This window comes from Pseudogulbenkiania sp. MAI-1, assembly GCF_000527175.1.
GTDB lineage: Bacteria > Pseudomonadota > Gammaproteobacteria > Burkholderiales > Chromobacteriaceae > Pseudogulbenkiania.
In genome coordinates this window covers 1,712,501-1,825,656 of the sequence record NZ_AZUR01000001.1, presented here as the reverse complement: position 1 = coordinate 1,825,656, position 113,156 = coordinate 1,712,501, and the positions used below count along the sequence as shown (strand labels likewise).

General features: G+C 62.7%; 109 protein-coding genes, 1 tRNA gene, 2 rRNA genes, 1 other RNA gene and 1 pseudogene (2 of these 114 running past the window's edge). 58 read left to right on the top strand and 56 right to left on the bottom strand.

All coding sequences use genetic code 11. The features are described from left to right. Positions 1-795 carry the 3' portion of a substrate-binding periplasmic protein gene (locus tag PSEMAI1_RS20550; RefSeq protein WP_369793186.1) on the top strand. Its footprint begins 84 nt before the window's first position, so the window shows 795 of its 879 coding nt (coding positions 85-879); its start codon lies off the left edge, out of view; its stop codon occupies positions 793-795. Between the two features lie 135 nt (positions 796-930). Next, positions 931-1,131: a hypothetical protein gene (locus PSEMAI1_RS0108500; RefSeq protein ID WP_024302459.1), complete on the top strand. Its 201-nt coding sequence runs from the start codon at positions 931-933 to the stop codon at positions 1,129-1,131. Positions 1,132-1,205: 74 nt separating this feature from the next. Here the strand turns inward: PSEMAI1_RS0108500 and dbpA are convergent, their stop codons facing one another. Further along, on the bottom strand, positions 1,206-2,588 hold the full coding sequence (dbpA, locus tag PSEMAI1_RS0108495; RefSeq protein WP_024302458.1) for an ATP-dependent RNA helicase DbpA: 1,383 nt from the start codon (positions 2,586-2,588) through the stop codon (positions 1,206-1,208). A 237-nt stretch (positions 2,589-2,825) separates the two neighbouring features. On the opposite strand from dbpA, the gene PSEMAI1_RS0108490 reads away from it, so the two are divergent. Beyond that, a complete protein-coding gene (locus PSEMAI1_RS0108490; protein WP_024302457.1) occupies positions 2,826-3,404 on the top strand; it encodes a LexA family transcriptional regulator in 579 nt (192 codons plus the stop codon). Between the two features lie 12 nt (positions 3,405-3,416). Then, positions 3,417-3,560 carry a hypothetical protein gene (locus tag PSEMAI1_RS22000; protein WP_198019594.1) on the top strand — a complete coding sequence of 48 codons (144 nt, stop codon included), beginning with the start codon at positions 3,417-3,419 and terminating at the stop codon, positions 3,558-3,560. Positions 3,561-3,840: 280 nt separating this feature from the next. Here PSEMAI1_RS22000 and PSEMAI1_RS0108480 read toward each other — a convergent pair whose 3' ends face one another. Then, entirely contained in the window at positions 3,841-4,782 is a 942-nt protein-coding gene (locus tag PSEMAI1_RS0108480) for a tRNA-dihydrouridine synthase (protein WP_024302456.1), read from the bottom strand. 152 nt (positions 4,783-4,934) lie between these two features. Between PSEMAI1_RS0108480 and PSEMAI1_RS0108470 the strand changes: the two genes are divergently transcribed. The 10 genes and pseudogenes from PSEMAI1_RS0108470 (at position 4,935) to PSEMAI1_RS0108420 (ending at position 13,905) form a co-directional block, all read left to right on the top strand. Then, a complete protein-coding gene (locus PSEMAI1_RS0108470; RefSeq protein ID WP_024302455.1) occupies positions 4,935-5,879 on the top strand; it encodes a nucleoside hydrolase in 945 nt (314 codons plus the stop codon). 99 nt (positions 5,880-5,978) lie between these two features. Further along, positions 5,979-7,037, top strand: a complete 1,059-nt coding sequence (locus PSEMAI1_RS0108465; protein ID WP_232219869.1) for an HD-GYP domain-containing protein — start codon at positions 5,979-5,981, stop codon at positions 7,035-7,037. Then, positions 7,034-7,252, top strand: a complete 219-nt coding sequence (locus PSEMAI1_RS0108460) for a DUF1653 domain-containing protein (protein WP_024302453.1) — start codon at positions 7,034-7,036, stop codon at positions 7,250-7,252. Before PSEMAI1_RS0108465 ends, PSEMAI1_RS0108460 begins: the two co-directional genes overlap by 4 nt. Positions 7,253-7,352: 100 nt before the next feature. Then, positions 7,353-7,898, top strand: coding sequence for a peptide-methionine (S)-S-oxide reductase MsrA (gene msrA, locus PSEMAI1_RS0108455; protein WP_024302452.1), 546 nt, complete (start codon positions 7,353-7,355; stop codon positions 7,896-7,898). A 162-nt stretch (positions 7,899-8,060) separates the two neighbouring features. Beyond that, entirely contained in the window at positions 8,061-8,714 is a 654-nt protein-coding gene (locus PSEMAI1_RS0108450; RefSeq protein ID WP_024302451.1) for a response regulator transcription factor, read from the top strand. Between the two features lie 37 nt (positions 8,715-8,751). Beyond that, positions 8,752-9,627, top strand: a complete 876-nt coding sequence (locus tag PSEMAI1_RS0108445) for an NAD kinase (protein WP_024302450.1) — start codon at positions 8,752-8,754, stop codon at positions 9,625-9,627. Positions 9,628-9,649: 22 nt separating this feature from the next. Continuing rightward, the gene (gene recN / locus PSEMAI1_RS0108440; protein WP_024302449.1) at positions 9,650-11,311 is read left to right on the top strand and encodes a DNA repair protein RecN; all 1,662 of its coding nucleotides are present in this window, start codon (positions 9,650-9,652) and stop codon (positions 11,309-11,311) included. Between the two features lie 51 nt (positions 11,312-11,362). After that, positions 11,363-11,452 (top strand) — tRNA-Ser (locus tag PSEMAI1_RS0108435). 454 nt (positions 11,453-11,906) lie between these two features. Further along, positions 11,907-13,073 (top strand): annotated as a pseudogene (locus tag PSEMAI1_RS20545) (IS3 family transposase). 355 nt (positions 13,074-13,428) lie between these two features. Beyond that, positions 13,429-13,905, top strand: a complete 477-nt coding sequence (locus PSEMAI1_RS0108420; RefSeq protein ID WP_024302448.1) for a peptidylprolyl isomerase — start codon at positions 13,429-13,431, stop codon at positions 13,903-13,905. A gap of 571 nt (positions 13,906-14,476) precedes the next feature. On the opposite strand, the gene PSEMAI1_RS0108415 is transcribed toward PSEMAI1_RS0108420, so the two are convergent. Next, on the bottom strand, positions 14,477-15,490 hold the full coding sequence (locus tag PSEMAI1_RS0108415) for an AraC family transcriptional regulator (RefSeq protein WP_024302447.1): 1,014 nt from the start codon (positions 15,488-15,490) through the stop codon (positions 14,477-14,479). Positions 15,491-15,850: 360 nt separating this feature from the next. Between PSEMAI1_RS0108415 and PSEMAI1_RS0108410 the strand changes: the two genes are divergently transcribed. The 4 genes from PSEMAI1_RS0108410 to PSEMAI1_RS0108395 all read left to right on the top strand — a co-directional run bounded on the left by PSEMAI1_RS0108410 (position 15,851) and on the right by PSEMAI1_RS0108395 (position 20,737). Beyond that, positions 15,851-16,978: an acyl-CoA dehydrogenase family protein gene (locus tag PSEMAI1_RS0108410; protein WP_024302446.1), complete on the top strand. Its 1,128-nt coding sequence runs from the start codon at positions 15,851-15,853 to the stop codon at positions 16,976-16,978. Beyond that, on the top strand, positions 16,978-18,354 hold the full coding sequence (locus tag PSEMAI1_RS0108405; protein ID WP_029770566.1) for an acyl-CoA dehydrogenase family protein: 1,377 nt from the start codon (positions 16,978-16,980) through the stop codon (positions 18,352-18,354). Before PSEMAI1_RS0108410 ends, PSEMAI1_RS0108405 begins: the two co-directional genes overlap by 1 nt. 2 nt (positions 18,355-18,356) lie before the next feature. Then, complete coding sequence (locus PSEMAI1_RS0108400) at positions 18,357-19,148, top strand: acetoacetate decarboxylase family protein (protein WP_051460203.1); 792 nt, start codon at positions 18,357-18,359, stop codon at positions 19,146-19,148. A 119-nt stretch (positions 19,149-19,267) separates the two neighbouring features. Continuing rightward, positions 19,268-20,737: a coniferyl aldehyde dehydrogenase gene (locus PSEMAI1_RS0108395; protein ID WP_198019593.1), complete on the top strand. Its 1,470-nt coding sequence runs from the start codon at positions 19,268-19,270 to the stop codon at positions 20,735-20,737. Positions 20,738-21,130: 393 nt separating this feature from the next. Here the strand turns inward: PSEMAI1_RS0108395 and PSEMAI1_RS22410 are convergent, their stop codons facing one another. From PSEMAI1_RS22410 to PSEMAI1_RS0108330, 15 genes are all read right to left on the bottom strand, one after another. Further along, positions 21,131-21,448: an ATP-binding protein gene (locus PSEMAI1_RS22410; protein WP_304412733.1), complete on the bottom strand. Its 318-nt coding sequence runs from the start codon at positions 21,446-21,448 to the stop codon at positions 21,131-21,133. Positions 21,449-21,486: 38 nt separating this feature from the next. Further along, on the bottom strand, positions 21,487-21,915 hold the full coding sequence (locus tag PSEMAI1_RS22405; protein WP_304412732.1) for an ATP-binding protein: 429 nt from the start codon (positions 21,913-21,915) through the stop codon (positions 21,487-21,489). Further along, positions 21,915-23,132 (bottom strand): IS21 family transposase, encoded by a 1,218-nt coding sequence (gene istA, locus PSEMAI1_RS0108385; RefSeq protein ID WP_029770402.1) that lies wholly within the window; start codon positions 23,130-23,132, stop codon positions 21,915-21,917. The genes PSEMAI1_RS22405 and istA overlap by 1 nt, the downstream gene beginning before the upstream one ends. Positions 23,133-23,584: 452 nt before the next feature. After that, the gene (locus PSEMAI1_RS0108380; protein ID WP_024302442.1) at positions 23,585-24,166 is read right to left on the bottom strand and encodes a flavin reductase family protein; all 582 of its coding nucleotides are present in this window, start codon (positions 24,164-24,166) and stop codon (positions 23,585-23,587) included. A gap of 56 nt (positions 24,167-24,222) precedes the next feature. Beyond that, positions 24,223-24,843: an NAD(P)-dependent oxidoreductase gene (locus tag PSEMAI1_RS20535; protein WP_232219868.1), complete on the bottom strand. Its 621-nt coding sequence runs from the start codon at positions 24,841-24,843 to the stop codon at positions 24,223-24,225. Next, entirely contained in the window at positions 24,788-25,147 is a 360-nt protein-coding gene (locus tag PSEMAI1_RS22170) for a hypothetical protein (protein ID WP_232219867.1), read from the bottom strand. Before PSEMAI1_RS22170 ends, PSEMAI1_RS20535 begins: the two co-directional genes overlap by 56 nt. Positions 25,148-25,239: 92 nt before the next feature. Next, positions 25,240-26,538 (bottom strand): FAD-binding oxidoreductase, encoded by a 1,299-nt coding sequence (locus tag PSEMAI1_RS0108370; protein ID WP_029770565.1) that lies wholly within the window; start codon positions 26,536-26,538, stop codon positions 25,240-25,242. 72 nt (positions 26,539-26,610) lie between these two features. Continuing rightward, the gene (locus tag PSEMAI1_RS0108365) at positions 26,611-27,441 is read right to left on the bottom strand and encodes an ABC transporter permease subunit (protein WP_024302440.1); all 831 of its coding nucleotides are present in this window, start codon (positions 27,439-27,441) and stop codon (positions 26,611-26,613) included. A gap of 10 nt (positions 27,442-27,451) precedes the next feature. Beyond that, positions 27,452-28,339, bottom strand: a complete 888-nt coding sequence (locus tag PSEMAI1_RS0108360) for an ABC transporter permease subunit (RefSeq protein WP_232219866.1) — start codon at positions 28,337-28,339, stop codon at positions 27,452-27,454. An 80-nt stretch (positions 28,340-28,419) separates the two neighbouring features. After that, on the bottom strand, positions 28,420-29,550 hold the full coding sequence (locus tag PSEMAI1_RS0108355) for an ABC transporter ATP-binding protein (RefSeq protein WP_024302438.1): 1,131 nt from the start codon (positions 29,548-29,550) through the stop codon (positions 28,420-28,422). A gap of 66 nt (positions 29,551-29,616) precedes the next feature. After that, entirely contained in the window at positions 29,617-30,717 is a 1,101-nt protein-coding gene (locus PSEMAI1_RS0108350; protein WP_024302437.1) for a polyamine ABC transporter substrate-binding protein, read from the bottom strand. 81 nt (positions 30,718-30,798) lie between these two features. Further along, complete coding sequence (locus PSEMAI1_RS0108345) at positions 30,799-32,217, bottom strand: aspartate aminotransferase family protein (protein WP_024302436.1); 1,419 nt, start codon at positions 32,215-32,217, stop codon at positions 30,799-30,801. A gap of 20 nt (positions 32,218-32,237) precedes the next feature. Next, the gene (locus tag PSEMAI1_RS0108340) at positions 32,238-33,566 is read right to left on the bottom strand and encodes a glutamine synthetase family protein (RefSeq protein WP_024302435.1); all 1,329 of its coding nucleotides are present in this window, start codon (positions 33,564-33,566) and stop codon (positions 32,238-32,240) included. A 40-nt stretch (positions 33,567-33,606) separates the two neighbouring features. Further along, positions 33,607-34,353: a gamma-glutamyl-gamma-aminobutyrate hydrolase family protein gene (locus PSEMAI1_RS0108335; protein WP_024302434.1), complete on the bottom strand. Its 747-nt coding sequence runs from the start codon at positions 34,351-34,353 to the stop codon at positions 33,607-33,609. Between the two features lie 19 nt (positions 34,354-34,372). Further along, positions 34,373-34,615 (bottom strand): hypothetical protein, encoded by a 243-nt coding sequence (locus PSEMAI1_RS0108330; protein ID WP_024302433.1) that lies wholly within the window; start codon positions 34,613-34,615, stop codon positions 34,373-34,375. A 300-nt stretch (positions 34,616-34,915) separates the two neighbouring features. On the opposite strand from PSEMAI1_RS0108330, the gene PSEMAI1_RS0108325 reads away from it, so the two are divergent. The 3 genes from PSEMAI1_RS0108325 to PSEMAI1_RS20530 all read left to right on the top strand — a co-directional run bounded on the left by PSEMAI1_RS0108325 (position 34,916) and on the right by PSEMAI1_RS20530 (position 37,762). Beyond that, the gene (locus PSEMAI1_RS0108325; RefSeq protein ID WP_024302432.1) at positions 34,916-35,464 is read left to right on the top strand and encodes a cupin domain-containing protein; all 549 of its coding nucleotides are present in this window, start codon (positions 34,916-34,918) and stop codon (positions 35,462-35,464) included. A 41-nt stretch (positions 35,465-35,505) separates the two neighbouring features. After that, on the top strand, positions 35,506-36,996 hold the full coding sequence (locus PSEMAI1_RS0108320; RefSeq protein WP_024302431.1) for an aldehyde dehydrogenase: 1,491 nt from the start codon (positions 35,506-35,508) through the stop codon (positions 36,994-36,996). Between the two features lie 82 nt (positions 36,997-37,078). Further along, the gene (locus PSEMAI1_RS20530) at positions 37,079-37,762 is read left to right on the top strand and encodes an MBL fold metallo-hydrolase (RefSeq protein ID WP_369793193.1); all 684 of its coding nucleotides are present in this window, start codon (positions 37,079-37,081) and stop codon (positions 37,760-37,762) included. 124 nt (positions 37,763-37,886) lie between these two features. Here PSEMAI1_RS20530 and PSEMAI1_RS0108310 read toward each other — a convergent pair whose 3' ends face one another. Beyond that, positions 37,887-39,473 carry a PAS domain-containing methyl-accepting chemotaxis protein gene (locus PSEMAI1_RS0108310; RefSeq protein ID WP_024302430.1) on the bottom strand — a complete coding sequence of 529 codons (1,587 nt, stop codon included), beginning with the start codon at positions 39,471-39,473 and terminating at the stop codon, positions 37,887-37,889. Between the two features lie 346 nt (positions 39,474-39,819). On the opposite strand from PSEMAI1_RS0108310, the gene PSEMAI1_RS0108300 reads away from it, so the two are divergent. The 4 genes from PSEMAI1_RS0108300 to PSEMAI1_RS0108285 all read left to right on the top strand — a co-directional run bounded on the left by PSEMAI1_RS0108300 (position 39,820) and on the right by PSEMAI1_RS0108285 (position 44,076). Next, on the top strand, positions 39,820-40,776 hold the full coding sequence (locus PSEMAI1_RS0108300; RefSeq protein ID WP_024300950.1) for an IS30 family transposase: 957 nt from the start codon (positions 39,820-39,822) through the stop codon (positions 40,774-40,776). Between the two features lie 367 nt (positions 40,777-41,143). Then, on the top strand, positions 41,144-41,896 hold the full coding sequence (locus PSEMAI1_RS0108295) for an alpha/beta hydrolase (protein ID WP_024302429.1): 753 nt from the start codon (positions 41,144-41,146) through the stop codon (positions 41,894-41,896). A 355-nt stretch (positions 41,897-42,251) separates the two neighbouring features. Beyond that, positions 42,252-43,643, top strand: a complete 1,392-nt coding sequence (locus PSEMAI1_RS0108290) for an MFS transporter (protein WP_024302428.1) — start codon at positions 42,252-42,254, stop codon at positions 43,641-43,643. A 58-nt stretch (positions 43,644-43,701) separates the two neighbouring features. Then, positions 43,702-44,076, top strand: coding sequence for a helix-turn-helix domain-containing protein (locus tag PSEMAI1_RS0108285; RefSeq protein WP_232219865.1), 375 nt, complete (start codon positions 43,702-43,704; stop codon positions 44,074-44,076). Here the strand turns inward: PSEMAI1_RS0108285 and PSEMAI1_RS0108280 are convergent. From PSEMAI1_RS0108280 to PSEMAI1_RS0108240, 9 genes are all read right to left on the bottom strand, one after another. Continuing rightward, the gene (locus PSEMAI1_RS0108280; protein WP_036986238.1) at positions 44,066-45,007 is read right to left on the bottom strand and encodes a LysR family transcriptional regulator; all 942 of its coding nucleotides are present in this window, start codon (positions 45,005-45,007) and stop codon (positions 44,066-44,068) included. The two genes, PSEMAI1_RS0108285 and PSEMAI1_RS0108280, sit on opposite strands and share 11 nt — an antisense overlap. A gap of 186 nt (positions 45,008-45,193) precedes the next feature. Continuing rightward, complete coding sequence (locus tag PSEMAI1_RS0108275; protein ID WP_024302425.1) at positions 45,194-46,441, bottom strand: benzoate/H(+) symporter BenE family transporter; 1,248 nt, start codon at positions 46,439-46,441, stop codon at positions 45,194-45,196. A gap of 88 nt (positions 46,442-46,529) precedes the next feature. Beyond that, complete coding sequence (locus PSEMAI1_RS0108270) at positions 46,530-47,309, bottom strand: 1,6-dihydroxycyclohexa-2,4-diene-1-carboxylate dehydrogenase (protein WP_024302424.1); 780 nt, start codon at positions 47,307-47,309, stop codon at positions 46,530-46,532. A 4-nt stretch (positions 47,310-47,313) separates the two neighbouring features. After that, positions 47,314-48,333 (bottom strand): benzoate 1,2-dioxygenase electron transfer component BenC, encoded by a 1,020-nt coding sequence (gene benC, locus PSEMAI1_RS0108265; RefSeq protein WP_024302423.1) that lies wholly within the window; start codon positions 48,331-48,333, stop codon positions 47,314-47,316. 118 nt (positions 48,334-48,451) lie between these two features. Next, positions 48,452-48,943 carry a benzoate 1,2-dioxygenase small subunit gene (gene benB, locus PSEMAI1_RS0108260; protein ID WP_024302422.1) on the bottom strand — a complete coding sequence of 164 codons (492 nt, stop codon included), beginning with the start codon at positions 48,941-48,943 and terminating at the stop codon, positions 48,452-48,454. Continuing rightward, on the bottom strand, positions 48,940-50,307 hold the full coding sequence (gene benA, locus PSEMAI1_RS0108255) for a benzoate 1,2-dioxygenase large subunit (RefSeq protein ID WP_024302421.1): 1,368 nt from the start codon (positions 50,305-50,307) through the stop codon (positions 48,940-48,942). The genes benB and benA overlap by 4 nt, the downstream gene beginning before the upstream one ends. 76 nt (positions 50,308-50,383) lie before the next feature. Then, positions 50,384-51,304, bottom strand: a complete 921-nt coding sequence (gene catA / locus PSEMAI1_RS0108250) for a catechol 1,2-dioxygenase (protein WP_024302420.1) — start codon at positions 51,302-51,304, stop codon at positions 50,384-50,386. Between the two features lie 107 nt (positions 51,305-51,411). Next, entirely contained in the window at positions 51,412-51,702 is a 291-nt protein-coding gene (gene catC, locus PSEMAI1_RS0108245; protein ID WP_024302419.1) for a muconolactone Delta-isomerase, read from the bottom strand. A 138-nt stretch (positions 51,703-51,840) separates the two neighbouring features. Further along, positions 51,841-52,947, bottom strand: coding sequence for a muconate/chloromuconate family cycloisomerase (locus tag PSEMAI1_RS0108240; protein ID WP_024302418.1), 1,107 nt, complete (start codon positions 52,945-52,947; stop codon positions 51,841-51,843). A 111-nt stretch (positions 52,948-53,058) separates the two neighbouring features. Here PSEMAI1_RS0108240 and PSEMAI1_RS0108235 point away from each other — a divergent pair, with 111 nt between their 5' ends. Further along, positions 53,059-53,970, top strand: a complete 912-nt coding sequence (locus PSEMAI1_RS0108235) for a LysR family transcriptional regulator (protein ID WP_024302417.1) — start codon at positions 53,059-53,061, stop codon at positions 53,968-53,970. Positions 53,971-54,075: 105 nt separating this feature from the next. Here PSEMAI1_RS0108235 and tldD read toward each other — a convergent pair whose 3' ends face one another. The 3 genes from tldD to PSEMAI1_RS0108220 are packed head-to-tail and all read right to left on the bottom strand — an operon-like array spanning position 54,076 to position 60,190. Continuing rightward, positions 54,076-55,518: a metalloprotease TldD gene (tldD, locus tag PSEMAI1_RS0108230; protein WP_024302416.1), complete on the bottom strand. Its 1,443-nt coding sequence runs from the start codon at positions 55,516-55,518 to the stop codon at positions 54,076-54,078. Between the two features lie 11 nt (positions 55,519-55,529). Then, complete coding sequence (locus tag PSEMAI1_RS0108225; protein WP_024302415.1) at positions 55,530-56,339, bottom strand: carbon-nitrogen hydrolase family protein; 810 nt, start codon at positions 56,337-56,339, stop codon at positions 55,530-55,532. Between the two features lie 2 nt (positions 56,340-56,341). Then, entirely contained in the window at positions 56,342-60,190 is a 3,849-nt protein-coding gene (locus PSEMAI1_RS0108220) for a YhdP family protein (protein ID WP_232219864.1), read from the bottom strand. A 63-nt stretch (positions 60,191-60,253) separates the two neighbouring features. Here PSEMAI1_RS0108220 and glnE point away from each other — a divergent pair, with 63 nt between their 5' ends. From glnE to PSEMAI1_RS0108190, 6 genes are all read left to right on the top strand, one after another. Then, positions 60,254-62,926 carry a bifunctional [glutamate--ammonia ligase]-adenylyl-L-tyrosine phosphorylase/[glutamate--ammonia-ligase] adenylyltransferase gene (gene glnE / locus PSEMAI1_RS0108215; RefSeq protein ID WP_024302413.1) on the top strand — a complete coding sequence of 891 codons (2,673 nt, stop codon included), beginning with the start codon at positions 60,254-60,256 and terminating at the stop codon, positions 62,924-62,926. A gap of 102 nt (positions 62,927-63,028) precedes the next feature. Further along, a complete protein-coding gene (locus PSEMAI1_RS0108210) occupies positions 63,029-63,955 on the top strand; it encodes a branched-chain amino acid transaminase (protein WP_024302412.1) in 927 nt (308 codons plus the stop codon). A 46-nt stretch (positions 63,956-64,001) separates the two neighbouring features. After that, on the top strand, positions 64,002-64,205 hold the full coding sequence (locus PSEMAI1_RS0108205; protein ID WP_024302411.1) for a zinc-finger domain-containing protein: 204 nt from the start codon (positions 64,002-64,004) through the stop codon (positions 64,203-64,205). A 60-nt stretch (positions 64,206-64,265) separates the two neighbouring features. Continuing rightward, complete coding sequence (gene waaF / locus PSEMAI1_RS0108200) at positions 64,266-65,306, top strand: lipopolysaccharide heptosyltransferase II (protein ID WP_024302410.1); 1,041 nt, start codon at positions 64,266-64,268, stop codon at positions 65,304-65,306. Between the two features lie 19 nt (positions 65,307-65,325). Further along, entirely contained in the window at positions 65,326-65,940 is a 615-nt protein-coding gene (locus PSEMAI1_RS0108195) for a TetR/AcrR family transcriptional regulator (protein WP_024302409.1), read from the top strand. A gap of 99 nt (positions 65,941-66,039) precedes the next feature. After that, positions 66,040-66,507, top strand: a complete 468-nt coding sequence (locus PSEMAI1_RS0108190) for a hypothetical protein (RefSeq protein ID WP_024302408.1) — start codon at positions 66,040-66,042, stop codon at positions 66,505-66,507. Between the two features lie 180 nt (positions 66,508-66,687). On the opposite strand, the gene PSEMAI1_RS0108185 is transcribed toward PSEMAI1_RS0108190, so the two are convergent. Next, entirely contained in the window at positions 66,688-67,320 is a 633-nt protein-coding gene (locus PSEMAI1_RS0108185) for a tetratricopeptide repeat protein (RefSeq protein WP_024302407.1), read from the bottom strand. A 45-nt stretch (positions 67,321-67,365) separates the two neighbouring features. Further along, positions 67,366-67,557 carry a hypothetical protein gene (locus PSEMAI1_RS0108180; protein WP_024302406.1) on the bottom strand — a complete coding sequence of 64 codons (192 nt, stop codon included), beginning with the start codon at positions 67,555-67,557 and terminating at the stop codon, positions 67,366-67,368. Between the two features lie 113 nt (positions 67,558-67,670). Here PSEMAI1_RS0108180 and trxB point away from each other — a divergent pair, with 113 nt between their 5' ends. From trxB to PSEMAI1_RS0108155, 5 genes are all read left to right on the top strand, one after another. Further along, positions 67,671-68,624, top strand: coding sequence for a thioredoxin-disulfide reductase (gene trxB / locus PSEMAI1_RS0108175; RefSeq protein WP_024302405.1), 954 nt, complete (start codon positions 67,671-67,673; stop codon positions 68,622-68,624). 60 nt (positions 68,625-68,684) lie between these two features. Next, positions 68,685-69,257: a Smr/MutS family protein gene (locus tag PSEMAI1_RS0108170; RefSeq protein ID WP_232219863.1), complete on the top strand. Its 573-nt coding sequence runs from the start codon at positions 68,685-68,687 to the stop codon at positions 69,255-69,257. 92 nt (positions 69,258-69,349) lie between these two features. Then, the gene (locus PSEMAI1_RS0108165; RefSeq protein ID WP_024302403.1) at positions 69,350-69,802 is read left to right on the top strand and encodes a peroxiredoxin; all 453 of its coding nucleotides are present in this window, start codon (positions 69,350-69,352) and stop codon (positions 69,800-69,802) included. A 55-nt stretch (positions 69,803-69,857) separates the two neighbouring features. Continuing rightward, positions 69,858-71,261: a PhoH family protein gene (locus PSEMAI1_RS0108160; RefSeq protein WP_024302402.1), complete on the top strand. Its 1,404-nt coding sequence runs from the start codon at positions 69,858-69,860 to the stop codon at positions 71,259-71,261. After that, the gene (locus PSEMAI1_RS0108155) at positions 71,258-72,100 is read left to right on the top strand and encodes an alpha/beta hydrolase (protein ID WP_024302401.1); all 843 of its coding nucleotides are present in this window, start codon (positions 71,258-71,260) and stop codon (positions 72,098-72,100) included. The genes PSEMAI1_RS0108160 and PSEMAI1_RS0108155 overlap by 4 nt, the downstream gene beginning before the upstream one ends. 31 nt (positions 72,101-72,131) lie before the next feature. On the opposite strand, the gene PSEMAI1_RS0108150 is transcribed toward PSEMAI1_RS0108155, so the two are convergent. The 5 genes from PSEMAI1_RS0108150 to PSEMAI1_RS0108130 all read right to left on the bottom strand — a co-directional run bounded on the left by PSEMAI1_RS0108150 (position 72,132) and on the right by PSEMAI1_RS0108130 (position 77,268). Beyond that, complete coding sequence (locus PSEMAI1_RS0108150; protein ID WP_024302400.1) at positions 72,132-72,707, bottom strand: thermonuclease family protein; 576 nt, start codon at positions 72,705-72,707, stop codon at positions 72,132-72,134. Between the two features lie 225 nt (positions 72,708-72,932). Further along, positions 72,933-73,493, bottom strand: coding sequence for a cob(I)yrinic acid a,c-diamide adenosyltransferase (locus PSEMAI1_RS0108145; protein ID WP_024302399.1), 561 nt, complete (start codon positions 73,491-73,493; stop codon positions 72,933-72,935). Beyond that, complete coding sequence (locus tag PSEMAI1_RS0108140; protein ID WP_024302398.1) at positions 73,493-75,295, bottom strand: hypothetical protein; 1,803 nt, start codon at positions 75,293-75,295, stop codon at positions 73,493-73,495. Before PSEMAI1_RS0108140 ends, PSEMAI1_RS0108145 begins: the two co-directional genes overlap by 1 nt. Before the next feature lies 1 nt (position 75,296). Continuing rightward, the gene (locus PSEMAI1_RS0108135) at positions 75,297-75,719 is read right to left on the bottom strand and encodes a DNA polymerase III subunit chi (RefSeq protein ID WP_024302397.1); all 423 of its coding nucleotides are present in this window, start codon (positions 75,717-75,719) and stop codon (positions 75,297-75,299) included. Then, complete coding sequence (locus PSEMAI1_RS0108130) at positions 75,706-77,268, bottom strand: leucyl aminopeptidase (protein WP_024302396.1); 1,563 nt, start codon at positions 77,266-77,268, stop codon at positions 75,706-75,708. The genes PSEMAI1_RS0108135 and PSEMAI1_RS0108130 overlap by 14 nt, the downstream gene beginning before the upstream one ends. Positions 77,269-77,459: 191 nt before the next feature. Here PSEMAI1_RS0108130 and lptF point away from each other — a divergent pair, with 191 nt between their 5' ends. The 4 genes from lptF to PSEMAI1_RS0108110 are packed head-to-tail and all read left to right on the top strand — an operon-like array spanning position 77,460 to position 82,669. Continuing rightward, positions 77,460-78,560 (top strand): LPS export ABC transporter permease LptF, encoded by a 1,101-nt coding sequence (gene lptF, locus PSEMAI1_RS0108125; RefSeq protein ID WP_024302395.1) that lies wholly within the window; start codon positions 77,460-77,462, stop codon positions 78,558-78,560. Positions 78,561-78,563: 3 nt separating this feature from the next. After that, positions 78,564-79,640 carry an LPS export ABC transporter permease LptG gene (gene lptG, locus PSEMAI1_RS0108120; protein WP_024302394.1) on the top strand — a complete coding sequence of 359 codons (1,077 nt, stop codon included), beginning with the start codon at positions 78,564-78,566 and terminating at the stop codon, positions 79,638-79,640. Between the two features lies 1 nt (position 79,641). Then, positions 79,642-82,212: a [protein-PII] uridylyltransferase gene (locus PSEMAI1_RS0108115; RefSeq protein ID WP_024302393.1), complete on the top strand. Its 2,571-nt coding sequence runs from the start codon at positions 79,642-79,644 to the stop codon at positions 82,210-82,212. Between the two features lie 13 nt (positions 82,213-82,225). Next, positions 82,226-82,669 carry a MaoC family dehydratase gene (locus PSEMAI1_RS0108110; protein WP_024302392.1) on the top strand — a complete coding sequence of 148 codons (444 nt, stop codon included), beginning with the start codon at positions 82,226-82,228 and terminating at the stop codon, positions 82,667-82,669. Between the two features lie 4 nt (positions 82,670-82,673). Here the strand turns inward: PSEMAI1_RS0108110 and PSEMAI1_RS0108105 are convergent, their stop codons facing one another. Then, positions 82,674-84,278, bottom strand: coding sequence for a PAS domain-containing methyl-accepting chemotaxis protein (locus tag PSEMAI1_RS0108105; protein ID WP_024302391.1), 1,605 nt, complete (start codon positions 84,276-84,278; stop codon positions 82,674-82,676). 228 nt (positions 84,279-84,506) lie between these two features. Further along, positions 84,507-85,160 carry a ParA family protein gene (locus PSEMAI1_RS0108095; protein WP_029770558.1) on the bottom strand — a complete coding sequence of 218 codons (654 nt, stop codon included), beginning with the start codon at positions 85,158-85,160 and terminating at the stop codon, positions 84,507-84,509. A 103-nt stretch (positions 85,161-85,263) separates the two neighbouring features. Here PSEMAI1_RS0108095 and PSEMAI1_RS0108090 point away from each other — a divergent pair, with 103 nt between their 5' ends. Beyond that, on the top strand, positions 85,264-85,923 hold the full coding sequence (locus tag PSEMAI1_RS0108090) for an HAD family phosphatase (protein ID WP_024302389.1): 660 nt from the start codon (positions 85,264-85,266) through the stop codon (positions 85,921-85,923). Positions 85,924-85,983: 60 nt separating this feature from the next. On the opposite strand, the gene PSEMAI1_RS0108085 is transcribed toward PSEMAI1_RS0108090, so the two are convergent. Then, positions 85,984-86,574 (bottom strand): YigZ family protein, encoded by a 591-nt coding sequence (locus PSEMAI1_RS0108085; protein WP_024302388.1) that lies wholly within the window; start codon positions 86,572-86,574, stop codon positions 85,984-85,986. A 176-nt stretch (positions 86,575-86,750) separates the two neighbouring features. On the opposite strand from PSEMAI1_RS0108085, the gene PSEMAI1_RS0108080 reads away from it, so the two are divergent. Genes PSEMAI1_RS0108080 through PSEMAI1_RS0108050 form a run of 7 tightly spaced genes read left to right on the top strand, consistent with a single transcriptional unit; the run spans position 86,751 to position 90,900 of the window. Next, positions 86,751-87,182, top strand: coding sequence for an NfeD family protein (locus PSEMAI1_RS0108080; RefSeq protein ID WP_024302387.1), 432 nt, complete (start codon positions 86,751-86,753; stop codon positions 87,180-87,182). After that, positions 87,182-88,123: an SPFH domain-containing protein gene (locus PSEMAI1_RS0108075; RefSeq protein ID WP_024302386.1), complete on the top strand. Its 942-nt coding sequence runs from the start codon at positions 87,182-87,184 to the stop codon at positions 88,121-88,123. The genes PSEMAI1_RS0108080 and PSEMAI1_RS0108075 overlap by 1 nt, the downstream gene beginning before the upstream one ends. A gap of 55 nt (positions 88,124-88,178) precedes the next feature. Then, positions 88,179-88,712: a septation protein A gene (locus tag PSEMAI1_RS0108070; protein WP_024302385.1), complete on the top strand. Its 534-nt coding sequence runs from the start codon at positions 88,179-88,181 to the stop codon at positions 88,710-88,712. Next, complete coding sequence (locus tag PSEMAI1_RS0108065; RefSeq protein ID WP_024302384.1) at positions 88,712-89,014, top strand: YciI family protein; 303 nt, start codon at positions 88,712-88,714, stop codon at positions 89,012-89,014. The genes PSEMAI1_RS0108070 and PSEMAI1_RS0108065 overlap by 1 nt, the downstream gene beginning before the upstream one ends. Next, positions 89,011-89,277: a BolA family transcriptional regulator gene (locus PSEMAI1_RS0108060; RefSeq protein WP_024302383.1), complete on the top strand. Its 267-nt coding sequence runs from the start codon at positions 89,011-89,013 to the stop codon at positions 89,275-89,277. The genes PSEMAI1_RS0108065 and PSEMAI1_RS0108060 overlap by 4 nt, the downstream gene beginning before the upstream one ends. Before the next feature lie 22 nt (positions 89,278-89,299). Then, entirely contained in the window at positions 89,300-90,094 is a 795-nt protein-coding gene (locus PSEMAI1_RS0108055; RefSeq protein ID WP_024302382.1) for a peptidylprolyl isomerase, read from the top strand. A gap of 29 nt (positions 90,095-90,123) precedes the next feature. Next, positions 90,124-90,900 (top strand): peptidylprolyl isomerase, encoded by a 777-nt coding sequence (locus PSEMAI1_RS0108050; protein ID WP_024302381.1) that lies wholly within the window; start codon positions 90,124-90,126, stop codon positions 90,898-90,900. A gap of 65 nt (positions 90,901-90,965) precedes the next feature. Here the strand turns inward: PSEMAI1_RS0108050 and PSEMAI1_RS0108045 are convergent, their stop codons facing one another. After that, on the bottom strand, positions 90,966-91,745 hold the full coding sequence (locus PSEMAI1_RS0108045; RefSeq protein ID WP_024302380.1) for an enoyl-CoA hydratase: 780 nt from the start codon (positions 91,743-91,745) through the stop codon (positions 90,966-90,968). A 284-nt stretch (positions 91,746-92,029) separates the two neighbouring features. On the opposite strand from PSEMAI1_RS0108045, the gene PSEMAI1_RS0108040 reads away from it, so the two are divergent. Next, on the top strand, positions 92,030-92,710 hold the full coding sequence (locus tag PSEMAI1_RS0108040; RefSeq protein WP_024302379.1) for a sulfite exporter TauE/SafE family protein: 681 nt from the start codon (positions 92,030-92,032) through the stop codon (positions 92,708-92,710). On the opposite strand, the gene PSEMAI1_RS0108035 is transcribed toward PSEMAI1_RS0108040, so the two are convergent. Genes PSEMAI1_RS0108035 through PSEMAI1_RS0108010 form a run of 6 tightly spaced genes read right to left on the bottom strand, consistent with a single transcriptional unit; the run spans position 92,711 to position 96,749 of the window. Further along, a complete protein-coding gene (locus tag PSEMAI1_RS0108035; protein WP_024302378.1) occupies positions 92,711-93,607 on the bottom strand; it encodes a metal ABC transporter substrate-binding protein in 897 nt (298 codons plus the stop codon). Positions 93,608-93,618: 11 nt separating this feature from the next. Then, a complete protein-coding gene (locus PSEMAI1_RS0108030) occupies positions 93,619-94,497 on the bottom strand; it encodes a metal ABC transporter permease (protein ID WP_024302377.1) in 879 nt (292 codons plus the stop codon). Then, positions 94,494-95,237, bottom strand: coding sequence for a metal ABC transporter ATP-binding protein (locus PSEMAI1_RS0108025; protein WP_024302376.1), 744 nt, complete (start codon positions 95,235-95,237; stop codon positions 94,494-94,496). The genes PSEMAI1_RS0108030 and PSEMAI1_RS0108025 overlap by 4 nt, the downstream gene beginning before the upstream one ends. Continuing rightward, on the bottom strand, positions 95,234-95,383 hold the full coding sequence (locus PSEMAI1_RS21735; RefSeq protein WP_156943103.1) for a hypothetical protein: 150 nt from the start codon (positions 95,381-95,383) through the stop codon (positions 95,234-95,236). The genes PSEMAI1_RS0108025 and PSEMAI1_RS21735 overlap by 4 nt, the downstream gene beginning before the upstream one ends. Positions 95,384-95,394: 11 nt before the next feature. Continuing rightward, positions 95,395-96,327, bottom strand: coding sequence for a GTP-binding protein (locus PSEMAI1_RS0108015; protein WP_024302375.1), 933 nt, complete (start codon positions 96,325-96,327; stop codon positions 95,395-95,397). Further along, positions 96,315-96,749 (bottom strand): Fur family transcriptional regulator, encoded by a 435-nt coding sequence (locus PSEMAI1_RS0108010; RefSeq protein ID WP_024302374.1) that lies wholly within the window; start codon positions 96,747-96,749, stop codon positions 96,315-96,317. The genes PSEMAI1_RS0108015 and PSEMAI1_RS0108010 overlap by 13 nt, the downstream gene beginning before the upstream one ends. Positions 96,750-96,894: 145 nt before the next feature. Between PSEMAI1_RS0108010 and PSEMAI1_RS0108005 the strand changes: the two genes are divergently transcribed. Continuing rightward, complete coding sequence (locus tag PSEMAI1_RS0108005; protein ID WP_024302373.1) at positions 96,895-97,209, top strand: hypothetical protein; 315 nt, start codon at positions 96,895-96,897, stop codon at positions 97,207-97,209. A gap of 100 nt (positions 97,210-97,309) precedes the next feature. On the opposite strand, the gene PSEMAI1_RS0108000 is transcribed toward PSEMAI1_RS0108005, so the two are convergent. From PSEMAI1_RS0108000 to PSEMAI1_RS0107980, 5 genes are all read right to left on the bottom strand, one after another. Next, positions 97,310-98,359: an HD-GYP domain-containing protein gene (locus PSEMAI1_RS0108000; RefSeq protein ID WP_024302372.1), complete on the bottom strand. Its 1,050-nt coding sequence runs from the start codon at positions 98,357-98,359 to the stop codon at positions 97,310-97,312. A gap of 486 nt (positions 98,360-98,845) precedes the next feature. Then, positions 98,846-99,793 (bottom strand): lipoyl synthase, encoded by a 948-nt coding sequence (gene lipA, locus PSEMAI1_RS0107995; protein WP_024302371.1) that lies wholly within the window; start codon positions 99,791-99,793, stop codon positions 98,846-98,848. After that, positions 99,790-100,413, bottom strand: coding sequence for a lipoyl(octanoyl) transferase LipB (gene lipB, locus PSEMAI1_RS0107990; RefSeq protein WP_024302370.1), 624 nt, complete (start codon positions 100,411-100,413; stop codon positions 99,790-99,792). Before lipB ends, lipA begins: the two co-directional genes overlap by 4 nt. Before the next feature lie 3 nt (positions 100,414-100,416). Further along, positions 100,417-100,686, bottom strand: coding sequence for a YbeD family protein (locus PSEMAI1_RS0107985; protein ID WP_024302369.1), 270 nt, complete (start codon positions 100,684-100,686; stop codon positions 100,417-100,419). Between the two features lie 69 nt (positions 100,687-100,755). Then, positions 100,756-101,898, bottom strand: coding sequence for a D-alanyl-D-alanine carboxypeptidase family protein (locus tag PSEMAI1_RS0107980; RefSeq protein WP_024302368.1), 1,143 nt, complete (start codon positions 101,896-101,898; stop codon positions 100,756-100,758). A gap of 232 nt (positions 101,899-102,130) precedes the next feature. Between PSEMAI1_RS0107980 and ilvA the strand changes: the two genes are divergently transcribed. The 7 genes from ilvA (at position 102,131) to PSEMAI1_RS0107950 (ending at position 109,021) form a co-directional block, all read left to right on the top strand. Continuing rightward, positions 102,131-103,660 carry a threonine ammonia-lyase, biosynthetic gene (gene ilvA / locus PSEMAI1_RS0107975; protein WP_024302367.1) on the top strand — a complete coding sequence of 510 codons (1,530 nt, stop codon included), beginning with the start codon at positions 102,131-102,133 and terminating at the stop codon, positions 103,658-103,660. A gap of 62 nt (positions 103,661-103,722) precedes the next feature. Then, positions 103,723-104,370 (top strand): HAD family hydrolase, encoded by a 648-nt coding sequence (locus tag PSEMAI1_RS0107970; protein WP_024302366.1) that lies wholly within the window; start codon positions 103,723-103,725, stop codon positions 104,368-104,370. Positions 104,371-104,428: 58 nt separating this feature from the next. Next, positions 104,429-104,792: a transfer-messenger RNA gene (ssrA, locus tag PSEMAI1_RS21195) on the top strand. An 86-nt stretch (positions 104,793-104,878) separates the two neighbouring features. Continuing rightward, entirely contained in the window at positions 104,879-105,250 is a 372-nt protein-coding gene (locus tag PSEMAI1_RS0107965; RefSeq protein WP_024302365.1) for a hypothetical protein, read from the top strand. A 298-nt stretch (positions 105,251-105,548) separates the two neighbouring features. Beyond that, positions 105,549-106,487 (top strand): chromate resistance protein ChrB domain-containing protein, encoded by a 939-nt coding sequence (locus tag PSEMAI1_RS0107960; RefSeq protein WP_024302364.1) that lies wholly within the window; start codon positions 105,549-105,551, stop codon positions 106,485-106,487. Further along, positions 106,480-107,841, top strand: a complete 1,362-nt coding sequence (gene chrA / locus PSEMAI1_RS0107955) for a chromate efflux transporter (protein ID WP_024302363.1) — start codon at positions 106,480-106,482, stop codon at positions 107,839-107,841. Before PSEMAI1_RS0107960 ends, chrA begins: the two co-directional genes overlap by 8 nt. A 133-nt stretch (positions 107,842-107,974) precedes the next feature. Beyond that, positions 107,975-109,021, top strand: a complete 1,047-nt coding sequence (locus tag PSEMAI1_RS0107950; RefSeq protein ID WP_024302362.1) for a DMT family transporter — start codon at positions 107,975-107,977, stop codon at positions 109,019-109,021. Between the two features lie 51 nt (positions 109,022-109,072). Here the strand turns inward: PSEMAI1_RS0107950 and fhuF are convergent, their stop codons facing one another. From fhuF to PSEMAI1_RS0107935, 3 genes are all read right to left on the bottom strand, one after another. Beyond that, positions 109,073-109,870, bottom strand: coding sequence for a siderophore-iron reductase FhuF (gene fhuF, locus PSEMAI1_RS0107945; protein ID WP_232219862.1), 798 nt, complete (start codon positions 109,868-109,870; stop codon positions 109,073-109,075). Positions 109,871-110,038: 168 nt separating this feature from the next. After that, positions 110,039-110,152, bottom strand: a 5S ribosomal RNA gene (gene rrf, locus PSEMAI1_RS0107940). 115 nt (positions 110,153-110,267) lie between these two features. After that, a 23S ribosomal RNA gene (locus PSEMAI1_RS0107935) occupies positions 110,268-113,156 on the bottom strand; it runs 2 nt beyond the window's last position.

The following is a 113,156-nucleotide window of genomic DNA, read 5'->3' as shown; positions in this document are numbered from 1 at the left end:
ATGCAAGGGGTGACAATGGGCAATAGGACAGGCCCTGACAGCCGTATCAGGCGCAACGTAGCGGCAACCGCACTGATTACCTCGCTCTTTTCCCTCTCGGTGCCACTACAAGCCGAACCGCTGCCATCCCTCACGCTCACTACCGAGCATTACCCTCCGAATCAGATGATGGTCAACGGGCAGCTTGCCGGCGTGGTGACCGACAAAGTACGGGAAATGATGGCTCGCGCCCACATCGATTACCGCATCGTGGTGCTGCCCTGGCTGCGCGCCTACTCCATGGCCCAGACCCTCCCCAACCACTGCGTATTCAACACGGCGCACACCCCGGATCGCGACAAGCTGTTCAAGTGGGTCGAACCCACCACCTACGCCGACTGGACGCTGTTCGGCCTGGCCAACCGGAAGTTCGACATCGACACGCTGGAGGATGCCCGCCGCTACGTCATCGGCACCTATAACGGCGATGTGCGCGACGATTACCTGAAAGAGCGTGGCTTCACCGTCGACACCGCCATCGAGGAAAGCGTCAATCCACGCAAACTCCTTGCCCAGCGCATCGATCTGTGGGCCGCCAACCGCCTGGTGGGCAACGACCTGCTGCGCAAGGCGGGCCTAACCAAGCAGATCGTGCCGGTCCACACCTTTTTCCGCGTCACCGGCGGCCTGGCCTGCAGCCTGACAACGCCGGATACGGTCATCGTCAGCCTGCGGCAAGCCTTGACCAGCATGATCAACGACGGCACCGCGGCCAAGATCGAACAGCGTTACGCCAACTGGCAGCCCGACCCCTGATCACCCGCCGGGTGGCCTTCAAGATGACGCCGAAAGCCGGGCCATTCGCTTCGCTACCCTACCCTGCCATCGCCGGCCCCATGAGCTAGACTGAATTGATAGGCGCAAGCTGTTGCAAGGGTGGGGAGTATTAACATGAAATCGCAACGTAAACAGGGCGGCTGGTACACTGGCGCACTGATGATCGCCATCATCATGGCGGTGGTGTTATTTGTCTCCGCACCGTGGATTCCGTTGGCCCTGCTGGCGGCGCTGGCCGTGGTCGGGGTGATCAAGGGAATATCCTGGCTGTTCGACAACTGGAAACACCGCCACGATCACACGCATGCCCACTGAGGGCGCATTCATCACGCAAAAAAGCGGCCTGAAGGGCCGCTTTTTGATTTTTATGCGCCGGCTACTACCAGGGCTCAGGCGCCGATGAAACGCATCTTGAAGCTGCGCCCCTTGATCCGCCCTTCGGACAGACGGCTGAACGCCTGCCGGGCGACGTGGCGATCCAGCGCCACGTAGCTGGCGAATTCGAACACCGCGATCTTGCCCACCTGCTGACCGGCGATGCCGGCCTCGCCGGTCAGCGCGCCAAGGATGTCGCCCGGACGCACCTTGTCCTTGCGACCGGCGGCGATGCACAGCGTCACCATCGGCGGCACCAGCGGCCCGCCGCCACTCGTCAACTCGTCCGGATGGGCCCACTCCGGCTTGGCCTGCTGGTAGCTCTCGATCAGCGCCAGCCGCTTGCTGTCGTTCGGGCCGACCAGGCTCAGCGCCAGCCCCTTCTCGCCGCCGCGCCCGGTACGGCCGATACGGTGGATGTGGATTTCCGGATCATGCGACAAATCGACGTTGATCACCGCTTCCAGCGTGCTGATGTCGAGCCCGCGCGCCGCCACGTCGGTGGCCACCAGCACCGAGCAGCTGCGGTTGGCGAACTGCACCAGGATCTCGTCGCGCTCGCGCTGCTCCAGTTCGCCGTACAGCGCCAGCGCCGAAAAGCCCTGCTGCTGCAGTTCATTCGCGAGTTCGCGCACCTGCTGCTTGGTGTTGCAGAAAGCGATGGTCGACACCGGGCGGAAGTGCCCGAGCAGGGCCGCCACCGTGGCCAGGCGCCGCTCCGGCTGAATCTTGTAGAAGCGCTGCTCGATGCGGCTGGCGTCGTGCAGCGACTCCACCTTGACCTCGACCGGGTTCTTCAGGAAACGCGCGCTCTGCTTGCGGATATTGTCCGGGTAGGTTGCCGAGAACAGCAGCGTCTGGCGCTGGCGCGGACAGGCGGCGACGATGCCGACGATCTCCTCATAGAAACCCATGTCCACCATGCGGTCGGCCTCGTCCAGCACCAGCGTCTGCACCTTGGACAGGTCCAGCGTGTTGCGGCTCAGGTGATCGTGCAGCCGGCCCGGCGTCCCCACCACCACGTGCGCGCCATGCTCCAGCGAGCCGATCTGCGGCCCCATCGGGGTGCCGCCGCACAGGGTCACCACCTTGATGTTGTCGGTGCAGCGCGCCAGCCGGCGGATTTCCTTGGCCACCTGGTCGGCCAGCTCGCGCGTCGGGCACAACACCAGCGCCTGCACGGCAAACCAGCGCGGGTTGATCTTGTCGAGCAGGCCCAGGCCGAAGGCGGCGGTCTTGCCGCTACCGGTCTTGGCCTGGGCGATCAGATCCTGACGATCGAGGATGACCGGCAGGCTCTGTGCCTGGATCGGGGTCATGCGGGTGTAGCCGAGGCTGGCCAGGTTGTCGAGCATGGCGGCCGACAGCGGCAGCGAGGAAAAATCCGTTTTGTTCACAATGACTTGGCGCGTTGGCAAAAGGCGCACAGTCTAGCAGGCTATGCCCTTGCCGGCCAGCGCCGTGCAGGGGAATACAACTTCACCGATGGCCACTTCATCCCCCTCGCCGGCAAGCGTCCATGGTGCCCTGTTGCATTGTCGCCATCGTTTTCGAGCTTGCCGACACATTCCGGTTGCCAGTCCTTTTGATTTTGTACAGAATCAAATCATCGTCAGGACACAGAGCAGAACAGCATGACCCAGGGAGGCAAACGCCAGGGCGCAGGCAGAAAGTCGGCCTTCGGCGGTGACAAGACAGTCGCCATGCGCGTGCCGGAACCGCTCAAGCCGGTGCTGGAAGCCTGGCTGCAGGAATACCGCGCCATCCGAAACGTGCGCGAACTACACGTGGAGGAGTTCCGCTCGCTCACCAGCGAGCTGTCCAATGTGTCGCTGCCGCTGTTCGCCAGCCGCGTCCCTGCGGGCTCGCCGGTCGCCGCCGACGATCTGAAAGAAGCCGACGTCGACCTGAACACCCATCTGGTACGCAAACCATCCTCCAGTTTTCTGGTGACGGTCAAGGGCGATTCGATGTTCAACGCCGGCATCCACGACGGCGACATGCTGGTGGTGGACCGCTCGCTGGAAGCCCGCCATGGCAAGGTTGTCGTGGCCGTGGTCAACGGCGAGCTGACGGTAAAACGGCTGGAAAAGACGGCAACGGGCGTGCGCCTGCTGCCGGAAAATCCGGATTTTGCCCCGATTGAGGTGCCGGAAGACGCCTCGTTCTTCATCTGGGGCGTGGTCACCAACGTGATTCACAAGATCGATTGAGGAGGAAGCACGATGAACAGCAACCAACAGATCAAGATGAAGTTCCTCGACTGGCGCCGCCTGCCGCGCGCCTTCCGCTCGGTGGTGCAGGGCCAACCGCAGGTGCTGGTATCGCGCACCGGCCGCAGCTATTTCGTGCCGGTCGAGTTCGTCTGACATCTGCCCCACTCGCCGCACCTCCTCGACAAGACACCGAGGCTTTTCGCCCCACGGGGCGCTTGCCGTGACAACCGCGCACAGCCACAGGTAGCCGGGCACCGCAAATCCACCCGCACAAAAGAAGACGCCCTTCGCGAGAAGGGCGTATCAATTTGCTTGGGGGGAATGTAACAACCGGAACTTGAGAGGCACCGATGCTACCGCTGCCGTCGTTTAGGCAAACGACCTGCAGCACTCCCACTCTAGGCGATAATGATGACATCCTCCATCCGTACAATTACTTATGCGAAGCAAGTATCTGTGCGATCACCGTCGATTGCCGCTCACGGCGCACCTGCTCGAACAAGTCCACCGCTTCCGGGTAGCTGTGCTTGAGCTGCCCCAGCCATTGCTTCAGCCGTGACGCCGGATAGGCCGACCCCTCCGCCCGCTCGCGGCATTGCTCGAAGAAGTCGCGCAGCCAGGGCAGCATCTCAGCCCACGGCATCGGCTCCGCCTCCTCGCCCGCCTTGATGCGCCGCGCCAGATCCGGGGCGGCGATCAGCCCGCGGCCGATCATCACCGTTTCGCAACCGCTCTCGCGGCGGATGTTGCGGTAATCCTCCACCGTCCACACCTCGCCGTTGGCGATGACCGGCAGGCCGACGCTCTCGCGGATGCGGGCGATCCAGTCCCAGTGCGCCGGCGGGCGATAACCCTCGACCTTGGTCCGGCCATGCACCGTCAGCTCGTCGGCGCCGGCCCGCTCGATCGCCTGCGCGCACTCGATCGCCAGGCTCTTGTCCTCGTAGCCCAGCCGCATCTTGGCGGTGACCGGAATCGCCGCCGGGACGCTGGCGCGCACTGCGGACACGATCTCGAACAACAGCTCCGGCTCGGTCAGTAGCACCGCTCCGCCACGATGGCGGTTGACGGTGGGCGCGGGGCAACCGAAATTGAGGTCGATGCCCGGCGCCCCCAGTTCGGCGGCACGCGCGGCGTTGTCGGCCAGGCAGGCCGGATCGGAGCCCAACAGTTGCACGCGCACGGTGGTGCCGGCCCGGGTGCGCGCTGCCCGGTGCAATTCGGGCGCCAGCCGATAGAACATCTTGGCCGGCAGGAGCGTGCTGGTCACCCGGACGAACTCGGTCACGCACCAGTCGATGCCGCCGATACGGGTCAGCACGTCGCGCATGATGTCGTCCACCAGCCCCTCCATCGGGGCGAGTACCAGCTTCATGGAAAATGCCTCACAATCAGGAGGCGGTATTCTAGAGCCTGCCAGGGATCTGGTCACGGCCGCAGCCGGTTCGAATTGCGAACAGCTCCGTGACAGGCTTCTGCCCGCCTGCGCCCTCGTTCACCCCCTCAACCTTGCATAGACCTAGCGCCATGTCCCGTCTCTCCGTTATTTTCGATACCGATCCCGGCCTGGACGATGCCGCGGCCATCCTCGCCTTGCTTGGCGCCAGCGACCAAGTCGACCTGCTGGCCCTGACCACGGTGGCCGGCAACGTCGGTCTGCCGCTGACCTCGCGCAACGCCCGCATCGTCTGCGAATGGGCGGGGCGCCCCGACGTACCGGTTTACGCCGGCTGTGAACAACCGTTGCTGCGTCCGCTGGTCACCGCCGAACAGGCCCATGGCAAGACGGGGCTCGACGGCGTGCCGATCCACGAACCGGACATGCCCCTGCAGGGCAGGCACGCCGTCGATTTCATCATCGACACGCTGCGCGCGGCCCCGGCCGGCACCATCACGCTCTGCCCGGTCGGCCCCTTGACCAATATCGCCCTCGCCCTCAGCAAGGCCCCCGACATCGCGCCCCGCATCAAGGAAATCGTCTTGATGGGCGGCAGCTATTTCGCCGGCGGCAACATCTCGCCGGCCGCCGAGTTCAACGTCTTCGTCGACCCCGAGGCCGCCGCCATCGTGCTGGGTTCAGGGGTGCCGCTGGTCATGCTGCCGCTGGACGTCACCCATCAGGTCCGCTCCAGCGCGCCCCGCCTCGCCCGGCTGCGCGCCCTGCCCAACCGCTGCGGCCCGCTGGCGGCCGACATCCTTGCCAACCACGAGCGCCACGACGTGCAGCGTTACGGCCAGCACGGAGCCCCCATGCACGACCCCTGTGTCGTCGCCTATCTGCTCCAGCCATCCCTGTTCAGCGGACGGCGGGTCAATGTCGAGGTGGAAACGGCCAGTGCGCTGACGCGCGGCGCCACGGTGGTGGATTGGTGGGGCGTGAGTGGCCGGGCAGCCAACGCGCTGTACCTCACCGAGGCCGACGCCGATGGCGTGTTCGCCCTGCTCGCCGATTGCCTGGCCAAGCTGCCCTGAGCGCCCCGGATCAACCGTAAAGGGCATCCCGGCACCATCGCCGACAGGTTATACTTGTGCGAAAGATACAAGAATTCGTGCGGAGCAAACAAATTGCGCTTGAGCCTGCCAGACTCGATCTATATCCGTAACCGCCTGGTCGAAGTCACCATTCAAAACGAAAAAAAAGAACCCGAACTACACTACCGGCTAACCGACAAATTCAAGCAGTCCCTGCTCGCCGACACCCCTACCGGCCCTATCCCGGCACTTCCGCCCGCCAGCATCAGCCCCTTACAGGCCGTGCCGGAACTGGCAAGCTACCTGCACGCGCTGAACGAGCGTGTGCTGGTCTTTGCCGACTACCGCGAGCGCCTGGTGGAACTGGCCGACTTGCTGATCGAGATGGCCGGCCGCCAGACCGACGGGGTCATCGCCGCCATCATGCTGTGCCCGTACCGCCATTACGCCGCGCACCATGCCATCAACTGCGCCCTGCTGGCCGCCCGTGCCAGCCAGAGCTATGCGCTGCCGGCCGCCGACGCCAAACAACTGGTCTGCGCCGCGCTGACGATGAACATCGCCTCGGCCAGCCTGCAGGACAGCATGGCCTCGCAGCAGGCGGAACCGTCCACGGCGCAGCGCCAGACCTTGCAAGCCCATCCCCTGCTGGGCTCGGCCCTGCTGCGCGAAGCCGGGGTCGAGGATGCCCTGTGGCACGCTCTGGTGCTGATGCACCACGAGAAGCAGAACGGCCGGGGCTATCCGTTTGGCCTGGCCGGCGACGATATCGAGCCGCTGGCCCACCGGCTGCATGCGCTGGACCTGGTGACGGCCAAAATGATGCCCCGCACTTACCGCGCCCGCATCAAGCCCAAGCAGGCGCTGGGCGAACTGTACGCCGGCAAGGTGGAGCAGCTCGACCCCGAGCTGATCACCCACCTGGTGAAGATCATCGGGATCTACCCGCCGGGGAGCTTTGTCGAACTGGCAGACGGCAGCAAGGCCATCGTCGTCAACACCACGACTAACGCCGCCACCCCGCGCGTGGCGCCGCAGACCCGCCCGACGGAGCGGATCGACACCTCCCAGGAGGCGTTCCGCATCGTCAAGGCGCTCAACATCCAGGTGGCAGAGCGCTACCTGCCGCTGTTCTACCGTCTCTGGAGCCCATCATGAGCAGTATTACTCCCGGCATTTACCGCCACTACAAGGGTCCGTTGTACGAGGTCATCGGCTGTGCGCAGCACTCGGAAACCGAGGAACCCCTGGTCGTCTACCGTGCACTGTACGGTGAGTACGGCCTGTGGGTGCGGCCGGTGGCGATGTTCGAGGAGAGCGTCACCCACGACGGCGTGCCCCAGCCACGCTTCGCCCTGGTCAAGGCTTTCTGACGAAGACACCGTGGCCATCCAGGCCGCCACGGTGCGCGAAGCCGTGAGGCTGTTCGATCAGGCCGTGGCCCGCCACGGACAAAACACAGGAGACCCTGCAATGAACAAGGCGACCTTGGCCGGAGGCTGTTTCTGGTGCCTCGAATCGGCCTTCAACCGGCTCGAAGGCGTCCAGTCCGCCATCTCCGGCTATACCGGCGGCCACACCCCCGACCCCAGCTACCGTGAGGTCTGCGACGGCACGACCGGCCACGCCGAGGCGGTCGAGGTCACCTTCGACCCGACAGTCCTCTCCTACCGCGATCTGCTGACGGTGTTCTTCGCCCTCCACGACCCCACCACGCCGAACCGGCAGGGCCACGACGTCGGCACGCAATATCGCTCGGCCATCTTCTTCCATAACGAAGCCCAGCGCCAGGAAGCCGCCACCTTCATCGCCGAGCTGGAAAACCAAGGGGTATTCGACGCACCGATCGTCACCCAGCTGGCCCCGGCCGGTACCTTCTACCCAGCCGAGGACTATCATCAGGGTTATTACGACCAGAATCGGGGCGCACCCTACTGCCAGGCGATCATCGCCCCCAAGCTGGCCAAATTGCGGCAATCGTTCCCGGCGATGCTGCGCCGCGACGGCCCCGACGCCTGACGGCACCCGGCCCACACGGAGGATGACACCCGGCCGCGCGGGCGGGACCCGCCCCTAGCCACCCCACGCCGGCAGGCAGGCTTGCCGTAAAGCCTCCGGCAAACCGCCGATTCGTGGTAAAACACCCAACCAAGGTAAAACAACAATCGGAAGCAACCAGGAATGGACGGTAGCACCAACACCATGACCCCCAGCGTGTTCATCGTGGACGATGACCCCGCCGTCAGGGAGTCGCTGGCCATGCTGATCATGGCGCAAGGGATGCACCCGGTCACCTTTGCCAACGCACAGGAGTTCGTCCGCGACTACCGCGAGGGCGAGATCGGCTGCATGATCCTCGACATCCGCATGCCGCAGATGAGCGGCATGGCGCTGCAGGAATTGCTGATCCAGAACGACGTCACCATCCCCATCATCTTCATCACCGGCCACGGCGACGTCGAGCAATGCAGCCGCGCCTTTCGCGCAGGCGCCATCGATTTCCTGACCAAGCCGATCGACACCAGCCGCCTGATCGACAGCCTGCGCCGCGGCATCCGGCTCAGCATCCAGCAGCACAAGCAGGAAACCGAAACGCTGGAAGTGATGCAGCGCCTGGCCCGCATCAGCGGCCGTGAGCGCGAGGTGCTGGAGATGGTGGTCGAAGGCCTCACCAGCAAGGAAATCGCCCGCGCCATGGAGCTCTCGCATCGCACCGTGGAAGCCCACCGTGCCAACTTGTTCAGCAAATTGGGCGTAGAATCGCTGGCCGATCTGATACGCTTCTACCTCAAGGCGCTGGAAACCACCGGCATGAAGCGTTCCAGTCACGGATAACCGAGAACGGCCGGCCACACACCGGTACAATAACGCCATGGATCGTCTCTTCAAGAATGTGGGCCTGGTGGCCCGCCACAGCAAATCCTCCATCGTCGCCTCGCTGCGGCAACTGGCCGACCACCTGGCCGCCTCCGGCGTGTCGGTGCTGATCGACCGCGAGAGCGTCACGCCCGAAGAAGCCGGACCCTATACCCTGATCGACCGGCTCGACCTGGGCAAGCTGGCCGACATCGTCATTGTGCTCGGCGGCGACGGTACCATGCTCTCCATCGCCCGCCTGCTGGCCCCGTATCGCGTGCCGATGGTCGGCATCAACCAGGGCCGCCTCGGCTTCATGACCGACATCCCGCTGCACGAGATGCTGAGCTCGGTGGACGCCATCCTGGCTGGCGAATTCATCCCGGAAGACCGCATCCTGCTGCAGGCGACGGTGATGCGCGAAGACGCCGAGGTGATGAACGCACTGGCCTTCAACGACGTGGTGTTCAGCCGCGGCGCGGTGGGTTCGATGATCGAGTTCGAGATCTTCGTCGACAACCAGTTCGTCTACAGCCAGCGTTCCGACGGCCTGATCGTCTCGACGCCGACCGGCTCCACGGCCTACTCGCTGGCCTCGGGCGGCCCCATCCTGCACCCGACGCTGCAGGCCATCGCCCTGGTGCCGATCTGCCCGCAATCGCTGAGCAACCGGCCGATCGCCGTCAACGACTCCTGCGAGGTCGAGTTCATGCTGACGCGCGGCCTGGATGCCCGCGTGCACTTCGACGGCCAGTCGCACTGCGACCTGATGGAAATGGACCGCGTGCTGATCCGCCGCCACCGCAACCATCTGCGCATCCTGCACCCGGTCGGCTACAACTACTACGACATGCTCCGGCACAAGCTGCACTGGGGCGAACGCCTGCTCTGATCCCCAAAGAACCCGCCAACCTATGCTGCTTACGCTCAACGTCAAAGACTTCGTCATCGTCGACCGGCTGGCACTGGACTTCTCCGCCGGCTTCACCGTGCTCACCGGCGAGACCGGCGCCGGCAAATCCATCATTCTCGATGCGCTCGGCCTGCTGCTGGGCGACCGGGCCGACGGCACCATGGTGCGCGAAGGCACCGACCGGGCCGAGATTTCCGCCCAGTTCGCGCTGACCCACCTGCCCGAGCTGCGCGCTTGGCTGCACGACAACGCGCTCGATTCGGACGAGGACGAGTTGCTGCTGCGCCGCCTGGTCGACCGCAGCGGCCGCTCCAAGGGTTTCATCAACGGTCAGCCCGCCACGCTGGCCCAACTCAAACAGGTGGGCGATTTCCTGGTCGACATCCACGGCCAGCACGCGCACCAGTCGCTCACCCGCCCGGAAACGCAGCGCCAGCTGCTCGACGCCTACGCCGGCTCGCTGGCGTTGGCGCGCGACGTGGAAGCCGCCTGGCTGGCCCTGCACCAGGCGCGCCGCGCCCGTGAAGAGGCCGAGAAGAAATCGCGCGAGTTCGAAGTCGAACGCGAGCGCCTCTCGTGGCAGATCAACGAGCTGAGCGAACTCCAGCTGCAACCCGACGAGTGGACCGGCCTGAACCAGGCCCACTCGCGCTTCGCCAACGCCGCCGAGCTGGCGCAAAGCGCCCAGTTGGCGGTCGATGCCCTGTCCGAAATGGACGGCAACTGCCTGTCCATCCTGGCCCAGGTACAGAGCCGGCTGAGCAAGCTGTCCCACCTTGACCCGCGCCTCACCGACAGCCTATCGCTGCTCGACTCGGTCGACGCCGAACTGCGCGAGGTCGTCTACGGCCTGCGCGATTACGCGGACAGCATCGACGAAGACCCGGCCCAACTGGCCGACATGGAACGCCGCATCGACACCCTGATGAGCGCGGCCCGCAAGTACCGGCTCCAGCCGCAGGACCTGCCGGAAAAGCTCGCCGACTGGCAGCGGCAACTGGCCGAGCTGGAAGCCTCGACCGACATCGAAGCGCTCGCCGTCGCCGAATCGAGCTGCCTGGCGCGCTACCGCACCCTGGCCGAAGCCCTGTCCGGCAAACGCCGCCAGGCCGCCGCCGAATTGTCCGAACGCATCTCCGGCGAAATGCAGAACCTGGCGATGGGTGGCGCCCGCTTCGCCATCGAACTGGCGCCGCTGGGCGACCCCACCGCCTACGGCCTGGAATCGGTCGAATACCTGGTGGCCGCCAACGCCGGCACCAGCCTGCGCTCGCTGGCCAAGGTCGCCTCCGGCGGCGAACTGTCGCGCATCAGCCTGGCGATGCAGGTGGTAATCAGCCAGGTCGCCAGCGTGCCGACGCTGATCTTCGACGAAGTGGACGTCGGCATCGGCGGCCGCGTGGCCGAGGTCATCGGCAAGCTGCTGCGCCAGTTGGGCGAACGCTATCAGGTGCTGTGCATCACCCACCTGCCGCAAGTCGCCTCCTGCGCCGCCACCCACTGGCAGGTCAGCAAGGCCGAACACCAGGGCAAGGTACTGAGCCAGATCCAGCCGCTCGGCGCCGAAGAGCGGGTACTGGAAATCGCCCGCATGCTGGGTGGCGTCGACATCACCGACACCACGCGCCGGCACGCCGCCGAAATGCTGGCGCTCAACACCTGAGGCTAGCCAAAAGCGGAAACAAACGGTAATATTCCGTCCTCATTCCGATCTGGAAGCGTGGCCGAGTGGTTTAAGGCAGCGGTCTTGAAAACCGCCGAAGGTGTGAGCCTTCCGTGAGTTCGAATCTCACCGCTTCCGCCAGATAAAAAGCAAAAAGCCCTGATTTTTCAGGGCTTTTTGCTTTTTATCTTTTCCAGTATGCCATTCCGTAGGCCATCCTCTAATGGCTTGAGTTGGACAAGGTTGGACCTCTCCAGACATCGTCTGGCACACGAGCTCAAACCGCGCCTTGCCACCCCCCCCCCCCCCCCCCCCCCCCCCCCCTCTACACTTACCCCTTTATTCCTGGCCCACCTCCGGCTCACTAACCTGCCATCTTCGCCACGAGCGCAGAATGTTCGCAAAGTTACAACACAATGATCGCATACGAACAAAATTGTCGCATTCATTATGTTGCATCGCACAACAGGCCGCTATAATGTGTCTAGAAATTCAGAAACCAAAGTACGTCCACTACCGAAAATGAAATACATCTGGGGTAGCCTGATTCCCGCGGACAGTTCCGATTGTTACCATTGACAATCGGGAGTGTGAAATGAAGACCAGAAAGACATATCCAGTAGAGTTCCGTTCTGAGGCGGTAAAGCTGGTACTTGAGCAAGGGCTCAGCCTTGAAGGGGCGGCCAGGCGGCTGGGTATCCCCAAGGGTACATTGGCTAACTGGGTTGTAGCGGCGAGGTCTGGCGGTGACCAACCGGCGCCGGGGGCGCGCAGTGTCACGGAGCTGGAAGCAGAGAACGCCAAGCTGCGCAAGGAGTTGGCAGAGGCACGCCTGGAGCGAGACGTCATAAAAAAAGCTGCAGCGTACTTTGCTCAGGCATCACTGCCCGGTACGCGTGGATAGAAGAGCACCGAAACCTATTCCCGGTGGTGGTGGCCTGCCGGGTTCTAGCGGTGTCCCGTGCTGGGTACTATGGCTGGCGTGGACGTTCTCCCATCTGAGCGAGAACAAGAGGACGAGCGGCTGAAAGTGGCGATCCGGGCGGCACATGCCAAAACACGGGAAACCTATGGCGTACGCCGTTTGCAGCCAGAACTGGCGGCGATGGGCTTTGAGGCCGGGCGTGATCGCATCGACCGTTTACGACGCCAGATAGGCATCCGGTGCCGGCAGAAGCGCAAGTTCAAGGCGACCACCAATTCGGCCCACTCGTTGCCGGTCGCGGAGAATGTCTTGGGTCAGGTGTTCGAGCCGACCCGCCCGAATCAGGTCTGGACGGGTGATATAACGTACATCCCGACGGACGAGGGCTGGCTGTACCTAGCGGCACTGAAGGATGTGTTTAGCTGCGAGATCGTTGGCTATGCGATGGGCGCGCGGATGACGACCGAACTGGTCAGCAAGGCGCTGTTCCGGGCGGTCCAGCACCAGCGGCCGCCGGCCGGCTTGATCCACCATACGGATCGTGGCAGCCAATACTGCGCCAAGGCCTACGGGGATTTGCTGACGCAGTTCAGGATGCATAGCTCGATGTCACGCAAGGGGAACTGTTTCGACAATGCGCCGATAGAGAGCTTCTGGGGAACGTTGAAGAACGAGCTCGTCCACCATCGCCGTTACGCAACGCGGGCGGAGGCGGAGGCATCGATCAGGGAGTACATCGAAATCTTCTATAACCGCCAACGCCGTCACTCGCGGCTTGGCTACTTGGCGCCGGCTGAATTTACCCGGAAGTACTGGAATTCAGCCAAGGCCGCTTGAATCGGAGCTGTCCGCTCTTGCCAGGACACCCCAATCATCTCTAGCCTTCTGTCCCTCTTTCAAAACAACGATGTTCAACCGCAACCTGGGTTTCGTGTGAATTACACGCCGTTCGGCCATGTTGAAAAGTGTGATGGCACTGTCGTCGCATGCGACCAGATCCGCGGCGTGCTAGTTGCTTGGCCGCGTGGCGGAGCTGACTGGCTGCCGAAGCACATGCTGTCAGTCATCCACTAAGTTTTTTCGGATATGAACAAACGGCCCACTTTCCAGTGGGCCGTTGCTGTTTGGGCAGTTGACACTCCCCCGCTGAACTGCGAACCTTCCTGCTTCAATTTATTTGCCATTGCCCGCCATGAAAATCACCCAAAACACCGCCGTCACTCTGCGAATGAAAGTCACAGACAGCCAGGGTTTGGTTTACGACGATGGCAAGAACCCGGTCTCCTACCTGCACGGCGATTACGACAACCTCTTCCCCAAACTGGAAGCCGCACTTGAAGGGCAGGAATCAGGCTTTCAAACCACGCTGGAACTCGCCACCGAAGACACCTTCGGCGAACGCGACGAAGCCCTGGTCACCACCATGCCCAAGGCCGAATTCCCGCCCGGCATCAAGGTAGGCGGCCAGATCCAACGCGCCGGCCCGGATGGCAAACTGCGCTACTATTTCGTCACCAAGATCAAAGGCCCAACCGTATTGCTGGACGGTAACCACCCACTTTGCGGCAAAACCCTGCGCTTCGCCCTCAAAGTTGTGGACGTACGTGCGGCAACCGCCGAGGAAATTGCCCACCAGCATGTACATGGCGAGCACGGGCATCAGCACTGACACCACCCCGCCCCACACAAACAAAGCCCTCCCCCATCCGGGAGGGCTTTGTTTTGCCTGGACCCCACCTGCTATTTGGAGTTGGAGTTGGTGATCTGCTCCTGATCCGCATACCACCTACAAGCCCAACTTCGAGGTCTCGACGCTCTCTCTCTCGGATGGCCACACTTAGTCCCTAGTGCTGATGATGGCCATCCTTGATTACTGCGAATTCGTCTGAAGTTCGGCCGAAGCGGCCGCTCATGTCATGGTGATACAATGGCCACTAACGGCCAGAAGCAGCCTTTTCAGAGTTAGGCGGAACAGCCATTCAGATGACTGCTGTACTCGGATACCTGCCGGATCGCCTATGCGTACAACTCGGTCATAACGGACCGACCTACTACCGAAGGACAATGACTGCTATTGACGGTCAAGTGGTCTTCGTAGCGATTGGCAAATCAAGAGCGTTGACCTTCTCCATCGTATGATACTGGTGGCTTCTTGATGCGGACTGGAACAAAGAATGCGAAGTAACGCCTACAGCAGGCTTAATTCGGCCCCTGTATCGTCTCGAACTAATCCGGCCACGTTATTTTTTATATTTCTTTCGATAGGAGAGTGGAGTGACTCCGTTCCATCGTTTAAATGCATTAATGAAACTGGTCGGATCTGCATAGCCCAAGCGCTCTGCAATTTGTTCCACTGATAGCACACGCTCCGCCAACAACTCTTCAGCCAAAGCGCAACGAACCTCGTCCCGCAGTTTCAGAAAGGTTGTGTTCTCGTCGAGCAGCCTGCGCCTCAATGTGCGTGGCGTCATGCACATTGTCCGCGCCACGGTATCCATATCCGGTATGTCGCCACCTTGCAAGATCAATTGTTCCCTGACCTTAGCGGACAAGCCGATCCTCGTCTGGTAGCGGTCGAGCATCGACCTGCACTGATCCTCCGCTGCTTGCAAGGCAAGCTCATTAGCCTGCGAGAGCGGTTCCAACAGCGCTTCGGTGTTCAGCACAGCTCGGTTGGACGTGGCGTCAAAAACCGGCCGGACACGATAAAAGTCTTCATACGCACCGACGCTTTCAGGTGCCGGAAAAGAGAAATACAGCTCACTCAACGCCGGCCTGGCTGGAAAGAGATCCCGCTGCACAGTCACAAGGGCCGAGGTGTCTCGCTCCACCACAAAGGCACGGACCTCTTCCGGCAAGGTCGAATCGTCGATGAGCACATGGGTCTGGTCGCCGACCTGTTGCACGGCAAAGCGGGTGAAGGCAAATGTCAAATGAAAGTATTTGAGCGCAACCTCCAGCGCGCTGAGCCCATTCGGGCAGCTGACCATGGCAAAGCCCAGCGCGCCGAACGCGGTGAAGTGGTAGCGCTTGCCGGCTTCGATGCCGAGAGCCGGCACGTGGCCAAGGTGCCTGACCAAGTTGGTGATCAGGCGCAGCTCCTGCCTGGCAGAGATCAGGACCGCAGGATCACGCAGGTCCTGTTCCTTGATTTCCGTGCCGTCCAGGCATGTTCGCAGCGGCAGCCCATGGTCGGCACCCAGCTCCGCCATCAACCGAGCACTGGTCACATTGCGGACGAAATCCCAATCCATCGTTCCGCTCCCCCTCTGATATGACGTCCTTAATTATTGATTTTTGTCCGGCTCCAATATAGCGATGCCGCCAGCCTCGTGTCCACCTGCGGCCAAACGGGAGTAACCGCAATAACTGCAATGTCCGCAAATATTGATTTTTTGTCCGCTGCCAATCTGGTGACCGCATGCCCCCCCTCCTAACATGGGCCTACAGATCTGGACGGCAAAGATCCGAGACTGGCGGAGACACTATGTCATGCAGCATCGAGCCACACACTCGATAGGCGACCTTAGCCGGTCGCACCCTCCTATACGTCTTCGCATCTTTCTGTCGGCCAGAAACCACGAGAGCGATCTCAAGTGAATGGGGCAATTGCGATGCAACTGGATATCGAAGATACAAGACAGCTCTTGGAGGAGGTCGGGCACTTTGCACGCGAGCGCATCGCCAGCCAGGCATCCAGGCCGGAGTCTCCCCTCGGGCCGGAAACGCTGGCCCAACTGACAGAGGAGGCCAGAGCCCTGGGCATTCTGCCCCAATCGCCCCTGGAAGAAGGCTTCGGCATCTGGGAGAACAGCGAGGATGCGCAAGCGCTAGGCTTTAGTGCCGGCGCGTTGCGGCTGATCGCCCATGCCTGCCCCGGCGTTGCTTTTGCCTGGCACCGCATGGCTCTCGCCCGATTTGTCGCTGTGGCGCTCAAGCTCCGGCTGAACGAACATGAACTGCAGGGCGTGCTGCTGGCGCCGACCGGCCACTACGGATTGGCCCGCACCAGCCTGGGCAAATGGCTCCGGGGGGCGCCGCTCCGGCAGGAAGACCTCACCTTGCTGGCAGACTGGCTCGATAGCAAAGCCAACGCCGTCACCCTCTGCGCTGCGCGCGATTGGAGCAGCATCTTACGGCCGGTCTGGCATGACGATCATGTCGCCTGGCAGCTTGTGGCGCGAAATATACTGGACGTGCGCACCGTGCCCCTGCATGGCTTTGACGAGCTGACCGGTTTTGTGGTCCGCCAACCCGTGGCAGGCGGGCAGACCGTCGAGCTGGACGCGCAGCGATCGCGCCTGCTCTACGGCCGCTTGTTGAAACTGGACCTACTGGGATTGCTGGCGATTGGTGCCGGCGCCCTCGACCGTGGCCAGGAATGGGCAAGCGACTACGCGGCGATCCGCAAGCAAGGCGGCAAGGCGATTATCGGCCACCCGGCGGTACAGCACATGCTCAGCGACATCGTGATCGCCCGGCAGCAGGCCGATCTGGCGTTGGCCAGGTTTGGCAGCCCCCTCGACGAACTGGACCTCGGCAGCGTGGCGGCAACGCGCGCCAGTATCGGCACCGCGCTCTGTCACGCCGCCAACCAAGTGATCCAGATCCATGGCGGCATCGGCTACATGCGCGATGCCGGTCCGGAAAAACTGGTGCGCGATCAAAACATGCTCAAGTTCACGTCAGGGGGAGTGCGCGATATCCCTTCGTTCCTGGCCGGATGGTATGGAGCCTACTGATGACTACCCACGTTCACTCCCTTGACGGGCACTTGCCTGCCGACCACCGGCTGTCGCCGCATTGGCAGTATGCCAATCTACCGCTGATCGGGCGCACCTTGACGCACTACCCGATTGACGACCTGTGGCAGACAGATTTCCATAGGCTCCCCAAAGCCTTGGGCAAACTACGCGCGCGCGCTCGTGCCTTTGCCGAGCAATATCTTGCCCCGGCGGCGCACGAGCTGGACCTGGCGCCACACCTGCCGGCCGGGCAGTGCCACCCTCTGGCCGAACAGATCATGCGCGCTGCCGGCAAGCAAGGATGGCTCAGCTATTTCATGCCGGCCCCGTTCGGCAACATGCCGTGGCGGGCGGTCCCCCATGCCCCGATCTGGCAAAGCTGCCTGGTGCTTGAAGAGTTCAGCCGCGCGTGCGGCGGGCTGATGCTGCTGTTGTCGGCCCACCATTTGGGTTGCATGCCCCTGATCCTGTCCGGCGAGGCCGGCACTATCCTGCGCCACCTGTTGCCGGTCTACCGTAGCTGCGAACGCGGGGAGCCGCACCTGGTCGCCTTCGCCATCACGGAGCCGGGTGCCGGCTCGGATGCGGAAGAAGGCCATGGGGCCCAAGTCTATCGCCCGGGCGTGGTCGCTACGCCGACCGCAGGCGGCTACCTGCTCAATGGTCGTAAATGCTTCATCAGCGGCGGTGACCTGGCCAAGAGCGCTACCGTGTTTGCCGCGCTGCAGGGCGAGGGAATGGAGTCCTGGACCTGCTTTTACGTCGACTGCTCGACGCCCGGATACAAGGTGGTACGCACCGAACTCAAGATGGGCATGCGCGCCTCGGGGGCGGCGGAAATCGAGTTGACTGACGTGTTCGTCCCCGGCGACCGGGTTATCGGTGGGCTGCGCAAGGGCTGGGCGCTCAATCGGGCCACCCTGAACGCCTCACGCATCCCGGTGGCCTCGATGGGCCTCGGCTTTGCCCGCGCCGCCACCGAGACCGCCATCGAGTTTGCCCGGCGTTACCGCCTGGGCGGCAAGCCCCTGATCCATTACCAGGATGTCCAATTGCATCTGGCCACCATGGTGGCGGAAACCCGCGCCATGCGCAGCTTGATATGGCAAGAGGCCAAAGCGGCCTGGCGGCCGCGCCAGTTGAACGCTTCTCTATGCAAATTCCACGTCACCGACCGCGCCCAGCACGTGTGCGAGATGGGGCTGGACCTGTTGGCAGACCACGGCGGCCTGCACGAGCACAAGCTGGAGAAGATTTTCCGCGATGTGCGCCTGACCCGGATCTTCGAAGGGACCAACCAGATCAACCGTTTGTCTCTGATCGAAGATTGGCAAGCACAGTTGCTGGACCTCAATCAGAACGTAGGAGTATGACCATGAGCCATACCGTGTGGCAGAAAGACATGTTTTTCCAGTACCCGCGTACCCCACTCATGACCTCGGAAGGAGGCGTGGACATGCCGATCCTGTACTACGACAACTCCGTGCTGATGGCCATGTTCCGGGTGGATTACGACAAGGCGCAAGCCCTGGTGGCCGGTCAAGGCATGCAGGCCGTGCGGTTTTTCGGCGGCAAGGCGCTGGCGGTCGTGGCTTTTTATCAATACCGCGAAACCTCCATTGCGGATTACAACGAGGTGGGCGTTGCGATTGCCGCGGTGCCCAAGGGGACCGCTGTTCCCTCCTTTCCCATGCTTTCGATGCTCAACAGCCTGGATAAAGCCGCGGTCGGCTTCTGCGTGATCGATCTGCCGGTCACCACGCCGGCAGCCTGCGCGGCGGGAAAGGAAATTTGGGGCTATCCTAAGTTCGTCACGCCAATCCGTTTCTCGCTGCAAGGCAGCCGATTCGATGGGGCCGTCAGCGCGCCCGACACCGGCAAGGACCTCATGCAGTTTTCCGGCAAGGTGGGCATGGGCGTACCGGCCCCGTTACTGGACCTCGTCCTCTACTCCCACCACAACGGCCAGATGCTGCGCACCCTGGTCAACACCCGTGGCGGCTGCCGCGCCTCTTTGCCGGGCTCACTGCGCATCCGGGTGTCCGAGAGCACGCATCCCATGGCCCAACGCCTAAAGGCACTGGGTTTGCACAATGCCAAGCCGCTCCTGGTGTTCCGCAGCCACGCCCTGCAGGTACGCCTCAATGCCGGCGCGGCGCTGCCATGACGGAGCCGCCCTGCGCCGGGAGGAGACGATCCTTCCGGCGTTTCCCGTAACCGTACTCGGCACGCTATCGCTGCACGCAAGTGCAGGGAAGCGCTTTGCCGAAAGATTCGCCCTGCGTCGTGGCCGGCATCGCCGCTGCGGCCCAGGGGCAATGCCAGGAGTGTCACATGCAGCCCTGCTTCAAAAGCGATTTGCTCGCCCGCTACGAGCTCCAGCGCCAGGCTTTTGCCGCCGACGCCAATCCTGCACGGAAGACCCGCGTTTCCCGACTGGATCGGTTACTGGCCCTCACCGAGAGGCACGAGAACGCCATCGTAAAAGCGATCAACGAAGACTTCGGTGGCCGCTCCAGCCACGAGACCCGGCTCGCCGAGCTGTTCATCATCCGCTCCGGCATCAAGCACGCCCGTGCTCACCTTAAGCGTTGGATGCGCAGCCGTCGCGTGGCGACCGGCCTGCAGTTCCGGCCCGGCTACAACCGGCTGATCCCTCAGCCGCTAGGGGTGGTCGGCATCGTCTCACCGTGGAACTACCCATTCCAGCTGGCCATGGGGCCGGCCCTAGCCGCGCTGGCGGCAGGGAACCGTGTATTGATCAAGCCATCCGAATTGACGCCGAGATTTTCTGCACTGCTGGAACAGCTAGTGGCGTCCGCTTTCGATATCGACGAACTGAGCGTGATCAACGGCGGCGCCGAGACCAGTAAGGCCTTTGTCTCATTGCCGTTCGACCATCTGTTTTTCACGGGCTCCACGGCGGTCGGCCGCCTGGTGGCGCAAGCGGCGGCCGCCAATCTGACGCCGGTGACGCTGGAGCTCGGCGGAAAATCGCCGGCCATCCTCGACGTTTCGTGCGACCTGGCGCACGCGATCCCGCGCCTGGCCTTCGGCAAGCTGCTCAATGCCGGTCAGACCTGCATCGCCCCGGACTACCTGCTGGTTCCGCAAGGCCAAGCCGACAAGGTGGCAGGGTTGTTGGTCTTAGCCATCGCGCGGCTCTATCCGACCCTGCAGCTCAACCCCGACTACACGGCCATCATCAGCGAGCACCATCACCAGCGCTTGGTGGCTCTCATCGCGGAGGCGAAGGGCCAGGGCGCCAAGGTCATCGAAGTCAATCCTGCCAAGGAGCGCTTCGTGGCGGAGTCGAAAAAGCTGCCGCCCACACTGGTGCTCGGGGCGACGCGTTCCATGCGCCTGATGCAAGAAGAGATTTTCGGCCCGGTGCTGCCGATCATGGAATACCGCGACCTCGATGAAGCAATCTTGCACATCAATCAAGCCGAACACCCGCTCGCGCTGTACTGGTTCGGCCGCAATACCCACAACCGCGACCGCGTGCTGAAGGAAACGCTTTCCGGCGGCGTGACCGTCAACGATTGCCTGTGGCACTTGGCGCAAGAGAACCAGCCCTTCGGGGGCGTGGGCGCCAGCGGAACCGGCTCTTATCACGGCGAATGGGGATTCAACACGTTCAGCAAGCATAAACCGGTTTTCCACCAGGCCCGCCTGAATGGAACCGCGCTGTTTTATCCGCCCTACGGCAAGACATTCGACCGTCTGCTGGCCGTCCTCAAGCGCATCGCCTGACTGAATAGCCCCAAGAGCTGCAGCAGTTCCCAAACGTCAACGTAGCCATTGTTTTGTAGCCGTGAACAGAGGGCCGCTCAGATCGACGTCTTGCTCGTGAGCCGTTGACCGGAGAGACGGATCTGCTCTGATACCTGCTGTTGAACCTTTGAGGGATTGGCCGACAGCAGAGAGTCGGGGTACGCATTCCCAAGGGGAGAAAGCCGACGTTTGGCGTTAGTGACAGTGAAATGGCGGGTAAGTGGCCCGAAGCTGACACTCAGGGCAAATGGAGTGGACGGCTGCTTCGGCCGATTATGTTGCCCTTGAGTGGCTGTGTCGGACGGCTGCTCCTGTCAAGCGACACGAGGATTTGACCCCCTGGCGACATCTGGAATTGACCCCCAGGGTTAATCAACTAGTTGATGTAATCGGTTCGGCCGTCGCCTTCTGCAGCAGGCCGCTCCGTCGTTTGTCGCGTAGCCGGTAACTATCTCCCCGGATCGTGACCACCTGGCTGTGATGCAGCAGCCGATCCAGGATGGCCGTTGCCGCCACTGCGTCACCAAACACTTGGCCCCATTCCCCCACCGGGCGGTTGCTGGTGATCAGTAGGCTTGCCCGCTCATAGCGCCGCGAGACCAGCTGGAAGAACAGGTGCGCTGCCGCCGGTTCCAGCGGCAGGTAGCCCAATTCATCGACGATCAGCAGCTTGGGTTTCGATAGCTGCAACAGCTTCTCCTCCAAGCGCCCATCGGCATGCGCCTTCGTCAGTCAGCCATCAGAGACGCAGCAGAACTGAACAGCACCGTGTAACCCCGCTCTACCGCCTCACGCCCGAGTGCTACCGCCAAATGCGTCTTGCCGACTCCGGGCGGTCCCAGCAGCAACAACGCTTGACCGTGGCCAATCCAGCGCCCGGTGGCCAAATCCCGGACCTGGCCGGGATCAATCGACGGCTGCGCATCGAAGTCGAAGCCCTCCAGCGTGCGTACACAGGGGAATCGAGCCAGCTTCATCCCCATCTGGATGCGTCGCGTATCGCGCCGGGCCACCTCTCGCTCGGCCAGGAACAGCAGCGCTTCGCGCAGTGTCATTTGGGCACGGCTCGCTTCGTCCAGCAGGCTATCCAGCTGATCCCGGATCGCCGTCAAGTGCAGCCGGGTCAACAGTTCTTCCAGTCGGTCGGGTTCGATCATCACCAGCCCCCTCCGACCAATTCCTCATACTCTGCCAGCGGGCGCAGCAAAGCGCCGCCGTGTGGCGGGACCGGCTCGGATAGCGGCGGCACGACCCCAAGCAGATGGGCGCGGTCAATTTGCCGTCCGCGACTGCCGGCCAACTCGGCGTGATGCGCTACTTCCTGGCCGGCGTAATGGACCGTCACCGTGCCTGCTCGTACAGCGACCGTGACCATCTCGCCGATCAGCCGCCAGGGCACGCTGTAGGCATTAGTATCGAGCTCGACACAGCCTTCGGCATTGACGCGACGGATCAGCTCCCGCACTTGCAGGAACGGCACTATGCCGGCAACAGGACGCAGATGCGGACGTTCGCCGTCGAACCGCTCCTTGGGCGCCATGCCGGTCGTCCCGTGGATGCGGGTATCGGCCACCTCCCGCTGCCAGCGGGTCAAGTGAGCCTCCAATGCGGCCCAGCTCTCGAATGTGTAACCGGCGATAGCATTCTTCTTCACATAGCCAACGCCGTTCTCGGTCTTGCCCTTGGTGCGCGCACGGAACGGCGCGCAGGCCTTCACGCGCACATCCCAATGCCGGCAGAACGCCTCGAAGCGGCTGTTGAAGCGGACCTGCCGGGTCTGCATGTCGTGCTCGACCACGAGGGCCTTGGCGTTATCGATCAGCAGAGTCTGCACCCGTCCACCGAAGTGCTCGAACGCCGCTTCGATACCGCCAAACCAAGCACTCTGCCGTTCGTGACGGAATGGGCAAACAAAGCCACGGCGCGAGTAGCCAAGCGTCGCCACGAACAGGTACACACGCACCAGTTCGCCACCGATCTGGATGCGCACTTGGCCGAAGTCGATCTGCATCTGCTCGCCAGGAGCAGTCTCGAACCGGATCGTCGCTCGCCGGCTGGCTTCAAGCTCCTGCCGATATGGCCGGCAGGCGCGTTCAACGGTGCGCAGGCTGGTGGCAATACCGTGTTCCTTAGCCAGTAGCTGACGCACCACGTCGCAGTTGCCCTTGTGCGTTAGAAACTGCTCACGTAGCCAGGCCTCGTGCCCGGTGAGCACGCCGCTGCGTTGCGGCTGCTGGTATGGCACCGGGCCGCCGGCACGCAAATAGTGCCGCACGGTATTTCGGGCGATTCCCAGCGTCTTGGCAATCCGCTTCGCCCCCCAGCCGGATTGCCCCAGTCGAACGATTGCCGTTACTGCTTCCGGCTCCAACATCTCCCGTACTCCACAAACCTCACGGGGTACAGGATGACTCGCTGAATACTGCGTTTCCAACGACTGCCTCCTTGCAAACAAGGGGGTCAGTTCTTCGTGTCGCTAGGGGGTCAATTTACGATGTCGCCTGACAGCTCCACTCTGATACCTGCCGTTGAACCCTTGTCGGCTCGATCGGCAGCAATGGGTCGGGAGCGGTCGTTAGGTTCTCAGTAAGCTACTGACCGCTACGGCCGAAAACCAGTCGCCCTCCGTACAGCAGTCGCGTGTGTGGCCTGGGGCCGCAAGTGTGTGTTCCTCAAGCCAGAAAACTGATGCTCGCTGCCTGCGGCAAGAACAAGAATCTATCCGGCAGGCGCCCTTGAGCGGACTCTATCCAGCTTTTTTCAGTTTCGGTGCAAACCAACCACCCGGATCAGCACCATCGATAGGCTGATATTTCTTCATCCGTTTTATTCGGCACCCGGGATACTCAAGGGGTCGCCGATGGCGTAGAAGTGCCCACCGGCAATGTAGTGCAGGCTCCGCCATTGCGGGTCCGCCTTTTCAAAGTGCCAATGGCCATTCTCGAAGACGCGCGTATCCGCCCACGCCCCGATGACCTCGCCGATGAACAGATCATAGGTTTGCTGGTTGTGCGGCTCGGGGAGGAGTTTGCAAGCCAGCCACGCTGAGCACCCCGCAACGAACGGCATGTCGTAGCCATCGATATGGAACAATTCCACGCCGCTTCGCGTCAGCTTGTCCGGTTCGTTGGAGAGGCTTCTGGAGCCGACTTCGTGGGTCAGGTTCAGCTGCTTCGCGTTGGGAATCTGTATCACGAAGTGGGCGCTCTTCTCGACGAGTTCACGTGTCTTGGCGCTCTTGTCCAACACCACGGTGATCTTGGGCGGGGAGAAGTCCAGGGCGCATGCCCAGGCCGCGGCCATGACGTTATCCACGCCATCGTGACTGGCGGATACCAGAACCGTCGGGCCGTGATTGAGCAGCCTATGGGCTTTATCCAGGCCGACAGGGGAAATATGCTTGTCCATTTAAATCCTCACAAAAGCCCTGATTCTTCAGGGCTTTTGCTTCTCCATTTTCCTAATCAATACGCTTGAGTGCGATCGACCAGCCCAGCGGGAACTTCTCCGCGCTGCAAAGCCCCGAGGTTATCGGCAATTTGCTGCACTGCCGGACCCAGCAGGGTGATGGCGGCAATGTGGGGAGTGATGATCACGTCGTGCCGATCCCACAAAGGGCTTTCAGGAGCGAGCGGCTCGTTGACGAACACGTCGAGCTGGGCAAAACGTAGATGCCCGGCCACAAGCATCTCGAGCAATGCCTCTTGGTCGAGCTGCTCGCCACGGCCGGCATTGATCAACGCGGCGCCACGTGGCAGCCGGGCCAGCCGCTCCCGGTTGAGCAGACCCCGGGTTTCCGGCGTGGAAGGCAGCACGCTGACGAGCACGTCTGTTTTGCTCAACAGTGCTTCCAGTTCCTGCTGGCCATGGTAACAAGCGACACCAGGCAGTTCCTTAGGCCGGCGGCTCCAGCCGGATACCGTATACCCAAGTCCTGCCAGCGTCTTGGCGACCACCGATCCAATGGCACCCAGCCCCAACACGCTCACACGGACTTCATCCGGCAACTTCGGCGGCAGCGGCGTCCAGTCATGCCGGGCCTGCTGCTGTTGGTAAAGATCGAAGTTGCGCTGATAGCGCAGCACACCATAACAGGGCATACTCAGCCATTTGCTGCGCCATGCCGGCGTCCGTCAGGCGGATGACGGGGATATGGCCAGGAAGATCGGGGCGCGCCAGTAATCTATCCACTCCAGCGCCCAACGCGAAAACGGCCTGCAACCGGGAGAAATGGGCAAAGAACCCTTCCGGCGGATTCCATGCCACAACGTAGCGGACCTTATCGTGATCGACTGCTTGTGGCCATGCCGCCAATTCGACATCGGGCAAGGCATTGCGCAGCAGCGATGCCAGTTGATCGGAATCCTGAGGGGTATAGATATAGAGCATGGTGTTTCCTGAAATCGGATGCCTGCGGCAATACTATCAGAGCCCCTGCCTTGTCAGGGGAGGAGGCCCGGTGCCAGCGCACCGGGGACGGGTCAGAGATAGTCGCGCAAGCGGTAGTAGCTGGTCGCCATCAGCAGCGCCGGGGTGCGCAGCAGCGCTCCTCCGGGGAAGCTGTGGTGCGACAGCCGGGCGAACAGGTCGAAACGCTCCGGCTCGCCGTGGATCGCCTCAGCCATCAGCCTGCCGGCGAGCCCGGTCAGCGCGACGCCGTGGCCCGAGAAGCCTTGGGCGAAGAAGATGTTGGGCGCGACACGGCCGAAGTGCGGCGCGCGGCTCATGGTGATGTCGACGAAGCCGCCCCAGTCGTACTCGATCTTCACGTTGTCGAGGCCGGGGAACACTTTGAGCATGCTGCGGCGCATGGCGTCCCTGAGCCCGATCGGCGTCATGCCGGTATAGCTGACCCGGCCGCCGAACAGCAGACGCGTGTCGCGCGTGAAGCGGAAATAATCGAGCACGAAGTTGGCATCGCACACCGCGAGGTTTGTCGGGATCAGCGTCCGCGCCTGTGCCTCTCCCAGCGGTTCGGTGGCGATGATGTACGTGCCGACCGGCATGATCTTCTTGTCGAGCTCGGGCACCAGCTTGCCCAGATAGGTGTTGCCGGCGAGCACGACCGACTCGGCGCGCACCTCGTACTGGCCGACCTTCACCCTCACCGTCGCGCCCGGCACGATCTCGGTCACCGCACTGTGTTCGAAGAGTCGGACACCGGCCGCCTCGGCGGCGCGCGCGAGGCCGAGCGCGTACTTGAGTGGATGGATATGGCCCGCGTCGGGCTCATAGAGGCCGCCGACGTAGCGCTCGGACACGACCATTTCCGCCAGGCGATCCTTGCCGATCAACTCGAAGCGGCCGTAGCCGTAATGGCGCGCCGCCTCCTCCTGCCACGCGGCTTGCTCGCGCATCTGGCGATCCTTCAGTGCGGCGTGGAAATAGCCCCACACCAGCTCGGCATCGATGTCGTGCTTCGCGCAACGCTCGCCGACCAGATCGACCGCCTCGCGCGTCATGTCCCATATCTCGCGCGCCGCCTGCTGGCCAAGCTGGTCGCGCACCAGCCCCATGCCGCAGGCAAGGTCGGACAACACCTGGCCGCCGTTGCGGCCGGAGGCGCCCCACCCTACCCGCGCGCCTTCGAGCACCACGACACGATAGCCGCGCTCGGCCAGCTCGAGCGCCGCCGACAGGCCGGTATAGCCGGCGCCGATCACGCAGACGTCGGCGCTCAATGATTCGCTCAGGCGCGGCTTGGGCGTTAGCGGACCGGCGCTGGCGGCGTACCAGGAGTCGACGTGTTCCTGACCGGCAAACTGCAAAGACCCGAACATAAGCCCTCCTCCCAAAAGGATAGAAAAAGCCCGTGGCGGCGCCGGGCCGCGCACGGGCGGACATCTCCTGCTTTACGCGATTGCAGCCAACCGCGCGCGGCGCCGCTCCGCCTTAACCATCACCCGGTTGGCGCCGATCACCAGCACCGCCACCGCCAATACCGTAACCGTCGCCAGCGCGTTGATCTCCGGGTTGAGCCCCAGGCGAACCCGCGAGAAGATCAGCTGCGGCAAGGTGGTCGAGCCCGGGCCGGACAGGAAGGCGGTGATCACCAGGTCGTCGATCGACAGCGTGAACGCCAGCAGGAAGCTCGACGCGATCGCCGGCGCGATGATGGGCAGCGTGACCTGGAAGAAGATTTTCAAGGGGCGAGCGCCGAGATCCATCGCAGCCTCTTCGACCGAGCGGTCCATCTCCACCAGGCGCGAGCGGATCACCACCGTCACGTAGGCCATGCACAGGGTCACGTGGCCCACCCAGATCGTCAGCACGCCGCGCTCGGCCGGGAAGCCGAACCACTGCTGCATCTCGACGAACAAGAGCAGCATCGACAGGCCGGTGATCACCTCGGGCATCACCATCGGCGCGGTGAGCATGCCGGCGAACAGGCTCTTGCCCTTGAAGGAGCCGAAACGCGCCAGCACCAGGCCGGCGATGGTGCCCAGTACCACGCTCATCACACTCGACAGCAGTGCGATCTTGAGACTCAAGCCGAAGGCCGACATCACCGCGTCGTCGCGGAACAGCACGCCGTACCAGTGCGTCGAGAAGCCCGCCCATACCGTCACCAGCTTGGAGGCGTTGAGCGAGTAGACGACGAGGATCAGGATGGGCACGTAGAGAAAGGCGAAGCCCAGGCCGAGCGTGGCCTTGCCGAACCCGCTGATTTTTTTACCGTTCATGCTTGGTCTCCTAGCGCTGTGCCGCCCGTGCCAGCGCCTTTTCCTCGCGCTTGTGCAGGTAGATGATCGGCAGGATCAAGAGCGCGAGCATCACGATCGTCACCGACGCCGCCATCGGCCAGTTGTTGTTGTCGAAGAACTCCATCCACAGCACCTTGCCGATCATCAGCGATTCGGGCGTGCCCACCAGTTCCGGGATCACGAACTCGCCCACCGCCGGGATGAACACCAGCATGGCGCCGGCGATCACGCCGTTCTTCGACAACGGCAGCGTCACCGTCAGGAAGGTCTTCCACGGCCGGCAGCCCAGATCTGCCGCGGCCTCCAGCAGGCGCTCGTCGAGCTTCACCAGGTTGGAGAACAAGGGCAGGATCATGAACGGCAGGTAGGCGTACACCATCACGATCTGCACCGAGAGCTGGGTGTGCATCAGCTGCAGCGGCTCGTCGATCATCCCCAACGCCAGCAAGGCCTTGTTCAACAAGCCCTCGTTGTCGAGGATGCCCATCCAGGCGTACACCCGCACCAGGAACGAGGTCCAGAACGGCAGCATCACCAGCATCAGGAGCGTGTTGCGCTTGGCTTCCGGCGCGCGGGCGATGGTGTAGGCGATGGGGTAGCCGGCCAGGAGGCAGATGATCGTCGTCACCCCCGCCATCTTGAGCGAGCTCAAGTAGGCCTCGAAGTACAGCGGGTCGCCAAAGATGTAGCTGTAATTGCCGATGTTCAGCGCGATGTTCAGCACGCCTTCGACCTCCGACACCAGCGCCCGGTACGGCGGGGACGCGATCTCGACCTCGGAGAAGCTGATCTGCAACACGAACAGGAACGGCACCAGGAAGAACAGCAGCAGCCAGCCGTAGGGGACCGCCGTCACCAGCGATCGGCCACGCGGCATGGCGCGCTGCCACCAGAGGGGCCGGCGCGCAGCGCGCGCGGCCTCTGTGCGGGAATCCCGCAGCGATAGGAGTCGGCTCATCATTGCGTCAGTACCACAGCGTCGTTGTCAGCCCAGCTGACGAATACCGGCTCGTCCCAGATCGGAGCCGCCTCTTCGCGCCAGCGCGTCGCCGGCACGCTGGCCTTGACCACCTTGCCGGTGTCGAGGCGCACGTGAAAAATCGAGAAACCACCGAGGTAGGCGATGTCGTGCACCGAGCCCGCCGCCCAGTTGCCGTGGCCTGTCGGCTGCTGGCGCGTGACGCCGACCCGCTCCGGACGCACCGACAGCCACACCGGCATGCCCATGGTTCCCGTGATGCCGTGGCCGACACGCACCGGGCGCGGCAGATCGGTCGACTGGATACGTACGAAGTCGGGTTCGTCCTCGATCACGTGGCCGCCGAACATATTGGTCTCGCCGATGAATTCGGCGGTGAAACGGCAGTTCGGGTGCTCGTAGATCTCGCCCGGCGTCGCCACCTGCAGCAGCCGGCCGTCGGACATGATGCCGATGCGGCACGCCATGGTCATCGCCTCTTCCTGGTCGTGCGTCACCATGATGCAGGTCACGCCGACCTGTTCGATCATGTTGACCAGTTCGAGCTGGGTCTGCTGCCTGAGCTTCTTGTCGAGCGCACCGAGCGGCTCGTCGAGCAGCAACAGCTTGGGCCGCTTGGCGAGGCTGCGGGCGAGCGCGACGCGCTGCTGCTGGCCGCCGGAGAGCTGGTAGGGCTTGCGGTGCGCGTACTTCTTCATCTGCACCAGCTCGAGCATGCGCTCGACGCGCTCGGCGATCTCGGCGCGCGACAGCTTGTCCTGCTTGAGGCCGAAGGCGATGTTCTGTGCCACGGTCATGTGAGGGAACAGCGCGTAGCTCTGGAACATCATGTTGATCGGACGCTCGTACGGCGCGAGATCGGTGATGTCTTCGCCGTCGAGGATGATCCGGCCCGAGGTCGGCGTTTCCATGCCGGCGAGCATGCGCAGCAGCGTCGACTTGCCGCAGCCGGAACTGCCCAACAGCGCGAAGATGTCGTTCTTCGCGATCGACAGGTTGATGTGATCGACGACGGTGTTGTCACCGAATTTCTTCACGACGTCGACGATTTGCAGATAGGACTTGGTACCGGCCGTCTTGGCGGCCTGGTTCAAGGACGATTCAGCCATGTTCACGATTCTTCCCCTCCGAGTCGGCCGCCCGCGTGCGGGTGGGCGGGCGGCCGCGTCTTCAGCTCACTTGCGGGTTTTCACTTCGGTCCACAGACGGGTTTGCAGACGCTGGATCTTGGCGTCGACCGGCAACTGCACGAAGCTGGCCTTCTGGATTTCCGGCGTCGGGTAAATCGACGGGTCGTTCAGGAACTTGGCATCGATCTGGGTGCGCGCCGGCTTGTTCGGCGTGGCGTAATTGACCGCCTTGGCGTTGGCGGCAGCCACGTCGGGGCGCATCACGTAGTTGATGAAGGCGAGTGCGTTGTCGACGTTCTGGGCGTCCTTCGGGATCGCCATGCTGTCCATCCACAGCATCACGCCGGCCTTGGGTGCCAGCACCTTGAGATGCTGGCCATTCTTGGCCTCTTCGGCGCGGCGCTTGGCGATGTTGAGGTCGCCGCCATAGCCCAGCACCACGCACAGCGAGCCGTTGGCGAACTCGTTGATGTAACCGGACGAGGAGAACCGGGTGATATAGGGGCGAATCTTCTTGTACAGATCGGCCGCGGCGCGCCAGTCGGCATCCGCCGTGCCATTGGGGTCCTTGCCGAGGTAGTGCGCGGCGACAGGCAGCGCCTCGGCCGGGCTGTCGAGCACCGACACGCCGCAGGACTTGAGCTTGGCCGCGTATTCGGGCTTGAACAGCAGATCCCACTCGTTGGCCGGCATCGGCGTGCTGCCGAGCGCGGTCTTTACCTTGCCGACGTTGATCGCCAGCGTGTTGATGCCGTAGAAGTACGGCACGGCATAGGCGTTGCCCGGATCGAACCTGGCGGCCTGCAACAGCACCATCTGGTCGAGGTTCTTGTAGTTGGCGAGCTTGCTCTTGTCGATCGGCTGATAGACCCCGGCCTTGATCTGCTTGGCGAGGAAGGCGCTGGTCGGCACCACGATGTCGTAGCCGGAGCGCCCGGTCAGTATCTTGGCCTGCAGCACCTCGTTCGAGTCGTAGACGTCGTAGCGGACCTTGATCCCGGTTTCCTTCTCGAAGTTCTTGACGGTGTCGGGGGCGATGTAGTCCGACCAGTTGTAGACGTTGAGCACCTTGTCGGCGGCGAAGGCCGGCACGGTTGCCGCGGCCAGCACGCCGGCGGCGATGAGGGTGGTCATGCTTTGACGCATGGTTTTCTCCTGAGTAGACACGATAGCGAATCGACGGGGCCGTCTGTAATCGATGGAATGGTCGGCCCCGCCCAACAGCATTTAGAGGCGGCCGAGCTCACGCGCGAACTGGTCGATGCACTGCCTGGCCTTGGCGACGAACTCCTCGGCCTCGACACGCGTCATGGTCAGCGGCGGCGCCGAGATCATGCTGTCGCCGGTGGCACGCATCACCAGGTTGTTGGCAAAGCAGATGTCGCGGCAGCGCAGCGCGAGCTCGCCGCCGTTGGCGTAGCGCTTCCGCGTTGCCTTGTCCTCGACGATGGTCACCGCGAAGAAGAAGCCGAGCGCCCGGACGTCGTCGACCAGCGGATGGTTGTCGAAGGCCTCGTGCCACAGCTGGTGGGCGTAGGGCATCACGTCCTCGCGCATCTTCTCGATGATGCGTTCGTTCTTGAGGATGCGCAGGTTCTCGGCGGCGACCGCGGCGGCCACCGGGTGGCCCGAATAGGTGAAGCCATGATTGAAGTCGCCCGACTCGGCGATCACCTTGGCCACGGTGTCGTGCACCAGCACCCCGCCGATCGGCTGGTAGCCGGACGACAGACCCTTGGCGATGGTCATCAGGTGGGGGCGGATGCCGTAGTACTGGCTGCCGAACCACTGGCCGGTGCGGCCGAAGCCGCAGATCACCTCGTCGGCGATCAGCAAGATGCCGTACTGGTCGCAGATGCGCTGGATCTCGGGCCAATAGGTGGTCGGCGGGATGATGATGCCGCCGGCACCCTGCACCGGTTCGCCGATGAAGGCGGCGACGTTCTCGACGCCCAGCTCCAGAATCTTCTTCTCGAGTTCGCGCGCCGCCTTGAGGCCGTATTCCTCAGGGCTCAGGTCGCCGCCGTTGGCGTACCAGTAGGGCTGCTCGATGTGGGCGATGTGCGGGATCGGCAGGTCGCCCTGCTCGTGCATGTAGCTCATGCCGCCCAGGCTGGCGCCGCCGATGGTGGAACCGTGGTAGCTGTTGACGCGCGAGATGATGGTCTTCTTCTGCGGCTGGCCCAGGCTCGCCCAGTAGTGGCGCACCATGCGGATCACGGTGTCGTTACCCTCGGAACCCGAGTTGGTATAGAACACGTGGTTGAAGCCTTCCGGCGCCACCTCGGCCAGGAGCTTGGAGAGCTCGATCACCGGCGGGTGGGTGGTCTTGAAGAAGGTGTTGTAGAACGGCAGCTCCTGCATCTGCCGGTACGCGACCTCGGCCAGTTCCTTGCGGCCATAGCCGATGTTGACGCACCACAGGCCGGACATCGCATCGAAGAGCTTGTTGCCTTCCGAATCCCACAGATAGACGCCGTCGCCGTGCGTGATCACGCGGCAGCCCTGCTTGTTGAGCGAGGCGGCGTCAGAGAACGGGTGGAAATGGTGCGCAGCGTCGAGCGCCTGCCATTCACGCGTGCTGCGCTGGCTGGTCTTGCGTTCCGTGACCTGGCGTACTTCGGCGAAATTCATGTTCAGACTCATGATAGGGGTCCTTCTCTCTCTTAAACGTGCAGCAGCAGGAACTTGCGCTCCCACGGGCTGATCACGCGGGCGTATTCGATGTATTCGGCTTCCTTGACGGCGCAGAACGCCTTGACGAAGCCGGGGCCGAGCACCTCGGCGATCGGCTGGCAGGCGCGCAGCGCGCCGATGGCCTCGTCGAGCCCGCGCGGGAAGGCGAACGGCCGCCCGTAGGCGTCGTCGGCCAGCGGTTCGCTCGGCTTGAGTTTTTCGACGATGCCCAAGTAGGCGCAGGCCAGCGTCGCGGCGAGTGCGATGTAGGGGTTGCAATCGACGCCGGGCAGGCGGTTTTCGATGCGGCGCGCCGACGGGCCCGAGTGCGGCACGCGGATGCCGCAGGTGCGGTTGTCATAGCCCCACTGCACGTTGATGGGCGCGGCGGTGTGGCGCACCAGGCGGCGGTAGCTGTTCACGAAGGGGGCGAACAGCGCGATCGCCTGCGGGAAGTACTTCTGCATGCCGCCGATCGAGTGCAGGAAGATGTCGCTGACGCTGCCATCGGCGTTCGAGAACACGTTCTTGCCGGTCTTCTTGTCGACCACGCTCATGTGGATGTGCATCGCCGAACCGGGCTCGTTCTCCATCGGCTTGGCCATGAAGGTGGCGTACATGTTGTGACGGATCGCCGCCTCGCGCACCGTGCGCTTGAACAGGAACACCTGGTCGGCCAGATCGAGCGGGTTGCCGTGCAGGAAGTTGATCTCCATCTGGCAGGCGCCCACCTCGTGGATCAGGGTGTCGATCGCCAGGTTCTGCGCGTCGCAGAAGTCGTAGATCTCCTCGAACAGATCGTCGTACTCGTTGACCGCGTCGATCGAGTACGCCTTTCGCCCGGTCTCCGGGCGGCCGGTGCGGCCGATCGGCGGCTGCAGCGGTAGGTCGGGATCGCGGTTGACGTCGACGAGGTAGAACTCCATCTCGGGCGCCACCACCGGCTCCCAGCCCATGTCCTCGTACAGCTTCAGCACGCGGCGCAGCACGTGGCGCGGCGCCTGCTCGATCGGTGCGCCGTCGAAGTGGAAGCAGTCGTGGATCACCTGCGCCACCGGATCCTTGGCCCAGGGCACCAGGCGGATGGTGTTCGGGTCCGGCAGCAGCACCATGTCCGGGTCGGTATCGGAGGTGATGCACTCGGCGTACTCGCCGGTCACCGTCTGCACCAGCACCACCTCGGGCAGGCGCATGCCCTCCTCTTCGCTGAATTTCTCTTTCGGCACGATCTTGCCGCGCGCGACGCCGGTGAAATCGGGGATCACGCATTCCACTTCGGTAATTCGATGTTCTCGCAGCCATTCGCTCAGAACGCTCATGGTTGCCTCCTTTGTAGAAAGTTGGTTGTTCGGGCGAGTCTTAGCCGCGTCGATTCCGACGGGCGGCGCAAGCCTCGCCAAACGCGTTGAGAATGGCCAGCGACAGGGGGTTGTTCTGGTACTGCCATTCCGGATGCCACTGCACGGCGAGCGCGAAAACGCGCGCACCCTTGACGCTGAACGCCTCGACGAGGCCATCCGGCGCATGCGCCTCGGCCTGCAGCGCCGGGGCGAGCTGGTCGACGCCCTGCCCGTGCAGCGAATTGACCTGGGCCTCGTGCCGGCCGGTGAGCCGATGCAGCACGCCGCCTTCGACGAAGCTCACCGGATGCGCCAGCGCGTACATCTCATCGAGCGTGCCGCCCGGGTCGCGGTGATCGCTCATACCCGGCACCTCGTGCACCTTGCGGTGCAGGGTGCCGCCGAGCGCGACATTGATTTCCTGGAAGCCACGGCAGATGCCGAGCACCGGCACGCCGGCGTCGATCGCGGCGCGGATCAGCGCCAGCGTGGTGGCGTCGCGCTGCGGGTCGTTGAAATCGCCGTCGACGCTGGCCGCGCCGTAGTGCTGCGGCTCGATGTTCGACGGACTGCCGGTAAACAAGAGGCCGTCGACCAGATCGAGCACTTGTTCGACCGGCGTCGCCTCGCCCAGCGCCGGCAGCAGCAGCGGCAGGCCGCCGGCCCCCTCGGCGGCGCGCACGTACTTCTCGCCGACCAGGTGGAAGAACTGGGACTCCTTGAGCCACCAGCGACAGCAGGGAATTCCGATGACAGGGTGTTTCATCGTGATCGCACGCACGCCTTCAAACGGCGGCGCACCTCCTTTGCAGCGTTGCAGGAATAAAAAAAGCGGCGCCCATGAAGGGCACCGCACAGAGGAGATCGATGGACGCCGCCGCACACACGCGGCGAGCGTGAATCAGGTACTCCGCCAGGACGCCCGGCACCACCCGCACGCCAGCCGGCCCGCATTCGCCACCGCGCATGCAGGCCTTCGCCGCAAAGTCGGCGAGCGGGGCGAGATGACGGTTCAAGCAGGTCTGCATCGGATTGCTCCTGGGTGGTGTTTGCGCATCCCGACAGGCGGTATGCGGTTTCAAGCTAAATCCAGTCTAAGCTCGTTAAATATAATTGACAAGCACCGTCAAAAAATTTTTACACAACTCGTTCGCCGACCCTACTGGTACGCCATGCACGCCCCGAAATCGTGCTGCACAGCGTCAAAATTGTGCATGACAACAAGCAGCAAGCCGTGTGTGGTATAATTCATCGCCACTTACGACAGGCGGTAGCGTCAAAAATAATTTGACACAAGCCGTCAATTATTATCAACATACGGGAACGAAATGGACATCGGACCACGACTCAAGCTGGTGCGTGAGCGCTACAAGTTGTCGCAGCGAGAACTGGCAAAACGGGCCGGCGTGACCAACGCCACGATCTCGCTGATCGAGCAGAACCGGGTCAGCCCCTCGGTCAGCTCGCTGAAGAAATTGCTTGAAGGCATCCCGATGTCCCTGGCGGACTTCTTCACCTTCGACGAGCCGCCGCGTGAAAACAGCTATGTGTTCCGGCCGGGCGAGCAGCCCGACCTCGGTAACAGCGGCCTGCGTCTCCTGCTGGTGGGCGCCACCGTGCAGAACCGGCAGATGCGCATGCTGCGCGAGCTGTACGCACCAGGCGCCGACACCGGCCCCGAGGCGATCACGCACAGCGAAGGCGAGGAATGCGGACTGGTGGTGCGCGGCACCATCGAATTGACCATCGACGGACAGGTCAACGTGCTGCACACCGGCGACGGCTATTACTTCCCGAGCACGCTGCCGCACCGATTCCGCAACATCGGCCAGGAGGAAGCCGAAATCATCAGCGCCAACACGCCAGCCAACTTCTGATCCTGGGCGGCGGTCGGCGCGCTACTTAGGAGAGAAGAGCAATGCCCCGCCTCACCCACGAACAATGGCAAGCGCTGGCCACGAGCCAGACCTTCGAAGGCCGCGCCTTCATCGACGGCAACTACCTTGCCGCCGAAAGCGGCCGCACCTTCACCACCGTCAATCCTGCCAACAAACAGACACTGACCGAGATCGCCGACTGCGGCGAAGCCGACGTGAACAAGGCGGTGGCCGCCGCCCGCACCGCTTTCGAAGACGGCCGCTGGGCGGGCCTCGCCCCGGTCAGACGCAAGACGGTGATGCTGCGCTTCGCCGAGCTGATCCGCGAACACGCCGACGAGCTGGCGCTGCTCGAGACGCTCGACGTGGGCAAGCCGATCTCCGACTCGCTGAACGTGGACGTCGCCGGCGCGGCCTACTGCGTGCAATGGTTCGCCGAGGCGATCGACAAGATCGGCGGCGAGGTTGCCCCACTCGCCCCCAACCTGCACGGCACCGTCACACGCGAACCGATCGGCGTCGTCGCTGCCGTGGTGCCGTGGAACTTCCCGCTGCTGATGGCGAGCTGGAAGTTCGCGCCGGCGCTCGCGGCGGGCAACTCGCTGATCCTCAAGCCCTCGGAAAAATCGCCGCTGACTGCGATCCGCATCGCCGCGCTCGCCCAGCAGGCCGGCATCCCCGACGGCGTGTTCAACGTGCTGCCGGGCGCCGGCGAGACCGGGCGGCTGCTGGCGCTGCACATGGACGTCGACTGCCTCGCCTTCACCGGCTCCACCGCAGTCGGCAAGAAGATCATGGCCTGCGCGGCCGAATCGAACCTCAAGCGCGTATGGCTGGAGCTGGGCGGCAAGTCGCCCAATATCGTGCTGGCAGATTGCCCCGACGTCGCCCAGGCCGCACGCACCGCTGCCGGCGGCATCTTCTTCAACCAGGGCGAGATGTGCTCGGCCGGCTCGCGCGTGCTGGTACAGCGTGGCATCTACGACGAATTCGTCGCCGAGCTGAAGAAGGCGGCCGAAGGCTACCGGCCGGGCGATCCGCTGAACCCGGCGACCGGCATGGGGGCGATCGTCGACGAGGTACAGTACCAGCGCGTACTCGGCTACATCGAACTGGGTAAACAGGAAGCGACGCTGCTCTTTGGCGGCCATGCGGTGCACACCGACACCGGCTACTACATCGCACCGACCGCATTCGAGACCTCGCCCGGTGCGCGCATCGCACACGAGGAAATCTTCGGCCCGGTGTGTGCGGTGATTCCTTTTGATACCGAAGACGAGGCGATCGCCATCGCCAGCGACAGCGACTACGGCCTCGCCGCCGCGGTATGGACGCGCGACGTCAGCCGAGCCCACCGGCTCGCGCGCCGTCTGCGTGCCGGCACAGTGTGGATCAACTGCTACGACGAAGGGGGCGACATGAACCTGCCGTTTGGCGGCTACAAGCAGTCGGGCAACGGCCGCGACAAGTCGCTGCACGCGCTGGAGAAATACACCGAGCTGAAGTCGACGCTGCTGAAACTCTGCCCCTGAGTCTTGTCGGCAGGCGAGGAGCAGAGACGCTTCGGGCCACCTTACTGGTGGCCCGTTTTCATGCCCGGCTTCCAACCAGGCCATACCCGTATCTGTCTCGTGCCCCCTCGTTTGTCTCTTTCGTCAAGAATACACACCAGCACAAGGCGGCGGAGGCATCTATGCCGGCACCCGCTTTCTCATTGACCCGATGCTCTCGCCCAAGGGAGCGCTCCCGGCATTTCCAGGTACGCCGAACGATCATCTGATGAACCCCACGGTGGAGTTGCCCATCCCCATGGGGGACATCCTGGCAGTCGATGCGGTCATCGTGACCCATGACCATCTGGACCATTGGGACGAGACCGCCAAACAGCTCATCCCCAAGGACAAGCCTCTGTTCGTGCAGAACGGGCGGGACCAGGCTGCCATCCAGGCTTCGGGTTTCACCGATGTGCGCCTGCTTGGCGCCAACACCGAATTCAAGGGCATCACGCTCATCAAGACCTCGGGCCAACACGGCAGCGATCAGTTCATGGCCTCCCCCATCGGCGAACTCCTGGGCGAGGTCAGTGGCGTGGTGTTCAAGCATCCTGACGAAAAAACCGTCTATCCGGCCGGCGACACGCTCTGGAATGCACACGTCCAGGCCAGCCTGACACAACAACACATGCCGGATGTCGTCATCCTTAACGCTGGAGACGCCAGGTCGTGGGCTTCGGCTCAATCATCATGGGCAAGCAGGACGTCTATGAGGTCCATAAGGCGGCACCAGAGACCACCCTGATTGCGACCCACATGGAGTCGGTCAATCACGCCCCCCTCACCCGCAGCGAACTGCACGCCTACGCTGCCGAGAAGGGCATGACCCACCATCGCCCCTCATGCCGGAAAGAACCTCTTTACCAGGCTCAGATATTCTTTTCGAAGTTTTTCAGTAACTTAGTCAGCGCATTGGACAAACCGTGCAAAGCAGCCGCGATATCGCGATTCCTTGCAATGTTCAACGTACTTTGCTCCGAGGCGGCACCCAGCTTTTCCATACTTTGCGCGACTTCCGACGAAGCGCTGGATTGCTGCTTCAGCGAATTGACGATCGACTCGGTGACCACCTCCAGGCCAACGCTGGCCCGATCGATCTCCTGCAGGCTGTCGACGGTTTGCTGGATGTTGTGCTGTACGCGTTTGATGCAGACACCGACACGTTGTCGACCATTGATGATGTAAGCGATTTTTTCTTTCAGGATCGTGATGGAGGTCCGAATGTTGACGGTGTTGTCGGCGGTGTTTTCAGCCAACTGCCTGACCTCATCAGCGACAACCGCAAAGCCACGCCCCTGCTCTCCGGCACGCGCAGCCTCGATGGCAGCGTTCAGGGCCAGTAAATTGGTTTGCTGGGCAATGTTCTGGATGATGTCCGTGACCGAGCCGATTTCCTCTGAAATACTTTCCAGCTCCTGCACCGCGGCATTGGTTTCCCTGGCACCGCTGGCCGCCTCGTCCATTGCAGACTTCGATTCGTTGATGAACCGGTTGCCCTCCTCCACCAGCTCGCGGCTGCGCTTGGCGTGATCCGAACCCTGCTGCGTCATGGCGGAGATTTCCTGGATCGACACCGCCAGCTGCTCCATCGCAGCGGCAATCTGCGCCACCCCTTGGGCGATCTGGGCGTTCTGATCGTAAAGCTGATGGGTTTCCGTGGCAATGCGGGTCGAGGTTCGGTCGATGTGATGATTGACCGCCACCACGTCCGAGATCACAGCCTGTAGATGAAGCCGGGTAGACTCGAGTGCGGCAAAGACGTCTTGAAATTCGCGCATGCCCGTGGGGGCAATGCCCTGATTGAGGTGCCCCTCCTTCCACAAGGCCAGCGCTTGCAGCACCAGGCGGCTGGAACGTCGGGTTTGCTGCATCATGAAATAAAGCAGCCCGCCCACCAGCGCGGTGGTCGCCAGACTCAACATGATCGCCAGCGGACGGGCGAGCAACAGGCTGCCGGCCTCGCCGACGAGCATCGCCAGCAGCACAGCCGATATCCAGAACGATAGCGAGCGGGCATGTAACGGCGAGGTGGCCGGAAACACCGCAGCACCATGTCGCACGGCTCGGTATAACTGTTCGGCCTGCTGCTTTTCCACCTCACTAGGAGCCGTACGCACCGACATGTAGCCGACATGCTGCCCCAGCTCGTGCAGAGGGGCAACATGGGCTTTGACCCAATAAAAACCACCGTCTTTTCTGCGGTTCTTCACGAGGCCCTTCCACGTCTGACCACGCCGGATGGTCGCCCACAGATCGGCGAACGCCTGTACCGGCATGTCGGGGTGCCTGACGATATTGTGGTCCTGGCCCAGCAGCTCTTCCTCGGAGAAGCCGCTGATGCGCATGAACTCCGGATTGGCGTACAGGATTTTTCCGTGCAAATCCGTTTTCGTCACGATTGGGCATCGCGGATCGAGCATCACTTCGTTATCGCTGATCGGCAGATTGTTGCGCATGCTGTACCACTTTTCTTCAGGAAGGGACTAGGCGATCGCCGTTTTAAGGCGTTTCGTTTATGACGGGATGCTTGCTATCCGCTGATGATCAGCAGCATCGAACTGGACCGGTCAAACCACACAGCACCGAATCTGTAGGAGAAATCATGTTTATTGAGTATGGCAACCATGGTTCACGAATCATATTTTTACTATTCCATGGCAATCAAATACCAAATAAGCATTTTTAAGATGCCTTTTGGGGGCGGATTCAGGGAGTAAGTGCAACGGCAGGCAGGTCTGGAGGAAGGGGGTGAGATGAGGTAAATTCCCCCGCTCTTTGACCGGCCAGTCAGGAGCACAAGGAATGAAATACCGCCATCTCACCGAGGGTGAACGATACCAGATCCAGGCATTGAGTGCCGAGGGTTTTGGCCCTACGGCCATCGGCCAGCGCATTGGTCGCTGTAAAAGCGTGATCAGCCGAGAGCTGCGGCGCCATCGCCTGCGCGGCCGTTACCATGCCAGCGATGCCCAGCGCAGCTATCGCCAGCGCCTGCAAGCCAAGGGCAAATTGCGGCAGCCATGGGGGCCGGTATTCGACGAGATCGCCGTCCCGTTGCTGAGGGAGGGCTGGAGTCCTGAACAAATCAGCGGCGTGTTCAAAGGTAGTGACTATGCAGTCAGCCATGAATGGATTTACCAGCGGGTCCTGCAGAACAAGCGCCAAGGCGGTGATGTCTACAAAGCGCTGCGCTGCCAGAAAGAACGCAGAAAGCGCTACGGCAAGCCGGAGCGTCGCGGTCAGATAGCCAACCGCCGGCCGATTACGGAGCGTCCCGCCGAAGTTGAGGCGCGCAGCCGGGTCGGTGATTGGGAGGCTGACACGATGATCGGAGCCGGGAACAAGGGTGCCATCGTGACACTGGTTGAGCGCAAGACCGGCTACGCCAAGCTGATGCTGGTGCCAAACAAGGAAGCGGCGGGCGTCACGAAGGCGATTGTCCAAGCGCTCCGTCCACACCAGAAACAGGTGCTGACGCTGACGTTCGACAACGGCAAGGAGTTTGCTGGCCACCAGACGGTTGCCAAGCGGTTGAAAGCAGATTGCTTTTTTGCCGACCCGTACAGTTCTTGGCAGCGCGGCTGCAACGAAAACCTGAACGGGCTCATCCGGCAATACTTCCCAAAGGGGACTGACTTCAGGAGGATTACTCGGGCTGCGCTGGTCAAAGTGGAAAGAAAGTTGAATGACCGTCCCAGGAAACGGCTGGACTGGAAGACGCCAAGGATGCTGTTCGAAGGAAGCAAATCACTGAATTGATTTACCTATTGACTGTTGCACTTACTTTTTGAACTCGCGGGGTATTCTCCAGGCCTTCCACAAACCACCGGTTTTAAAGAGCCGCCCGTTTTTCCAGCAAGCCTGACCGCAACTCAAGCGGCACGTCACGGCCTGTGGGCGTTGCTTCCTGCAATTCTTTGCGACGCTGGCGTGGCCACTCCCTCGGCCAGCCCGCCGGGCGGCTGACGACAGCGGGCAGGCAGATCAACCAGCTACGCGCCCGGCCCAATTGTTTCCCCAACTGAGACAATCATTTTCGCAGCAACAGGTTTATTGCTTGCGCCAGCGGCAGCAGAATCGGCGTCATGCCCTCTTTCCATTGCCCACCCTACCGCAAGGACACCCGATGACCTCCCTGCAAGGCTTCACCACGACATCCCCGTCACCCCTGCCCCTTTCCTCGGCACAGCCTTCGGCACTGCAGCACGATCCGGCCTCGGACCTGAGCTACCGCACGCTGGACATGCCGCTGCCCGCTGGGGCCGTCGTACCCCGCCCGCAAGCCTTGCTGCTGTTGCTGCACGGCGTCGGCGGCAACGAGATGCAGCTTGCCGCGCTGGGGCAACTGCTCGATGCCCGGACCAAGGTGGTACTGGTACGCGCGCCGCTGGAGTTCGGGCCGGGCCAGTTCGGCTGGTTCCAGGTCAGCTTCGGGCCGCAAGGGCCGTCGATCCATCCGGCCCAGGCCGAAACCAGCCGGCAGCAATTGGGGCAGCTGGTCGCCTGCTTGCAATCCGCCAGCGGCATCGATCCGGCGCACACGGTGATGGCCGGCTTCAGCCAGGGCGGCATCATGAGCGCCGGGCTGGCGCTGACCGAGCCGCAGCAGCTTGGCGGATTCGGTCTGTTGTCGGGCCGCATCCTGCCGGAAATCGCGCCGCAAATCGGGACGCCCGAGGCATTGGCACGATTGGCGGGCTTCGTCGCGCATGGCGAGTTCGACGACAAGCTACCGCTGGCTTGGGCCGAAAGAGCCAGCGCCCGGCTCACCCAACTGGGCGTGCCTCACCAGCTCAACATCTACCCGGCCGGGCACCAGCTGACGCCGGACATGGCGCACGACTTCGTGACCTGGTTGACGGCACGCTATCTGACGTAAGGGCCGGCCTGTCGCTGGAGTAAACGCCTTTCCATCGGCAAGGCGCTGCTCCGGCTCGACTCATCCCCCACCTCATGAAGCCAGCATTCCCAGGAAATGGCTGGCTTTTTCCACGCCTTGAAAAAGCCATTGACCCCAGACATGGCCAAGCCGAAGGCCTCACTCTGGCCGCTATACGGCGCGGGTATTATCGGATACTGAAACAGTATTAGACGGTGTGTTTCTTTACCATCAGGATAGAGGTGCTTAAAGCAGGCCCTATTTTTAACCGTGCCAGATCAAGCATAAAAACATGGCACGTGCGGGACTTGCTTGTAGCGCCTTTACGAGGGCTCGATTATTCATGGAGGAGAAAATGCATCGCGAATATAGCAAGGAAACGGTCAATGTACAGACATTGATCAACGAGCAGGAATTTTCGCCATATCACTGGCTGGTCTTGTTTTTTTGCTTTTCCATTCTGGCCTTGGACGGCTTTGATACGGCGGCGATCGGTTACGTCGCTCCCGCCCTCGTGGCGGAATGGGGGGTAAGCAAGCCCGCGCTGGCTCCGGTATTGAGCGCCGCGCTATTCGGCCTGGCGTTTGGCGCGATGGCAGCCGGCCCGAGCGCGGACCGATTCGGGCGGAAAAATGTCCTGATGGTATCCACCATCGTTTTCGCCCTTTTCAGCCTGTTGACCGCCTACGCCACCGACATCACCAGCCTGTCGGCATTGCGTTTTCTGACCGGCCTCGGCCTGGGTGCGGCGATGCCCAATGCCGTCACCCTGATCGCCGAATTGGCTCCGGCGAAGCGCCGCTCATTCGTGGTCAATGCCGTTTACGTCGGTTTTCCGCTCGGTGCCGCTGCGGGTGGCTTTGTCGCCGCCGGGGTGATTCCACATTATGGCTGGCAAGGCATTTTCATCCTCGGCGGCATTCTGCCGTTGGCCCTTCTCCCTTTCATGATGCGCTCTCTGCCCGAATCGGTGTCTTACATGACGGCGAAGCAGTACCCGGTCGAAAAAATCAGCCGCGTGCTGGAGCGCCTTTGCAACTGCAATCTGAGCCATGTCAAGAAATATGTCATGGGAGAACATTCAGGCAAAGGTAAAGCGGAAAAATCCGCTTTGGCCCTGATTTTGTCCAAGCCTTTCCTGGTCAGCACGCTGATGCTGTGGGTCACCTATTTCATGGGCCTGCTGATCTTCTATCTGCTGACCAACTGGATGCCGCTGATGATGAAAGACGCCGGATTCACCACGGAAAAGGCAGCCCTGCTGACGGCCTTGTTCCCGCTCGGTGGCGGCGTGGGCACCCTGGTGAGCGGCGTGTTGATGGACAAATTCAACCCCGGCCGCGTGCTCAGCATGGTGTATGTGCTGGCTGCCATCCTGCTCGTCGCGGTGGGCCAGAACATGGACAACGTCTCGCTCTTCGCCGTGCTGGTCTTCCTTGCCGGGGTCATGGTGACCGGTGCGCAGGCCTCCCTGCCGGCCCTGGCGGCGCCGATCTATCCGACGCAAGGCCGTGCGACGGGCATCGCCTGGATGCTGGGGGTCGGCCGCTTTGGCGGCATCGCCGGCGCCCTGCTGGGTGGAGTCTTGCAGGGGATGAAGCTGCCCTTCAGCCAGACCCTGATTCTGCTGGCGATTCCGGCCTGTATCGCGATGCTGGCCTTGTGGATTCTGTCCGTGAAAACCAGCCGCACCGAGGAGGATATTGACGGCAGCGGGCAGGTGCTGGAAGCGGCCGAGAGCAAGTAAGACACGCCGCATTCGATCGATAGTCGGGAAGGTGAACGCAGCGCGTCGGAGCCGGGCAATGCATCCGGCAACGGCCCGACCCGCGCTTTCATCTTCCCGGCCCGAACCGGCAACCGCCTTGCCAGATAAACATCACGAATTTCCCATTTTTCACACGGCAAATCGGGCCGACATGGAAACATTCCACACCCCATTTGAACGAGGCTTGGCAGTGTTGCAAGCCTTTTCCGAAGCCAGCCCCAGCATGTCGGCCACCGAACTGAGCGCCAAAACCGGCATCCCGTATTCGGCTGTTTATCGCTGCCTGCATACGCTCATCAAACTGGGCTTTGTCAGCAGGCAGGAAAAAGGCTGTTTTACCTTGACGGAAAAAGTGCTGACGTTGAGCAAGGCCTACTGCAAACCACTATATGGGCCAGCGGTTATTTACTGAGCGTCACACAATCGAGAACCCCTTGCGAAATAATGGGGATCATATGCTCTTCTTCATAAATATCGACAATCATTCTGATAAGCAATTTAATATCATTCGACTCATCGAGCAGGCGGGTACTCAATATGATGGGAGAGATCATATTGGGGTCGTCCAGCTCCTTATAGCAGACCCCTTCACGCCTCAGACCCTGCACACTACCCGGCACGATGGCTACGCCCTCTCCGGCCGCCACCAGGCCGATCGCGATTTGCAGTTCGCGCGCCTCGTAAATGTTTCTCGGCTCCAGCGCGCGGTCGTGAAACGCCGCCAAGACCTGATCAGCAAAACTGGGGCGCGGGGATTTCGGAAAGACAATGAGTGTCTCCGCGGCGAGATCTTGCAGTGACAACGCCGATTCGACCATGGAGAGCGGATGCTCGTCGGGCAAGGCGACGATCAGGCGTTCTTCGCGCAGCACGATGCGGCGCACGCTGGGGTCTTCGTGCCGTATCCGCCCAAACCCGACATCGATCTTGCCTTCCTTGAGCGCGCTGATCTGCTCCATGGTCGTCATTTCGTGCAAGGTCAATTCGATGGTCTTGTGCTCGGCCCGGAATCGCCGGATGACCTTGGGCAGCATGCCGTACAGCGTCGAGCCGACAAAACCGATCGACATCTTGCTCTCGATGGTCCCGATACGCTTGGTCATCGCCTTCAGCTCCCGGGTCTGCGACAGCAGTTGCTGGGCATGCGCATAAAAAAACTGGCCGGCCTCGGTGAGTTTGAGCGGACGCGAGCCACGCTCGATGAGCAGCACGCCCAGGTCGTCCTCCAATTGTTGAATCTGGCGACTCAATGGCGGCTGCGCGATGTGCAGCCGTTCGGCCGCGCGCGTGATGTTGCCCTCTTCCGCAACCGCAACGAAATAACGCAGGTGGCGCAGTTCCATATCGATACCTCCAATCACCCGACCCACCACCTGCCCATGGCAGTGGAGGTCGAATATCGTGCGGGAAATGGTGTTGTCGTACCGACCCCATCGGGGCAGCAGACATCGGGGCGGGAGACTCGCTGCCGGCGAGCACGCCCCGCACCTTGAAGAAAGGCTGATGAAAGAAAACACAGGGCCCTTGCGTCAGTGGGCTGATGCTTTCCTGGGAGGCCGCTGATGGGGCTGGTTCAGCACCAGATAGGCGATGCAGCCGATCACCACGCCCCAGAACGCCGAGCCCAGGCCGAGAAAACTCATGCCGGATGCAGTGGCCAGAAAGGTGATCATCGAGGCTTCGCGGTGCTCCGCCTCCTCCACCGCCCCCAGCACGTTGGCCGAAATGGCGCCGATCAGCGCCAGCCCCGCCAGCACGGCGACAAACTCCTTGGGCAGGGCGGTGAACAACAGCACGATGGAGCTGCCGAACATCCCGCCAACCAGGTAGAACGCCCCGTTGGCGATGCCCGCCACGTAACGCCGAGACGGGTCGTCGTGCGCGTCCTTGCCGGTGCACAGCGCGGCGGTGATGGCGGCGATGACGATGGTGATGCCGCCGAAAAAGGCCACCACGAGCGAGGCCAGGCTGGTGGCGGTGATGATCGGCCGGGCCGGCGTGTCGTAGCCCGACACGCGCAGCACCGCCATGCCGGGCAGGTGCTGCCCGGTCAGGCTCACCATCACCAGCGGGATCGCCAGGCTCAGCGTGGTTCCCAGCGTCCACTCCGGGTGGATGAATATCGGCGTGGCCAGGCTCAGGCGCACGTCGCTCAAATGGGTCTGGCCGAGCAGCACGGCCAGCGCGGCGCCACAGGCCAGCACCAGCACGATGCAGTAGCGCGGCAAGAGCCGTTTGAACAGGATGTAGGCGGCGACCATGCCGAACGCCAGCACCGGCATCGACGTCACCGACTTGAAGGCATTGGCACCGAACTGGAACAGGATGCCCGCCATCATCCCGGCGGCGATGCCTTTCGGAATGTGGCGCATGAGGCGGTCGAACGAACCCGAGGCGCCGATCAGCAACAGCACCACGGCGGCGGTGAGATAGGCCCCCACGGCCTGGTTCAGCGTGATGCCGGGAAACAGCGTCACCAACAGGGCCGTGCCCGGTGCCGACCAGGCCGTCACCACCGGCACCTTCAGCCGCCAGCTCAGCACGATGCCGGACACCGCCGCCCCCAGCGAGATGGCCCAGACCCAGGACGAAATCATCTCGTTGGGCATGTTGGCCATCTTGGCGGCCTGGAAAAAGATCACCAGCGGACCGGAATAGGAAATCAGCACCGCGAGGAAGCCGGCGGTGATGGCGGAGAGCGACCAGTCCTGGCGCAGCGAACCGCGTACCTCCGGTGCGGGTGACGCAAGAGAACTGCCTTGGGATGAATGGTTCATTGAGTATGCCTCACCAAAAAATGACCTCTCATCCATCATGGGTGAGAGGTCCGAACGCGATGATGCAAGAAGGATTCGTGGGTGGCACCTAGCCCAGATCGCCGCCGCCGACCGGCAACACCGTGCCGGTGATGTAGGACGCCTCGTCCGACGCCAGGAACAGGATGGCGCGCACCTGCTCCTCGACGGTGCCGTAGCGATGCATCAGGCTGCTGGCGATGGTTTGGTCGACGATGCCCTGATACCAGATTTTTTCCTGCTCACTCATCGGCGCACTATTGCGTGGCACCTTGCGCGGCGGTGCCTCGGTGCCGCCGGTGGCCACGGCGTTGACGCGGATGCCGTCCTCGGCGTGTTCGAAGGCGAGGCTCGCGGTGAGCGCGTTCACCCCGCCCTTGGCGGCCGAGTACGGGATACGATAAATCCCGCGCGTGGCGATCGACGACACGTTGACGATCACCCCCTGCTGGCGCGCGACCATGCCGGGCAGCACGGCGCGGCAGCACCACAGCGTCGGGAACAACGAGCGGCGAATCTCGGCTTCGATCTGCGCTTCCTCGTATTCCTGGTAGGGCTTGGCCCAGATGGTGCCGCCGACGTTGTTGACCAGCACGTCGACGCGGCCGTGCGCCTCTTCGGCGGCTTCCACCACGAGCTGGGCACCGTTGTAGGTTTCCAGGTCCGCCGTCACCACCATGGCACAGCCGCCCTTGGCTTTGATCTCGCCGGCCACCTCGTGCACCAGCTCGGAACGGTCGGCCAGCACCACCAGCCCACCCTCTTCCGCCACCGCCAGCGCCACACCACGGCCGATGCCCTGCGCCGCGCCGGTGACGATGACGACTTTGTCTTTGAAACGTGTACTCATGGGATCAGGCCTCGCTACTGGCGGAGAATTTTTCGTAGAGGAAGCTCGCCGGGGTCACGCCCGACTGCTGCAGCCAGCCGCGCACCGCCTCCACCATCGCCACCGGCCCGCACAGGTAGACGTCGACATCGCCCGCATTCAGCCATTCCGGCTCGATGTGTTGCGTGACATAGCCCTTGCGCGGGTGGGCGCTCTCGGCCGCCACCACGCAGGTGCGGTATTCGAACTGCGGCAGCCTGGCCTTGATGGCATCGAGCTGCTCCAGCGCCACCAGGTCGACGCCGTTGGTAACGCCGAACACCAGGCGGATCGGCTGTGCGCTGCCGCTTTCCGCCAGCACGTCGAGCATCGACAGGAACGGCGCAATACCGGTACCACCGGCCAGGAACAGCACCGGCCGCGCGACCTCGCGCAGGTAGAAGCTGCCGTAGGGGCCGGCAAAGGTCATGCGCTGGCCGACCTGCGCATCGCGGCTCAGGAAATGGCTCATGCGCCCGTTCGGCACGTTGCGCACCACGAACGCGGCCTGGGTCGCGCCCGGGGCCGAACTGAACGAGTACGAGCGGGTCAGCTCGGTGCCGGGGATGCCGACGTTGACGTACTGGCCCGGCAGGAACGACAGGCTCGCCGGGTCGTCCAGCGTGATCGAGAAGCCGATGGTGGAATCGGACAACGGCTCTACGGCCGCGATGGTGCCACCAAAGCTGGACACGCCGGTCTTGCAGGCCGCCGACGAGGCCGGGATCTTGACTACGCAGTCGGATTTCGGCTTGGTCTGGCAGCCCAGGATATAGCGCTGGCCGGCTTCTTCGGCCGTCAGCGCGTCTTCAATGTAGCTGGATTCCGGCAGGTCGTACTCTCCCGACTCGCAAAAGCAGCGGCACGCGCCACAGGCGCCGTCGCGGCAATCGAGCGGAATGTTGACCTTCTGGCGATAGGCGGCATCGGCCAGCTTTTCACCTTCGTTGCAAGTGATGAAGCGGGTCACGCCGTCTTCGAACTGGAGGGCGATGTTGTAGCTCATGGTGGGTACTCCTGCCTTGCAGAGCCGCGCACGCAACCTCCCCAGCCGCCGCACCGGGCGGGTAGCGACGGCAGGCGGAATACATGGCGGGGGGATGCCGGCGGCTTTCGATGCTTGCTTAAATGTGGTAGATGTCGATCACCTGGTGGATGTAATCGTTCTTCAGCACCACATACTTGTTGCGGATCTGTGGGCGCTCGCCACCGAAGTCGATCACGTAGCGCGCCATGCCGAAATGGCTGTAGTTGGTCTTGTAGCGGTGGCTCAGCGTGTGCCAGTTGAAGCGCACCGTGACCAGGTCGCCGTCCTGCTTTTCCAGTTCCACGTTGCTGATGTTGTGGCTGGTGCGGGTGTCCGGCATCGTCGCGCTGGAGCGCTCGGTCTTGATGCGGAACACGCGGTCTTCCAGGCCCTGACGGCTCGGGTAGTAGATCAGCGAGATTTCACGCTGCGGGTCGGTGACGAGCTTGTCGTCATCGTCCCACGACGGCATCCAGAACTCGGCGTCGGGGTGGTAGCACTCGAGCCACTCGTCCCACTGCTCGTCGTCGAGCAGACGGCTTTCGCGGTAGAGAAAGGCGCGGATCTGGTCCATGTTCACGGTGCTCATGCCTGACTCCCTTCAGCAGCAACGGCTTGCTTCATCACGTCGAGCCAGTAGCGGTGCTGCACCGTGTACAGGCCCTCGTCCTCGGTCTTGACCCCACTCAGCACCGGCTTGAGGCCGATCTTCCTGGCCGCTTCGTCGGCACCTTCGATCCAGTGAGTGGAACCGCGGCACATGTCGTTCCATTCCACCGCACGGCCGGCGTAGCCTTGCTGGCAGGCGCGGAACTCCTCCAGGTCGTCCGGCGTCGCCATGCCGCTGGCGTTGAAGAAGTCTTCATACTGGCGGATGCGGCGGGCGCGTGCTTCGGCATCTTCGCCCTTGGGCGCGATGCAATAGATGGTGACTTCGCTCTTGCCCACCGACAACGGGCGCACCACGCGGATCTGCGAGCCGAACTGGTCCATCAGGTACACGTTCGGGTACAGGCAGAGGTTGCGCGAGTTGCGCACCATCCAGTCCGCCATTTCGGGGCCGAGCTTGGCGGCGTATTCGTCGCGGCGGGCGAAGTTGGGGCGGTCCTCCGGATTGGCCCACTGGGTCCACAACAACATGTGGCCGTGCTCAAAGGCGTAAAAGCCGCCGCCCTGCTTGCCCCACTTGCCGGCGTCCATGGCGCGGGTGGTGTCCTCGCGGCCGGCCTGCTCCTTGCGGCGGTTGGTGGTGGCGGCATAGTTCCAGTGCACCGCCGAGACGTGGTAGCCGTCGGCGCCGTTCTCGGCGGTCAGCTTCCAGTTGCCGTCGAAGGTGTAGGTGGAGGAGCCGCGCAGCACTTCCAGGCCATCCGGGGACTGATCGACGATCATGTCGATGATCTTGGCGGCCTCGCCGAGGAAGTCGGCCAGCGGTTTCACGTCCGGGTTCAGGCTGCCGAACAGGAAGCCGCGATAGTTCTCGAAACGCGCCACCTTCTTGAGGTCGTGCGAGCCTTCCTTGTTGAAGCAGTCCGGGTAGCCGGCGTCGTCCGGGTCCTTCACCTTCAACAGCTTGCCGCTGTTGTTGAAGGTCCAGCCGTGGAACGGACAGGTATAGGTGGCCTTGTTGCCGCGCTTGTGGCGGCACAGCGTGGCGCCGCGATGGGTGCAGGCGTTGACGAAGGCATTCAGTTCACCCTGGCGGTTGCGCGCGATGAAGATCGGCTGCCTCCCCATGGTGGTGGTGTAGTAATCGTTGACGTTGGGGATCTGGCTCTCGTGCGCGAGATAGATCCAGTTGCCTTCGAAGATATGCTTCATCTCCAGTTCGAACAACGCTTCGTCGGTGAACACGCTGCGGTGCACGCGGTAGTCGCCGGTCTGCGGGTTCTCGATCAGGTAATCGTCGAGCTTCTTCAGCTTCGGCGTGGCATCGGGATGGATGGGGATCATTTCCGTTCTCCTCGTTCGAGTCGGTCGGACCACGCCCAGGCGTGGCCCGTCCCTGTGGCTTTATGCTCGGCGTCGATCAGGCGCTGGCGCGCTGGCGCTCGACTTCGGTCGTCGGTGCGGCCGTGGTTTCGCCGTTGAGGCGGAAGTCGAAATCGATCGAGGCGAACGGCTTCTGCAGCCCCTTCTTGTCGATCTCAACCGGATCGGTGATGCGGTTCACGGCCGGAACCAGGCCCTCGCGGCTGGCGAAGGCGAAGTCGTCCCACAGGTACTCGTCACCGTCGATGTTGATCTGCGTGGTCAGCTTGCGATGACCGGCGGCAGTCACGAAGAAGTGGATGTGCGCCGGACGGCGGCCGTGGCGGCCGAGCAGGTTCAAGAGGCGCTGCGTGGTGCCCTCCGGCGGACAGCCGTAGCCCATCGGCATGATGCTGCGGAACTGGTAGCGGCCGTTGGCATCGGTGATGATGGTGCGGCGCAGGTTGAAGTGCGACTGGCTCTTGTCGAAGAAGGAGTAGTTGCCCATCAGGTTGGCGTGCCACGCTTCGACCTGAGCGCCCGGCAGCGGCTTGCCGTCGGCGTCGTACACGGTGCCCTGCATGAACAGCACTTCGCCCTGGTCGGCCTCGGTACCGTCGTCCATGCGGGCAAAGCCTACCGACTTCGGGGCGCCGGCGACGTAGAGCGGGCCTTCGATGGTGCGCGGGGTGCCGCCGGTGATGCCGGCTTTGGCTTCGGCCTCGTCCATGCGGATGTCGACGAAGCGTTCCAGACCCAGGCCGGCCGCCAGCAAGCCCAGTTCGTGGGTCGCGCCGGCTTCGGCGAAATACTCCAGCCCCTTCCACACTTCGCTCGGGCTCAGGTCCAGATCCTCAATCGCCTTGAACAGGTCGCTGGTCAGCCGAACCACGATCTGCTGGACACGCGGATTCACCTCGCCGCTGGCGGTATCGACGATGAAGCTTTTCACCAGTGCGTCGATTTCTGCATGAGTCATGTCTCTACTCCTTTATGTCGCTTGTAATAATCAATGAGTTAAATTGAACCGGCCGAACCCATCTGACGGCTTTTCCACTTTTAAAAACTGACAACGACTATTTTTTATTAGCGGTCGTCATCCCGAATCGACGAGGGGTGACGGCACAAAGGCATTACTTCGATCTTCATGTACGGGAACAAGGGCAAGGTGGAAATCAGAGTGTGCAATTCGTCCGGGCTTTCCACGTCGAAAATACTGACGTTCGAGTACTGCCCGACGATCCGCCACAAATGACGCCATTTACCCTCGGCCTGCAAAGCCTGCGCCTTGGCCTTTTCCACGCGCTTCAATTCGGCGGCATCGGCCTCCGGCATCGAAGGCGGCAAATGCACATCCATCCTGACGTGAAACAACATGAACTACTCCCCAATTGGTTAATTCAAAGCCGCCAAGAAAACCCAGCGAAGCGGTACCGGCTAGGCGCGCGGCCGCAGACAGTACAAGTAGTACGGCAAGGCCGCGCAACAACGCCGGTAGGGTTTTTATTGGTGGCGCTAGCGGCGCATGAAGGCCAATTTGTCCCTGTCTATTTGAATGCCCAGGCCCGGCTTATTCGGGACCTGCAGCATGAAATCCCGGTATTCCAACGGCTCGGCCAGAATTTCCTCGGTGAGCAGCAAGGGGCCGAACAATTCGGTGCCAAAGCTCAGGTCACCGAAGGTGGCGAACACGTGAGCGGAAGCCGCGGTGCCGACTGCACCTTCCAGCATCGTGCCGCCGTAGAGCGCGATGCCGGCGAGCTGGGCGATGTCCGCCACCTGCTTGGCCGGCACGAGGCCGCCGGACTGGGCGATCTTCACCGCGAACACGTCGGCGCCGGCATTGGTCGCCAGCTCGAAGGCGTCGAGCGGCCCATGCAGCACCTCGTCGGCCATCATCGGCACGGCGAAGCGCTTGGCCAGCCGGGCGAGGCCGGCCCGGTTCTCGGCGCGCACCGGCTGCTCGATCAGATCGATGCCGCCGGCTTCGAGCGCGGCGATGCCATTGACGGCGTCGAGTTCGCTCCAGGCCTGGTTCACGTCGACGCGCACGCTGACCTCGTCGCCGAGCGCCTTCTTGATGGCCAGCACGTGGGCCACGTCGTCGGCCACCGGGCGCAGGCCGATCTTGAGCTTGAAGATGCGGTGGCGACGCAGCTCGAGCATCTTCTCGGCTTCGGCGATATCCTTGGCTGTGTCGCCGCTGGCCAGCGTCCAGGCCACCGGTAGCGCCTCGCGCAGACGGCCGCCCAGCAGTTCGGACAGCGGGAGGTTCAGGCGGCGGGCCTGGGCATCCAGCAGCGCCGTTTCCAGCGCACACTTGGCGAAGCGGTTGCCCTGGATGGTCTTGCGCACCTTGGCCATCGCCGCCGCCACGTTGCGCGCGTCCATGCCGATCAGGAGCGGGGCGATGTGCGTGTCGATGTTGACCTTGACGCTCTCGGGGCTCTCGTCGCCGTAATTGAGCCCACCGATGGTGGTCGCCTCGCCCCAGCCCTCGATACCGTCTTCACACAGCACCCGCACCAGCACCAGGGTCTGGGTATTCATGGTGGCCACCGACAGCTTGTGCGGGCGGATGGTGGGCACATCGGCTAGAATGGTTTCGATGGATCTGATCATGTCTTTTTGATATGAAAACGAATCGGGTTGACTTGACGTGAAGCATAAGTATTTGATTTTTCACCGTCCAACACCGATTTAGTATCCATTTCATACCTGCGAGGTATACCCATGGAGCTGCGCCATCTGCGCTATTTCATCGCCGTCGCCGAAGAACTCAACTTCACCCGCGCGGCTGAGCGGCTGCATATCGCCCAGCCACCGCTGAGCCGGCAAATCCAGCAACTGGAAGAAGACCTGGGGGTGCAGTTATTCGAGAGGAATGTGCGCCCGCTCAAGCTGACCGAGGCGGGGCGCTTCTTTTACGCCCACGCCCAGCAGCTGCTGGCGCAGACGGCGGAGCTGGCGTCGATGACCAAGCGGGTGGGGAAGATCGAGCGCAAGATGTCGATCGGCTTCGTCGCCTCGACGCTCTACGGCATGCTGCCCAAGGTGATCCGGCGCTTCAGATCTCAGTTCCCCGAGATCGAACTGAGCCTGCACGACATGACCACCATGGAGCAGATCCAGGCGCTCAAGGAGGGGCGGATCGACGTGGGCTTCGGCCGCATCCGCCACGAGGACCCGAACGTGCGCCGCATCCTGTTGCGGGAAGAACGCATGGTGGTGGCGCTGCCGTCCGAGCATCCACTGCTCTTGGCCAAACCGGTCTTATCGTTGAAAGACCTCGCGTCGGAAACGGTGATCATTTTCCCCAAGGCACCACGACCGAGTTTCGCCGATCAGGTGCTGGCCGCCTTTCGCGACCGGGCGATCGAGCCCAAGAAGATTTACGAAGTGCGCGAAGTGCAGATCGCCCTGGGACTGGTGGCGGCGGGGGAAGGCGTTTCGGTGGTGCCCGCCAGTGTGAAAGGACTGAAACGCGAGGATGTCTGCTATATGGAGCTGGATGACCCTCAACTGGTCTCCCCCATCATCATGAGCATGCGCATGCTCGATGAATCGGAGGACATCAAGGCCATGCTGGCGATGATTTACGATTTATACCGCGAACAAAACATCGACCATTTTCCGCCCCAGTAAGCATCGTCTTGTCCGTGCGGGGACCACCGCAGGCGTTGTTCCCGCCCCCAAAATAACAAAGGGGCATCACACGATGCCCCCTGTTCATTCCCGCAGCCCGACGCCTCAGCCGCCGGTCCCGCCCACCGTCAGGCCGCCGTCGATGCGCAGCGTCGGCTGGCCGACGCCGACCGGTACGCTCTGACCCTCCTTGCCGCACACGCCGACACCGGCGTCGAGCTGCAGATCGTTGCCGATCATCGACACATAGTGCAGCACGTCCGGACCGTTGCCGATCAGCGTCGCACCCTTCACCGGGTAGCTCAGCTTGCCGTCTTCGATGCGCCAGGCCTCCGACGCCGAGAACACGAACTTGCCGCTGGTGATGTCCACCTGGCCGCCGCCGAAGTTCACCGCGTACAGGCCGTCCTTGACCGAGGCGATGATCTCCTGGGGGTCATGCTGGCCGGCCAGCATGTAAGTGTTGGTCATGCGCGGCATCGGGATATGGGCGTAAGACTCGCGCCGGCCGTTGCCGGTCGGTGCCACGCCCATCAGGCGGGCGTTCATCTCGTCCTGCATGTAGCCCTTGAGGATGCCGTCCTCGATCAGCACGGTGCGTTCGGTCGGATTCCCCTCGTCGTCGACCGACAGAGAACCGCGCCTGGAAGCCAGCGTGCCGTCGTCGACCACGGTCACCCCCGGGGATGCCACCGCCTGGCCGATACGGCCGCTGAAGGCCGAGGTGCCCTTGCGGTTGAAATCGCCCTCCAGCCCGTGGCCGATGGCCTCGTGCAACAGCACCCCCGGCCAGCCCGGCCCCAACACCACGGTCATCTGGCCGGCCGGTGCCGGACGCGACTCCAAGTTGACCTTGGCCTGCTCGACCGCCTGGCGCACGTAGCGCTCCACCACCTCGTCGGTGAAATGGGACAGATCGACCCGGCCGCCGCCACCGCTGCTGCCGGACTCGCGCCGACCGTTCTGCTCGGCGATCACGTACACCGACATGCGCACCAGCGGACGGACGTCGGCGGCGCGCACCCCGTCGTGGCGCGCCAGGTAGATCACGTCGTACTCGGACGCGAGGCCGGCCATCACCTGGATGATGCGCGGGTCCATGGCGCGCGCCAGTTTCTCGACCTTCTCCAGCAGCGCCACCTTGGCCGCCGCCTCCAGACTGGAACAGGGGTCGAGCGCCGGGTACAAGGCCGTGGCGCGGCGCGGGCTGACCGACCCCACCGAACCGCTGCCGCCGCTGCGGCCGATCTCGCGCACCGCATCGGCGGCACGCAGCAGCGCCTCGGCGTTGATCTCGTCGGAATAGGCGAAGGCGGTCTTCTCGCCCGCCACGGCACGCACCCCGACGCCCTGATCGATGTTGAAGCTGCCCGACTTGACGATGCCCTCCTCCAGACTCCAGCCCTCGTGGCGGGTGTACTGGAAGTAGAGATCGGCATAGTCGACCTGATGCTCGGTCATGCGCGCCAGGGTCTTGTCGAGGTCGCGCTCGTCCAGTCCGGACGGGGCCAGCAGCAGGTCGCGGGCGATGGTGGAGACGTCTTGCATGATGGAATCTTTCACGGCAGTACCCGGTGCGCCAGCGCCGGCAAGCGGCTGCGCACCGACTGGATAAGGGAAGGATCGATCTCGGCGAGCACCACGCCCTCGCCCTTGGCATGCTGGGCCAGGATACGCCCCCACGGGTCGACGATCATCGACTGGCCATGCGTCTGGCGGCCGTTCTGGTGGGTGCCACCCTGCGCCGAGGCGATCAGGTAGCACTGGTTCTCGATGGCGCGCGAGCGGATCAAGGGCTCCCAGTGCGCCTCGCCGGTGGTGGCGGTGAAGGCCGCCGGCAGCACGATCACGTCGACCGGCGACAGCCCGCGGAAGAGCTCGGGGAAGCGCAGGTCGTAGCAGATACTGAAGGCGATGTCGGCCAGCGGCGTGCTCACCTTGACCGGCTCGGTGCCGGGCCGGATGGTATTGGACTCGCAATAGCTCTCGCCCGTGCCGGTAAACCCGAACAGGTGGATCTTGTCGTAGCGCGCCACCACCTCGCCCTGCGGGTTGTAGGTCAGCGTGCTGTTGAATACCCGGTCCGGCTCGGGGCACTCCAGCGGCACCGTCCCCCCCACCAGCCAGACGCCGTGCCGGCGCGCCATGGCGGCCAGCGCCGCCTGGATCGGGCCGGCGCCGAACGCTTCGCGGTGCGCCACCTTGTCGCTGTCCTGCTCGCCCATCAGGCAGAAATACTCGGGCAGCACCACCAGGCTCGCGCCCTGCTGTGCCGCCTCGGCAACCAGGCGCGCCGCGGCGTCGAGGTTGGCCGACACGTCGGTTCCCGAGACCATCTGCACGGCGGCGGCGGTAAATTTTTGCTTCATGGCTATTTTGTCTTTTCCTGATCGGCCTTCACCGTACCGACCTTGTTGACCACCGGGTCGGCGAGCGACCCCTTTACCTCGTAGTCTACCGAGAAAATCTTGCCGACGGGGTCCTGCAGCAGTTTTTGCGCCGCCAACGCGGCCACCCCGGCCAGCGGATTCAGCAGCGCCGCCCCGGTCGCCAACGCCACGCTCTCCGACAAGCGCGGCTCGACCCGAACCCGGATATCCTGGGTCTCGCTGTTGAGATCGACCCGGCCCTTGATGCCCACGGCGGCGGCGGGGCCGTTCATCGCCACGTTGTCGGAAGTGAACACGCCGTTGCTGATGGCGGCACGGCCGGTCAGCGAGTCGAAAGCGAAACCGTCGCTGAACATGTCGGTGAAATCGAGCCGGATGCGGCGCGGCAGCGATTGCAGGCTGATCACGCCCAGCAAGCGGGCCGCCCCCGGGCTCACCTTGGCAAAGCGCCCGTTGCGGAAGTCCACCGCCATCTCGCCCGACATGCGCGACAACTCGTAATCGGTCAGCCCACCCGGCCAGCGCAGCTTGCCGTCGAGCGTACCCTCGCCCTTACGGAAGGTATCGCCGTAGCCGAAACGCTCCAGCAACTCGCCCAGGTTGGCCGACTTCAGCTTGAATTCGACGTCGACCCGCGGCGCCACGCCGTCGCTGGCGCGGGCGGAGCCTTGCAGCGTACCGCTGCCGGACTGCAGGACGAAACGGTCGAGCAGCCAATCCCTGCCGGACTGCACCGCATGCAAATCGAGTTTGCCGACGTTTCTGCCACTATAGAGCAGATTGCCCACCTCGACGTCCAGCTCCGGCAGGGACTCGTCCTCTGCCGGGACAGAGGGCGCCAGCGCCTGTGAGGCACTGGCCGGCAGCGGCAGCGCCAGCCGGGCGATCTTCGCCTTGAGCCGGCCCTGTCCCTGTGGATAGTAGTCGGCTTCGGTCACCAGCTGATCGGATGCGAAATTGACGCGCCAGTAAGGCTGGGCCGGCGTCCGAGTGAGGCGGGCCGACACCCCGGAGAACTGGCGCGCGCCCACCTCCAGCCGGCCGGCGTTGAGTTCCACCCGCCACGGCCAGTCGAGCGTCCCATCGCCTCCCGCGCCGCCGGCCGTGCGGCTCTTGATCAAGGCCTGCCAGGGCTTCAGCGCGATCACCGGCTGCGCCACGCGCAGCGTGAGGCCCGGCGTCTGCGGCTCGCCGACCGGGCGTCCCACCGCAATCTGCGCCGCGCTGAACGAACCGTCCTCGGTCAGCCGCAGCCGTCCACCCGCCCGTTTGTTGTCGACGCTGAAACCCACTTGCCAGCCGCTCGCCGGCGCCTTGGCCGGCTGCACCTCCACCGCCAGCGGCCAGGCTTCGCCGGCCGCCTTGCTGGCAGGCGCCGGCGCGGTGATGGCCGTTCCCATCAGATCGGAACGCACACTCAAGCCCTCCAGCCCCTTGCCCACCTGGAAATTGACCGCATAACGAGAGCGGCCGGCGGCATACGGCGCGAGGAAAGACGCATAACGTTGCAAGACCTGGGCGGAATTGGCCTCGCCGTCCACATGGAAGCTCATCCGGCCACTGGGCTCGGTCGCGGCCCGCAAGGTAAACGGCCCGCCCAGCGCAGTCAGCTTGAGACCGTTGCTGGCCACGCCCTTCTCGGTAAACCGCAGCACACCGCGCACGCCGTCCGCCACGGGAATCGGCCAACGCGTGAACGCCAGACGGTTACCGCCGAAGGACAGGTCGCCGGTGACACGGCTCTCGCCTGCCGCGGACAAGGGCACGGCGATGGTCAGGTCGAGCCCGGCCGGCCCCGTCGCCTGGATCTGCCCGGTAAAGCCGCCCAGCCAGCCGTCGACCGGGCTGTGCGTGGTGAACGCCAGCAGCTTGGCGAGCTCACCCTTGGCCTTGCCCTTGATGTCCAGCACGGGGGCGGCGGCCCCCAGGTCGGCGATGCCGACCTTCACGTCGCTCAGCGGCACGCCCAGCGTGGACGCCCGCGAGGACAGTATCTCCATCTTCTCGTTATGGAAGCGCAACAAGGCGTTGATGCCGTCGAGCTTCGGCCAGGCCGGCTCGTATTCGAGCTGCCCCCCCTCTACCTGCGCCTCGACCAGGAACACGCCATTGCGCCCGCCCTTGAACGGGAAGTCGTCCAGATCGCCCTTGAGCAACAGCGAGACCTTACGCGCCTCGCCCCCCTTGAGGGCCGCGCGAAGCCAGCGGATGGTGTCCGCCCCGGCCTCGTACGGCAGATAGTCCGGCACGCGCACCGCCAGGACCCGGTTGATTCCCGCCTTGAGGTCGATCAGGCCCGCCCCCTTGCCGGTGTAGCGGTACTGGCCGGACAACCAGCCCTGCAGATCGCGGTTGCCGAAATCCACTTGGCGGAAGGCAACGTCCACGCCTTGGGCCGTCCTCTTCCAATCGACGTCGGCCTTCAGGTGTTCAAAGCCCAGCGGCAGCGGAAAAACCCGCGACAGTTGCAACGACGAGGCCCCCGCGTTCAGCTGCAGATTCCCTCCACCCTGGTCGAAGCGGATCTGCCCGCTCACGCCGGACACGCCCGGCACCGGCCCCGTTTCCGCCCAGGCCAACTGCTGGAAGCCGCTCGCCACGCTGTACTTGGCCGGCGCCTCGATCCGGCCTTGCCAGCTGACGCTGACATCCTGCAACTTGCCGGAGGGCGAGAACCGGGCAAACAGCGGCGACTGGTCAGCCCCCAGGGCATGAATCAACGGAGTCAGGTGCGTGAGCGAGGCATTGTCCAGCTTCAAGTCGCCGCCGTTCTTGGACCAGAAGCCCGAAATACGCGAGCGATCGAACGCCAGCCCCGTGGTGCTGGCCAGGGTCAGGTCGCGCGCCTCGATCCGATACTTGTCGCCGTCGCGCTCCACTACCAGTTGGCCGCCCAGCTTGGGAACATTCAGCTCACCGGCATCGGTCGGGGCATACGCTGCATTCTTGAGGTCGATGTTGGCCTTGAGACGGTCGACCCGCCCCTGGCTGAAAGCCACCTCAAACACGCCGTCGCCCTCGCCGGAACGCACCCCGCCCCACTGCCGCAGATAACGTGACCACGGACTGACCTTGACCCCCTGCCAGTCGACCCTGAGTTCGCCCTTCCACTCCTTCCACGCCCGCACATCGTCGCCGCGCCATCGTGCCGACAAGGCGATGGCGCGCCCGAGCGCGGCGGAAGGCTGGCCAGTGATTTTCAGGGCATGGCCCAACAATCCGCTGCTGAACTCGGCCTGTCCCTTGTCCAGCTGGAAACGCGGCAAACCGAGCAGTTCGTCCTGCCAGGACAACCGGGCGTTGTTGATGAGCAGCGACGACTGGTTGAGCCACCAGTTGGCGGCGCTGCCGTCGCCGCCATGGCCGCCGCCACCCCCCGACGAGATGTCGAAGCCATTGAGGTACAGCACCCCGTCGCGCCCGCGCACCAGGTCGACCACCGGACCATCCACGACGATATGGGAAAATCGGGGCGACCACACCAGCAGGCTGCGCCAAGCCGGCGTCAGGCTGACGCGCTCGAAGCTCAAGGCCGCGCCGTCGCGCGGATTGGCCATTGTGACACCATAGAGATCCAGCTGCGGCGCCACGCCGACCCACTGCCCCTGCAGCTGGCGAATCATCACGACCCGGCCGGTTTGGCGAGACAGCAGGTCCGCCAATTCGTCACGGTAGTGCTCCAGATGGGGGAGGAACCAGAAACTGAAAACGGCAAACGCGCTGGTCAGCAATAGCACAGCCGCCGCCAGCAAGACGCCCCCCCATCTCAGCACGAACTTGAGGGACGCCACCGCCGGCAGCTGAAGAAAAGACAGTCGATGCTTTTCCAAGAAAGGGAACCATTACACAATGAGAAAAAATGACCGGACCGTAACGATCAGAGCGGAGCCATTATGCCAGCAAACCCCGTCCCCACCATCGAGAGCAGCTGCAACTTTTCGCTTTACCTGCGCCGGCTGCTCGAAGCCCATCCGGAGCAGCGCGAGCGACTCGCCGCCCGGCTGCACAAGCCTTTTGACCAGCAGGAGATGGCGGAGTTTGCCGACTGGGACAACACACTGACACCGGAACTTTTCATGTCTCGGCTGAGACAGCTGCGCCAGGCCGTGATGGCGCGCCTGATCAGCCGCGATCTGGGCGGACTGGCCGAGCTCGACGAGGTGGTCAGCACCATCAGCCAGCTGGCCGAATTCGCCGTGCGCCGCTCGCTGGCAGTCGCCCACGCTTCCCTATCCCATTATGGCAAGCCGATTGGCGAGGAAAGCGGCCGCGTGCAGGAACTCATCGTCATCGGCATGGGCAAGCTGGGCGGCGGCGAACTCAACGTCTCCTCCGACATCGACCTGATCTTCATCTACCCGGAAAACGGCGAGACCGACGGCCCGCGTCGCATCAGCAACATCGAATACTTCAGCCAGTTGGGCAAGCAGATCATCCGCTTCATCCACGAGCAGACCCCCGACGGCCAAGTGTTCCGCGTCGACATGCGGCTGCGCCCCTACGGCGACTCCGGCCCGCTGGCGATGAGCTTCGCCGCATTGGAAAACTACCTGCTGTCGCAGGGGCGCGAGTGGGAACGCTACGCCTGGATCAAGGCCAAGGCACTCACCGGCGACGCCGACGGCCTGGCGGAACTGGTGCGTCCCTTCGTCTACCGCAAATACCTCGACTACAACGCCTATGGTGCGATGCGCGACTTGCACGTGCAGATTCGCCGCGAAGTGGCGCGGCGTGACATGGCCGACAACATCAAGCTGGGACCGGGCGGCATCCGCGAAGCCGAGTTCATCGCCCAGGTGTTCCAGCTGATCCGAGGCGGGCGGGAAAAGAGCCTGCAACTGAGAAGCACCCGCGAAACCCTGACCAGGCTGGCCGAGTTGCGCCTGCTGGAGCCGGCCGCGGTGCGCGAGATCATGGCGGGTTACGTCTTCCTGCGCAACCTGGAACATCGTCTGCAATACCTCGACGACCAGCAGACCCAGACCCTGCCCTCCTCCCCGGAGAACCGCGCCAAGATTGCCGGCAGCATGGGCTTTGCCGGCTGGCAAGCGTTCATGGACGCGCTCAACACACACCGCCGCCACATCACCCGCCACTTCGAACAAGTGTTCTTCCTGCCGACCGAAAGCGCCGTCGATCATCCGCTGACGCCGCTGTGGCGCGATGCCGGCGAAAACGGCGGCACGGCGGCGCAACTGGCCGCGCTGGGCTACCAGGACGGCAACGGCGTCGCCCAGCAGCTGAAAAACCTGGCCCAAAGCCAGCGCTACCTGCAAATGCCGCTGGCCAACCGCAAGAAATTCGACGCGCTGATCCCGCCGCTGATCGAAGTCGCCGCCACACTCCCCCATCCCGACATCACGCTCGCCCGCATCATTACCCTGCTCGAAACGATCAGCCGGCGTGCCTCCTACTTGGCCTTGCTGACCGAATACCCGCAGACCCTGCAGCGCCTGGCCTCGCTCTACGCCAGCAGCTCCTGGGTGTCGAACTACCTGACCCGCCACCCCATCCTGCTCGACGAACTGCTGGACGCCCGCGTGCTCTACGCCACGCCGGACTGGCCGCAACTGGCGGCGCAGCTGGAAGAGCAGCTCACCGCCAACGCCGGCGACACCGAAGCCAAGATGGACGCGTTGCGCCACTTCAAGCACACCCAGACCTTCCGTCTGGTGGCGCAGGACCTGGCCGGCATGTGGACCGTCGAGGCCCTGTCCGACGAACTCTCCCGGCTCGCCGATACCGTGCTTGAGGCCACGCTGCGCCACGCTTGGCGGGAAATGCCGACGCGGCACCGAGACATCCCGCGCTTCGCCATCATCGGTTACGGCAAACTGGGGGGCAAGGAACTGGGCTACGCCTCCGACCTCGACATCATCTTCCTGCACGACGACGAGCACCCCGACGCCGCCGACCTCTACTCGCGCCTGACGCGCAAGCTGTCCACCTGGCTGACCAGCGTTACTTCGGCCGGGCTTCTGTACGACATCGACCTGCGCCTGCGACCGAACGGCTCCAGCGGCCTCCTGGTCAGCTCGCTGGAAGCGTTCGAGAAATACCAGCACCACGAGGCCTGGGTCTGGGAACACCAAGCCATGACCCGGGCCCGCTTCGTCGCCGGCGACGCCGCCATCGGCGAACGCTTCGAAGCCATCCGCCACGACGTCCTCACCCTGCGCCGCGACCCGGAAACCTTGCGCCAGGAGGTGCTGGCCATGCGCCAGCGCATGCTGGAATCGCACCCGGCTCGGGAAGACGACGTCAAACACGCCCGCGGCGGCATCATCGACATCGAATTCCTGGTGCAATACCTGATCCTGGCCCACGCCCACGAGCTGCCGACGCTGACCCGCAATGCCGGCAACATCGCCCTGCTGGCCGTGGCAGCCGAGGCCGGCCTGATCGATACCGAACTCGCCGCCACGGCGCAGGAAGCCTACCGCCACTACCGCCGCCTGCAACACGCCGCCCGCCTCAACGACGGCAACAGGATCGAAGTGGACGAGCGTCTGCGGCACTTTTATGGCCAGGCCCAGGCCCTATGGCATGCCGTACTGGGCAAATAATCCGCGGGCCGGCCCGCCGGCTGTTTTTCGCCCGGGCCGGTTCACAAGCGGAGCGACGACGGTATAATCTGGCGCACAATACTTTTCAGACGGAGAAACACGATGTCCATGGCTGACCGCGACGGCTTCATCTGGTACGACGGCAAACTGGTCGACTGGCGTGACGCCACCACCCACGTCCTGACTCACACCCTGCACTACGGCATGGGCGTGTTCGAAGGCGTGCGTGCCTATGAAACCCCGAAAGGCCCGGCCATCTTCCGTCTGCAGGACCACACCGACCGCCTGTTCCGCTCGGCCCACATCCTCGACATCAAGCTGCCGTTCAGCAAGGAAGAGATCAACGCCGCCCACATCGAAGTGGTGCGCGCCAACCGCCTCAAATCCTGCTACTTCCGCCCGATGGCCTTCTACGGCTCGGGCAAGCTTGGCATCGCGCCGCCGGCCGGCGACGTGCACGTGATCGTGGCGGCCTGGCCGTGGGGCGCCTACCTCGGCGAAGAAGGCCTGGAGCGCGGCATCCGCGTCAAGACCTCGTCCTTCACCCGCCACCACGTCAACATCACGATGTGCAAGGCCAAGGCCAACGGCAACTACATGAACTCCATCCTGGCCAACACCGAAGCCACCCGCGACGGTTACGACGAGGCGCTGCTGCTCGACGTGGAAGGCTACGTGGCCGAGGGCTCCGGCGAAAACATCTTCCTGATCCGCAAGGGCAAGCTCTACACGCCGGACCTGACCTCGGCGCTGGAAGGCATCACCCGCGACAGCGTGGTGCAGATCGCCAACGACATGGGGCTGGAGCTGATCGAAAAACGCATCACCCGCGACGAAGTCTACAGCGCCGACGAAGCCTTCTTCACCGGCACCGCCGCCGAAGTGACCCCGATCCGCGAACTGGACAACCGCGCCATCGGCACCGGCCAGCGTGGCCCGATCACCGCCGAAATCCAGAAGCGCTACTTCGACTGCGTCAAGGGCCTGAACCCGGCGCGCGAAGAATGGTTGACCTACATCGAACAATGAAAGCCCCGGCCGACCCTTCTCCCGGCCGGCCCGCAAGGAAGCAAGCATGACTGAACTGAAAGAAAACACCCAACGCCTGATCGAAGTCACCGAGAAGGACCTGCCGCTGCACTGCCCGATGCCGGACATGGTGAAATGGAACGCCCACCCGCGCGTCTTCCTGCCCGTGCACAAAACCGGCGAAGCGCTGTGCCCGTATTGCGGCACCCGCTACAAGCTGGTAGGCCCGGTCAGCGGTCATCACCATTAATCCGCCGCGAGGACACTCCAGAAGGTGCGGCCCGCTGCCGCACCTTTTTGCTTTGTATCGATGATGAAAAAAATCCTGGTGATCGCCCCGTCCTGGGTAGGTGACGGCGTCATGGCCCAGCCGCTGTACCGGCGCCTGCACGAACGCCATCCCGATCTGGAACTGCACGTCTTCGCCCCCAGCTGGACGCTACCCTTGCTGGCCCGTATGCCCGAAGTGCACAAGGCCCACCTCAACCCCTTCGGCCACGGCCAATTGCGCCTGCGCGACCGCTGGCAAGTGGGCCGCATGCTCGCGCGGGAGCGTTTCGACCAGGCCATCGTCCTGCCCAACTCGATCAAGTCGGCGTTGGTGCCGATGTTCGCCGGCATTCCACGCCGCACCGGTTTCCTGGGCGAATCCCGCTACTGGCTGCTGAACGACGCACGCGAACTGGACGAAACGGCGTTGCCGATGATGGTCGAACGCTTCTGCGCCCTGGCCGAAGACAAGGACCAGTCGGTCGTACGCCCCATCCCGCACCCCCGTCTCGCCAGCGATGAAGCCGGCCGGCAAGCCGCGCTTGCCCGCCTGCAGCTCGACACGGCAAAGCCGATCGCGGCCTTCTGCCCCGGCGCCGAATACGGCCCCGCCAAGCGCTGGCCGAGCCGCCACTTCGCCGAACTGGCCCAGCGCTTCACCCAGGCCGGCTACCAGGTCTGGCTGTTCGGCTCGCCCAAGGACAAGGAAATCGGCGACGAGATCGCCGCCCTGTCCGGCCACGCCGCCACCAACCTCTGCGGCAAGACCGGCCTGGACGAAGCCATCGACCTCATCAGCCTGGCGAGCATCGCCATCTGCAACGATTCCGGCCTGATGCACGTCGCCGCGGCACTCGACATCCCGCTGGTCGCCCTGTACGGCTCCTCCAGCCCGGACTTCACGCCGCCGTTGACAGAGCGCTCGGCGATCGCCACGCTGAATCTGGAATGCAGCCCCTGTTTCGAGCGTCGCTGCCCCTACGGGCACACCAATTGCCTCGAAAAACTCGCCCCCGACGTTCCGTGGAAGGCCGTTGTCCAGTTCCTGCCGCCGTTGGTGGAGACGACCGGTGAAAAGTAACCTACCCCCCGAGCAAGACATGACCACTCTGGAAAAGAATACCCCGTTGGAAGAAAACAGCCGCCGGATGGGCCTGATACGGGCCGCCGCCAAACTGTTCCGGGATCAGGGTTACGAGCGAACCACGGTACGCGACCTGGGCAATGCGGTCGGCCTACAGTCGGGCAGCCTGTTCTACCACTTCCGTACCAAGGAAGAAATTCTGGTCGCCGTCATGGCGCTGGGCATCAGCAGCACCACCGAGCAACTGGAACAGGCCATCGCCAAGGCGGGATCGACGCGGGAGAAGCTCTCCGCCCTGTTCCACGTCCACCTCAACTCCCTGCTCGGCGACAACCAGGCGGCACTGGAGGTGATGCTATACGAATGGCGCAGCGTCTCCGATGCCGCCAAACCGGGACTCATCCTGCTGCGCGACCGCTACGAGGCACTGTGGCAAAGCGTACTCGACGAGGCCGCCGCCGCCGGGCTGGTCAAGCCGGACACGCGCCTGCTGCGCCGCACCCTGCTGGGTAGCCTGCACTGGTCGGTCCAGTGGTACCGCCGGGACGGCGAACTGTCCGTGGACAAGCTGGCCGATCGCATGCTGGATCTGGTACTGATCGAACCCCAACGCAAATCGCCCCACGACTGAGCATGTCGTTTTTCTGCGCCGGCCGTCATCATCACGGAGGCATGGCCGAAAACCTGAGCTAGAATGTGAGCATTCCGCGCCGAGGAGGCAGGCCATATCATGAATATCACAGGCAGCATACCAAGCATCGGCTACGCCGCCAGTGTGCCAGAAACGGCATACCGCACGGAGCGGAGCCCCCTGCCGGAGTCGAACCCGGACTCGTCCGACGAGGCCAGCTCGCTGGCGCTGAACATCGGCACCACGGTACCGCGCCGCAGCGAGAGTGTCGCTCAGGTCGAAAGCGAACTGAGCCGCCAGTTGGCGGTGAGTCAGACCACCGGGACGGAAGCCGGCGGAGCCGCGCCCGACGCCACGACAGCCGGCGGCAGCAAGCGTCCGACCATCGCCGCCACGTCGGAGACCGACCCTTCTCCGCATCCGTCCCCCCAGGCCACCCCGGCCGAGATGACGGCGGCCAACCCGCCGGGCACTTCGGCTCAACTGGCCGTGGCGCACTACCAGGCTCATCAATCATTGCTGGAAACCAGCAGCGACTCCACACGCCGTCTCTCGATCACGGCCTGACCGCCCTGCCCGACACACGCCACCCGCACCCGGCTCAGCCGTCAGACCGAAGCCATACGCCGCAAACGCCATCAGGCAGTACCGCAAGGTAAAACCCAGTGCGGCTTCCCCCGTCGCCTCGAAAGAAACAATGGCCGCCGGTGTTTCCACCGGCGGCCATTGTTCGCCCACCCAGCGCCTTCACTCGAACAGTCTGCGCGCCAGTTCTTTGGCCTTGAGCGACGCCGCAACATCTCCCTGCCGCGCTGCCAGCACATACCAGCGGATCGCTTCCCTCAAGTCGCGCGCCACCCCATCGCCATGCTCGTACAGGCTGGCCAGCAGGTACTGCGCCCCCACATCGCCCTGTTCAGCCGCCGCCTTGTACCATTTGGCAGCCAGCAGGTAATCCTGCGACACCCCGCGCCCCAGGTAATACTGGGTGCCCAGGCTGACCTGGGCATCGCGGTAACCTTGCCGCGCCGCCAGGTCGAACCAGCGGGTCGCCTCGGCCTGGGAGCGCTGCACGCCATCGCCGTTCTCATACAGCAGGCCCATCGCGTACTGCGCCCGCGACAGACCATGCCCGGCCGACTTGCGCAGCCACTCGAGCGATTTGTTGCGGTTGGACGAAACCCCTTGGCCGTGCCAATACATCATGGCCAGGTTGAACTCGGCCACCGGCTCTCCCGCTCGCGCCCCCTCCTCGAACAGTTTCAAGGCGGTCGCATAATCGCCATTCTGGTAGGAGGACCACCCAGGGATCGCCGGCTTCTCTTCCGCCAGCGCAACGAGGCTCAGACCGAACAAACACATCAGCATCAGATATCGCACGGCACCCTCCCCTCGCTGGAAGAAGTTTCACCCGCTCCTCGTCGATCAGGCTTTCACATCGACGTTCTGTCCCAGATGGGGAGGATTCACCGACGGTACCACCTGCTCCGCTGTCGCTACCGCCCCCTCGACCAGCGAGAGCACAGTCTCCGACGCCACCTCCCTGACCTTGTTCAAGGAGTAAATTTGCAAGGTCGTGGCAACGTCCGCCGAACCGGCTTGACTAATCGGGTCCATGCCCACATCTCCCACATTGCTTGGTACTATTTTGACTGTAACCTCCGGCAGCGGTTCTGTCAGTCATAACTTGTTAAAATACCGATCTACACCCCAAGAACAGGAACATCTCCATGAGCACCACTCGCCATAGCCCTCTTCTCATCCTTGGTTCTGGTCCGGCCGGCTACACTGCTGCCGTGTATGCGGCACGCGCCAACCTCAAGCCGGTGATGATTACCGGCCTGGCACAAGGTGGGCAGCTGATGACCACCACCGACGTCGACAACTGGCCGGCCGATGCCGACGGCGTGCAGGGTCCCGAGCTGATGGTGCGCTTCCAGCAACATGCCGAGCGCTTCGGCACCGAGATGATCTTTGACCATATCCACACCACTCATCTGCACGAGAAGCCGATCCGCCTGGTCGGCGACGCCGGCGAATACACCTGCGATGCGCTAATCATCGCCACCGGCGCCTCCGCCCAGTACCTGGGCCTGGCCTCGGAAGAAGCGTTCATGGGCAAAGGGGTGTCGGCTTGCGCCACCTGCGATGGGTTCTTCTACCGCAACCAGGACGTGGCCGTGATCGGCGGCGGCAACACCGCCGTGGAAGAGGCGCTGTATCTCGCCAACATCGCCAAACACGTCACGTTGGTGCACCGCCGCGACAGCTTCCGTGCCGAGAAAATCCTGGTCGACCACCTGATGCACAAGGTCGAGGAAGGCAAGATCACGCTGGCGCTGAACCAGACGCTGGACGAGGTGCTGGGCGACGACTCCGGCGTGACCGGCGCGCGCCTGAAGAGCACCGCCGACGGCACCACTCGCGACATCGCCGTGACCGGCGTGTTCATCGCCATCGGCCACAAGCCGAATACCGACATCTTCAAGGGCCAACTGGAGATGGATAGCACCGGCTACATCATCACCAAGGGCGGCCGCGAAGGTAACGCCACCGCCACCAGCGTTCCGGGCGTGTTCGCCGCCGGCGACGTACAGGACCATATCTACCGTCAGGCCGTCACCAGCGCGGCATCGGGCTGCCAGGCCGCCCTGGACGCCGAACGTTTCCTGGACGGCAAGTAAGCCTTGAAGCCCTTCAAGGATCAGCTGAAGGGTATTCGCAAACAGGCAAGGCGGAGCGCCTTGCCTGTTTTGCCTTCGGCCAAGCCCGCCAAGCCACCCGAAGCGGAACCGGACTTCCGCGCGCTGTTTGGCGACGTTCGCCCGCTCAAGGACGGCAATCGCGTCCCGCCGTACAGCCCCAAGCCCAGCCCGCGCCCGCGCAAGCCGGACCGGCAAACGCCGTTGCCGCCGGAGCTGGAAGCGGCACTGCTCGCCTCTGCCGTCGGCTGGTTCGAACCGGCCGAGCTCGACCGGCATTTTGCCCGTTCCGGCATGCCCGCCACCACCCTCAGGCGCCTGCGCGGCGGGCACTGGCCGGTGGTGGCCGAGCTGGATCTGCACGGCCTCGACCGCTACCAGGCCCAGGATAGGCTGACGCTGTTCCTGCACCGTGCCCGCTCGCGTGGACAGTGCGTACGCATCATCCACGGCAAGGGCTTCGGCTCACGGGGTGAGCCGGTGCTCAAGCGCATGGTGCGCAGCTGGCTCAAGCATCACCCCGAGGTGCTGGCCTTCTGCGAAGCGGACGAGCGCCAGGGCGGCAGCGGCGCCTTGATGGTGCTATTGCGCCGGCCATCGCTGCTCCAACCGTAATACCCGATACCTCTTTACCACTGTCATGGGTTTCCGCTAGTCTTGAAGAAAAGGGCGGGCCCACGTTATCACACCCTACCCAGGAGCTACGCATGCAAGGCGAACGCTGCCCCGATTTCACCCTCCCTGCCACCTCCGGCAAGACTTTCGTATCGAACGAAGCCAGAAAACCACTGGTCATCTACTTCTACCCCAAGGACAACACGCCCGGCTGCACCAACGAATCGATGGCGTTCCGCGATCTCTACGCCGAATTCACCGCCGCCGGAGCGGAAGTGGTCGGCATCTCGCGCGACAGCCTCAAGTCCCACGAAAACTTCAAGGCCAAGCTGGAGTTGCCGTTCGAGCTACTGGCGGACAAGGAAGAAACGGCCTGCAACGGCTTCGGTGTCATCAAAATGAAGAACATGTATGGCAAACAGGTAAGGGGGATAGAGCGCAGCACTTTCGTCATCGACGCGCAAGGTACGGTGGCGCGGGAATGGCGCGGCGTGAAGGTGCCGGGCCACGCCGAAGAAGTGCTGGCGTTCGTCAAGACGCTTTGAGCGCAGCCCTGCCCGGCATCCCCGGCCGGGCACTGCGCAGACAAGGGGACTCATCATGACAAGCCACAGGAAAAGCAGAATCGCCAAGCTGTTTGTGCTGGACACGAATGTACTGCTGCACGACCCGACCTGCCTCTTCCGCTTCGAAGAGCATGATATCTTCATCCCCATCATCACCCTGGAAGAGCTCGACAATCACAAGACCGGCATGTCCGAAGTGGCGCGCAACGCCCGCCAGGCCAGCCGCTTCCTGAACGAAATCGTCAGCAGCACCGATGGCCGTATCGACGCGGGCATCCCGCTCTCCGGCCCAAGCAAGGACGCGGCCTCCGGCAAGCTCATCCTGCAGACCCAGGCCATCAACAGCGTCCTGCCCACCTCGCTGCCGGTCGGCAAAGCCGACAACCAGATTCTCGGCATCGTCATGGCGCTCAAGGAACTGCATCCGGAGCGCCCCGTCATCCTGGTGTCCAAGGACATCAACATGCGCATCAAGGCCCGTGCACTGGCGCTGGATGCGGAAGACTACTTCAACGACAAGGTGTTGGAAGACACCGACCTGCTGTACACCGGTGCGCGCGAGATCGACGCCGTGTTCTGGGACCGCAACAGCGAAGACCTGCGCTCGTGGCAGGAACACGACCGCCGCTATTATCAGATCAAGGGCCCGGACGTGCCCGACATGCACGTCAACCAGCTGGTCTGGCAGAGCGGTGAGCAGCCGCTATTGGCCATGGTCACCAAGATCGAAGGCAAGACCGCCATCCTCGAAACGCTGAAGGACTTCAGCCATCAGAAGAACAACGTCTGGGGCATCGTGGCGCGCAACCGCGAGCAGAACTTCGCCCTCAACCTGCTGATGAATCCGGACATCGACTTCATCACCCTGCTGGGCCAGGCCGGCACCGGCAAGACCCTGCTGACGCTGGCGGCGGGGCTCGCCATGACGCTGGAACAGAAGCTCTACTCGGAAATCATCATGACCCGGGTCACTGTGCCGGTCGGCGAGGACATCGGCTTCCTGCCCGGCACCGAGGAAGAAAAGATGACTCCGTGGATGGGCGCGCTGGAGGACAACCTGGACGTGCTCAACAAGAGCGACGACGACGGCGGGGACTGGGGACGCGCCGCCACCCGCGACTTGATCCGCTCGCGCATCAAGGTGAAGAGCCTCAACTTCATGCGCGGCCGTACCTTCCTCAACAAGTACCTGATCATCGACGAGGCGCAGAACCTCACGCCCAAGCAGATGAAGACGCTGATCACCCGCGCCGGCCCCGGCACCAAGGTGGTCTGCCTCGGCAACATCTCGCAGATCGACACGCCCTACCTGACCGAGGGCAGCTCCGGCCTCACCTACGTCGTCGACCGCTTCAAGGGCTGGGATCACTCCGGCCATATCACGCTGCAGCGCGGCGAGCGTTCGCGGCTGGCCGATTTTGCCGCCGAAGTGCTATGAAGCACCCCCGTCTCGAGTTGATTCACGAGGCGGCCAGAGGGGTGGCGCTCGACGCGCCGCCCCTTTTGTTCGTCCATGGCGCCTTCACCGCCGCGTGGTGCTGGCAGCAACACTTCCTGCCCTGGTTTGCCGAACGGGGCTACGATTGCTGGGCGCTGAGCCTGGAAGGGCACGGGGAGAGCAGCGGGCACGACTATCTGTCCGGCATCAGCATCGATGACTACGTACGCAACCTGTCTGCCGTCATCCGCCAGATCGGCCACACCCCCATCGTCATTGGTCACTCGATGGGTGGCTTCGTGTTGCAGCAGTATCTCACGCTGCACACCCTGCCCGGCGCCGTGTTGCTGGCCTCCGTTCCCCCGCACGGTCTGGCCGGCTCCTCCTTGCGCCTGTTGGCCCAGGCACCGTCGCAGTTGCTCGCGCTGAACCTGTATCAAAACGGCATGCACCGGCCCGACTGGACCGAGTTGCGTGACATGCTGTTTTCAGCAACCGCCAGCGAAGAAGTCGTCGCCCTGATGGCCCGCCGGGCCCAGCAGGAGAGCCAGCGCGCCATCATGGACATGACGCTGGTCAACCCGCTGTTCATCCGTCCGCTGCCGCCGTTACCGGCCCTGGTATTGGGGGCGGCCGGCGACCATCTGATCTCCGCCGCCGACGTCGTGGCGACCGCCGACCGACTGGACTGCAGCGCCGAGATCTTGCCGCACATGGGGCACATGATGATGCTGGACAGCCACTGGGAAAAGGTCGCAGAGAGGATGCTGGAATGGCTGGAGCAGCACTGGCCGAACGTTAGCGGAGTGACGCGCGGAGCCCTGGGCATGATCCCATGATCAAGAGCCACTTGCGGCTCGACCGGGGGCATCAGTTCTCTCGCTTGCGTCGCCGGAACTCCCACGGCGGCTGGGGATTACCCCCTGCCCACAGGCCCAGTTGCTGCTCACGTGCCCGCTGCTCGGCGGCCTCATAGCTCGAGAAATCCCCGGCCGACTGGCTCTTGCTGGCATAAAAGCGGTAATGCCACGCGTAACCGTCCTTGAGCTGCGCCAGATTGACGTCGGTCGCCCCTTGCCAAACCCGTCCGACGACCCGCCCATAGCGGTCTTTCTCGATCACGTCCACTTTCACCGACTGACGATAAACACGTTCAGACAGGCTCTGCTTGGCACGTTGCCCGTACGGTTGGGCCTTTTCCGGTGCGTCGATGAAGGCGAAGCGGATCTTGTGCTGCTGCTGCGCCGCGTCCAGGACGGTAATCGTATCGCCATCGGCCACGCCGACCACGATGCCACTGATGTCTCCGCCTTCTCCGCCATTGGCATGGGTGAAGTAGGCACCAGCCGCCAACAGCAGCGTGCTGGCCGCGATCAGCTTTTTAGCCGTCGAGACACCCGAAAACAGGGTCTTGAGAGCGCCGACTTGCCGCTGATTCACTTTCATTGGGGTACACGCCCTTTGCAAAAAGCAAAACGGCCTTGCGGCCGTACAGGCTGCCGACAAAGTACTCTGTTCCGATTCCACCGGACCCGGCAAAGCCGGGCCGCTCCTGTTGCCTTATTGAGCCCGCAGCCTTCCTGTTTACATGACAAACCCCTTCCGCTTCGCAAAAGGGGTTTGTCAACGATCCAGCGGCCTTGCGGCCGCATCCACTGTTCAAGACAAGACTCACTGATCGGCTTCATGCCGACGCGGCTGCCACAGTACATCGGGCTGTCCCTCAACGCGGTTCAGATGACGCGCCAATACGAACAGAGCGTCGGACAGGCGGTTGAGATACTGCCGGGCTGTTTTCGAAACGTCCTCGTCCCGGCCCAACGCCACCACCGTCCGTTCCGCCCGCCGGCAGACCGAACGAGCCTGGTGCGCGAGCGCGGCAGGACGCGAACCACCGGGAAGAATGAACTCCTTGAGCATAGGCAGGGCGGTATTCATCTCCGCCACCTTTTCTTCCAATGCCTGCACTTGGGCGGGCTGCAGGGCCTGGTAGCCGGGCACGGCCAATTCCGAGCCGAGGTCGAACAGCACATGCTGCACTTCGTTCAGCCACACCTTCACGTCAGGGGGCAGCGCTTCGGCCAACAGCACGCCGATCACGCTGTTCAATTCGTCCACATCGCCCATGGCGGCGATACGAGCGGCATCCTTGCCGACCCGGCTGCCGTCACCTAGGCCGGTCGTTCCATCGTCGCCCGTGCGGGTGACGATACGCGACAGCCGGTGCCCCATCACGATTCTCCTTCGCGCTCGTCGCGGCCGATTTCGCTGATGGCCTGACGCAGACTCTCGCGCAGCGTCTCGTTGAACAGCATCTCGTAATCCTCTTTCAACTGATGCATGACACCGGACAGCATCTGTCTTGCCTGCATCTCCAGCGCGTCCTGCAACCACAGCGACAGTTCGACCTTCATCCGCGGCAGGATCTTCTGGGTCAGCGAATCGATCAGGGCCTGCTCGTCCACCACGGCACAGGACTGCGCCTTGCCCCCCTCCGGCCCGCTCGGCCCCCCTGTCACCGCCGCAGCCGGCATGGCACTCGCGAGCAATGGCTCCGGCAAGCCAATGCTGGGCACTGCCTCCGGCACGGCGGCAGCAATCTCGCCAGCCCTCTCGACATGCACAGGGGCAGCCTGTTCCATCGTAGTTGCTGGAGACAGAAACTCGGGACCGATGGCGATGCTCTCAGGCTGAGCCGGTTCACTGCCATCATCGGACTCGCCGGATAGTATCGGCTCACCGACGTCACCCACAGCATCAGCGTCGAGGACCAGGGGCGACACATCCGTCCCAGGCAGTTCCTCACCCACTACCGACTCGGAAGCTACCAAGACAGCCGGCTCAGGCTGAATCGCTTCGGACGCAGGCTCGAGCAAGGCTTCCAACTCGGACAAGGCGGCGGCGATGGCTTCCGGTGACTCGTCCGCATCACGACCATACCCCCAGGAAAGCTGGTCGTGAATGCCCCCCGCCTCTGGTTCGGGGCCGACTCCGCCCCCCAGGACGCCGGTAGGCAGACTCTCGATATCGATACGCTGCATCGCCGGGGCAGCCCGGACGGTCTCCTCGGCTTCAGGAGTTACCACACCGTCACTCTCGGCCTGCATATCGACCGAAACAGCGGCAGCCTCAGGTTCCCCGTAGGATCCACCCTGGAGGGTGCTGGTGAGCGGTTCGGCCAACTCGTCGACGAGCTCAGTATCCAGCTCAGAAATCGCGCCTGCCCATGGTTCGGGAACAACGATGTTGCTCTCGACCACCACAGCGTCGCCCTCAGCCAAAGATGGCAGCTCTCCGGCCGGCGAAGGAGGCTCAACCGGCTCCGGCAGCGCCATCACCACTTCCTCCGCCTCGACCGAAACACCGGGCTCCGCCCATTCCATGGTCAGCTCGGGAATGGCGAAACTGTCGTCTGGCACCTGAGCCGGTTCGGTGTCCTGCAATTCGACCGGCGCCGACGGCGCCGTCCCGACCAGCTCCTCCTCGGCCGCCACGGTGGGTTCTACCCATTCCATGGTCAGCTCGGGAATAGCGAAGCTGTCGTCTGGCGCCTGAGCCGGTTCAGACGGCCCGCTCGCTACAGCAGCCGCATCAGAGCCGGCAGGGGTCAATACAAACTCGAACGACTCGTCCCGCAGCTCCCCTCCTGATGACAGGGCGTGCGCCACCGGCGGAGGCGCATTCCGAGTCAACTCAGGCAGCACCTCGTCCAGCGCCAGTTCGTCCAGCGACGCCACCTCCAGGTCGAGCGACGGCAGGTTGGAGAAATCCACGGCCGGCTCGGCCGCCCTTGGCGCCGGCCCTATATCCAGCACGTCCTCCAGTGGCAGCTCGGCGGGGATATCCAGTTCGACGGCGCCGCCATCGTCCGGCAAGGCCGTGGCCATTTCATCGAGCTCGCTGGAAAAATCGAAGTCGGGGAGTTCGAATGGCAGCTCTTCGGACAGGACGGGCAAGGCGGCCTCTTCGACCACGTCGGTCAACACCGGGAGTTCCAGCCCGGCCGGCAGCGGTGCTTTTTGCGAAGGATTCATCTCAGAGGTGACTCATATCGTGATGTTCGATCTCATACGCCGCCGAACGGTAAAAGCGGAAACGCTCCCGTGCCGTGGCCAACGATGCCTCGTCGCACCCGACGATTTCCAGGATACGGCCAAAGTGCTCGGGGTGCTCCGGCAGCGACGGTCCCAGATTCAGCAGCACCGCGTGCTGCAACTCGGCAGGCAGCCGGGTAGTGAGCCATATCGGCGTCTCCGGTGCCTCGTCGGCATCGAGCCGGCAGTGCGGCACGAACTGGGTATCCGCGATGCTCCACAGGCGAGCGCTGAAGCCCGCCAGCTGGCCTTCGTCAGCCAACCAGACCAACAGGCGCTCGCCCTTGCGAAACACCGTTTGGGCCAACCGGCAGGCAAACGCCTGAGGGTCGGCTACCTTGGTGTAAAAATCAATCCGCGGCATCGTCTACCAGATCTTGGACCTCGCGCCGAGGCCTGCCGCGACGTACCACGTTGCCGACGGCGATATCGGCGCGATCCTGCAGGAACTGCACCAGCAACGGCACCGGGCGGCCGGTGGCTCCCTTGTCCTTGCCGCTCTTCCAGGCCGTGCCGGCAATATCCATGTGTGCCCAGTCGTAAGCCTTGGTGAAGCGCGACAGGAAGCAGGCCGCCGTGACACTGCCCCCCGGCCGGCCGCCGGTGTTGGTCATATCGGCGAACGGGCTCTTCAGCGCCTCCTGATATTCGTCCCACAACGGCAGGTGCCAGGCGCGATCGCCGACCTCTTCCCCCGCCGCCAAGAGTTCGCGCGCCAGGTAGTCCTGATTGCTGTAGAGGCCGCTCGCCACGTTGCCCAGCGCAATCACGCAGGCACCGGTCAGCGTGGCCACGTCGATGACCAGTGCCGGGTTGAAACGCTCGGCGAAGGTCAGCGCATCACACAGGATCAGCCGCCCCTCGGCATCGGTATTGAGGATTTCGACGGTCTGGCCGGACATGGTCGTGATGATATCACCCGGCTTGTTGGCACCGCCCGACGGCATGTTCTCGCAGGTCGGCACGATGGTGACCAGGTTCAGCGGCAGCTGCATTTCGACGGCGGCACGGAAGGCGCCCAACACCGTCGCCGCCCCGCACATATCGTACTTCATCTCGTCCATGCCTTCGCTCTGCTTGAGCGAGATGCCGCCGGAGTCGAAGGTGATGCCCTTGCCGACCAGCACGATCGGCTTCTCGTCGGGCTTGCCGCCCTGGTAGTTCAGTACGATGAGGCGGGCTTCCTGTTCGCTGCCCTTGGCCACCGACAGGAACGAGGTCAGGCCCAGCGCTTCGATGGCATCCGGAGCATAGATATCGGCATTGACCTTGAACTGACGGGCCATTTCCTCGGCTTGCCGGGCCAGGTAGTCCGGGGTGCACACGTTGCCGGGCAGATTACCCAGGTCCTTGGCAAGGCTCATGCCGTTGCCGATAGCCTGGCCGCGCTGCAAGCCTTTTTCGCCGTCGACCAGATCGCTGCGGCGCGGCACGGCCAGGGTCAGTTTGCGCGGTTCGCGCAGGCTGTCTTCCGACTTGGTCTTGAAACGGTCGAAACGATACAGGGTATCGAGCGTCACCACAGCGGCCTGTTCGATCAACCACTCGACATCGTGTTTCTTGACCGACAGCTCGGTCAGATAGCTGACGGCCTCGTTGGCAGAGGTCTGGGTCAATGCCCGGATCGAACTGCGAATCGCTTCCCGGTATTCCTTGGCACGAAAATCACGTTCCTTACCCAAGCCGACCAGCATCACCCGGTCGCACAAGGTATGCGGCACGGCATGCAGGATGAGGGTGGAGCCCAGTTTGCCTTCCATGTCACCGCGGCGGATCACGTCGCTGATAAAACCGTTGGAAATGCGATCGAGCAGGTCTGCGGCGAAAGTCAGCTTACGCGACTCGAACACGCCGACGATAACGCAGGCGACGCGCTGTTTTTCCGGGCTACCGCTTTTTATGTTAAATTCCATCGTGAACTCTCGTGGATGATGTGCGTCAACTATGCCTATTCCAGCCGTGTGTCAGCCGGTTACGCCCAAGGATAGAGGCATCGACCGCCAACAGATAGTCTCCCATTCCAGAATCTGCCAGACCGGCGCCTCTGAAAACTCATTCAAATTATCTCTACGCTTATCATAAAAAGTCAAAAAGGCCCTGCTAAATGGTTTTTCAAAAAAGCCTGACCCGTGAATTGACTTTTACCGCTGTCGGCGTGTTCGTGGTTCTGCTGGCCATCCTGGTCACCACGCAGACCATCAACCTGCTCGGCCGCGCGGCGGAAGGACGGGTTGCCAACGAGGCCGTTGCGGCCCTGATCGGGTTCTGGGCGCTCGGCCTGTTTCCCGTGCTGCTGATCCTCACCGTTTTCGTCAGTGTGCTGGTCGTCATGACCCGCTTGTGGCGTGATCACGAAATGGCGGTCTGGCTCGCCTCCGGGCTATCGCTCAGAACCTGGGTCAAGCCGGTATTGCGCTTCGCGCTCCCCTTGGCCTTTCTGGTCGGACTCTCGTCGCTGCTGATCGGCCCCTGGGCGGAACAGCGCAGCCGCGAATACGCCGAAATCCTCAAGCAGCATGAGGATATCTCGGCCGTTTCCCCCGGCATCTTCAAGGAATCCCACTCCTCCAGCCGGGTTTACTTCGTCGAGAACTTCTCCGGAGAAAATGGCTCGGCTTCCAACATCTTCATGCAGGATATGAGCAAAGGCAAGGTTTCCAGCATTTTTGCGAAATCCGGGCGGATCGTCACCAATGACGAGGGTGAGCGGGTATTGGTATTGGAAAATGGCCGGCGCTACGTCGGCAATCCGGGCGAGGCCGACTACGAAGTGGCCGAATTCGCGCGCTACAGCCTGGTTATCAACGACCAGCCCAAGCTGATCGGCCCGGCCACCACCCGCCAGGCCCTGTCGACCGCCTATCTGGTGCAAAGCGACAAAGCGCGCGACAAGGCCGAGCTGGCCTGGCGCCTGTCGATGCCGCTCAGCACCATCATTCTGGCGCTCTTGGCCATCCCCTTGTCTTATTTCAACCCCCGCAGCGGCCACACCTACAATCTGCTGCTGGCCTTGCTGGCCTATTTCATCTACCAGAATGCCCTGACGCTGGTCCGCAACTGGGTCATGCAGGAGCGGCTCGGCTCCTATGCCATGCTGCTCCCCCATCTCTTGATGCTGCTGGCAGCGCTTGGCCTGTTGGCGTACCGTAACCGCCCGGCCACGTCGCCGGGCCGCTTCCTGGGCCAGCTCATCCGGAAATCCTGATCCATGAAACTGATTTACCGCTACATCATCAACCAGTTGACGGTCGCCACGCTGTATACGCTGGTGGCGCTGCTGGGGCTGTATGCCTTCTTCGACATCATCAAGGAGGTGGCCGATCTGGGGCACGGCAGCTACGGACTGCCGCAGATGCTGCTCTATATCGTGCTCCTGATGCCTGGCCACGCCTACGAGCTGATGCCGCTGGCGGTGCTGATCGGGGGCATGATCGCCATGACCCAGCTCGCCACCAACAGCGAGTACACCATCATCCGCACCAGCGGGGTGACCCTGGCTCAGATCGCCGGCGTGCTGCTGCGCTTCGGCATCGGGTTCGCCATCCTGACCGGGCTGCTGGGCGAGTTCGGCGCCCCGTTCTCGGAGAAACAGGCCGAAAGGATGAAGCTGTCCGCCACCAAGTCGATGGTGGCGCAGGAGTTCCGTTCCGGCATCTGGGTGAAGGACGATCAGAACTTCATCAACGTGGGCGAGATGCTGCCGGATAATACCCTGCTGGGGGTTCGCATCTACACCTACGACAAGGACTACCGCCTGGTGCAGACCCGCCTGGCCGAGCGCGGCACCTACCAGCGGGAACAGCACTTGTGGCGACTGGAACGGGTCAAGGAAACCACGCTGAGCGATCAGGCCACGACCACCCGCCAGCTCGCCACCCTCGACTGGCATTCGGTCATCGAACCGTCGATCCTCGACGTGCTGCTGGTGGTCCCCGAGCAGATGTCCGCCCTGGACCTGACCACCTACATCGAGCACTTGCGCAGCAACGAGCAAAAGACCCAGCGCTACGAGATCGCCCTGTGGAGCAAGTTCTTCTATCCGCTGGCCTGTATCTCGATGGCCCTGGTGGCCCTCGCCTTCACACCGCGCCAGCGCCGCCATGCCCAGTTGGGGGTAAGACTGTTCGTCGGCATCTGTCTGGGCGTCGCCTTCCACTTCGTCAACCGGCTGTTTGCCCATCTCGGCCTGCTCTACGATTGGAATGCCATGCTGGCGGCAACGCTGCCCACCCTGCTGTTCCTGCTGGCGGGGATTACCTTCACCGTCCGACAAGAAAGACGCTGACATGACCGACCCAATGCTCGAACGCTGCAAGGCCTGGCGCCAGACACTCAACGAAGGCCGTCAAAGGCTTGCCGAAGCCTATTTGAAGAAGCGTGACCCGGAGCGCTTTCTCAAACAATACAGCCAGGTGGTGGACGGCATCCTGCAGGACATGTGGAGTACGCTGGGCCTCGACCAGCAGGCGGCACTGGTCGCGGTCGGCGGCTACGGGCGCGGACAGTTGTTCCCGCATTCCGACATAGACCTGCTGTTCCTGCTGCCGTCGCCCACCGAAACCGAGCTGAACGATACGATCACCCGCCTGATCGGCCTGATGTGGGACAGCGGGCTGGAAGTCGGCCACAGCGTACGCACCATCGCCGAGTGTCTGGAGGAGGCGGCCAACGACATCACCATCGAGACCACGCTGCTGGAAAACCGCTTCCTGGCCGGCGACGCCCGACTGCATCAGGACGTCTGTATCGCATTGGCCCAGCAGCGCGACCCTCTGGCCTTCTTCGAAGGCAAGATCCTTGAGCAGCAGCAGCGACATAACCGCTATTTCGGGGTGACCAACAACCTCGAGCCGAACGTCAAGGAAAGCCCGGGAGGCTTGCGCGACCTGCAAACCATCCTGTGGATCAGCAAGGCCATCGACCTGGGAGACAACTGGGACGCGTTGGTGCGGCGCGGCATCCTGACCCTGGCCGAGGCCCGCCTGATCAAGCACAGCGAAAGCCAGCTGCAGAAACTGCGCATCGACCTGCACCTCTTGTCGCGCCGCCGCGAAGACCGCCTGATCTTCGACCTGCAGCAGCGCATGGGCCTGGCTTGGGGCCTCAAGGACACCCCGGCCAAGCGCGCCAGCGAACAGGTCATGCAGCTCTATTACCGCGCCGCCAAGACCGTCGGCCAGCTCAACGGCATCCTGCTGCCCAACCTGCGGGCACGCATCTACTCGCAAGTACCCAGAGTCACGCAGAACCTCAATGCGCGTTTCTATAGCGTCAACGGCATGCTGGGCATCCGCCGCCCCGACGTGTTCGAGAAGGAGCCCTCCGCGATCCTGGAGGCCTTCCTGATGCTGCAACGCAACCCGGAGCTGACCGGTTTCGCACCGCGCATGCTGCGCGCGCTGTGGCACGCGCGCAGCCGCATCAACGAGAAATTCCGCCGCGACCCGGTCAACCGCGAGCTGTTCATGCAGATTCTGCGCGAGCCCGGTCTGACCCGAACGCTGCGACGCATGAATTTGTACGGCGTGCTGGGCAAATACCTGGCCAACTTCGGCCGCATCGTCGGCCAGATGCAGCACGACCTGTTCCACGTCTATACCGTGGACGAACACATCCTGATGGTCGTGCGCAACCTGCGCCGCTTCGCCATCAGCGCCTTCAATCACGAGTACCCCCTGCTCTCAAGGCTGATGAACGACTTCGCCCGCCCGGAGGTTCTGTACACGGCCGGGCTGTTCCACGACATCGCCAAGGGACGCGGCGGCGACCATTCGGTGCTGGGCAGGGACGATGCGCGGCAGTTCTGCGAAAGCCACGGCCTGTCAGCCGAAGACACCGAACTGGTGGTCTGGCTGGTCGGCGAGCACCTGACCATGTCCAGCGTCGCCCAGAAACAGGACATCTACGATCCGGACACCGTGCAGCGCTTTGCCGACATCGTGCAAACCCCGCGCCGTCTCGATGCCTTGTACCTGCTGACCGTGGCCGACATCCGCGGCACCAGCCCCAAGGTGTGGAACGCCTGGAAGGCCAAGCTGCTGGAAGATCTCTATCACGCCACACTGAAGGCGCTGATGAGCGGCGGAGCCGTGGACGTGGCCTCCGAGCTGAACGACCGCAAACAGGAGGCTCTCACCCAGCTGCGGCTGTTCGCCGTCCCGGACGACGCCGTCGAGCGCTTCTGGGCCGAATTGGACACGGTGTACTTCCTGCGTCACGAGGCGCGGGAAATCGCCTGGCACACGAGGGTGCTGAACCGCTTCACCCAGGCAACCGAGCCGATGGTCAAGACGCGCCTGTCCGATGATCGCGAAGGCATCCAGGTACTGGTCTACACACCCGACCAACCGGAGCTGTTCGCCCGCATCTGCGCCTTCTTCGGGCGCAGCAACTACAGCATCGCCGACGCCAAGATCCATACCACGCGGCACGGCTACGCCCTCGACACCTTCCACGTCTTCATCCCGGAGCACCACGACGGCGACTACCGGGATTTGATCAACTTCATCGAATTCGAACTGGCAGACTGCCTGAAGAAAGCCGAGCCGATCACCCTACCGCCCGAGGGCCGTATCAGCCGCCACCTCAAGCACTTCCCGATCAGCCCGCAGGTGATGATCCGTCCCGACGACCGCGACAACTTCTTCGTGTTGTCCATCGTGGCGGGCGACCGCCCCGGCCTCCTGGCCAAGATCGCCAAGGTCCTGACCGGCTACCGGCTCAATGTCCATTCGGCCAAGATCATGACGCTGGGCAGCCGGGTCGAGGACTCCTTCCTCGTCACCGGCACCGCGCTGAAAGACGACCGGAGCGTGCTGGCGCTGGAAGGGGAGCTGCTCGACGCCCTGCGCCTGTAATGAGGAACAAGACATGCTGTTTCTGGAAGATCTGACACCCGGCCGGCGCTTCGAGACCGCCAGCCATACCCTCACCGAGGAAGAGCTGTTGGCCTTCGCCCGCCAGTTCGACCCGCAGTTTTTCCACACCGACCACGAAGCGGCCAAGAACAGTGTCTTCGCCGGCCTCGCCGCCAGTGGCTGGCACACCAGCAGCATCAGCATGCGGCTGGTTGCCCAGTCGGAGCTGGGCAAGGTAGCCAACGGTCTGGTCGGCATGGACGTCAGCAGCATGCGCTGGCCGCGCCCGACCCGCGCCGGCGACACCCTGACCGTCTGCGTCGAGGTGCTGGAGAGCCGCCGCTCCAGCAGCCAGCCCGGCTTCGGCATCGTCACGGTGCGCTGGACCACCACCAATCAGCGCCAGGAAATCGCCATGCAGATGGAGAACCGCATCTGGGTCCAGGCGCGCGCCTGAGCCTTTAGCGGCCGTTCCACTTCCGGAAATCCGCCGTCAGCCTGGACAAGTCGCCAGCGGTTTCCGCCAACCGATCCGAACTCGCCTCGATAGCGCGCGTGGTATGCAGGTTCTGCTCGGCGATGGCATTCAGCTGCTCCAGCGAGGCCGCCACCTCGTGCACCGACTGCGAGTTCTCCCCCATCCCCATGGCCAAGTCATTGGCTTGGCGCCGCGCCTCTTCGGCCACCCGCATCAGGTCCTCCAAGTTTGCCGAAGACTGGCGGATATGGCAGCTGACCTCTTCCACCTCCTCGACCGTGGCATCCATGCTGGAGACGGCCTGAACGGTGATCTCGCCGATCTGCTGGACGACCTCGGTGATCGAACCGGTGGCGGCGCTGGTCCGTTCGGCCAGCTTGCGCACCTCGTCGGCCACGACAGAAAAACCACGCCCCGCCTCGCCTGCCCGCGCCGCCTCGATGGCGGCGTTGAGCGCCAGCAGATTGGTCTGCTCGGCAATCTCGTGGATCATGTCCGTCATCGTGCGGATACGCTGCATCGACTGATCCATCTCCGAAATCGCGGCACGTGAAGCGCCCACCACCGACACCGTGCGTTCCACCGCCTGTGTTGCCGCCAGCATGGTGGCCTTGCCCGCCTCGGCGACGCTCTTGGTCGATTCGGCACCACTCAGGTTCTGCTCCGCCAAGCACGCGGCGTCGTTGATCGCCGCGCTCATGGTCTCCATGTTACGGCTGATCTGCATCAGCCCTTCGCCCTGCTGCACCGAGCGCGCCGCCAGCGAGTGCATTTCGTCGCGCAACTGGTCGGCCTGACCCGAAGTCCGCGACCCCGCCCCGATCGCATCGGCCACCACCGCGCGATAATGGATACGCAGCGACTCCAGCCCGCTGACGACCTCGCCCAGGGGGCCGCCGTCCCTCACCTGCAGATTGCCGTCGAGACGTCCTTCCGCCAATTCGCTGAACCCCTGCCGCAACAGCCCCAGCACCTTGTTGACCCGCCACCAGGCCCAGGCGCCGCCACCGATGGCCAGAAGCGAGCCGCTCACGGCCAAGGCGATTCCACCCATGTCCTGCGCCGACCCCACGCTTGCCCCCAGGGACAACGACACACCAGCCACCGCCATGAGCGGCGCCCAGCGCAGCACGTTCACCCGCCGCTGCAGCGCCTTGAGCGTGGAGGGTATGACGGCCTGCTTATTGCGGATGGCTTGGTACAAGGCTTCCGCCGCCTGTATCTCTTCGCGCCGGGGAGTGGAGCGCACCGACATGTAGCCGGTGATCTTGCCATGCTCGGTGATCGGCGTGACATAGGCTTCCACCCAGTAGAAGTCCCCGTTCTTGCAACGGTTCTTGACCAAGCCACGCCAAGGTCGACCGGTTTTGATGGTGTCCCACAGGTCGGCGAACGCCTCAGCTGGCATGTCGGGGTGACGCACGACATTGTGGCTGCGACCGACCAGTTCCGCCTCACTGAAGCCGCTGATATCGACAAAGGCACGGTTGACGTAAGTGATGACACCCTTGGCATCGGTCTTGCTGACGATCGGGTTGGCAGGGTCGACCAGGTGCTCCCGATCAGTGATGGGCAGATTGATTTTCACGAAACGCTCTTAAAAATAACCATTTTTTTAAAATAGTTATTTATATTAAATAAATGCCGGCGACAAAGCAAAATAAACGTCATCCATTTTGCCTTGACCGACATCAAGAGCGTCCGACTTAACCGACGAAGAGCTGCATGACCTTAAAGCACAGAAAGCGGCAGGGTGGAAACATCAGGTGCCAACCGGGGGAAAACCGGTCGATCATCGCCGAATCCGCCTATTGCTTTACTTATCGCACCAGTGCTCGCGAGCGGACGGCCGCAGCCACTCCACAATGGCCTGCCAAGCGGCACGGTCGCGGGCAACCTTGCCGGCAGGCAGATCGAACAGGGTCAGCCCTTGCGCCGCGGCCTGCACATAGAGCTGCGTATCCCTCAGCCAGCTGAGCACCTCCACGTCGTGCCGCCGCAGGAAAGCCTCCAGTTCGCGCGCCGAGCGCGTGCGCGGGTCGACGCGCATGCCCACCACGGCCAGGAACACCTTGTTCTTGCGGATCGCCTTCTCCTCCAGCAATTGATGGAAGAATTCCTCGCTGGCCCACATGTCGAAAGGAGAAGGCTGGATCGGTACCAGGATGCGATCCACCCGGGAGATCAGGCTGTTGAGCCGCTTGCCGTGCAGTCCGGCGGGGCTATCCAGCACCACGACACCGGTTCCCTTCGGCGGTTTTGCCGGCTCGCCCGGCGATATTTCCCAGCCATGGATGCCAGGCAAGGCCGCGGGGCGACGCGACAGCCAGTTCAGGGAAGACTGCTGCCGATCGACATCCCCCAACATGACCTTGTCGCCATGGTTGGCAAAATACCCGGCCAGGTTTGTCGCCAGGGTCGACTTGCCGCTCCCTCCCTTGGGGTTGGCAACCAGCACCGAAAGCACCATCCACCTCTCCATTCATCGCGTAGCGACAAATATACCAAAGTCTTAACGCTTGCCTGTTCCCGAAATTTCTGGTCAGCTATCCGCTGGATACAGGGAAATAACCATGATACGCAGCTTTGACGCCGTCTTGTTCGACATGGACGGCTTGATGATAGACACCGAATCGGTCAGCGCTTCAAGCTGGCGCCTGGCGGGTGAATCGCTCGACATTCACATCCCGGAAGAGCTGATCCACAGCATGGTGGGCCTGTCGGTCACCCGCAGCCTGGAGCGGGTGATAGAACATTATGGCGATCGCACCCTGGGCCAAGCCCTAAGCGAAGCCTGCCGCCATCATTACCGTCGCCAGCTCGCCGAAGACGACATTCCGCTCAAGACGGGCATCGAGGCGGTGCTCGAGTGGCTGAGCGGCCAGAACATCCCGCGCGCCGTCGCCACTTCGACGCAGCGCCTGATGTGCGACCTCAAGCTGCAACGCACCGGCCTGGCTCGTTATTTCGACATCAGCGTCGCCGGCGACGAAGTCAGCCACACCAAGCCCGCTCCCGATGTCTTTCTGGCGGCGGCGGCCAAGCTCGACATCGCGCCGGAGCGCTGCATCGTGCTGGAAGACTCGCCCTACGGGCTGCTGGCCGGACTTGCCGCCGGCATGCGCGTCATCCTGGTTCCCGACATGATCAAGCCCAGTGCCGACGACCAAGCGAAAGCCCTCGCCACCTGCGACAGCCTGCACGACGCACTGAGCCTGCTCAAAACGCTGTAAGCCGGCAAGGTTGGCCGACCATCCGGCCAACCGCATCCCATTCCCCTCCTCGCCCATTCGTCAGGAAGGGACGTCCAGCACCTCCAGCGCCCCGTGCAGGCAATCGCTCAGTTGCGCCAGCAACGATGCGGCCTCGTCTGCCGGCGCAGCCAGGGTGAGCGCCACCGTTTCGCCGTAGCTCGCCTCCAGCACAGAAATGCCATGCTCGGCGCAAAACCGTCTTACCCTCGACTCCTCGGCAAAACCGATACCGACCTTGTAATGCGCCATCCTGATGGTCGGCAGCAACTCAGCCTGCTGCAACGCGGCGCTCACAGCCTGGGAGTAGGCCCTGACCAGCCCGCCGGCACCCAGCTTGATGCCGCCAAAGTAGCGCACCACCACCGCCAGCACGTTACCGACATCCTTGTGCACCAGCACCGAATACATCGGCTTGGCCGCCGTGCCGGAGGGCTCGCCGTCGTCGTCGAGGCCCGAGTCGCCCTCCGTCAGCAACACCGAACAGTAATGCCGGGCATCCTTCCAGCGCTGACGCACCTCGGCCAGGCGGTCCATCGCTTCGGCCCGGGTGGTCACCGGATAGAGCACCGCGATGAAACGGCTCTTCTTGATCTCGATTTCGGCCGTTACCGGTGCCGCCAGCTGCAACATCGCCGTCTTTCTTCACGTTGAAAGCCCCCAATCTTACCCGAAGCACCACCTAGACTGAGATGGATCACGAAATGCGCGCATGCCGGGTACACCCTCTGGCTCACGCCCCTCCCCACTTGTCATGAGCGCCGTGCGGGATAGACAATGATCCATCCATCATGTCCAGGAAGGTTCTGATGCTGATTCCTCCTACCCTCTGGTTCATCAGCGCCGTCATCGCCCTGATCGCCGAGTTCCTCACCGGCACGTTCTATCTCCTGGTGGTAGCCCTGGCACTGGCCGGTGGCGGACTGGCGGCACTGGGAGGGCTGGGCGCCGTCGCCGAGCTGATGGCAGCCAGCCTGACCGGCGTCATCGGGCTGTGGCTCGTCACGCGCTGGAAGAAACGCCACGCAGGCCCACGCCAGCCGCGCCGCGAACCCGACTTCGGCCAGCCGGTGCGCATCGTCAGCATCACCGACGGCGGCCTGGCCCGCGTTCACTATCGCGGCACCGAATGGGACGCCGAACTGCTCGATCCGGCCCTGGCCAGCGGCCAAACCGGCTACATCGCCGGCAACGACGGCGGCCGCCTCAAGATTTCCTCAAACCCACCAGGACAACACTAATGGAACTAGCGCTCATCCTCTTTCTGGCCGTGGTGATCTTCACACTCAAAGCGATCAAGGTGGTGCCGCAGCAGCACGCCTACATCGTCGAACGACTCGGCCGCTACCACGGCACGCTGCAGCCGGGGCTCAACGTCGTGGTTCCTTTCGTCGATCGCCTCGCCTACAAACACATGCTCAAGGAAATCCCGCTCGACGTTCCCAGCCAGATCTGCATCACCCGCGACAACACCCAGCTCAAGGTCGACGGCATCCTGTACTTCCAGGTCACCGACCCACAGCGCGCCTCCTACGGCTCCAGCGACTACATCCTGGCCATCACCCAGCTCGCCCAGACCACGCTGCGCTCCGTGATCGGCAAGATGGAGCTCGACAAGACCTTCGAGGAGCGTGACGAGATCAACCGCGCCGTGGTCGCGGCGCTGGACGAGGCCGCCTTCTCCTGGGGGGTCAAGGTGCTGCGCTACGAAATCAAGGACCTGGTGCCGCCGCAGGACATCCTGCACGCGATGCAGGCGCAAATCACCGCCGAACGGGAAAAACGCGCGCTGATCGCCTCCTCCGAAGGGCGCAAGATGGAGCAGATCAACATCGCCGCCGGCGCGCGTGAAGCCGCCATCCAGCAATCCCAGGGCGAAATGCAGGCCACCATCAACCAGTCGGAAGGCGAAAAGCAGGCCGCCATCAACAAGGCGCTCGGCGAAGCCGAGGCCCTGCGCCTGGTCGCCACCGCTACCGCCGAAGCGATCCAGCGCGTGGCCGAGGCAATCAAGACCGACGGCGGCATCGAAGCCGTCAACCTCAAGGTGGCGGAGCAGTACGTCGACGCCTTCGGCAAGCTGGCCAAGGAGAACAATACCGTGATCCTGCCAGGCAACGTCGCCGACATCGGCGGGCTGGTGGCCACCGCCATGAGCATCGTCAAGCAAGCCCCGCGCTGACATCCACGTCGGCCGCGGCTTGTGTTGCGGCCGACCTGCCCCCATAATCGTCCGCATGAAATTTCTGTCAGACCTCTTTCCTGTCCTGCTGTTCTTCGGTGCCTACTGGTTCAGCAGGGACATGTTCATCGCCACGGCCGTCGCCATTGCCGCCACCCTGCTGCAAGTGGCCAGTGCCTGGCTACGACACCGCAAGGTGGAAACCATGCAATGGGTCAGTCTGGGGCTGATCGTGGTGCTCGGCGGCGCCACCTTGCTGCTGCACGACAAGCATTTCATCATGTGGAAGCCCACCGTACTCTACTGGATCATGGGCACCGGCCTGTTCGTCGGGGAACTTGCCGGCAAGAACGGCATCAGAGCTCTGGTCGGGCAGCAAATGGAGCTCCCCGCAGCGGTATGGCGCAAGCTCAATTATGCGTGGGTAGCGTTTTTTGCCCTGATGGGCGCGCTCAACCTGTTCGTGGCCTACCGCTTCAGTGAAGACATCTGGGTCAATTTCAAGCTGTTCGGCGGACTTGGCCTGATGCTCGCCTTCGTCATTGCCCAAAGCCTGTTTCTCTCCAAGTATCTAGAGGAAAAAAAGTAATGCTGTATGCCATTATCGGCCAGGACCAGCCAGGCTCCCTGGAAAACCGTCTGGCCGCACGCCCAGCCCATCTGGCGCGCTTGCAAGCCCTGCAAGAACAGGGGCGTCTGGTGCTGGCAGGGCCGTTCCCGGCCATCGATTCCCCCGACCCGGGCCCGGCCGGCTTCAGTGGCAGCCTGATCGTGGCCGAATTCGCCTCGCAGGAAGACGCCCGCATCTGGGCCGATGCCGACCCTTACGTCGACGCCGGCGTTTATACCCATGTCGAGATCAAGCCTTTCCGCAAGGTGTTTCCGGCATGAGTGACATCCAGCAGCGGATGCGAGAACGCCTGTCCAGCCTGCAACCCGAACACCTCGACATCGAGGACGACAGTGCCGCCCACGCCGGCCATGCCGGTGCACGATCGGGCGGCGGGCACTACAACCTGATCATCGTCAGCCCCCGGTTCGAGGGCCTCAGTCGCGTCAAGCGCCACCAGATGGTGTACGAAGCGCTGGGCGACCTCATGCAAACCGGCATCCATGCCCTGGCCATCAAGGCCATCGCCCCGAACGAGATCTGACTTCACCGAATAAGGATTACCCATGCGACATTCTCGTCTAGCCGCCCTGCTGTTCGTTGCCGCCATCGGCGTACCCGGCCTCGCCGCCGCACAAGCCGTGGCCACCGTCAACGGCGTCGCCATCGACAAGAAAGAAGTCGACGAAGCCGTCAGCGTGCTGAGCAAGAACAGCAATGGCAAGGTCCAGGATACCCCGGCCCTGCGCGAACAGATCAAGGACAACCTGATCAACAAGCAGCTGATCCTGCAGGAAGCTGCCCGCCGCGGGCTGGAGAAGCAGCCGGAATTCGTCGAGCGCCTGCAGAACGTGCGCGAAGAGATGCTGCGTGACGCGCTGATCGCCGACATCCTGAAGCAGAGCCCGGTCACCGACGCCAAGATCAAGGCCCGCTATGACCAGCTCGCCGCCCAGCAGGCCGGCAGCAAGGAAGTGCATGCCCGCCAGATCATGGTGGCCAGCGAAGCGGAGGCCAACAAGGTGATCGCCGATCTGAAGAAAGGCAAGAAATTCGAAGATCTCGCCAAGGCTCTCTCCAAAGACCCTGCCGCCAAACAGACTGGCGGTGACATGGGCTGGGGCAACCTCAGCCAGATGGAGCCCAAGCTGGCTGAAGCGCTGAAGGGCCTGGGCAAAGGCCAGAGCAGCAGCCAACCGTTCAAGTCCGGGCTGGGTTGGCACGTGTTCAAGATCGAGGACATCCGTGACGCCAAGCTGCCTCCGCTGAACGATATCAAGGCCCAGATCGCCCGCCAGATTCAACAAGAAGACGTGGCCAAGGCCGTGGGTGAACTCCGTTCCAAGGCCAAAATCCAGTAAATCGAGAAAGATAAAGGATACTATCCAACATGCGCAAAACCCTGCTGCTTAGCACCCTGACCGTCGCCGTGCTGTCGACTACCGCCCTGGCGGCGCCTCCGGTGGTGAACGGGACGACCATCTCCCAGTCCCGCATCGACGCCGTCGTCCGCATGATGGAAGCACAAGGCCAGCCGGTGACCCCGGACATGCAGGCCTCGGCGCGTGACCAGCTGATTACCGCCGAAATCCTGCGCCAGGCCGCGGTCAAGAAAGGCCTCGACAAGTCGCCCGAGTACAAGGCGGAAATCGAAAACATGCAGACCATGGCACTGGCCAGCCGTCTGATCAAGGACTTCCAGCGCAGCAACCCGGTGAGCGAGGCTCAACTGCGCGCCGAATACGACAAGATCAAGTCGCAGTTCCCCGAGAAGAAGAGCTATCACGCCCGCCACATCCTGGTGCCCACCGAGGCGGAAGCCAAGGCCGTCATCGATGCCCTGCGCAAGGGCAAGCCATTCGATCAGTTGGCCAAGGAAAAGTCGATCGATCCGGGCAGCAAGAACAACGGCGGCGATCTCGGCTGGAGCGAAGCCAGCAATTTCGTAGCCCCGTTCTCCGAGGCCATGACCAAGCTCTCCAAGGGCCAGGTCACCTCGGAACCGGTCAAGACCGAGTTTGGCTGGCACGTCATCAAGCTGGATGACGTCCGCACCGAGGCGGCCCCGCCGGTCGAACAGATCCGTCCGCAGCTGGAACAGCGCATCATGGCGGGCAAGATCGAGAAGTTCATCAGCGACCTGAAGGCCAAGGCCACCATCCAGTAATCGCAACCCTGACCATGCAAGACGGGGCGGAAATCCGCCCCGTTTTCTCTTGCGCCTCACCTCGCTTACTCGTCCTCGCACCACTTCGGGGTCCGCTTGCCCATGAAGGCGGCAACCCCTTCCAGCTGCTCCTCCTCCCCGATCAGTCGCAGCATGGCCTGTTTCTCCAGGGCCAGATGTTCATCCATGTCATGATACGCACTGCTCGCAATCAGCCGCCGCACCTCCTGGATCGCATTGGGCGCCTGCCGTGCCACCTTGTTCGCAAGGCTGACCGCGACGATCTTGGACAGGCCGGGGTCGACCACCTCCTCGACCAAGCCGATAGTCAAGGCCTTGGCCGCCGGGAGGATCTCACCTCCGAGGATGATCCGCTTGGCCCAGGAAACACCCACCTTGTCGGTCAGCGCCTTGGTGCCGCCGGCACAGGGCAGCAGCCCCACCTTGGTCTCCGGCAAGCCCAGTTGGGCGCCCACTTCGGCCACCATGTAATCGCAGGCCAAGGCGCACTCCAGCCCTCCTCCCAAGGCGTAACCATTGATCGCGGCAACCGTCACACCGTGGAAACGGCGAATAGCGCCGAAGGCAACGGCAAATGCATCGATGACATCGGCGGCTAGCCGCCGATCACCACCGGCAAACTGCTTGAGGTCGGCACCCGCCGAAAAGAAGGCATCGCCTTCCCCGGTAATGACGACGGAACGAACCGAATCATCTTTCTCGACCCCTTCCATCACCGCCGCGAGCTCGCGCAGGCTCTCCAGCGTCCATAGATTGGCCGGAGGATTGTTGATGGTCAGGATGGCCGCTTGGCCAAGCCTCTCGACAGTGACGCTATTCGCCATGGTGGTCCCTCACTCGGTTCTTGGTTGTTATGGTCGTGATGTACATGGCGGCAGGCGCGGCGCAGGCTCCCTGTAAGGAGCTGCCCCAAACGCACAGTGCCATTGTTAACACAGACTTTTACCAGTACAACAACTGTTTCTTATTATTGATTTTTAGCTCGTCGGCCTAGCGGATGCCAAAATAAAATCAACGCCCCCTCAATTATTCCAACGTCAACACCAAGAGACGACGGCATGACCCCTGCTGATTTGGTAAAATCGGACTTTCCCCTGCGGCTTCGTCGATGATAGAAACCAGTTTTCTCGTTTTGTTCCTTACCGGACTCCTCGGCGGAGGACACTGCATCGGGATGTGCGGCGGGATCGTCACGGCCCTATCCTTAAACCTGCCCGAGCAACGACGCGGCTTGATCCTTCTCGCCTACAACACCGGGCGGATGGCCAGCTACGCGCTGATCGGCGCCCTCCTCGGCGGCTTGGCCGAAGCCGGGCTGACCCTGCTGCAACTGCGCCCGCTGCAACTAGGCCTCTACCTGCTGGCCAACGTGATGATCATCGGCATGGGACTCTACCTGGCGGGACTCTCGCTGGCGGTCACGCGTATCGAGGCCCTGGGCAAACCCATCTGGCGACGCCTGCAGCCGCTGCTCACTCCACTGCTGCCGGTACGTCACCCTGGCCAGGCCTTGCTGGCCGGCGCGCTGTGGGGCTGGTTGCCGTGCGGGCTGGTCTACAGTGCCAGCCTGACCGCACTGGCCTCCGGATCGGCGGCACGTGGCGCGCTCGCCATGCTGGCGTTCGCGCTGGGCACACTGCCCAACCTGCTGGCCATGGGGGTGTTCGCCAGCACCTTGAAAAGCTGGCTGCAAAAACGGCCAGTGCGGCTGGCTGCCGGACTGGCCGTGGCGGGGATGGGGCTCTATCAGTTACTCAGCCATCTGCTGTCGCAACATCTCCATGCTTGATCAACGGAACGATTTCAGGATGGTTTCCACGTTGTAGCGGAACAGGGCCAGATAGCTGCCGGCCGGCCCTTTGGGCGACGACAGCGCATCGGCGTACAATTCCGCCCCCGTGGTGACGTTGGCCTCCCTCGCCAGCTGTTGGAGCAGACGCTTGTCGGCCATGTTCTCGAAGAAGATCGCCCTGACCTTTTCCTTCTTCACCTGCCGCACCAATAGGGCCACGGCCTTGGCCGACGCCTCGGTATCGGTGCTCACCCCCTGAGGGGACAGAAGCTGGATGCCATAGCGCTTACCCAGATAAGTGAACGCATCGTGCGAGGTCAGCACCTTGCGCTGGGCAGCCGGCACGGCGGCAAAAGCCTTGGCTGCCCATTGATCGAGCTCACTCACCTTGCGGCCGTAGTCGGCCGCCCGCTGCTGATAGACAGCCTTGCCTTCGGGGTCCGCCTTGCTCAAGCCTTCCGCGATGTTCTTGATATAGGTCTGCACCCGTACAGGGTCTTGCCAGGCATGCGGGTCGGCTTCGCCATGTCCATGCCCTTGCTCATGGCTCTCTTCCCCGTGTTCCTCGGCCATCAACGGCTTGACGCCCTTGCTGGCTTCGATCAGCGTGCCCTTGAACCCGGCGGAACGGGTCAGCCGCCCCATCCAGCCCTCGAAGCCCAGACCGTTGACGACGAACACCTTGGCCCCGGCCAGCCGCTTGACGTCGGTCGGCGACGGCTGAAACACATGGGCATCCTGGTCCGGTCCGACCAGCGAGACCACTTCGACCCGATCGCCACCGATTTCACGAGTCATGTCCGCCACGATACTGAAACTGGCCACCACCGGCAGCTTGGCCCACGCCCACAGCGGCAGGCCCAGCAGGGCAATGCCCAACAGGGTTTTCTTCATGCTTTTCTTCCTTATGATTCGAGATGGCGGGCGCGGATATAACGAGGCAAGGCCCCGCCCAACGGCGCCACAAACAAGGACAACAGATAGAACAGCCCGGCCAGCAGGATGATCGCCGGCCCTGAAGGCAGTTCGAAATGGTAGGACAGCAGCAGACCGCCAATCCCACAGGCGAACGCCAGCAGCACCGAGAACACCAGCATACGGCCGATGCTGGGCACCCATAGCCGCGCGGTGATCGCCGGCAGCATCATCAGGCCCACCGCCATCAAGGTGCCCAAGGCCTGAAAGCCGGCGACCAGGTTCAGTACCACCAGCATCAGGAAAGCCAGGTGCCAGATGCCGCCTTTGCCGCCGACCGCGCGCAGGAACACCGGGTCCAGGCTCTCCAGCACCAGCGGGCGATAGATGATCGCCAGCACCACCAGGCTGAACGATGCCACGCCGGCCACCAGCAGCAGCGCCGCATCGTCCACCGCCAGCACCGAGCCAAACAGGATGTGAATCAGGTCGACGTTACTGCCATTGCGCGACACCAGCAGCACGCCGACGGCCAGCGACAGCAGATAGAAGGCGGCGAAGCTGGCGTCTTCCTTAATCGTGGTGAAGCGGGTCGCCAGCCCGGCCAGCAACGCCACCAGCACGCCCGCCACAAAGCCGCCCAGGCTCATCGCCGGCAGGCTTAACCCGGCCATGATGAAGCCGACCGCCGCACCGGGCAGCACGGCGTGGCTCATCGCATCGCCCATCAGGCTCATGCGGCGCATCACCAGGAACAGGCCGACCGGGCCGCTGCCCAGTGCCAGTGCCAAACAGCCGGCCAGGGCCCGGCGCATGAAGGCGAACTCGACGAAGGGCGCGATGGCCAGATCGTACAAATGGACCGTCATGCCGCCTCCTCGTCCACGCGGCAAACCGGCGCCCGCTCGTGCCAGTGCGCCGCCGTTTCCGATGCCCGACGCAGGTTGAGATCGGTCAGCACCAGCTCGGTCTTGCCCCAGGCGACGACCTCGCGCGCCAGCAGCAGGGTATACGGGAAATAGGCCCGCACCTGCTCGTAGTCGTGCAGCACGGCGATCACCGTGCGCCCCTCGTCGCGCCAGCGCCGTATCAGTTCGAGCAGGTCGTAGGTGGTCTTGGCGTCGACGGCGTTGAACGGCTCGTCCAGCAAGATCAGCGGCGCATCCTGCAGCAGGATGCGGGCAAACAGCACGCGCTGGAACTGCCCCGTCGACAGCGCGGAAATCGGCCGCTCGGCAAAATCGGCCAGCCCGACGGCGCGCAACGCCTCTTGCACCTTCACCCGCTGCTTGCGGCCGACCTTGCCGAACACCCCGGTCTGGTGCCACAACCCGGTGGCCACCAGGTCGTAAACCGAAACCGGCAGGGAGCGGTCGATTTCCGATTGCTGCGGGAGGTAGGCAATGTCCTTGCGTGAGAAGCCGTCCAGGTGGACATGCCCCGAGTCGGGTTTCAACGCGCCGATCATCGTCTTAAGCAGGGTACTCTTGCCGGCGCCGTTGGGACCGAAGATCGCGGTCGCCTCTCCGTCGGCGAAGGTGCCGCTGGCATGATGTACCGCCGGATGACGCAGGTAGGAGACAGTCAGGTTCTCCACGCGGACGCTCATTCACCGCCCCCCATCGCCCAGCCGACGATCGCCCACAGCACGCCAAGCAGGACCAGGACACCGCCGAGGCGCTCCGCCACCGACATCCCCATCAGGCTGATGCCGAGAGGAGAAACAGGCTCTTGTTGATGATTATGATTCTTCATGATTTCGGGACTTACTCTTTTTCGATGCAGGCCTGCAACGCCGCCTCGATCTGTTCTGCATCCAACTCCGGCGCAATCAGCTCGAAGCGGCTATCTCGACGCCAAGCGACCTGACTCGCCCCCCACTGCCCTTCCGCCCAGTTGAGCCAGATCCACGACCCGAGCACCTGGAACACGCCCTTGGCACGGACCAGCCCTGGCACTCGCTGCGGCAGGGAGTCGAAGAAATCGGTCAGCGCTTCGCCGTTGAAGGCGGTGCCCGCATCGAAGAGCCAGCCTTGCGAGCGCCAACCGGAGGCGGATTGCGGGGGCACCGCCGGCCGATAACGCAACTTCGGTGCCACCTCCAGATCGAGCCACGCCGGATTCAGAGCCCCCTGCTGCACTTCCGCTACCAGGGATTTCGGAGGGAACAGATTAGCCGCCTGACGACGGAAGATTTCGAGCATGTCAACGTCGGCCAGATCGACCTTGTTGGCCACCAGCACGTCGGCCAACGACACCTGGTCGCGATAAAGCGGCTGACGGAAGTAATCGGGGTTGGTGAACTGGCGCGGGTCGACCACGGTCAGCACGGCACCGATGGTCAGGGCGTCGCCGAGCGGCCGCTCACGCAATTCATCGATCACGCCGGCGGCGTGGGCCAAGCCGCTGGCCTCGATCAGCAGACGGTCAGGACGCTCGCGCCGTAACAGATTGGCCACGGTTACGGTCATCTGCGGCCCGGCCACACAGCACATGCAGCCGCCGGCGATTTCCGCCACCGGCAACTCGCCGTCGCTCAGCGCGGCACCGTCGATGCCCACCTCGCCGAATTCGTTGACGATGACCGCCCAGCGCTCATTCGATGGTCTATTGGCGATCAGATGGCGCAGTGCGGTCGTTTTGCCCACGCCGAGAAACCCGGTAAACAGATTGACGACGGTCTTCTTCATGCGTGACAAGCCTTGCAAACTCCGGTGAGCAACAGATTCTGCTCGCGGCTCTGGAACCCGACGGCATCGGTTACCTCTTGCAGAACACCCAGGAAACGGCTGGCGTCGATCTCCTCGACCCGGCCGCATGTTTCGCACACCAGGATTAGACCATGATGGTGGCAATCGAAATGTCTGCATACGACAAAACCGTTGAGCGCGTCGACCTTATGCAGCAATCCCTGCTCCACCAGAAAGTCCAATGCCCGGTACACCGTGGGCGGAGCCGCCACACCGCGCTCACGCTGCAGGTCGGCCAACACCTGGTACGCCTTGACGACACCATCGTACTCGAGCACCAACTCGAGGATGTGCCGACGCAGGGTGGTGAGCTTGCAGCCACGGCGCAGGCAATGCCGCTCGGCGGCAGCCAGATAGCTTTGCTTGTTCATCACGGGAGGGTCAATCTTGAGAATGAGGGCAGTATGTTATTATATAACACTGTCGTTCACAACTATTAACACTCTTGGCATGTATGATGATTTTCTTATGGTGTTAGACTAATTCCAATGCCAATCAACGACCGGAGAAGAACACATGAAGCAGTTGCTGTCGTTCCTGGCTGGCTGCCTCCTGGCGACCAGCACCCTCGCCGCCGGCCTGATCACCCCCCACGCCGGCGCCCTCAAAGAATGCCAGCAAGAGCAGCCGCGCACAAAGCAACCCTTGCCGGGCAAGAACACCCTGACGCGCGACGAGCAGGCCAAGCTGGCCGCCCATCTGGACATGATGGCCGAACAAGCAGTGCAACTCGTCCCCACCAAGGCAGACAATGCCGCGTCCGGTAACCGGCTGGACAAACCCCGCCGCTATACGGCATCCCAGTCGAGGCGAGCCGACGAGCTGAGTTGATGCCAGGCAAGCAACGCCAGCAGTCCTTCAAACACATCCGACGCGCATTCGAGCCGATGGGGCTGGTCGCATGTGACCGCGCCCCTTTTGAACCAACGGGCTAATTCAGACCCCAGAATGGGGCAAACCACGAAAGATGGCGCGCCTCAACCGGCATATGAATGCTCCTGGCAATGCGCCGATCCCGGGTCGCGGTATCGAACAGGGCATAGCGGCCCTTCAGCGTGGCTACGCGCGGAGCATGGGCGCGAGCGGTCTGCATGACGACAAGCGCACTCTCGCCCGAATCAAGACTGACAAAACTCCCGGAGGGATACAGCCCCAGCACTTTGACCAGCTGCATGAAATAGCAAGGCTCGAACGGTTCGCCGGCATTGGTATACAGCTGGGCCAGGGCCTTTTTCGCCGGTAGGCGCTGGCGGTAGCTCCGCGGCATCAGCTTGGCGATCGCGACGTCCAGGAGATGCAGGAGGTGTGCCACCTGGTCGATCTCGTGGGCCTTCAGCTTGAATGGATAACCATGTCCATCATGGCGTTCGTGATGCGTCAAGACGACCAGATGCAACCGCTCATCCTCGAAGCCAATTTCGCGCAACAGCGCCGAGCTTATGATGGGATGCATGTCAATCAGCTGCCGCTGCATCGTGCAGGGTGGCCCTTCCTGGTGCGCCATCTCGTTGTGCAGCGCGATGGCGCCCAGATTCATTGTCAAGGCCGCCAGCACCAATAGCCGGTGTATCGCCGCGTCGAGATTGAGCCTGTCGGCCATCAGGCTGGCCAACAAGGCCACATTGATGGCATGGTGCGCCACATAGTTTTCCCACTGGCACAGCAAGATCGCAGCGACCGCGCCATCAGGATTCTGCCGGGCAAGCATCGTCAACCGCTCAACCACCCCAATCAGCTGATCGGCTTGCAAGCGACCAGGCAGTAGAGCCGTTAATTTGCTGTAATAATCGGCGAGGGCCGCCGCCTCCCACAGCGCAAGAGTGGAGGGCTTCGGGAGGCGTGGCTCGATAGCACGCGGGAATGGCGCGAGCAGGCTGTGGCGGAATTTTTCGTCCAGCCGGAAAACCAACGGCCCTTCCTGATACAACCGGTGCTTCATAAACAGCGTATCAGGGAGTTCGAGTCGGATATCGTTTCCCATTTGCGTATTCAACCCTCTTCATGATGCCATCAGCCTAGTTTCAATAATCGACCGCTTCAAGGATGAAAAAGCATCGTGAGACCATGTCGGCATTGCAGCGGCCAAATAATTCACCTTGCTCCATTACATCGATAGCAATGCATCGCCTTTGTTATAGAGGCAAAGTACCAGCCACCCATAAAAAGGACCAGGCAGGTCCTTGTTCTTTCCAAACACATCTACATCCATTGAGTGCAAGCCGGTGTAACTGGTGTACCGTGCACAATCCCGAGTCATCCAGGACGGTCTGCACAGAAAATGAAAATGCCGACCTGTGTGGTCGGCATCTTTGTCCGGGATGTGATCGGCCCTTGCCGATTTGTACCGCTATCGCAGGACACTCCCTGATCCTTGGACATGCCTTCTGTATGGCCGCCCCTGGGTAGCAGTGAGCGATGCAGCGTACAAATTAGCGTTGTTCAGTCGCCATTAGCGCTGGAAGTGTCATCAGACCCCTGCACCATGCGCCTGCTGATCTGCATGGTAGCTGGAGCGCACCATAGCGCCGACCGCCGCATGCTTGAAGCCCACTTCGTAGGCCTTGTCCTCGAACTGCTTGAACACGGTCGGGTGCACGTAGCGCAGCACCGGCAGGTGGCCGTCGGTCGGCTGCAGGTACTGGCCGATGGTGATCATGTCGATGTCGTGGGCACGCATGTCGGCCATCACTTCGTACACTTCTTCGTCGGTCTCGCCGAGGCCGACCATGATACCGGACTTGGTCGACACGTTCGGGTTGCGTGCCTTGAATTCCTTCAACAGCGTCAGCGAGTGCTGATAATCGGCCCCCGGGCGGGCCTGCTTGTAGAGACGCGGTGCGGTTTCCAGATTGTGGTTCATCACGTCCGGCGGGGTCTGCGTCAGGATATCCAGCGCGATATCGAGACGGCCGCGGAAGTCCGGCACCAGCACTTCGATCTGGGTGTTCGGGGACAGCTTGCGGATCTCGCTGATGCAGTCGGCAAAATGCTGGGCGCCACCGTCGCGCAGGTCGTCGCGGTCGACCGACGTAATCACCACGTACTTGAGTCGCAGCGCGGCCACGGTTTCGGCCAGATGCTTGGGCTCATTCGGATCAAGCGGGTTCGGACGGCCGTGGCCGACGTCGCAGAACGGGCAACGACGGGTGCAAATGTCACCCATGATCATGAAGGTGGCGGTGCCGTTGCTGAAGCACTCGCCGATGTTCGGGCAAGTGGCCTCTTCACAGACGGTATGCAGCTTCTGCTCACGCAGGATCTGCTTGATCTCGTTGAAGCGCTGGCCGTTGGGCAGCTTGGCGCGAATCCACTCAGGCTTCTTCAGCTTTTCGTCGAGCGGCACGATCTTGATCGGGATGCGTGCAGTCTTGTCGGCGCCCTTGTGTTTCACGCCAGTCTGGTTGTCCAGTTTCATGCGGTCTCCTTCTTCACCGTCAGGTGTCGCTCCAGATGCGGCAGCAGCCGTTCGGCTGTTTCGGCCACCGTCAGCGAAGCGCCTTGGTCTTTGATCTGCGTTACCTTGAGGCCGGCATAGCCGCAAGGATTGATCCACGAGAACGGCGTCAGATCCATGTCCACGTTGAGGCTCAGCCCGTGGTAGACCGCACCGTTCTTGATGCGCAACCCCAGCGAGGCGATCTTCTCGCCCCGCACGTATACCCCCGGCGCGTCGACGTCACCGTTGGCTTCGATACCCAGTTCCGCCAGCAGGTCGATGACCGACTGCTCGATGCGCCGCACCAGTTCGCGCACGCCGATGCCCATGCGCTTGAAATCGACCAGCAGATACACCACCAGCTGGCCCGGTCCGTGATAGGTCACCTGCCCGCCGCGATCGCACTTCACCACTTCGATCTGGCTCGGGATGATCAGGTGCTCGGGCTTGCCGGCCAGCCCCAGCGTGTACACCGGCGGGTGCTCGACGCACCACAGCTCGTCCGGCGTGTCGCTGGTGCGGGCGTCGGTAAAGGCCTGCATGGCCCGCCAAGTGGGCGTGTAGTCGACCAGCCCCAGGTGCTTGACGATACGGCTCATCGCTTACAGCGCCACCTTGACCATGGCGTGAGCGGTCAGCGCCATGTAAATATTGTCCAGTTGCTCGCGCGACACCGCCATCACGTTTACCGTCAGCGAAATGTACTTGCCGCTGGAGCTGTCGCGCGCCACGATGTCCACCATCTCGAGATCCGGTGCATGCACTCGCACCACCTCGAAAATCGTGGTTTGAAAATCGGGATGCTGCTCGCCCATCACCTTGATCGGAAAGCGACAGGGAAAGTCCAGCAAATCCTTGAGATCGTTACTCATCACACTACATCCTGAAAACAGATAAAGGCTGGCCGAAGCCCTTGAGGCAAGACGGCCAACCCCATGGGCTTACCAGCCCAGCAACAGCTTGATGCTGTCCCACAGACGGCTGAAGAAGTTGCCTTCCTCGACCGCCTTCAGCGCCACCACCGGACGCTCCAGCACCTTCTTGCCATCGAGGCTCACCACCAGCTTGCCCACCACCTGCCCCGCCTTGATCGGCGCGATGACCGGCTGGCTGGTGGTCAGATCGGCCTTGAGCTTGGCGGCCTGGCCCTTCAACACCGTGGTGTAGATATCGCTGGTGAAGCCGATCGGCAGCGCCTTGGCATCACCCTTGTATACCGGGATTTCGGAAACCGGCTTGTTTGCCGCATACAGTTTGGGCGTATCGAAGAATTGCAAGCCGTAGTTCAGCAGCTTGGAGCTTTCCACTGCCCGTGCCTCGGGGCTCGCGGTACCCACCACCACGGAAATCACCCGTCGGCCGTCACGGCGGCTCGACGCCACCATGTTGTAGCCGGCATCATCGGTGAAGCCGGTTTTCATGCCGTCGACGTTGGGGTCACGGTACAGCAGCAGGTTGCGGTTCGGCTGGGTAATGCCGTTGTACGTGAACGATTTGAGCGAGTAGGTCTTGTAGAACTCGGGGAACTCGCGAATGATCGCTGTCGCCAGAATGCCCAGATCGTGCACGGTAGTGAAGTGCTCCGGGTCCGGCAGGCCGGTGGCGTTGCGGAACTGGGTGTTGACCATGCCCAGCCGCTTGGCCTCGGCCGTCATCATCTGGGCAAACGCCTCTTCGCTGCCGGCGATGGCTTCGGCCAGGGTCACGCAGGCGTCGTTGCCCGACTGCACGTCCATGCCCTTGATCAGGTCATCCACGGTCACCGGGACCTTGGGATCGAGGAACATGCGCGAGCCACCGGTGGTCCAGCCCTTCTGCGACACGGTCAGCTGCTGATCCAGCATCAGCCGCTTTTCCTTGATGGCCTTGTAGGTCAGGTAACCGGTCATCAGCTTGGTCAGCGAGGCCGGTGCGATGCGCTTGTCCGGATCGCTGGCAGCCACCACCTGCCCACTGTAGAAATCGATCAGATAATAAGCCTTGCCGGCGATTTCCGGCACGGGAGGAACGAAGGGAGCATTGGCAAAGGAAAACGACGGCAGAGCAACGGCTGCTGCCACAAGCAGGCTAGTCAGTTTTTTCATTAGCGTGGAACGGCACTTCACGGTGATGGGTGTGAACGATATAGCCGGCGATTATACCCCTCCTTCGAGGCGATGCGGCCAAAAACACGCCCGAAACCACCCCTTTCCAGCCAAAAATTACGCTGGCGATTCGTCAGTACGCCTGAAGCAGGAGCCGCCGGCTTCCCGAGAGCTTGGAGTTCCTGATACTCTGACAGTTCACAAAGAAAACATCAGGACAAGCGGCATCACCATGCACCACCCTCAAGATTACCTCGAACGCATTCTGACCTCGCGCGTGTACGACGTCGCGATCGAAACGCCGCTGGAGCAGGCGCCCAACCTGTCCCGCCGTTTCAACAACACCATCCTGCTCAAGCGCGAGGACCTGCAGCCGGTCTTCTCCTTCAAGCTGCGCGGCGCCTACAACAAGATGGCCAAACTGAGCTCCGCACAGCTGGAAAAAGGCGTGATCACGGCCTCCGCCGGCAACCACGCCCAAGGCGTGGCGCTGTCTGCCCAGAAAATCGGCTGTGAAGCCACCATCGTGATGCCGGTGACCACCCCCCAGGTCAAGATCGACGGCGTCACCCGGCGCGGCGGCAAAGTCGTGCTGGCCGGCGAATCGTTCAGCGACGCCTACCAGCACGCCATGAAGCTGGTAGAAGAAACCGGCAAGACGTACATCCCACCGTTTGACGACCCGGACGTCATCGCCGGCCAGGGCACCATCGGCATGGAAATCCTGCGTCAACACCCCGGCCCGATCGATGCCGTGTTCGTCGCCATCGGCGGCGGCGGGCTGGCTGCCGGCGTGGCCTCCTACATCAAGCGCCTGAAGCCGGAAATCAAGGTCATCGGCGTGCAGCCGGTGGACTCGGACGCCATGAAGCAGTCCATCGACAAGGGCGAACGCGTCGAGCTGAAGGACGTGGGTCTGTTCGCCGACGGCGTGGCGGTGAAGCTGGTGGGAGAGGAAACCTTCCGCCTCTGCAAGGAATTGCTCGACGAAATCATCCTGGTCGACACCGATGCCATCTGCGCCGCGATCAAGGACATCTTCGAAGACACCCGCTCGATCACCGAGCCGGCCGGTGCGCTGGCGGTGGCCGCGACCAAGGCCTACATCGAACGCGAAGGCTGCCAGGGCAAGACCCTGGTCGCCATCAACTGCGGCGCCAACATGAACTTCGACCGTCTGCGCCACGTCTCCGAGCGCTCGGAACTGGGCGAGCGACGCGAAGCCATCATCGCCGTCACCCTGCCGGAGCAGCCGGGCAGCTTCAAGAAATTCTGTACCGTGATCGGCAACCGCAGCATCACCGAGTTCAACTACCGCTATGCCGATGACAAGACGGCACATGTGTTCGTCGGGATACAGATCAGTAGCAAGGACGACGTCACCCGCATCATCGACGACTTGAAGAGCAGCGACCTCGAAGGCATCGACCTGACCGACAACGAACTGGCCAAGCTGCACATTCGCCACCTGGTCGGTGGGCACGCCCCGGCGCTGCGGGACGAACGCATCCTGCGCTTCGAGTTCCCGGAGCGGCCGGGCGCGCTGATGCGCTTCCTGGAAGCCATGCGCACCGACTGGAACATCAGCCTGTTCCACTACCGCAACCATGGGGCGGACTATGGCCGGGTACTGGTCGGCATCCAGGTGCCCAGCTACGACAGCGCGGCCTTCCAGAGCTTCCTCGACAGCTTGGGCTATCCTTACGTCGAAGAGACCGACAACCCGGCATACAAGCTGTTCCTGGGCAAAACCGGCCTGTAACCCCTTTCGGCCAGCCTCTTGCCAAAAGCGAGGCTGGCCGGGACCAGCATCTGCATCACACCATGATCAAAGCCGTACTGTTCGACCTCGACGGCACCCTGGCCGACACCGCACGCGACCTGGGCGCCGCCCTGAATCGGCTACTGGCCGAAGAAGGCCATCCGCCGCAACCCTATGAAGCCATCCGCCCGATCGCCTCGCACGGCGCACGCGGCCTGATCCGCCTGGGGTTCGGCATCGACCTCGACCACCCCGACTTCAACGCGCTGCGCACCCGCTTCCTCGATCACTACGAAGCCAGCTTCTCCGATCAGACCTGCCTGTTCGAAGGCATCAACGAACTGATCCTCCAGTTGGCTGCCCGCGATCTACGCTGGGGCATCGTCACCAACAAACCGATGCGCTTCACCGACCGGCTGGTGCCGGCGCTGCCCTTCGCCACGCCGCCGGCGGTGGTGATCAGCGGCGACACCGTCGGCGTGGCCAAACCCGACCCCAGGCCGATGCTGCACGCGGCCGAACTGATCGGCGTCGAACCGGCCCGCTGCGTCTACGTCGGCGATGCCGAGCGCGACATCCAGGCCGGCCACTCGGTAGGCATGAAGACGGTGCTGGCCAACTGGGGCTACATCTCGGACCTCGATGCCCCCCACGACTGGGGCGCCGACATCGCCATCGACCACCCGCTCGATCTGCTGAACTATCTTTGATCGACTGCGGAACTAGCCGATAGCGATCTTTGTCTGTACAATCACGGAAACTTTATCTGGGGGCGACCTGGTTTCGACGGGGGTTGCGAAGCAGATGAGGGCATACCGGGATTTCAGTCACCCCGTAAAACGCTGAGTCTATATAGTCGCAAACGACGAAACTTACGCTCTGGCCGCTTAATTGCGCCAGACACTGCAACGATTCGCTGATGGGTCGGGTGGGTCAAACCGCTGCAGTGTCACTTTACATCAGCTAGCGTTGTATCGGGTCGCTTGATCCAACGCGAAACAATAGGTGACTCGCTCCAGTCCAGCCTGCCCGTCGGCGTGACCCGGAGTTAAATCCAAATGACACGGCTAAGTATGTAGAACTCACTGTAGAGGACTTCCGGACGCGGGTTCGATTCCCGCCGCCTCCACCAAACACAAGGGTCAGGATAATCTCCGGGCCCTTTTTTCTTGCTTGAAAGCCCCGCAGCCCACCCATGTTAGAAGGAGGATTGCAGAAATGGGCAATCACGTTGCTGGCCGGGCCATGGCAATGCTCGCCGAGGAGGCAGTCCGCAATCGGCAATGGGGAGAGAGCGCCCTCTCCATCCTGGACAGAATTTGCATGCCATACCGCAATACCCATTTAGACTGGAAAGCCGAAGACCCCGCATGCCCTGGCCGCGTGCATCCCGATTATGGCAGCTACACCGACCCTCATCCCAAGGCGGCACTCGGCATGCTCATACTGGAGGCCTTCGCGCCCAATGGCGTGGCCGATATGCCTCGCTATGCGCCGATGCTCGATGCTGAACACCCCGATGAAAGCGCCTACGATGCATGGTGGACGGAGGTTTATGAGCCATTCCAAGCTCGATACAACTTCTCTTGAAGCAACCATGCCGCAGACGAGAAATGACGAAATCGACCCGCTCGCATGTGGCGGGTTTTTGCTATCTGCCGATCGGGATTTGCCTGCACACCGCAATTCGACTGACGCCACCACCGCTTCGTGACGTGCCACGAGGTACGTAGAGCCCCAGGAAATAGGCCTCTCGGGTTTTGTTGCCCCGGCTTCGCACGCGACCGAGCCCTGCTTTGCTCGGCCCACCCCCCTCCATCGACCTCCTCACCCCCACTCATCACAAAATTTGTTGTTGCATTCTCTACAAAAGAGTAATGTATACAACATGAATTTATGGCTACTCCTCATCACCACCCTCCCCACCGAGAACGCCACGGCCCGCATGCGCGCCTGGCGGGCGCTCAAAGCGTCTGGAGCGGCGGTGCTGCGTGACGGAGTCTACCTGCTTCCCGATCGCGCCCCCTGCCCGGAAAGGCTGAATGCGGTGGCGGCGGACGTGCAGAGCAACGGCGGGACGGCCTATGTGCTGCAGACCGGCGAGACGGGAACCGAGGCATTCCCAGCGCTGTTCGACCGCGGCGGCGACTATGCCGAACTGCTGGCCGAAACGGCCCGGCTGCGCGACTCGCTCAACGGGGATAACGTCCAGGAAACGCTCAAACAGGCGCGCAAGCTGCGCAAGGCGTTCGCCAGCCTGGTCGAGATCGACTTCTTTCCCGGCGAGGCGCGGCAGCAAGCCGATGCCGCACTGCGCGAGTTGGAGTTACAGGCGAACAGAGTGTTGTCGCCGGATGAGCCGCACGCGATCACGGGTGCGATTCCGCGCCGGCTAGCGACCGACTTTCGTGGTCGGACATGGGCGACACGAAGGCGACCGTGGGTGGATCGCTTGGCCAGTGCCTGGCTGATCCGGCGCTTCATCGACCGTGACGCGCGTTTCCTGTGGCTAGGCAATCCAGCCGATTGCCCTTCCGATGCGCTCGGCTTTGATTTCGATGGCGCGACCTTCAGCCACATCGGTGCCAAGGTGACGTTCGAGGTACTGCAGGCCAGCTTCGGACTGGAGCAGCCCTCTTTGCGTCGGCTCGGCACGCTGGTGCATTACCTCGACGTGGGAGGGGTGCAACCTGCCGAGGCGGCCGGCGTGGAACGAGTGTTGGCCGGCTTACGTGCGACCTTCTCCGACGACGATCAACTACTCCAAGCCGCCAGCGGCGTGTTCGACGGCCTGCTGGCCGCTTTCGAGAAAGAGAACGATGAATAAACCCGAACCGATCACAGCAACCGACGCTGCCACCCCACCCTCCGTCAGCTTCTGGGAAGCCTTCCGCTTCTGGCTCAAGCTCGGCTTCATCAGTTTCGGCGGCCCGGCCGGCCAGATCGCGATCATGCACAGCGAGCTGGTCGAGCGCCGTCGCTGGATCAGCGAGAAGCGTTTTCTGCATGCCCTCAACTATTGCATGGTGCTGCCCGGCCCGGAGGCGCAGCAGCTGGCCACCTACATCGGCTGGCTGATGCACCGTTCCTGGGGAGGCATCGTTGCCGGCGCGCTGTTCGTACTGCCGTCGCTATTCATCCTGATCGGGCTATCGTGGCTGTACATCGCCTTCGGTGACGTGCCGCTGGTCGCCGGGCTATTCTACGGCATCAAGCCGGCGGTGACCGCCATCGTCGTGCAGGCGGCCCACCGCATCGGCTCTCGCGCTCTGAAGAACAACGTGCTATGGGCCATCGCTGCCGCGTCTTTTGTTGCCATCTTCGCGCTCAACGCACCGTTCCCGCTCATCGTCCTGGCTGCGGCCCTGGTTGGCTATGCCGGCGGGCGCATAGCCCCGAACACATTCAAGGCCGGGGGTGGCCACGGCAAAGCCAAGGACAGCTACGGCCCGGCGCTGATCGACGACGAGACACCGACGCCGGCACACGCGCACTTTCGCTGGGCTCAACTGACTCGCATCGCCGCAATCGGCTCCTTGCTGTGGCTGATTCCGATCGGGCTGTTGACCACGCTATTTGGCTGGCAAGGCACGCTAACGCAGATGGGGTGGTTCTTCACCAAGGCAGCGCTGTTGACCTTCGGCGGCGCCTACGCGGTGCTACCCTATGTCTACCAGGGTGCCGTCGGCCATTACGGCTGGCTGACGCCGGCACAGATGATCGACGGCCTGGCCCTCGGCGAAACCACCCCCGGCCCGCTGATCATGGTGGTGACCTTTGTCGGCTTCGTCGGCGGCTATGTGAAAGCGCTGTTCGGCCCGGACATGCAATTCGTTGCCGGTGCCCTCGCGGCAACACTGGTGACGTGGTTCACCTTCTTGCCATCGTTCCTGTTTATCCTCGCCGGCGGGCCGCTGGTCGAGTCGACCCACGACGACATCAAGTTCACTGCGCCGTTGACCGCCATCACCGCCGCCGTCGTCGGCGTCATTCTGAATCTGGCGCTGTTCTTCGGCTATCACGTCCTGTGGCCAACAGGCTTCTCCGGCTCCTTCGATTGGCCGTCGGCACTGATAGCATTAGGCGCGGTCATCGCCCTGTTCCGTTTCAAGCGCAACGTCATCCAGGTGATTGCGGCCTGCGCCGTGATCGGCCTGCTCGTGAAAACCGTGATCCTGTGAGGAAGATGCCCCTGGTCAGATGACATATGACGCTCTAGACGCTGGGGGCAAGGAATGTCTGAGCGAGGCCCGCAATTGGCCACACAAGACGTGAGCGAATACACTAGAGCTGTCTGTACGCATCACCGCACCCATGAATGCCAGCATCGTCTACGCCCTTCTCGCTGCCGCCTTGTTCGGTGCCAGCGCCCCCTTTGCCAAGATACTGGTAGGCCATCTGCCCCCCTTGCTGCTGGGCGGGCTGCTGTATCTCGGCAGTGGCGTCGGTTTGGGGGTGATCCGGCTGATCCGGGATCGTGGATGGAAAAGCCCCGGACTCACCAAGACGGAATGGGGCTGGCTGTTGGGAGCCATCTCTTTCGGTGGCATGCTCGGCCCGGTGGCCCTGCTGTTCGGCCTGACACAGACCAGCGGAGCGACAGCTTCCTTATTGCTGAACCTGGAAGCGGTCCTCACTGCCGTCATCGCCTGGCTGGTCTTCAAGGAAAATGCAGACCGGCGCATCGTGCTGGGCATGATTGCAATCGTCGCCGGCAGCATCGTGCTCGCCTGGCCAGACAGTGGAACCTCCGTGTCATCAAGCAGCGTTGGTCCGGTCCTCATCGCGACAGCCTGTCTCTGCTGGGCCATCGATAATAACCTAACCCGAAAAGTCTCGGCCTCGGACGCCTTGTTCATCGCCTGTAGCAAGGGCTTGGTGGCCGGTTCGGTAAATACCTTGCTGGCACTAGCCATCGGGGAAACCCTGCCCGGCGGCACGACGGTGCTGTTGGCGATGACGACGGGGCTTCTTGGCTACGGCATCAGCCTGGTACTGTTCGTGCTGGCCCTGCGTGGTTTGGGAACAGCCCGTACCGGTGCCTATTTCTCGACCGCGCCCTTCATCGGTGCCGCCGTGGCGCTGTCCGTACTGGGTGAAGCCAGCACTCCGCTCTTCTGGTTGGCAGCCCTACTGATGGGGATCGGTGTCTGGTTACACCTCACGGAACGTCATGAGCACGAACACACCCATGAAGCGCTGGAACACGCCCATCGCCACGTGCATGACCAGCACCACCAGCACGAACACGATTTCGACTGGGACGGCACCGAGCCGCATAGCCACCCCCACCGGCACGTCGCCCTCACCCACATCCACCCGCACTTCCCCGACATCCATCACCGCCATCGGCATTCCTAGTCGTACCCGGGATCTGCCTGACAGGAGCCAGGAAAGTCTACCTGGAGCCCCTCAAGCGAAGGCGGCCTTCCATAGCCGCTGTTGCTCGGCCAATTCGTCGTCATCGAGTTGCAGCAGCTTGGGGCAGCTCGAACAGAGCATGTTCTGTCCAGGCAGACGATCGCGCAGACAGCAAACACGGCGAGCCCGAAACGGCGAGACCAGCAGTGGCGAGGGGGAGTTAATGTAGCGCACCGGCCGGTACAAGGGGTTGGCGCGGCCGGTATCGAAGAACTTGCGCCGCGTAAACAGATAGTCGGCATCTTGTTGCGCTCCCTTCCCCGCAAAGCCGGTAGCGAGCGCATATTCGAGACTATTGGCTACATTGCTCCATAGCACGCGGGGCGACAGCCTGACCTTGGGCGAGAGCACCTCAATCAGCGGCGCCAAGTGATCGACGCACAGCGACCGGTAGCGGCTGGCAATATCGTCGGTTTCGACCCCCAGCGCCCCCGAGGGCAGCCACAGAGTATCAGGCAAACCATCGCGCAGCACCAGGGCGCAATCAGCCAGTGCCATCTCCAGAGGACGATGCAGCACCCGTGCCGCCACCAGGGCCGGCGGCAAGATCAGGCTGAAATAACGCCCGCTCCATTGCGACAGCAGGGCTCGCGTATCACCCCCGCCATAGTGCTGACGCATCGCCATCAGCAATGCCTCGAGGTGCCCAGCCAGGCTCGGTAATGCCACGGCCACACCGTCACCACATCCCGGAGTGCCAAGCTTGAGCTGCCGACAGAACGGGGCGTACCTCGCCGGCACCACTTCAGCAAAGCTGACTGATGACGATAAAGGAATATCCGCGCTCACCGCCCCTCCCCGGCCCATGGGAGCCACATATGATTTGCAACTCACCGCAGCCGCGCAACCAGCCTGCATCTGAGCAAGTAGTCAGCGAGCGCGGACAACAAAAAACCCAGCTCGGTTGAGCTGGGCTTTTACTGCGTGCGAATCTTCGATTCGCTCAGCGATGGGGGAGTCTGGCGGTGTCCTACTTTCACACGGCAAGGCCGCACTATCATCGGCGCTAAGGCGTTTCACGGTCCTGTTCGGGATGGGAAGGAGTGGGACCACCTCGCTAAGGCCGCCAGACATAAACTGTCAACAAACTGGAAGAAGCCTGGAAGCCTGTCAGCTTCCATTTCGAATTTGGGTAATCGATCGTACGTCGCACACTTCACCGCGTGGCCCAAGCCACTCAAATGATAGGATCAAGCCTCACGAGCAATTAGTATCGGTTAGCTTCACGCCTCACAGCGCTTCCACACCCGACCTATCAACGTCCTGGTCTCGAACGACTCTTCAGGAGGATCAAGTCCTCAGGGAAGTCTCATCTTCAGGCGAGTTTCCCGCTTAGATGCTTTCAGCGGTTATCTCTTCCGCACTTAGCTACCCGGCAATGCCACTGGCGTGACAACCGGTACACCAGAGGTGCGTCCACTCCGGTCCTCTCGTACTAGGAGCAGCCCCCGTCAAACTTCCAACGCCCACTGCAGATAGGGACCAAACTGTCTCACGACGTTTTGAACCCAGCTCACGTACCACTTTAAATGGCGAACAGCCATACCCTTGGGACCGGCTACAGCCCCAGGATGTGATGAGCCGACATCGAGGTGCCAAACTCCGCCGTCGATGTGAACTCTTGGGCGGAATCAGCCTGTTATCCCCGGAGTACCTTTTATCCGTTGAGCGATGGCCCTTCCATTCAGAACCACCGGATCACTATGTCCTGCTTTCGCACCTGCTCGACTTGTCGGTCTCGCAGTTAAGCCACCTTTTGCCATTGCACTATCAGCACGATTTCCGACCGTACCTAGGTGACCTTCGAACTCCTCCGTTACACTTTGGGAGGAGACCGCCCCAGTCAAACTGCCTACCATGCACTGTCCCCGATCCGGATCACGGACCAAGGTTAGAACCTCAAACACACCAGGGTGGTATTTCAAGGGCGGCTCCACCAGAACTGGCGTCCTGGTTTCATAGCCTCCCACCTATCCTACACAAGTCTGTTCAAAGTCCAATGCAAAGCTACAGTAAAGGTTCACGGGGTCTTTCCGTCTAGCAGCGGGGAGATTGCATCTTCACAAACATTTCAACTTCGCTGAGTCTCAGGAGGAGACAGTGTGGCCATCGTTACGCCATTCGTGCGGGTCGGAACTTACCCGACAAGGAATTTCGCTACCTTAGGACCGTTATAGTTACGGCCGCCGTTTACCGGGGCTTCGATCAAGAGCTTGCACCCCATCACTTAACCTTCCGGCACCGGGCAGGCGTCACACCGTATACGTCCACTTTCGTGTTGGCACAGTGCTGTGTTTTTGATAAACAGTCGCAGCCACCGATTCTCTGCGACCTCTCGAGGCTTCGAACGCGAGGTCCTACACCCTAAGAGGCATACCTTCTCCCGAAGTTACGGTATCAATTTGCCGAGTTCCTTCTCCTGAGTTCTCTCAAGCGCCTTAGAATTTTCATCCTGCCCACCTGTGTCGGTTTGCGGTACGGTTCTCGTATAGCTGAAGCTTAGTGGCTTTTCCTGGAAGCGTGGTATCAGTCACTTCGGCTCCGTAGAGCCTCGTCATCACGTCTCGGTGTTAATAGAGCGGCGGATTTGCCTACCGCTCCCACCTACCGGCTTAAACCAGGACGTCCAACACCTGGCTGACCTAACCTTCTCCGTCCCCACATCGCACTATACGAGAGTACGGGAATATTGACCCGTTTCCCATCGACTACGCTTTTCAGCCTCGCCTTAGGGGCCGACTCACCCTACGCCGATGAACGTTGCGTAGGAAACCTTGGGCTTTCGGCGAGCGGGCTTTTCACCCGCTTTATCGCTACTCATGTCAGCATTCGCACTTCTGATATCTCCAGCATGCCTTACGACACACCTTCACAGACCTACAGAACGCTCCCCTACCATCTGCACCTAAGTGCAAATCCGCGGCTTCGGTTATCAGTTTGAGCCCCGTTACATCTTCCGCGCAGGACGACTCGACCAGTGAGCTATTACGCTTTCTTTAAATGATGGCTGCTTCTAAGCCAACATCCTGGCTGTCTGGGCCTTCCCACTTCGTTTACCACTTAACTGATCATTTGGGACCTTAGCCGGCGGTCTGGGTTGTTTCCCTCTTGACGATGGACGTTAGCACCCACCGTCTGTCTCCCATGCTCGCACTTTCCGGTATTCTGAGTTTGCCATGGTTTGGTAAATCGCAATGACCCCCTAGCCATAACAGTGCTTTACCCCCGGAAGTGATACATGAGGCACTACCTAAATAGTTTTCGGGGAGAACCAGCTATCTCCGAGTTTGTTTAGCCTTTCACCCCTATCCACAGCTCATCCCCTAGTTTTGCAACACTAGTGGGTTCGGACCTCCAGTGCGTGTTACCGCACCTTCATCCTGGCCATGGATAGATCACTCGGTTTCGGGTCTACGCCCAGCAACTCAATCGCCCTGTTCGGACTCGGTTTCCCTACGCCTCCCCTATTCGGTTAAGCTCGCTACTGAACGTAAGTCGCTGACCCATTATACAAAAGGTACGCAGTCACCCCTTACAGGGCTCCCACTGTTTGTATGCATCCGGTTTCAGGTTCTATTTCACTCCCCTCCCGGGGTTCTTTTCGCCTTTCCCTCACGGTACTGGTTCACTATCGGTCGATCACGAGTATTTAGCCTTGGAGGATGGTCCCCCCATCTTCAGACAGGATTTCGCGTGTCCCGCCCTACTTGTCGTACGCCTAGTCCTTGGAATGCGTTTTCGTGTACGGGGCTATCACCCACTATGGCGGCCATTTCCAGAGCCTTCCACTAACACAATCCATAACACGTACAGGCTGTTCCGCGTTCGCTCGCCACTACTGACGGAATCTCGGTTGATTTCTGTTCCTGCGGGTACTTAGATGTTTCAGTTCTCCGCGTTCGCTCTACTCTGCCTATGTGTTCAGCAGAGAGTACCTATTGCTAGGTGGGTTTCCCCATTCGGACATCTCCGGATCATCGCTCTATTGCCAGCTCCCCGAAGCTTTTCGCAGGCTTACACGTCCTTCATCGCCTGTGATCGCCAAGGCATCCACCAGATGCACTTAGTCGCTTGA

Coding starts and splice junctions, on each gene's coding strand:
- PSEMAI1_RS0108110 (WP_024302392.1), top strand. CDS start 82,226: ATGCTGTTTCTGGAAGATCTGACACCCGGCCGGCGCTTCGAGACCGCC.
- msrA (WP_024302452.1), top strand. CDS start 7,353: ATGAACAAGGCGACCTTGGCCGGAGGCTGTTTCTGGTGCCTCGAATCG.
- PSEMAI1_RS0108090 (WP_024302389.1), top strand. CDS start 85,264: ATGATACGCAGCTTTGACGCCGTCTTGTTCGACATGGACGGCTTGATG.
- PSEMAI1_RS0108045 (WP_024302380.1), bottom strand. CDS start 91,745: ATGGCGAATAGCGTCACTGTCGAGAGGCTTGGCCAAGCGGCCATCCTG.
- PSEMAI1_RS0108205 (WP_024302411.1), top strand. CDS start 64,002: ATGACTGAACTGAAAGAAAACACCCAACGCCTGATCGAAGTCACCGAG.
- PSEMAI1_RS0108360 (WP_232219866.1), bottom strand. CDS start 28,339: ATGCCGCGTGGCCGATCGCTGGTGACGGCGGTCCCCTACGGCTGGCTG.
- PSEMAI1_RS21735 (WP_156943103.1), bottom strand. CDS start 95,383: ATGAAGAATCATAATCATCAACAAGAGCCTGTTTCTCCTCTCGGCATC.
- PSEMAI1_RS0108135 (WP_024302397.1), bottom strand. CDS start 75,719: ATGCCGCGGATTGATTTTTACACCAAGGTAGCCGACCCTCAGGCGTTT.
- PSEMAI1_RS0108490 (WP_024302457.1), top strand. CDS start 2,826: ATGACCCAGGGAGGCAAACGCCAGGGCGCAGGCAGAAAGTCGGCCTTC.
- PSEMAI1_RS0107970 (WP_024302366.1), top strand. CDS start 103,723: ATGATCAAAGCCGTACTGTTCGACCTCGACGGCACCCTGGCCGACACC.
- PSEMAI1_RS0108365 (WP_024302440.1), bottom strand. CDS start 27,441: ATGAACGGTAAAAAAATCAGCGGGTTCGGCAAGGCCACGCTCGGCCTG.
- PSEMAI1_RS0107950 (WP_024302362.1), top strand. CDS start 107,975: ATGAATGCCAGCATCGTCTACGCCCTTCTCGCTGCCGCCTTGTTCGGT.
- PSEMAI1_RS0108270 (WP_024302424.1), bottom strand. CDS start 47,309: ATGAGTACACGTTTCAAAGACAAAGTCGTCATCGTCACCGGCGCGGCG.
- PSEMAI1_RS0108345 (WP_024302436.1), bottom strand. CDS start 32,217: ATGAGTCTGAACATGAATTTCGCCGAAGTACGCCAGGTCACGGAACGC.
- PSEMAI1_RS0108145 (WP_024302399.1), bottom strand. CDS start 73,493: ATGGGGCACCGGCTGTCGCGTATCGTCACCCGCACGGGCGACGATGGA.
- PSEMAI1_RS0108190 (WP_024302408.1), top strand. CDS start 66,040: ATGAATATCACAGGCAGCATACCAAGCATCGGCTACGCCGCCAGTGTG.
- benC (WP_024302423.1), bottom strand. CDS start 48,333: ATGAGCTACAACATCGCCCTCCAGTTCGAAGACGGCGTGACCCGCTTC.
- PSEMAI1_RS0107965 (WP_024302365.1), top strand. CDS start 104,879: ATGGGCAATCACGTTGCTGGCCGGGCCATGGCAATGCTCGCCGAGGAG.
- PSEMAI1_RS0108380 (WP_024302442.1), bottom strand. CDS start 24,166: ATGGACAAGCATATTTCCCCTGTCGGCCTGGATAAAGCCCATAGGCTG.
- chrA (WP_024302363.1), top strand. CDS start 106,480: ATGAATAAACCCGAACCGATCACAGCAACCGACGCTGCCACCCCACCC.
- PSEMAI1_RS0108115 (WP_024302393.1), top strand. CDS start 79,642: ATGACCGACCCAATGCTCGAACGCTGCAAGGCCTGGCGCCAGACACTC.
- PSEMAI1_RS0108055 (WP_024302382.1), top strand. CDS start 89,300: ATGCGACATTCTCGTCTAGCCGCCCTGCTGTTCGTTGCCGCCATCGGC.
- istA (WP_029770402.1), bottom strand. CDS start 23,132: ATGTTGGAGCCGGAAGCAGTAACGGCAATCGTTCGACTGGGGCAATCC.
- ilvA (WP_024302367.1), top strand. CDS start 102,131: ATGCACCACCCTCAAGATTACCTCGAACGCATTCTGACCTCGCGCGTG.
- tldD (WP_024302416.1), bottom strand. CDS start 55,518: ATGCAAGACGTCTCCACCATCGCCCGCGACCTGCTGCTGGCCCCGTCC.
- catC (WP_024302419.1), bottom strand. CDS start 51,702: ATGTTGTTTCACGTCAGGATGGATGTGCATTTGCCGCCTTCGATGCCG.
- PSEMAI1_RS0108240 (WP_024302418.1), bottom strand. CDS start 52,947: ATGATCAGATCCATCGAAACCATTCTAGCCGATGTGCCCACCATCCGC.
- PSEMAI1_RS22170 (WP_232219867.1), bottom strand. CDS start 25,147: ATGCTCTATATCTATACCCCTCAGGATTCCGATCAACTGGCATCGCTG.
- lipB (WP_024302370.1), bottom strand. CDS start 100,413: ATGAGCCGTATCGTCAAGCACCTGGGGCTGGTCGACTACACGCCCACT.
- PSEMAI1_RS0108280 (WP_036986238.1), bottom strand. CDS start 45,007: ATGGAACTGCGCCACCTGCGTTATTTCGTTGCGGTTGCGGAAGAGGGC.
- PSEMAI1_RS0108320 (WP_024302431.1), top strand. CDS start 35,506: ATGCCCCGCCTCACCCACGAACAATGGCAAGCGCTGGCCACGAGCCAG.
- PSEMAI1_RS0108070 (WP_024302385.1), top strand. CDS start 88,179: ATGAAATTTCTGTCAGACCTCTTTCCTGTCCTGCTGTTCTTCGGTGCC.
- waaF (WP_024302410.1), top strand. CDS start 64,266: ATGATGAAAAAAATCCTGGTGATCGCCCCGTCCTGGGTAGGTGACGGC.
- PSEMAI1_RS0108140 (WP_024302398.1), bottom strand. CDS start 75,295: ATGAATCCTTCGCAAAAAGCACCGCTGCCGGCCGGGCTGGAACTCCCG.
- PSEMAI1_RS0107985 (WP_024302369.1), bottom strand. CDS start 100,686: ATGAGTAACGATCTCAAGGATTTGCTGGACTTTCCCTGTCGCTTTCCG.
- PSEMAI1_RS0108275 (WP_024302425.1), bottom strand. CDS start 46,441: ATGAACCATTCATCCCAAGGCAGTTCTCTTGCGTCACCCGCACCGGAG.
- PSEMAI1_RS0108300 (WP_024300950.1), top strand. CDS start 39,820: ATGAAATACCGCCATCTCACCGAGGGTGAACGATACCAGATCCAGGCA.
- PSEMAI1_RS0108285 (WP_232219865.1), top strand. CDS start 43,702: ATGCATCCGGCAACGGCCCGACCCGCGCTTTCATCTTCCCGGCCCGAA.
- PSEMAI1_RS0108480 (WP_024302456.1), bottom strand. CDS start 4,782: ATGAAGCTGGTACTCGCCCCGATGGAGGGGCTGGTGGACGACATCATG.
- PSEMAI1_RS0108460 (WP_024302453.1), top strand. CDS start 7,034: ATGAGCAGTATTACTCCCGGCATTTACCGCCACTACAAGGGTCCGTTG.
- PSEMAI1_RS0108325 (WP_024302432.1), top strand. CDS start 34,916: ATGGACATCGGACCACGACTCAAGCTGGTGCGTGAGCGCTACAAGTTG.
- PSEMAI1_RS22000 (WP_198019594.1), top strand. CDS start 3,417: ATGAACAGCAACCAACAGATCAAGATGAAGTTCCTCGACTGGCGCCGC.
- PSEMAI1_RS0108340 (WP_024302435.1), bottom strand. CDS start 33,566: ATGAGCGTTCTGAGCGAATGGCTGCGAGAACATCGAATTACCGAAGTG.
- PSEMAI1_RS0108060 (WP_024302383.1), top strand. CDS start 89,011: ATGAGTGACATCCAGCAGCGGATGCGAGAACGCCTGTCCAGCCTGCAA.
- PSEMAI1_RS0107980 (WP_024302368.1), bottom strand. CDS start 101,898: ATGAAAAAACTGACTAGCCTGCTTGTGGCAGCAGCCGTTGCTCTGCCG.
- PSEMAI1_RS0108235 (WP_024302417.1), top strand. CDS start 53,059: ATGGAGCTGCGCCATCTGCGCTATTTCATCGCCGTCGCCGAAGAACTC.
- PSEMAI1_RS0108065 (WP_024302384.1), top strand. CDS start 88,712: ATGCTGTATGCCATTATCGGCCAGGACCAGCCAGGCTCCCTGGAAAAC.
- trxB (WP_024302405.1), top strand. CDS start 67,671: ATGAGCACCACTCGCCATAGCCCTCTTCTCATCCTTGGTTCTGGTCCG.
- PSEMAI1_RS0108210 (WP_024302412.1), top strand. CDS start 63,029: ATGTCCATGGCTGACCGCGACGGCTTCATCTGGTACGACGGCAAACTG.
- PSEMAI1_RS0108400 (WP_051460203.1), top strand. CDS start 18,357: ATGAGCCATACCGTGTGGCAGAAAGACATGTTTTTCCAGTACCCGCGT.
- PSEMAI1_RS0108450 (WP_024302451.1), top strand. CDS start 8,061: ATGGACGGTAGCACCAACACCATGACCCCCAGCGTGTTCATCGTGGAC.
- PSEMAI1_RS0108420 (WP_024302448.1), top strand. CDS start 13,429: ATGAAAATCACCCAAAACACCGCCGTCACTCTGCGAATGAAAGTCACA.
- lptG (WP_024302394.1), top strand. CDS start 78,564: ATGAAACTGATTTACCGCTACATCATCAACCAGTTGACGGTCGCCACG.
- PSEMAI1_RS0108470 (WP_024302455.1), top strand. CDS start 4,935: ATGTCCCGTCTCTCCGTTATTTTCGATACCGATCCCGGCCTGGACGAT.
- PSEMAI1_RS0108160 (WP_024302402.1), top strand. CDS start 69,858: ATGACAAGCCACAGGAAAAGCAGAATCGCCAAGCTGTTTGTGCTGGAC.
- PSEMAI1_RS0108010 (WP_024302374.1), bottom strand. CDS start 96,749: ATGAACAAGCAAAGCTATCTGGCTGCCGCCGAGCGGCATTGCCTGCGC.
- lptF (WP_024302395.1), top strand. CDS start 77,460: ATGGTTTTTCAAAAAAGCCTGACCCGTGAATTGACTTTTACCGCTGTC.
- recN (WP_024302449.1), top strand. CDS start 9,650: ATGCTGCTTACGCTCAACGTCAAAGACTTCGTCATCGTCGACCGGCTG.
- PSEMAI1_RS0107960 (WP_024302364.1), top strand. CDS start 105,549: ATGAATTTATGGCTACTCCTCATCACCACCCTCCCCACCGAGAACGCC.
- PSEMAI1_RS0108035 (WP_024302378.1), bottom strand. CDS start 93,607: ATGAAGAAAACCCTGTTGGGCATTGCCCTGCTGGGCCTGCCGCTGTGG.
- PSEMAI1_RS0108095 (WP_029770558.1), bottom strand. CDS start 85,160: ATGGTGCTTTCGGTGCTGGTTGCCAACCCCAAGGGAGGGAGCGGCAAG.
- PSEMAI1_RS0108310 (WP_024302430.1), bottom strand. CDS start 39,473: ATGCGCAACAATCTGCCGATCAGCGATAACGAAGTGATGCTCGATCCG.
- lipA (WP_024302371.1), bottom strand. CDS start 99,793: ATGAAACTGGACAACCAGACTGGCGTGAAACACAAGGGCGCCGACAAG.
- PSEMAI1_RS0108355 (WP_024302438.1), bottom strand. CDS start 29,550: ATGGCTGAATCGTCCTTGAACCAGGCCGCCAAGACGGCCGGTACCAAG.
- PSEMAI1_RS0108180 (WP_024302406.1), bottom strand. CDS start 67,557: ATGGACCCGATTAGTCAAGCCGGTTCGGCGGACGTTGCCACGACCTTG.
- PSEMAI1_RS0108195 (WP_024302409.1), top strand. CDS start 65,326: ATGACCACTCTGGAAAAGAATACCCCGTTGGAAGAAAACAGCCGCCGG.
- PSEMAI1_RS0108295 (WP_024302429.1), top strand. CDS start 41,144: ATGACCTCCCTGCAAGGCTTCACCACGACATCCCCGTCACCCCTGCCC.
- PSEMAI1_RS0108085 (WP_024302388.1), bottom strand. CDS start 86,574: ATGTTGCAGCTGGCGGCACCGGTAACGGCCGAAATCGAGATCAAGAAG.
- PSEMAI1_RS0108405 (WP_029770566.1), top strand. CDS start 16,978: ATGACTACCCACGTTCACTCCCTTGACGGGCACTTGCCTGCCGACCAC.
- PSEMAI1_RS0108150 (WP_024302400.1), bottom strand. CDS start 72,707: ATGAAAGTGAATCAGCGGCAAGTCGGCGCTCTCAAGACCCTGTTTTCG.
- PSEMAI1_RS0108030 (WP_024302377.1), bottom strand. CDS start 94,497: ATGACGGTCCATTTGTACGATCTGGCCATCGCGCCCTTCGTCGAGTTC.
- benB (WP_024302422.1), bottom strand. CDS start 48,943: ATGAGCACCGTGAACATGGACCAGATCCGCGCCTTTCTCTACCGCGAA.
- PSEMAI1_RS0108075 (WP_024302386.1), top strand. CDS start 87,182: ATGGAACTAGCGCTCATCCTCTTTCTGGCCGTGGTGATCTTCACACTC.
- glnE (WP_024302413.1), top strand. CDS start 60,254: ATGCCAGCAAACCCCGTCCCCACCATCGAGAGCAGCTGCAACTTTTCG.
- PSEMAI1_RS0108500 (WP_024302459.1), top strand. CDS start 931: ATGAAATCGCAACGTAAACAGGGCGGCTGGTACACTGGCGCACTGATG.
- PSEMAI1_RS0108050 (WP_024302381.1), top strand. CDS start 90,124: ATGCGCAAAACCCTGCTGCTTAGCACCCTGACCGTCGCCGTGCTGTCG.
- PSEMAI1_RS0108165 (WP_024302403.1), top strand. CDS start 69,350: ATGCAAGGCGAACGCTGCCCCGATTTCACCCTCCCTGCCACCTCCGGC.
- PSEMAI1_RS22405 (WP_304412732.1), bottom strand. CDS start 21,915: ATGATCGAACCCGACCGACTGGAAGAACTGTTGACCCGGCTGCACTTG.
- PSEMAI1_RS0108415 (WP_024302447.1), bottom strand. CDS start 15,490: ATGGATTGGGATTTCGTCCGCAATGTGACCAGTGCTCGGTTGATGGCG.
- PSEMAI1_RS0108080 (WP_024302387.1), top strand. CDS start 86,751: ATGCTGATTCCTCCTACCCTCTGGTTCATCAGCGCCGTCATCGCCCTG.
- PSEMAI1_RS0108290 (WP_024302428.1), top strand. CDS start 42,252: ATGCATCGCGAATATAGCAAGGAAACGGTCAATGTACAGACATTGATC.
- PSEMAI1_RS0108370 (WP_029770565.1), bottom strand. CDS start 26,538: ATGTTCGGGTCTTTGCAGTTTGCCGGTCAGGAACACGTCGACTCCTGG.
- PSEMAI1_RS0108335 (WP_024302434.1), bottom strand. CDS start 34,353: ATGAAACACCCTGTCATCGGAATTCCCTGCTGTCGCTGGTGGCTCAAG.
- PSEMAI1_RS0108445 (WP_024302450.1), top strand. CDS start 8,752: ATGGATCGTCTCTTCAAGAATGTGGGCCTGGTGGCCCGCCACAGCAAA.
- catA (WP_024302420.1), bottom strand. CDS start 51,304: ATGACTCATGCAGAAATCGACGCACTGGTGAAAAGCTTCATCGTCGAT.
- benA (WP_024302421.1), bottom strand. CDS start 50,307: ATGATCCCCATCCATCCCGATGCCACGCCGAAGCTGAAGAAGCTCGAC.
- PSEMAI1_RS0108350 (WP_024302437.1), bottom strand. CDS start 30,717: ATGCGTCAAAGCATGACCACCCTCATCGCCGCCGGCGTGCTGGCCGCG.
- PSEMAI1_RS0108005 (WP_024302373.1), top strand. CDS start 96,895: ATGAAGCAGTTGCTGTCGTTCCTGGCTGGCTGCCTCCTGGCGACCAGC.
- PSEMAI1_RS0108410 (WP_024302446.1), top strand. CDS start 15,851: ATGCAACTGGATATCGAAGATACAAGACAGCTCTTGGAGGAGGTCGGG.
- PSEMAI1_RS0108330 (WP_024302433.1), bottom strand. CDS start 34,615: ATGCAGACCTGCTTGAACCGTCATCTCGCCCCGCTCGCCGACTTTGCG.
- PSEMAI1_RS0108155 (WP_024302401.1), top strand. CDS start 71,258: ATGAAGCACCCCCGTCTCGAGTTGATTCACGAGGCGGCCAGAGGGGTG.
- PSEMAI1_RS0108130 (WP_024302396.1), bottom strand. CDS start 77,268: ATGGAATTTAACATAAAAAGCGGTAGCCCGGAAAAACAGCGCGTCGCC.
- PSEMAI1_RS0108000 (WP_024302372.1), bottom strand. CDS start 98,359: ATGGGAAACGATATCCGACTCGAACTCCCTGATACGCTGTTTATGAAG.
- PSEMAI1_RS0108025 (WP_024302376.1), bottom strand. CDS start 95,237: ATGAGCGTCCGCGTGGAGAACCTGACTGTCTCCTACCTGCGTCATCCG.
- PSEMAI1_RS0108225 (WP_024302415.1), bottom strand. CDS start 56,339: ATGAAGCAAAAATTTACCGCCGCCGCCGTGCAGATGGTCTCGGGAACC.
- PSEMAI1_RS0108040 (WP_024302379.1), top strand. CDS start 92,030: ATGATAGAAACCAGTTTTCTCGTTTTGTTCCTTACCGGACTCCTCGGC.